The following is a 115,343-nucleotide window of genomic DNA, read 5'->3' as shown; positions in this document are numbered from 1 at the left end:
GACTGATCCTCGCCGTCCATGCGTGGACGGCGCGGCGGCGCGAGAGCGCGCTGCGGCTCGTCGACGCGTCGGCGGTGGCGCGCAGGCCGCGCGGCGCCGGGCAGTGGACGCTGCTCGGCCTCGTCATGGCGACGGTCGCCCTGCTGATACTGCTGCCGCTCGTGGTCCTGGTCCAGCGCTCGTTCGACGGTCCCGACGGCTTCGGGATCACCTATTACAAGGAGCTGACCTCGGCGGACGGTGGCGCCTTCCTCGTGCCGCCGATCGAGGCGGTCTGGAACTCGCTGCGGTACGCGGTCGTGGCCACGGCCATCGCCGTCGTCATCGGCGGGCTGGCCGCCGCGGCGCTCACCCGCCGTGCGGGCCGTCTCGTCCGCGGCTTCGACGCGCTGCTGATGCTGCCGCTCGGGGTGTCGGCGGTGACCGTCGGCTTCGGCTTCCTGATCACCCTCGACGAGCCGCCGCTCGACCTGCGGTCGTCCTGGATCCTGGTGCCGCTCGCCCAGGCGCTGGTCGGCGTGCCCTTCGTCGTACGCACCATGCTGCCCGTCCTGCGGGCGGTGGACGGACGGCTCCGCGAGGCGGCGGCCGTGCTGGGGGCGTCGCCGCTGCGGGCCTGGCGGGAGGTGGACCTGCCGATGGTGCGGCGGGCGCTGCTGATCGCCGCGGGGTTCGCCTTCGCCGTGTCGCTCGGCGAGTTCGGGGCGACGGTCTTCATCGCGCGGCCCGACAACCCGACGCTGCCGGTCGCCGTGGCGCGGCTGCTCGGCCGGGCCGGTGACCTCAACTACGGGCAGGCGATGGCCCTCTCGACGATCCTCATGGTGGTGTGCGCGGTGTCTCTGCTGCTCCTGGAACGCGTCCGGACCGAGCGGATCACGGGGGACTTCTGATGACGAACCCGTTGCTGAGCTTGCGGGGTGCGACGGTCCGTTTCGGGGCGCGGGCGGTGCTCGACGCCGTCGACCTCGACGTCGGCGAGCACGAGATCGTCTGCGTGCTCGGGCCGAGCGGCAGCGGCAAGTCGACGCTGCTGCGGGCGGTGGCCGGGTTGCAGGGGCTCGACGCGGGGCAGGTGCTGCTGGGCGGACGCGACCAGCGCGGGGTGCCCGCGCACAAGCGGGGCGTCGGCCTGATGTTCCAGGACCACCAGCTCTTCCCGCAGCGCGACGTGGCGGGCAACGTGGCCTTCGGGCTGCGGATGCACGGCGCCTCGCGCGGTGAACAGGCCGACCGCGTCGCCGAGTTGCTGGACCTCGTCGGCCTGCCGAAGGCGCAGCGGCGCGCGGTGGCCTCGCTGTCCGGCGGTGAGCAGCAGCGGGTCGCGCTGGCGCGTGCGCTCGCGCCCCGCCCGAGTCTGCTCATGCTCGACGAGCCGCTCGGGCAGCTCGACCGCTCGCTGCGGGAGCGCCTCGTCGTCGAACTGCGGGAGCTCTTCGACGAGTTGGGCACGACCGTGCTCGCCGTCACGCACGACCAGGGCGAGGCCTTCGCGCTCGCGGACCGCGTCGTCGTCATGCGGGACGGGCGGATCGCCCAGTCCGGCACGCCCCTTGAGGTGTGGCGGCACCCGGCGGACGAGTTCGTGGCGCGTTTCCTCGGTTTCGACAACATCGTCCGGGGCGTGGTGGCGGGCGGGGCCGCCGACACGGTGTGGGGCAAGATCCCGGTCCCCGAGGGTGCCCCGGCCGGGCAGCGGAAGGTCCTGGTGCGGCCCGCAGGAGTGCGGCTCGTCCCCGCCGCCGAGGGGCTGCCGTGCGCGGTGACGGCGCGCACCTTCCGCGGCACCCACGTGGCCGTGCATCTCCAGCCGAAGGAAGGGCCACGCCTGGAGGCGGCATGCGCGCTGCGCCGGGCGCCGGAGGTGGGGGAGACCGTGGGAGTCGCGTTCGACGCGGAGGACGTGGTGGTGCTCGGCTGAGAGGCCGGGAGTCAGGAGCGGGGAGCCCGGGGCCCCAGAGGAAATGCAGGTGCCGCCCCTGCGGTGTCGATCTACTGTTCGGCCATGACGACACTCAGCCACGAGCGGTACTGCGACGAAGTCGCCCGGCAGATCGACCTCTTGAGGGCCACGCTGACCGGCGCGGACCTCTCGGTCACCGTGCCGACCTGCCCCGACTGGACACTGGCCCAGCTCGTGCGGCACACGGGCGGCGCGGTGCGCTGGAGCGAGCGCCTGGTCGCGACCCGGGCCGAGAAGGACATTCCGGAGGAGGACATCCCGGAGCTCGGCGGTCCGGAGACCGACGACCCGGGCGCCCTCGACGCCTGGCTGGCCCGTACCGCCGAGCTCGGCGCGAACACCTTCCGCGCCGCGGGCGCCGAGGCCCCCGCGTGGTCGTGGTCCGGCGACCACCGCGCCGGGTTCTGGGCCCGGCGCATGACGCACGAGCTGGTGATCCACCGCGCGGACGCGGCCATCGCCGCCGGTGTCGCGTACGAGGTCGAGCCGGACGTCGCCGCCGACGCGATCGACGAATGGCTGGACCTCGTCGCGCTCGCGCAGCGCACCGACCCGGAGGACGACGCGTCAGAGCTCAAGGGCGCGGGACGCAGCATCCACCTGCACGTGACCGACGCCCCCGACGGTCTCGACGCCGAGTGGCTCATCGAGTTCGGCGACGAGGGCTTCACCTGGCGGCGCGGCCACGCGAAGGCGACGGTCGCGCTGCGCGGCCCGCTCACGGAGGTGCTGCTCGCCTTCTACCGCCGGCGGCCGCTGGACGGCGGACATGTGGAGGTCCTGGGCGAGCGGGGGCTGCTCGACTTCTGGCTGGAGCGGGCGTCGTTCGTGTGACGGCGGTCAGGGCCGGGCGGCAGGCGTGATCGCCGCCCCCAGGCGCCGCAGTGCGGCCGGGGCCTCGTCCACCCGGTCCACCAGGGCGATGCGTGACTCCATCGGCCTGCCCTGCGCAAGCGACTGGAGCAGGGGCCATACCGGCAGGTGGTCCGTCCAGTGGGCGCGGTCGACGAGGACCATGGGGGTGGGTTCGCCGCGCGACTCGTAGTAGTTGGGGGTGGCGTTGTCGAAGACCTCCTGGACCGTGCCGGCGGCGCCCGGGAGGAAGACGACGCCCGCGTTCGAGCGGGCGAGCAGGCCGTCCTCGCGGGTGGCGTTGGCGAAGTACTTGGCCAGGTGGGAGGCGAACGCGTTCGGCGGCTCGTGGCCGTAGAACCAGGTCGGGATGCCCACCGAGGCGCCGCCGTCCGGCCAGCGCTCACGGACCGCGAAGGCCGCCCGCGCCCACTCGGTGACCGACGGCGTGAACGAGGGGGCCTTGGCGAGGAGTTCGAGGGCCTCGTCCAGCGCCGCGTCGTCGAGGGGGGCCGTGTAGGCGCCGAGGTTCGCCGCCTCCATCGCGCCGGGGCCGCCGCCCGTCGCGACCGTGAAGCCCGCACGGGCCAGCGCGCGGCCGAGCCGCGCCGCTCCCGCGTAGGACTCCGTGCCGCGGGCCATCGCGTGGCCGCCCATGACGCCCACCACGCGGGCGCCGGCGAGGAGTTCGTCCAGGGCGTCGGAGATGGAGTCGTCGTGGATCGCGCGCAGCATCGACGAGAGGACGTCGCCGTCGGCCTTGGTCCGCTGGAACCAGTGGTACGCGTGGGCGTCCGGCGTCGCCTCGTACCCGCCGTCGGCGAGGCCCGCGAACAGGTCGTCGGGGGAGTACAGCAGCCCGCGGTACGGATTGAACGGCAGACCGGGGACCGGCGGGAAGACCAGCGCGCCACCGGCCCGCACCTTCGCCGCCGCGTCCTCCCGCATCGGGCAGCCGAGGAAGACGGCGCCCGCCACGTCGGCCGCGAGGAGCGCGGAGGTGCGCTCCGTCAGGTCTATGGCCTGGACGCGGCAGCCCGCGAGGGCCCCGCGGCCGAGGACCTCGTCGAACTCGGCGAGGGTCTCGATCTCGCGGTCGAGCCCTCGGTCGATCTCACGCTCCTCGCCGGGGAGTTGCGGGGCGGACGCGCGTTCGGGAGTCGGCTGCATCCGCCCATGCTAAGCAGGGCACCCACCGGGGGCTCGGTCAGCCCTGGACCTCGGAGGGGTCCATCCACATGATCTCCCAGGTGTGGCCGTCCAGGTCGTCGAAGCCGCGGCCGTACATCGTGCCGTAGTCCTGGACCTTGCCGGGCGTGCCGCCTGCGGCGATCGCCTTGTCGACGAGCTCGTCGACCTTCTCGCGGCTCTCGGCGCTCAGACAGATCAGCGTCTCGCTGGTCTTAGTGGAGTCCGCGATCTCCTTCTGCGTGAAGTTCGCGTAGTGCTCCTTGCTCAGCATCATCGCGACGATGGTGTCGCTGATGACCACGGACGCGCAGTCGTCGGTCGAGAACTGCGGGTTGATCGTGTAGCCGAGCTCGGTGAAGAACTTCTTCGACGCGGCGACATCGGACACGGCCAGGTTCACGAAGATCATCTGCTGGTACATGAGTGTCTCTCCCAGTGAGTGCGTGTGCCTTACGGGGGGTTAGACATCCGTTCGACGCGGAACTCATCGTCCGCCGCGAACTTTTTTCCCACGAGTTTTCGAGTGAGCCTTCGAGCCCCGCGAAAGGGGCCCTCAGCGCGCCAGCGGCAGCGCGGCCAGCTCGGCGATGAGCCAGGTCAGCGGACCGAACACCGCGAACAGCGCGCCCGCGCGGAGCGCCGCCGATCCGCGCAGCACCGTCGCGGGCGCCCCGAGCCGCAGCAGCGCGGCCGTCGTCTCCGAGCGGTCCTGCCTGGCCTCGACGGCGGCCGTGGCCAGCGTCAGGACGGCGCACCCCGCGACGAGCAGCCCGCCGAGCGCGGTGAGCGGGCCCGCCTCGGGGCGCGGTCCCGCGTAGAGCACGATCGAGGCGTACGCGGCCGAGGCCACCGCGCACAGCACACCGAGCGGCCGCCCGATGCGCCGCGCCTCCGCCTGGAGGACGCGCCCGGCGAGCAGGCGCATCGCGCCGGGCCGCACCGCCTGGAGGAGCCGTCCGCAGAGGTGGGTGAGGCCCGGGCCGGCGAGCATGAGGCCGAGCGCGGTCAGCGCCCAGCCCGCGAGGACGCCCACCGGGTTGCCGTCGGCGCCGACGCCCGGCATGGGGACGCCGGAGCCAGGACCGCCGCCGGAGCCGCTCGCGTACGTCTCCACGGCGAGGCCCGCCGCGAGGAGCGCCACACCCCAGGGGAGGCCGCTCGGCGGCGGGGCCGGGGCGTCCGGGTCGGTGTCCCCCACGGGCTCGGAACCGGGCTCCTTGCCGGTGGCCTCCCCCGTGGCCTTCCCGCCGGCCTTCCCCGTGGTCTTCACGGGGCGCGGCCGCAGTGCGAGGGCGCTGGCGGCCGACGCGGTGATCGGGACCACGGCGAGCAGGGTGAGCGTCCCGGCGAGCGGCAGGGGCCGTTCGGCGGCGAGCAGTTCGGCGGCGGCTCCGTCGAAGGGCAGCCCCGAGACGTCGCCGCGCAGGTGCAGGAAGAAGAGCAGCGCCACCATGGAGCCGAGTACGCAGGCCACGGCCGTGGAGATCGTGGCGAGCACCATCAGGCGGATGGGGCCGAGGCCCACCGCGGAGAGTCCGCTGCGCGGCCGGGTGCCGGGGTCGGTACGGGCCACGGCGACGGCGAAGTACGCGGTGGCGGTGATGGGGGCGAGGCACCACGCGAGACGCAGCACGGCTCCGGCGCCGGGGTGCTCCAGCGCGTACGCCAGCGTGCACAGCAGCAGGAAGCCGGTGCCTGCGGACGCGGCGGCGACGAGGAGGCGGCGCAGCTGGACGAGCGGGTGCGCGCCGCGGGCTAGACGGAGAGCGAGCACGCGGCCCGGCCTTCCGCGTTGACGACGGAGGAGGCGCTGACCGCGCCGGTCGCCCCGGGAGCGCTCGTGGTGCGCGCGGTACTGGCGGTGCTCGCGGTACTGGCGGTGCTCGCGGTACTGGCGGTGCTCGCGGTGCTGACGGTAGGGGATGAGCCGACCGGCGCCTCCGTGGTCGGAGCGCTCGGAGTGCTGGGAGTGCTCGGAGCGCTCGGTGTGCTGGGCGCATCCACCGTGTGTGACGTGCTCACCTCGACCGGAGCTTCGGACGAACCCGAACCCGAACCCGATCCGGAACCCGAACCCGATCCGGAACCCGAACCGGGACCCGGCCCCGCCCCCTCGGCCGCCACCCCCTCTGCAGCCGGCAGATGCACCGTGTGCACGCGTCGGCCGTCGAGCAGCGCGACGGTCCGGTCCGCGAGGGCGGCGACCTCCGCGTCGTGCGTGGCGAGGACGACGGTGATGCCGTGCGAGCGGGCCGCCGTCGTCAGGGTGCGCAGCGCGTGCGCGCGGTCGGCGCGGTGCAGGGGAGCGGTCGGCTCGTCGGCGAAGAGCACGGACGGCGTGGTGACCAGGGCGCGGGCGATGGCGACACGCTGCCGCTCGGCCTGCAGCAGGGCGTGCGGGCGCTTACGGGCGCACGCGCCGATGTCGAGGCGGTCCAGCCACTCGTGGGCGGTGGACTTGGCGACCCGCCGGGAGGTGCCGCGCAGCATCATCGGCAGGGCGACGTTCTCCCAGGCGGTGAGTTCGGGGACGAGGCGCGGCGCGGGGTCGATCCAGCCGAAGCGGTCGCGGCGCAGCCGTTCCCGCACGAGGGGGCGCATCGTGTGGACGGGGGTGCTGTTGAACCACACTTCGCCCTGCTGGGGAAGCAGCTGCCCGGACAGACACCGCAGAAGTGTCGTTTTGCCGCAGCCGCGCGGGCCGTTGACGGCGAGGATCTCGCCCTCGCGGACACCGAGCGAGACGCCGGTGAGGGCGGGGGAGCCGTTGTGTGTGACGTGCAGTGCGCGTGCCCACAGCACGTCGTTGTCCGGCGGGGCCACCATGGCGTACACCTCGGTTCAGATCAGTTTGCCTCCCCCGTACGGGGGAACGAAGGCGGGGCCGATCGGTCACTGGGCACGCTAGGGATTCCGGTGGACTTGCCCGGAAAGGACGCGGCCCGGGGGCGCCCGTTCTCACTCGAACGGGTGCCCCCGGGGCCGGTGTTGATCACTCGATCATACGACGGGCCTGATGGCCGGTCAGAGCTTCGTCCACGCCTCCGTGAGGACCTGGCGCAGGATGCCCTCGATCTCGTCGAAGGTCTCCTGCGTGGAGATCAGCGGCGGGGCGAGCTGGACGACCGGGTCGCCGCGGTCGTCGGCACGGCAGTACAGGCCGTTGTCGTACAGCGCCTTGGAGAGGAAGCCGTACAGGACGCGCTCGGTCTCCTCGTCGTTGAACGTCTCCTTGGTGGCCTTGTCCTTCACCAGCTCGATGCCGTAGAAGAAGCCGTTGCCGCGGACGTCGCCGACGATCGGCAGGTCGAGCAGCTTGCTCAGGGTCTGGTGGAACGCGTCCTCGTTGTCGAGGACGTGCTGGTTCAGACCCTCCTTCTCGAAGATGTCGAGGTTGGCGATGCCGACCGCGGCCGACACGGGGTGGCCGCCGAAGGTGTAGCCGTGCAGGAAGGTGTTGTCGCCCTTGTAGAACGGCTCGGCGAGCTTGTCGGAGATGATGCAGGCGCCGATCGGGGAGTAGCCCGAGGTCATGCCCTTGGCGCAGGTGATCATGTCCGGTACGTAACCGAACTTGTCGCAGGCGAACATCGTGCCGAGGCGGCCGAAGGCGCAGATGACCTCGTCGGAGACGAGCAGCACGTCGTACTTGTCGCAGATCTCGCGCACGCGCTGGAAGTAGCCGGGCGGGGGCGGGAAGCAGCCGCCCGCGTTCTGCACCGGCTCCAGGAAGACGGCGGCGACCGTCTCCGGGCCCTCGAAGAGGATCTCCTGCTCGATCTGGTCGGCGGCCCAGCGGCCGAAGGCCTCGGGGTCGTCGCCGTGGATCGGGGCGCGGTAGATGTTGGTGTTCGGCACCTTGTGCGCGCCCGGGACGAGCGGCTCGAAGGGGGCCTTCAGGGCCGGCAGGCCGGTGATGGACAGGGCGCCCTGCGGGGTGCCGTGGTAGGCGACCGCGCGCGAGATGACCTTGTACTTCGTGTGGTTGCCGGTGAGCTTGTGGTACTGCTTCGCCAGCTTCCACGCGGTCTCGACGGCCTCGCCGCCACCGGTGGTGAAGAAGACCTTGTTGAGGTCGCCCGGCGCGTAGTTCGCGAGGCGCTCGGCGAGCTCGACGGCCTTCGGGTGGGCGTAGCTCCACACGGGGAAGAAGGCCAGCTCCTGGGCCTGCTTGTAGGCGGTCTCGGCGAGCTCGTGACGGCCGTGGCCCGCGTTGACGACGAAGAGGCCGGAGAGGCCGTCCAGGTACTTCTTGCCCTTGTCGTCGTAGATGTAGGTGCCCTCGCCACGCACGATGGTGGGAACGGGCGCGTTCTCGTACGACGACATGCGGGTGAAGTGCATCCACAGGTGGTCGTAGGCGGTCTGGCTGAGGTCCTTGCTCACGGCTATCGGGTTCCCCACATATAGGTCTGCTTCTTGAGCTTGAGGTAGACGAAGCTCTCGGTGGAGCGCACGCCGGGGAGGGCGCGGATGCGCTTGTTGATGACTTCGAGCAGGTGGTCGTCGTCTTCGCAGACGATCTCCACGAGGAGGTCGTGCGAGCCCGCGGTCATCACCACGTACTCCGCCTCCGGCATGGCGGCCACGGCGTCCGCGACCGGGTCCACATCGCCCTCGACATTGATGCCGACCATCGCCTGCCTGCGGAATCCCACGGTGAGCGGGTCCGTGACGGCGACGATCTGCATCACGCCCTGGTCGAGCAGCTTCTGGACGCGCTGGCGCACGGCCGCCTCGGAGAGGCCCACGGCCTTGCCGATGGCGGCGTACGGACGGCGTCCGTCCTCCTGGAGCTGTTCGATGATCGCCAGAGAGACGGCGTCCACGGGCGGGGTGCCGTTCCCACTGCCGCTCCCGCCCGGATTCCCGGTGCGTGAGCCGCGAGGGCTGCTGGGGTCTGCGCTGCGACTTGCCACGACCTCACTGTGCACGACGTCTCGTCACTTCCGCAAGGCCAGATCGATGAAATTCGTTGTCTGCGACTCCGATCCTCACGGATTCCGCAGTTCTGGGCCGCTGGGTATGTTGAAAGCGTCGGTACAGCGACTAGGGTGGGTGTCTCATCCACTGGACATCTGACTTGGAGGGCCGCGGAAGTGACCACCGAGCTGCGCCGTCTGCGCAACTACATCAACGGAGAATTCCGGGACGCGGCCGACGGACGGACCACCGAGGTCATCAATCCGGCGACCGGCGAGGCGTACGCCACCGCGCCGCTCTCGGGCCAGGCCGACGTCGACGCCGCCATGAAGGCCGCCGCCGACGCGTTCCCCGCCTGGCGGGACCTGACGCCCGCCGAGCGGCAGAAGGCCCTGCTCAAGATCGCCGACGCGTTCGAGGAGCGGGCCGAGGAACTCATCGCGGCCGAGGTCGAGAACACGGGCAAGCCGATCGGACTCACCCGGTCCGAGGAGATCCCGCCCATGGTCGACCAGATCCGCTTCTTCGCGGGCGCGGCCCGGATGCTGGAGGGGCGCGCCGCGGGCGAGTACATGGAGGGTCTGACCTCCATCATCCGCCGCGAGCCGATCGGTGTCTGCGCGCAGGTCGCGCCGTGGAACTACCCCATGATGATGGGCGTGTGGAAGTTCGCCCCGGCGCTCGCGGCCGGCAACACGGTCGTCCTGAAGCCGTCCGACACCACCCCGGCGTCGACCGTCCTGATGGCCGAGATCATCGGCTCCATCGTGCCGCCCGGCGTCTTCAACGTCGTGACGGGCGACCGCGACACCGGCCGTCTGATGGTCGAGCACAAGACGCCGGCGATGGCCTCCATCACCGGCTCCGTGCGCGCCGGCATGCAGGTCGCCGAGTCCGCGTCCAAGGACCTCAAGCGGGTCCACCTGGAGCTCGGCGGCAAGGCGCCCGTCGTGGTCTTCGAGGACACCGACATCGCCAAGGCCGTCGAGGACATCTCGATGGCGGGCTTCTTCAACGCGGGCCAGGACTGCACGGCAGCCACGCGCGTGCTCGTCCACGAGTCCATCCACGACGAGTTCGTGACGGCGCTCGCCAAGGCCGCCGCCGACACGAAGACCGGCCAGCCGGACGACGAGGACGTGCTCTACGGCCCGCTGAACAACGCCAACCAGCTGAAGCAGGTCTCCGGCTTCATCGAGCGGCTGCCCGCGCACGCGCGCGTGGAGGCCGGTGGCCAGCGGGTCGGCGAGCAGGGCTACTTCTTCGCGCCGACCGTCGTCTCCGGCCTCAAGCAGGACGACGAGATCATCCAGAACGAGGTCTTCGGCCCGGTCATCACCGTCCAGTCCTTCACGGACGAGGCGCAGGCCGTCGAGTACGCGAACGGCGTCGAGTACGCGCTCGCCTCCTCCGTCTGGACGAAGGACCACGCGCGCGCGATGCGCATGTCCAAGGTCCTCGACTTCGGCTGCGTCTGGATCAACACGCACATTCCGCTCGTCGCGGAGATGCCGCACGGCGGCTTCAAGAAGTCGGGCTACGGCAAGGACCTCTCGGCGTACGGTTTCGACGACTACACGCGCATCAAGCACGTGATGACCTCGATCGAGGGCTAGTACCTCTTTGGCCTGGGCTAATTGAGATGCCGGGCCCCACCGCCCCCGCGTACCGTTGTGTACGCGGGGGCGGCTCCGCGGTGTGCTTCCTTCTTTCTTCTTATGCAAAAAGATTCGTAGCGCACCCACTCCCCGCCCCCGCTTTTCTCTGCACCACGGGGGTGGGACCTGATGACGACGACCACGACCGACGACCTCGCCGGGCTGCTGCTGCGCCGCCGGCAGAGCGTGTACGTCCCCGAGGGCGCCGGACGCTCCGCGGTGACCGACGCCGCGGTCGTCGTCCTCGAAGCCGAACTCGCCGACCGCGGGCACCTGCTGACCGCCCCGCTGCGCCGCGCCCTGACCGCGCTCTCCGTGGACGACCTCGCCGCGACCGGGCGCGCGCTGCTCGCCGACGTCGACGCGCTGATGGGCTCCGACCGGCGCCACGCGCCGCTGTTCGCGCGGTTCCCCGCCGAGACCGCCTACCAGCCCGCGTACGACCGCTACACCACCGTCGTCGCCCGGTACCTCGCGGCCCAGCCGCACCAGCCCTGCATGAACTGCGCGGGCACCAAGGCACGCGTGCGCGCGCTCGACCCCTGCGCCCACCTGCTGTGCGACTCCTGCCTCGGCGACAAGAGGGACATCTGGTACTGCTGCGACCAGTGCTGCGAGTGGTACACCTGCCCGATCTGCGAGAAGCGCTACGAGACCGAGGGACCCACCGACCCCTGGCTCGACACCGGCGCCGGTCTCGGCGGTGACGGCGGCCCCGTCCTGCGTGCCCTGCGCCTCGGCGCCCCCGGCGATGCCGCCGCCGAGCTCACCGCGCTGCTCGCCCGCCGCACACCCCTGGACCCGCAGGACCATGACGACCTCGTCCTGCTCCTGGGCCGCCTGGACCCGGCCGCCGCCGCGAACTGGCTCCCGGCCGCCATCCCGCTGCGCGAGAGCAAGGCCCTCGCCCTCGCGCCGCTGCTCGACATCCCCGACGCGCGTCCCCTCGTCGCGCGGTACGCCGACACGGCCACCGACGTGCTGCGCCTGCTCGTCGTACGCTCCGGGGGCGACCCCGACCTGCTCGAACTCCCGCGCCTGCGCGGCCTGCCGCGGCCCGTGCGCCGGGAACTCCTCGCCCTGCTCGACGGGTTCGACTTCCGGCGCCTCGCCGAGGACATGGCCCGCCACCCGCGCGCGTGGCAGCGGGTCGGCGAAATACTGCACCCCTTCGAGCAGGCCCACCGGCACGCGCGCGTGGCGCTCGCCTTCGCCGCCCTGCGCGGGACCCGTGTGCGCGACGGCGCGCTCGGCGAGGTGCTGCTCGCCGAGGCCGCCCGGCACGACGCCGTGCGCCTCACCGGCGACCGGCTGCGCGTCGTCACCTGGCAGGGGCGCGTCGAAGAGGCCCTCGCCCACTGGGACGTCGAAGCGGCGGTGCGTCTCCTGCGCGAGCGCCCCGGTGAGCTCCTGCGCCGGCTCGACCTGCTGCTCGCCCGCTCGGGCTCCACGACCCTCCCCGACACGGTGGGCGACGCGCTCGCCGACGCCCTGCCGCGCTCCGGCCCCGGACCGCTGCTCGGCGCGTACGGCCGCATGAAGATCCGTGCCGTGCCGGGACACCGCCGCGTCTTCTTCCCGCGCGGACGCGTCACCAAGGCGTACGCCGTCGAGGACCACCGGCCGCCGCTGCCCTCGCGCGTCGCGGGCCGCGCCGGCGAGCTCATCGCGGCGGAGGCCGTCCGGCGCCTCGCCGCGCGCGAGGGGGAGCGGTACGACGTGGCCGTCCTGGACGCCGCGCTCGCCGACCTGCCCGTGCCGTTCGCCGAGCGCGCGTCCGCCGCCTCGCTCGTCGCCGTGCCGCGCGGCAGCTCCCTGCCCATGCCCGCGGACAGCGAGACCGTGCGGCTCTTCCTGCACTGGACCCAGCCCAAGGGCACGCGCGTCGACCTCGACCTGTCCGTCGCGCTCTACGACGACCAGTGGCGCTTCGTCGGCCTCTGCGACTACACGCAGCTGGAGCACGCGGGCGGCGCCGCCCGGCACTCCGGCGACCTGACCTCCGCGCCCGCACCGCACGGCGCCACCGAGTACCTGGACCTCGACCTGCCGCGGCTCGCGAGTACCGGGGTGCGGTTCGTCGTGCCCGCGGTCCTCTCGTACAACGACGTGCCCTTCGACGAACTGCCCGACGCCTTCGCGGGGTTCATGGCGGTGGAGGGCGAGGAGCGGGCCGTCTACGACCCGCGGACCGTGCGGCAGCGCTTCGACCTTGGGGGCGACGCGAAGCTGCGCGTGCCGATGATCGTCGATCTGCGGACGCGGCGCGCCTGGTGGGCGGATGTCACCCTCGCCACCACGGGCGCCGGGCACGACGTGTGGCGCTACCGCAAGCAGATCGGCCGCATGGGCAACGACCTGCTCGACACCTTCCAGCCCCGCGGCCGGGCCACCCTGTGGGACCTCGCCTGCTGGACGGCGGCGGCCCGCACCGACGGCGACGTGTACGTGCGGGGCCGCGGCCACGTCCTGTGGGGCTACCGCCGCGCCGCGGACGAGCCGCGCGCCGACTTCGCGCTGCGCGTACGGGACGGCTGGGAGCCGGACTCCCTGTGCGCCGAGCCGGAGTTGACGGGCCGCGCCGCCCTGCTCGCGCTGCTGCACGGCGACCTGCCCGGCGCGGCGGACGCCGCCTCCGGCACCGCGTACCGCCTGTACCCGGGGCCGGTCGACGCCGCGCCCCTGGAGCGGGTCACCGCGGGCGACCTGGCGGCCTGGCTGGACCCCGCGTGACGTGCCCCGGCTGATCGACAAGGTGTCGGCTCCACGCCGCGGGGCTCGACGCTGCGTCCATTGCCGCGCCCGCGCGCGAAGGCGCATGCTGCCGGGGTGCGAGCGAACCCCAGAGCCTCCTCAGCCCGTCCGGCGTCCCGTCCGATGCACCGCCGTTCCCTGTTGCGCGCCCTGGGCGGCGGTGCGGCCGCAGGCGTGCTCGCGGGGTGCGGGGTGCCCGCCGCGTACATCGAGCCGGGGGAGCGGGCCGCGCGCGACCGCTCCCGCCAGGACAAGAAGCTGGCCTTCGCCAACTGGCCGCTTTACATAGACACCGACGACAAGGACAAGACGAAGCGCCCCTCGCTGGACGCCTTCGAGAAGCGGACGGGGATAGACGTCCGCTACACGGAGGAGATCAACGACAACGACGAGTTCTTCGGCAAGATCAGCCCGTCCCTGATGAACCACCAGGAGACCGGCCGCGACCTCATCGTCATCAGCGACTGGATGTGCGCACGCTTCGTACGGCTCGGCTGGGTGCAGGAGATGGACCGGGCCGCGCAGCCCAACGTCACGAAGTACCTGGACCCTCTCCTCCGTTCCCCGCACTTCGACCCGGGCCGGAAGTACACCGTCCCCTGGCAGTCGGGCATCACCGGCATCGCGTACAACAAGCGGAAGGTCGGCCGGGAGATCAAACAGGTCTCCGACCTGTGGGCGGACGACCTCAAGGGCCGGGTCACCCTCCTCTCCGGCCTCGACGAGGCGTTCGCACTGCTGCTCCAGGGCGACGGCGTCGACATCAGGAAGTGGACGGCCGACGACTTCCACCGGATGTGCGACAAGGTCGAGAAGATGGTGGACAGCCACCACATCCGCCGCTTCACCGGCAACGACTACATCAAGGACCTCTCCAGCGGCGACGTCCTGGCCTGCCAGGCCTACAGCGGCGACGTCATCCAGCTCCAGGCGGACGACCCGGACATCGAGTTCGTCGTCCCCGAGGAGGGCGCGGAGCTGTGGGCCGAGTCCCTGATGATCCCCAACCTGGCCCGCCACAAGCGGAACGCCGAGCGGCTCATCGACCACTACTACGAGCCCGAGGTCGCCGCGGAGCTCGCCGCCTGGGTCAACTACGTCTGCCCCGTCCCCGCGGCCCGCGACGTCCTCGCCTCGTCCAAGGACAAGGAACTCGCCGCCCTGGCCGAGGACCCGCTGATCTTCCCGGACGACGCGATGCGAGAGCGGCTCGTCATCGCGCGCGACATCACGTCGAAGGAGCGCACGGAGTTCGCGAAGCGGTGGAACGCGCTGGCGGGGTTGTGAGCGCCGGGACCGGCGAGCGGCGCCTCGTGCTGCACGAGGTCGCTGTACCACCAGGCGCCGTTGGTGGCGCGCACCTGAAGCGCGGGCCGGGGTCCGCCAGCCGCATCGCCTTGATGATGCCCTCCGGCCCCTGTTCGTTCGTCGCCCGGCGCGCGGGCTCAGCGGAGTGCGGCCGCGACGATGCGCTGGGCCACCGGGTGAATGTCCTTGCCCTTCGCGTCGGTGGCGTTGACCGAGTAGACGAGGGTACGTGAGCCGTTCTCCGTGGAGGCGATGATGTTCGTGTAGCCGTAACGAGAGCCGGTCTTGAACCACAGCACCTTGTCGCCGACCTCCGTGCGTTGCAGACCTGCTGCGAAAGTGGGTTCGGGGGCGACAGGCCGTGACGTCAGGGGCGTCGGCCGGGGTTACCCCTAGGGGGATCGGTCGTGGTCACCGTCGGTCCGCTCCTGTGCTGCCATGACCGCGTCCCCGTGCTCGTACGCCCATGCCCCGAAGGCCTCGATGGGTCCGAGCAATGTCCTGCCCAGTGGGGTCAGTTCGTAGTCGACGCGAGGTGGTGATTCGGCGTACGACTCCCGGGTCACGAGGCCGTTGTACTCAAGGCGGCGCAGTGTCTCCGTGAGGATCTTGGGGCTGATGCCGCCGATGCGCTCGCGCAACTCGCGCGGGCGGCGCGGGCCGTGCCGCAGGGACCACAGCACCACGGCGTTCCAGGTGTTGGCGAGCAGGTCGAACGCGAGGCGGGCGCGGCAGTCGGCGAGGAGGTCGTGTTCGGTGGTCACTTACCGAATGGTGCCCGAGCGGCTTCCTACTGTCGTCCTTGATTCCGGCGACCGAGCCGGACGACGAGGGGAAGCGGCATGCGGATCGGCATCATCGGCACGGGTGGCATGGCGGACGCGCTCGGCTCGCGGTGGGTGCGGGCGGGCCACGAGGTCATGGTCGGCGGGCGCGACGAGAGCGCGGCGGCCGCGCTCGCCGCCCGGATCGGTGCCGTGCGGCACGGCGCGATACGGACGGCGGCGGAGTTCGGCGAGGCGGTGCTGCTCGCGCTGCCGTACGCGGCCGGGGTCCCGGTGGCGGCAGGGCTGGCAGCCGCCCTTCGGGGGCGGGTGCTGATCGACTGTTCCAATCCGGTGGGTCCCGGCTTCGGCCTTCTCACGGAGGCGGACGGCGGTCCCTCGGCGGCCCGCCGCCTCGCCGACGCGGCGCCGGGCGCGCACGTGGTCAAGGCGTTCAACCTCTGCCACGTGGACGTGTGGCGGATGGACCCGCCCGTGTTCGACGGGCGCCCGCTGGCGGTTCCGGTCTGCGGTGACGACGAGGGCGCGCAGGCGGTCGTACACGCGTTGGTGCGGGACCTCGGCTGCCGACCGCTCGCCGCCGGCGGCCTCGAGCGGGCGGGGCTGCTGGAGGCGACGGCGGTACTGGTGATCGGCCTCTGGGTGGGGGAGGGGGCGGACGCGCAGGCGATGCTGCCGCCCCTCCGGTCCGTCTGAGCCGAACCGGAGCCGGAGCAGGGCCTGGGCGGTGTGGCTCAGGCGGGGCCGCGCAGGGCGCGCAGGACGTCGATGCGGTTGGTGGTGATCGCGTCGACGCCCGTGTCGAGCAGGCGGCGCATCGAGCGGCGCGTGTCCGGGGTCCAGGCCGAGACGAGCAGGCCCTGGCGGTGCACCTGGAACACCAGGTCGCGGTCGACCAGCGGGAAGCGGTAGTTGAGCCAGCGCGGCTTGACCGCGTCCAGCAGGACCGGGCGGGGCGGGGCCAGGGTCGTCCAGGTCAGGGCGATCTCCGCGGCGGGATCGGCCTCGCGCACGGCCAGCATCGTCTGCCCGCCCGCGCAGTAGTACACGCGCTCGGCCGCCCCGTGGTCCGCGACGACTCCGACGACCGCGCGCACGTCGTCGTACGTCGCACCCGGCAGGTCGATCATGAGCCGGTGCCCCTCCGTCGCCGCGAGGGCGGCTTCGAGCGTCGGCACGCCGCCTTCGGTGAGGCCGTGGACCTCGGCGGCGGAGAGGGCGGCGAGCGGGCGCTCGTACCCCCAGAGCCGCTTGAGCGTGTCGTCGTGCAGCAGCACGGGCACGCCGTCGCGGCTCAGGCGGACGTCGATCTCCACCGCGTCCGCGCCCCGTTCGATCGCGGAGCGCAGGGACGGGATCGTGTTCTCGCGGACGCGGTAGGGATCGCCTCGGTGGGCCACTGCAGTCACGGTGCGCATGGGCCCATTGTGGTCACGGGATCACGGCGCGAGCCACGTCTCCGTGTACGTGTCGATCTCGGCGGCGATCCTCGCCTTGCCCGCCGGGTCCAGGAAGGACGCCTCGACGGCGTTCTTCGCGAGGGCCGCGATGCCGCGCTCGTCGAGGTCGAGGAGGCGCGCGGCGACGGCGTACTCGGCATTCAGGTCGGTGCCGAACATGGGCGGGTCGTCGGAGTTGACCGTGACGATCACGCCGGCGTCCACGAACTGCTTGATCGGGTGCTCGTCGAGGGTGCGGACCGCGCGGGTCGCGATGTTCGAGGTCGGGCAGACCTCCAGCGGGATGCGGTGCTCGGCGAGGTGGGCGAGCAGTTTCGGGTCCTGCGCGGCGGTGGTGCCGTGGCCGATGCGCTCGGCCCGCAGGTGGGTGAGGGCGTCCCAGACGGTCTCGGGGCCCGTGGTCTCCCCGGCGTGCGGCACCGAGTGCAGGCCCGCCTCGATCGCCCGGTCGAAGTACGGCTTGAACTGCGGGCGCGGCACGCCGATCTCGGGCCCGCCGAGCCCGAAGGAGACCAGGCCCTCGGGGCGCAGCTTGTCGGTGACGGCCAGCCGGAGCGTCTCCTCGGCCGAGGCGAGCCCGGCCTCGCCGGGAACGTCGAAGCACCAGCGCAGCACGGTGCCGAACTCTCTCTCGGCGGCCTTGCGGGCGTCCTCGATGGCGTCCATGAAGGCGCGGTCGTCGATGCCGCGGCGGACGGAGGAGTACGGGGTGATGGTCAGCTCGGCGTACCGCACGTTCTGCCGCGCCATGTCGCGGGCCACCTCGTAGGTGAGGAGGCGCACGTCGTCCGCGGTGCGGATCAGGTCCACGACGGACAGATAGACCTGGATGAAGTGCGCGAAGTCCGTGAACGTGAAGTAGTCGGCGAGCGCCTCGGGGTCGGTCGGCACCGCGGAGTCGGGGTGCCGGGCGGCCAGCTCGGAGACGATGCGGGGGGAGGCCGAGCCGACGTGGTGCACGTGCAGTTCCGCCTTGGGCAGTCCGGCGATGAACGCGTGCGGGAACGCCTGCGGGTCGCCGGCTGTCGTTGGGGCTGCGGTCTGCTGCTCGGTCACGGTTTCCTCCCCAGGAACGGGTTTGATCGGCTGATCGGTGGGTCGGGGCTCATCGTAGGCGGCGGTCGGTGGGGGTGGTCGGGGCCGGTGGTCGGCCTGGGCAAAGCGAGGGCCGTAGCATGACGGAACGTACGAAAGAGGTGACCCGTCATGTCCGCGAAGTCCGAGGACGACGCCGTGCCCGGCGCGGGTGGCGCGGAGGCGCCGGGGGAGCGTGATCTGTGGGCGCCGCCTCCGGAGGACGCGGTGCCGCCGGAGCGGCCGGGGCCGCCGTCGCCGGTGCACGGTCAGTGGGCGGACGCCTCGGTGCCGGGAGCGGGTCCGCCGCCGTTTCCGCCTCCGCGGGCCGGAGGCCCTGGTCCCTTCGCGGCGCCCGGGGAGCCGGTGCCGCCGCCTCCGATCTCGCCGGACGGGCCGGGGCAGCAGCAGGGCTATCCGGGGTACGTGGGGCACCCGGGTCAGCCCGGGCACCCTGGCCATCCCGGCTACCCGGGTCAGCCTGGCCATCCCGGCTACCCGGGTTACCCGGGCTATCCCGGCTACCCGGGCCGGCCGGGTGGTCAGGGTGGGCCTGGATACCCCGGATACGGCTGGCCCGCCATGCCGATGGCGCCCGCGAACGGCATGGGTGTGGCGGCGCTCGTCCTCGGGATCACCGCGGCTGCCGGCTTCTGCCTGTGGCCGCTGGCGATCGTCCTCGGCATCCTCGCGGTGATCTTCGGCGCGCTGGGGCGCGGGAAGGCGCGGCGCGGCGAGGCGACGAACGGGGGCCAGGCCCTCGCGGGCATCATCTGCGGGGCGGTGGGCAGCGCCTTGGGTGTGGCGCTGCTGGTGATCCTGCTCGTGGTGTAGGCCGGGTCGCTCGGGCTGGGGCGTGTGGCTCGTGCGGGTCGGTGGGGGTTGTTCGCGCAGTTCCCCGCGCCCCTGGGTAGGACTGCTGTTCCTCACCCGGGTGTGTGACCTCGGCTTGGTGGCCTCTGGGTCGTTCGTATCGTGCGGGTCGGTGGGGGTTGCTCGCGCAGTTCCCCGCGCCCCTGGGGAGCCGTGCATGCCCTCCCCCCCCGTCACTCACCCCCCCACGTCATCCCCCATACGTCGCCTCCGACTCGTCGAGTACGGCGGCGAAGTCTGCGGCGAGGCGGGCCGCGTCCGGTGCCTCCAGTGCTGACGTGGTGATGCGCACGGCGGTGGGCGCGGCGATGCGGAAGCGTGCCCCCGCTGCCACCCACCACCCCCGCGAGCGCAGCCCGTTGACGACCGCGGACTCGTCTCGCACCGGCACCCATACGTTCAGCCCACTTGCGCCCCGCGCCGCGATGCCGTGCCCCGCGAGCTCGCGGATCAGGGCTTCGCGCCGCTCCGTGTAGGCGCGCTCCGCCTGGCCCACCACCTCGCGCGCCGCGGGGTCGGTCATCGTCCGCTCGACCGTCTCCTGGAGTATGTGACTGACCCAGCCCGAGGTGAGCAGCATGCGCCCCTCATGCCTGGCCAGCGTGGTGGCGTCGCACGCGAGGGCCGCCCACCGCAGGTCGACGCTCAGGTGCTTGGAGACGGTGCGCACCTGCGCCCAGCGCGGGAGTCCGCCGGTCGCCAGGGAGTGCGGGGCCGCCCCCGCCACCTCGGCGTTGTGGTCGTCCTCGACGACGAGCACGTCCGGGTAGCCGTCTAGGACGGCGAGCAGCGCCTCGCGCCGCGCCGCCGTGAAGCGGCCGCCCATCGGGTTCTGCCCCCGCGGGCTGCACACCAGGGCCCGGGCGCCCGCCCGCAGTGCTCCGCGCAGCGCTTCCGGCCTGATGCCCTCGTCGTCGACGGCCACGGGCGTCATGCGGAGCCCCAACGCCGGTACGAGGTCGAGGAGATGGTGGAATCCGGGATCCTCCACGGCCACCGTGTCGCCCGGCTTCAGCTCCACCGAGAGGAGCCGGGCCATGCAGTCCAGCGCTCCGTGCGCGAAGGTCACCCGGCCGTCGGGCACCCCGTCCCGCGCGAACCACTCCCGGGCCACTTCCTCCAGGCCCGCGAGGCGCGGCGCCGCGCGGTGCGAACCGCTGACCGGCTCCACCCGCGCAGGTGGCATCAGCACCGGCAGCAGGGACGAATCCGGATGCCCGCCCGCCAGGTCGCGCACCCCTCGCGGCGCCCTGGGCGGCCTGCGGGTCCCGACCGCCGGGGCCTGTGCCACGACGGTGCCGCCCCGGCCGCGTGTCACCACGATGCCGCGCTGCCGCAGTTCCTTGTAGGCCGTCGCCACCGTGCCGGCGCTGACCCCCAGCTCATCCGCGAGCCTGCGCACCGGAGGCAGCGCGGCGCCCGGCGCCAACCCGCCGTCGGCCACGGCCTGTTCGACCGACGCGGTAATGCCCTTGGCGGTCGAGCCACTGATCACATATTGTGCTGCCACATAGAGAATTATGTACCGGTACAAAGTGCCGAGTCAAGCCGCAGTGAGCCAAGCCAAGGTCGAGCCAAGGGGGATGAGTGAGCCTCAGCCGTCGACGGTCCGCGCTGTACGCACGCATACCAGGGGGTGCCGACGGCCGTCGCATGCTCTGGATCGCCCTGATCAACAAGGCGGGCACCGGCCTCTGGATGGGTGCGGCCGCTCTCTACTTCACTCTGGTCACCGGTCTCTCCGTCGCCGAGGTCGGCCTGCTCTTAGGTGTCTCGGGCGCCGTCGGCATCGCGGGCGCGCCGCTCGCGGGCCACCTCGCCGACCGCTTCCCGGTCACCCGCATCATCATCGGTGCCCAACTCCAGCAAGCCGTCGCGCTGTTGGCGCTGCTCACGACGGACAACTTCGCGCTGCTCCTGCTCTATTCGGCCGTCAACAGCCTCGCCGACCGCGGTGCCAACGTGCTCACCAAGCTGTACGCCGCCCGCATCGCGGGCCCGGAGCGCACCACGTACCAAGCCGTGCAGCGCACCGTCTCCAACGCGGGCTGGGCCCTCGGCGGTCTCGCCGGGGCGCTCGCTCTCGCCGTCGGCACCACGCACGCGTATCAGGCGCTCCTCATCGGCAACGTGATCAGCTTTCTCGTCGCCGCCGCCCTCACGCTGCGCTGCGCCGAACCGCCTTCGCCGTCCCGTCTGGTCGCCGACTCCTCGGCGACCGCGCCGGCCGTCCCGCCGTCCAATCCCTGGCGCGACCGCTCCTATCTGCTCTTCACGGTGACCGAGGCGGCCCTCTTCCTCGACGACGCGGTGCTCCAGGTCGGCATCCCCCTGTGGATCGTCCACGCCACCGACGCCCCGCACGGTCTCGCGCCGCTCCTCATGGTGCTCAACTGCGTACTGGTCGTCTGCTGCCAGGTCCCTCTGTCCCGGTTCGGCAGCACCCCGGAGCGGGCCCGCGCGCTGCTCGTCCCGCTGGCGGCCTGCTTCGTCGTCGGGTGTGCCGCCCTGACCGCCTCCACGCTCGGCGGCACGTGGCTCGCCGTCGCCGCCCTCACCCTCGCGGCGGTCGCCCTCACCTTCGCGGAGATCCTGCACGCCATCGCCTCGTGGGAGCTCTCGATCGCGCTCGCCCCCGACGACGCCCAGGGCGCCTACCTCGGGGTGCACGGCCTTTCGTCGTCGGCCCAGCGCAGCGGCGGACCGCTCCTGGTCACCGCCGTGATCGCGGCGGGCCCGCTCGCCTGGCCGGTCCTCGGCGCGGGGGTCATCGTGACGGTGGCGGCGCAGAGCCGTCTCGTACGGAAGCGGCTGATCCGGCAGAGCCCCGCGACGGACCGAGCCGCAACGGATCAAGCCTCGGCGGGCGATCCGGTGGCCGGCGATCCAGTGGCCGGCGATCCCGTGGCGGGCGAAACTCCGGCGCCCCGGACCACCTGAGACGCCCCGCCGCTCAGAGCCGGGACCGCGCCTCCATCAGCGCGAAACCCAGCAGGTTGGGTCCCCGCCACTTCGTGGGGTCCTCCGCGCGCGGGTCGTCGGCCGCCAGGCCGATGCCCCAGACGCGGTCCAGGGGGCTCGCCTCGACCAGGACACGCCGGCCTGTCCCGACGAGGAACTCCCGGAGCGCGGGGTCCGAGGCGAACTTGTGCGTGCTGCCCGCGACCACGATGCCGAACCGCTCGCGCGCCCATATCGCCTCGTCGAAGCCCCGCACGAGCCGCCCCGCCTTCTTCGCCTCGGCGGGTGTGCGGGCCGCGAGGGCCGCCCGCTCCGCCTCCGCGTCGTCGAAGAGGCGGGCCTTGGCCGCCATCATCCAGTGCTCCGCCGTCGCGTACTCCACGCCGTCCACGGTGAAGGGCGAGGGCCACCACTGGCTGAGGCAGCTCGGGCCCAGCGAGCCGTCCCGGCGCGGGGTGTGGCCCCAGAAGTGCAGGTACTTCACCTTCTCGCCGGCGCGCACCGCGTCGGCCAGCGCTTCCGCCGAACGGACCGAGTCGATCTTCGTCATGCACGCGAGTCTGACACGCACCACTGACACTCCGTCCTTGGTTTTCCGGGCCGACTCGACACCTGGTCGACAGATTCCGTCGCGTAACCAAAAGGCAACAACGGAATCACTTGTTGGACTATCACTGCTCTGTCAGGATCGGCACTCAAATCGATCTGGAGCTACGCCGACCCCCGCGGGACGGGGAGGGCGGCGGAGGAGAGCGTCATGCACAACTTCCAGGCGCGGGACCACTTCGCGGACGGTGCGCAGTACATCGCCGGGCGGCTGACCAAGGGCACGTCGGGCCGGACCCACGCGGTCGTGGACCCCGCCACCGCCGACGAGGTCTACACGTACGAGCTCGCCGGAAGTGACGACGTGGACGCCGCCGTCGCCGCCGCCGCCGAGGCGTTCCCCGGCTGGGCGGGTGCCACCCCGGGCGAGCGCTCGGATGCCATGCACCGCTTCGCGGGCGTCCTGGCCGACCGCGCCGAGGAATTCGCGCAGGCCGAGTCGTTGCAGTGCGGCAAGCCGATCAAGCTGAGCCGGGAGTTCGACGTCCCGGGGACCGTCGACAACACCTCCTTCTTCGCGGGCGCGGCCCGGCACCTCCAGGGCCAGTCGGCGGGTGAGTACACCGGCGACCACACCTCGTACGTACGCCGTGAGCCGATCGGCGTCGTCGGGTCCATCGCGCCCTGGAACTACCCGCTCCAGATGGCCGCCTGGAAGGTGCTCCCGGCGATCGCGGCGGGCAACACCATCGTCCTCAAGCCCGCCGAGCTCACCCCCTTCACCTCGCTCCTCTTCGCGCAGGCGGCGACCGAGGCCGGCATCCCCGACGGTGTCGTCAACATCGTCACGGGCGCGGGGAAGGACGCCGGTGAACACCTCGTCGGGCACCCCGACGTCGCCATGACCTCCTTCACCGGGTCCACCGGCGTCGGCAAGCGCGTCGCCGAGATCGCCACCGCCACCGTCAAGCGGCTGCACCTGGAGCTCGGCGGCAAGGCACCCTTCGTGGTCTTCGACGACGCCGATCTCGACGCCGCCGTGCACGGCGCGGTCGCCGGCGCGCTCATCAACTCCGGGCAGGACTGCACGGCCGCCACGCGCGCGTACGTGCAGAGGCCGCTCTACGAAGCCTTCGTGCAGGGCGTCGCCGACCTCATGGAGAGCGTGCGGCTCGGCGATCCGTTCGACCCGAGCACCGACATGGGGCCGCTCATCTCGCACGTGCACCGCGACCGCGTCGCCGGGTTCGTCGACCGTGCCCGGTCCTACGCGCGCGTGGTCACCGGCGGGGAGGCGCTCCAGCACCCCGGAGCGTTCTACAAGCCCACGCTCATCGCCGACGCCGCACAGGACAGCGAGATCGTGCAGTCGGAGATCTTCGGGCCCGTGCTCGTCGTGCTCCCCTTCGACAGCGACGACGAGGGCATCCGGCTCGCCAACGACACCCCGTACGGCCTCGCCGCCTCCGCCTGGAGCCGCGACGTGTACCGCGCGGGCCGCGCGACCCGCGAGATCAAGGCCGGCTGCGTGTGGGTCAACGACCACATCCCGATCCTCAGCGAGATGCCGCACGGCGGATACAAGGCATCCGGCTACGGAAAGGACATGTCCGCGTACTCGTTCGAGGAATACACGCAAATCAAGCACGTCATGTTCGACAACACAGCGGTGGCCCGCAAGGACTGGCACCGCACGATCTTCGGGGACCGGTAGTCACGTAGCCACGTCGTCACAGGCCGCACGACCGGCGGCCGCCTTCCTCCCGAAAGGGCAATCACGCGCATGGAGCAGTACGAGCCAAACCCCTTCACCCCGGCCCAGCTGGCCGCCATGCAGCGCAGCCTCAGGAACGGCAGGGCCTCCCTGACCCGCCGTGGCGTGCTGCGCGCCGCCACGGGCGGCGCGCTCGCCGTCGGCGGACTCGGGGCGCTGAGCGCCTGCGGGATCCCCGCGGCGGGCAAGGGCCAGGGTGACGTCTCGTCCGAGGACCACTCGGCACAGGAGAAGAGGATCGCCTTCTCCAACTGGACCGAGTACATGGACGTCGACGAGAAGGACAAGAACCGGCGGCCCACCCTCAGTGCGTTCACGAAACGCACCGGGATCGAGGTCAAGTACACCGAGGACATCAACGACAACGTCGAGTTCTTCGGGAAGCTCAAACCTCAGCTCGCGGCGGGCCAGGAGACCGGGCGCGACCTCATCTGCGTCACCGACTGGCTGGCCGCCAGGCTCATCCGCTTCGGGTGGGTCCAGAAACTGGACCCGGCCAACCTGCCTCATGCGTACGCCAATCTGTCCGCCCAGTTCCGCAACCCCGACTGGGACCCGGGACGCGCCTACTCGTACCCCTGGACCGGCATCTCCACGGTCATCGCGTACAACAAGAAGGCGACCGGCGGGAAGAAGATCACCTCGGTGTCGCAGCTGCTCGACGACCCCAAGCTGAAGGGGCGCGTCGGATTCCTCTCCGAGATGCGCGACACCGTCGGCATGACACTCCTCGACCTGGGCAAGGACCCCGGGGACTTCACCGACGACGACTTCGACGCGGCCATCGCCCGCCTCCAGAAGGCCGTCGACAAGAAGCAGATCCGCCGCTTCACCGGCAACGACTACACCTCAGACCTCGCCAAGGGCGACATGGCCGCGTGCCTCGGCTGGGCCGGCGACATCGTGCAGCTGCAGGCCGACAACCCGGACGTGGACTTCCACATCCCCGACCAGGGCTACATCACGTCCACGGACAATCTCCTCGTCCCGAACAAGGCACGGCACAAGAAGAACGCCGAGCGGCTCATCGACTACTACTACGAGCCCGAGCCCGCGGCCCGCCTCGCGGCGTACATCAACTACGTCTGTCCGGTCGACGGCGTGCGGGACGCGCTCGCGAAGATCGACAAGGACGCGGCGTCGAATCCGCTGATCATCCCCGACAAGGAGATGAAGGAGAAGTCGCGGGCCTTCCGGTCGCTGACGCCGAAGGAAGAGACCGCGTACGAACAGAAGTTCGCGAAGCTCACGGGGGCGTAGGCGGCTGCGCCGCGGCGTGGATTCGTCCGCGGCTCCGTCGTGGTTGCTCGCGCAGTTCCCCGCGCCCCTTGAAGGGGCGCCCTCCCCTGTTCCCCCCCCTCGACTTCCCCTGGACCCACCATGACAACTGCTAAAGAACACGGCGGCGACGTTCGTCTGACCGGGATCAGCAAGACCTACGGCTCCTTCACCGCCGTGCACCCGCTCGACCTCACCGTCCCGCAGGGCTCCTTCTTCGCCCTGCTAGGCGCGTCCGGCTGCGGCAAGACCACCACGCTCCGCATGATCGCGGGCCTGGAGGAGCCGAGCTCCGGCACGGTCCGCCTCGGCGACCAGGACGTCACGGCCCTGCCGCCGTACAAGCGGCCCGTGAACACCGTCTTCCAGTCGTACGCCCTCTTCCCGCACCTCGACATCTTCGAGAACGTCGCCTTCGGCCTGCGCCGACGCGGCATCAAGTCGGTGAAGAACCAGGTCGGCGAGATGCTCGACCTGGTGCAGCTCGGCGAGCAGGCCCGCAAGAAGCCGCACCAGCTCTCCGGCGGCCAGCAGCAGCGCGTCGCCGTCGCCCGCGCGCTCATCAACCACCCCAAGGTGCTCCTCCTCGACGAGCCCCTCGGCGCCCTCGACCTCAAGCTGCGCCGCCAGATGCAGCTGGAGCTCAAGCGCATCCAGACCGAGGTCGGCATCACCTTCGTGCACGTCACGCACGACCAGGAGGAGGCCATGACCATGGCCGACACCGTCGCCGTGATGAACGGCGGCCGCGTCGAGCAGCTCGGCGCCCCCGCCGACCTCTACGAGAACCCGCGGACCACGTTCGTCGCCAACTTCCTCGGCACCTCGAACTTCATCGTGGCGGACGTCGACGCCAGGAGCGGCGACGACCTCGTCGTCAAGGCGGGCGACTGCAAACTGACGCTGCCCGCCGCCCGATGTACCGGCCCCACCGCCACCGGCGGCAAGATCCTGGTCGGCGTACGGCCCGAGAAGATCTCCCTCACGCACGCCGACGACGCGGGGCAGATCCCGGACGGACGCAACCGCATCACCGGACGCATCGCCGACAGCAGCTTCATCGGCGTATCGACGCAGTACGTCGTCCAGAGCCCGGTCTGCCCGTCCTTCGAGGTGTACGCGCAGAACATCGAGCGCGACAGCCGCCTCACCCCGGGCGCCGAGGTCGTCCTGCACTGGAACCCCGCGCACACCTTCGGCCTCGACGCCGCCCAGGACGCCGAAGCGGGCGTCGAGAAGGTCGAGGAGGACGCCTCCGCATGACGACCGTGACCGACGCACCACCGCCGAAGGCGCCCGCTCCGGAGGAGCCACCCGCACGCGCACCGCGCAAGCGCGGGCGCCTCGTCCCCTACTGGCTGCTGCTCCCCGGCATCCTCTGGCTCGTCGTCTTCTTCGCGCTGCCGCTCGTCTACCAGGCGTCGACCTCCGTGCAGACCGGGTCCCTCGAAGAGGGCTTCAAGGTCACCTGGCACTTCGCCACCTACTGGGACGCGCTCACCGACTACTGGCCGCAGTTCCTGCGCTCGGTGCTCTACGCCGGCGCCGCCACGATCCTGTGCCTGCTGCTCGGCTACCCGCTCGCCTACCTCATCGCGTTCCGCGCGGGCCGCTGGCGCAACATCATCCTCGTCCTGGTCATCGCGCCGTTCTTCACCAGCTTCCTCATCCGTACGCTGGCGTGGAAGACGATCCTCGCGGACGGCGGGCCCGTCGTCGGCGCCCTCAACTCCCTGCACGTCCTCGACGTCACCAGCTGGCTCGGCGTCACCGACGGCGACCGGGTCCTTGCCACGCCGCTCGCCGTGATCTGCGGACTCACGTACAACTTCCTGCCGTTCATGATCCTGCCGCTCTACACCTCGCTGGAGCGCATCGACGGCCGGCTGCACGAGGCCGCGGGCGACCTCTACGCCAAGCCGTCCACCACCTTCCGCAAGGTGACGTTCCCGCTCTCCATGCCGGGCGTCGTCTCCGGGACGCTGCTCACCTTCATCCCTGCGGCGGGCGACTACGTGAACGCGGACCTCCTCGGCTCCACCGACACCCGCATGGTCGGAAACGTCATCCAGACGCAGTTCCTGCGCATTCTGGACTATCCGACGGCCGCTGCTCTCTCCTTCATTCTCATGGCCGCCATCCTGTTCATGGTGACCTTCTACATCCGCAAGTCGGGGACGGAGGATCTCGTCTGATGGCCGCCTTCTTCCGCTGGCTCCGGCGCAATGTCGTCGTCATCGCGGGCCTGCTCACGCTCGCGTACCTGCTCCTTCCGAACATCGTCGTGACGGTGTTCTCCTTCAACAAGCCGAAGGGGCGCTTCAATTACTCCTGGCAGGAATTCTCGCTCGACGCGTGGCGTGACCCTTGCGGTGTCGCCGACATGTGCGGGTCGCTCTCGCTGAGCCTGCAGATCGCCACCTGGGCGACGATCGGCGCGACCGTGCTCGGCACGATGATCGCCTTCGCGCTCGTGCGCTACCGGTTCCGCGCGCGCGGCGCCATCAACTCGCTGATCTTCCTGCCGATGGCGATGCCCGAGGTCGTCATGGCCGCCTCGCTGCTCACGCTCTTCCTCAACATGGGCGCGCAGCTCGGCTTCTGGACCGTCCTCATCGCCCACATCATGTTCTGCCTCAGCTTCGTGGTGACCGCCGTCAAGGCGCGCGTCATGTCGATGGACCCGCGTCTGGAACAGGCCGCGCAGGACCTTTACGCCGGGCCCGTGCAGACGTTCCTGAGGGTCACGCTGCCCATCGCGGCACCGGGCATCGCGGCGGGCGCGCTGCTCGCCTTCGCGCTCTCCTTCGACGACTTCATCATCACGAATTTCAACGCGGGATCGACTGTGACGTTCCCCATGTTCGTCTGGGGATCCGCACAGCGCGGCACGCCCGTTCAGATCAATGTGATCGGTACGGCGATGTTCCTCGTCGCCGTGCTCCTCGTGCTCGCCGGAATGCTGGTCGGCAAGCGCCGCAACAAGCAGTCCCGGTGATCCCCGGGATTTCTGAGCAGTTCCCGCAATTTCTGAAGGAGTGGAAATCATGGCCCCTGGCGCCATGACCCGTTTCACCAAGTCCCTCTCCGACGCCCGGCCGGTGTCCTTCTGGCTGGACGACCCCGGCAGGCCCGCCCCGGAGCCCGCCCTCACCGGCGACGACCGCTGCGACCTCCTCGTCGTCGGCGGCGGCTACAGCGGCCTGTGGACCGCGCTCATCGCCAAGGAGCGCGACCCGCGCCGCGACGTCGTCCTCGTAGAGGGCCGCGAGGCGGGCTGGGCCGCCTCCGGCCGCAACGGCGGCTTCTGCGCCGCCTCCCTCACGCACGGCATCGGCAACGGCCTGTCCCGCTGGCCCGGCGAGATCGCGAAGCTGGAGGAGCTCGGCGCCCGCAACCTCGACGAGATCGAGGCGGCCGTCAAGCGCTACTCCATCGACTGCGACTTCGAGCGCACCGGCGAGATCGACGTCGCCACGGAGCCGCACCAGCTGGCCGAACTCCGCGAGATGTACGACGAGATGGCCGAGCACGGCCTCGCCGGCGGCGCCGAACTGCTCGACGCGGACGCGCTGCGCGAACAGGTCGACTCGCCCACGTTCCTCGGCGGCCTCTGGGACCGCGACGGGGTCGCCATGCTGCACCCGGCGAAGCTGGCGTGGGGCCTCAAGCGGGTCTGCCTGGAGAAGGGCGTCCGGATCTACGAGCACACGCCCGCCCTCGACCTGGCCTCCGCCGGCGCCGGCATGGCGATCCGCACGCCGTACGGCAGGGTCTTCGCCCGCCAGGTCGTGCTCGCCACGAACATCTTCCCCTCCCTGGTCAAGCGCCTGCGCCCGTACACCGTCCCGGTCTACGACTACGCGCTGATGACCGAGCCGCTGACCGACGACCAGCTGGCGTCGATCGGCTGGCGCAACCGCCAGGGCCTCGGCGACAGCGCCAACCAGTTCCACTACTTCCGGCTCTCCGCCGACAACCGCATCCTGTGGGGCGGCTACGACGCGATCTACCCGTTCGGCGGGAAGGTGCGGGCCGAGTACGACGACCGCCCCGCGACGTACGCGAAGCTCGCCGGCCACTTCTTCACCTGCTTCCCGCAGCTGGAGGGGGTGCGGTTCACGCACGCGTGGGGCGGCGCGATCGACACGTGCTCGCGCTTCTCGGCGTTCTTCGGCACGGCCCACAAGGGCCGCGTCGCGTACGCGGCGGGCTACACGGGTCTGGGTGTCGGGGCCACCCGGTTCGGCGCCGACGTCATGCTGGACCTGCTCGCCGGAGAGCGGACGGAGCGTACGGAACTGGAGATGGTCCGCACGAAGCCGCTGCCGTTCCCGCCAGAGCCGTTCGCGTGGACCGGTGTCGCGCTGACCAAGTGGTCGCTCGCCAGGTCCGACGCCAACGGCGGCAAGCGGAACCTCTGGCTCAAGACGATGGACAAACTGGGCCTGGGCTTCGACAGCTGAGCCTTCGCCGACCGGCTGAGCCTTCGCCGACTGGCTGAGCCTCCGCCGACCGGCTGAGCGGGGCGTGATCAACCGGCGCACGCCCCGCTGTCCACTTGTGCCCCCTTCACCACCGACCGGTCCCGGGAACCCGCGTAATGCCCGGCCCCCGGACCCCTCTCACCTGTGACGCACACCGTTGTCCGCACAGGAGAGGAAGGTCCGGTATGACTGGCTCGGGTGGTTCAGGAGCGAAGTCGGCGGTCGAGTGGCTGGTGTCGGTGGCACCGAACCCGGAGGCCTGCCGCTTCGACTGGGAGCGCAACCCTCTCGGCGTCACGCTCCTGCCCGCCGGGCGGCGCTGGGACGTGCTGATCCTGCCCGGCGGCCTCGGCCACCCCACACTCGACGTGCTGGCCCGCTGCGTCGACCGCCCCGGCCCCGTCCTCGCCGACTTCGGCGACGAACGCATGGGGTTCTTCGTGCCCGCGGGCACGGCCACCCGCTGGCTCGGCACGGGGGTGCGCGGCGCGGGCCGCGGCACCTGGATCGTCGTGCCCTACCCGGGGCGGGCCGCGGGCGGCGTCCGCTGGCTGGTCGCGCCGGACGGCTCCGGCACGCTGAACGACCCGGCGGTGCTCGAACTCGCGATGCACGAGGCGGCGGCGCGGCTGGCGCGGGGGGACGCGCAGGACGAGGACGCGTGACCGCGCGAACGCGTGTTCAGGAGCTGGGGGCTCTCACAGGACTTCGCCGCGTACTCCGGCTGATCACCAGCACCATGACCTGCAGCAGCAGCGCGGACAGGCACCAGCTCGCCACCACGTCCAGCGGCCAGTGATAGCCCCGCCGCACCAGCCCGAACCCGACCCCCACGTTCAGCAGCACGCACCCGATGACCAGCTCGCGACGGCCGTACGCGCCCCGCAGCAGCGGCAGCAGAAGCAGGACCGCCGCCCCATAGGCCACCGCGGCCGTCGCCGTGTGCCCCGAGGGGAAGTAGCCGCCGTGGCCGTCCGTGCCCGGCGGCCCCGGGCGGTCGATCACCGCCTTGAGCGGGGCGACGAGCGCGGGCACCGCGGCCATGGTGACGGCGGCGGCCGCGGCGGGCAGCCACCAGCGGAACGTACCGGCACGCCGGTCGCACCAGGCGGTGTACGCGAGGACGGCGACGAGGACCGGCACGGCGACCGTGACGTTGCCGAGGTCGGCGAGGAACTCCGCCGCCCGGCCGGGGAAGTAGCTGTCGGCGAGCGCGCGTCCGGCCCGCTCGTCGGCGCGGCGCAGCGGCCCCCCGGCGGCCACCGGCCAGGTGAGGAGCGCGAAGAGCAGAGCGCACAGGCAGAGCGAGAGGGCCGGCCGCCGCGGGACCGGTGATGCAGACATGGGGCACAGCCTTGCAGGAAGCGCCTCAGCGCGTCACAGGCACAGGCCCAGGCAGAGTCACAGGCATGGGCACGGGCACAGGCCCAGGTAGACACGGGCACAGGCTCAGGCACGGGCTCACTGCCCGTGATCGCAGCACTTGTTCCGCAGCCGCTCGCCCGTCCGGGCCCAGCGCGCCCGGTCCTTCGCCACCCCCGGCACCGCAGGGACGGCCGAGACGAGGTCGCTCACCTCGTACGGCACGCCGCCCCGCATGACCGACACCGTCCGCACCAGCGAGTCGAAGTCGCTGAAGGGATCGCCGTCGATCACGGCCAGGTCGGCGAGCTTGCCGACCTCCAGCGTGCCGAGGTCACGGTCGAGGCCGAAGATCCGGGCGGGCGCGGAGGTCGCCGTGCGCAGCGTCTCGGAGACCGAGAGGCCGCCGCGCCGCAGGGCGCGCAGGGCGATGTGGACGCCCAGACCGGTCGGGATGCCCGGGGAGTCCGTGCCGACGGCGAGCAGTCCGCCGGCAGCGGTGATCCTGCGGTAGATGTCGGTCTCCCGCATCAGCGTGGCCAGTTCGGCCTCGGTGGGCGGCCGCTCGGCCAGGCCGCGCACCTGGGCGGTCTCCCACGGCGGCATCAGCCGGGTCACCCGCCGGTCGTCGGCGAGGCCCGGTGCCGCGCCGATCAGCACCGACGCGGAGAACGGGGTGGCGATGAGGTGGAAGTCGCCGGTGGCGGTGTAGATCTCCGTCACGTCCTGGTACGCGCGCTCGCCCGCGGTGGTCGCGTGGCCGAACTCGGCGCGCTGGGGTGGCCTGGAGGTGCGTCGTCAGGTCCTGGCCGAGCTGGATGCCGGGGGAGAGGTTGTGGCTGCCGCAGCGCACTCCCAGCTCCTCGTGCGCGTAACGGGCGGCCTCTGCCATGATCCAGCCCGGCGCCCGGACGTAGGTCTTGACGAAGTCCCAGTCCAGGGCCTTGCCCCGGGACAGGGTCCGGCGCAGGCCCTCGCGGGTGGCGTGGACGCGGTTGTCCCACGCGACGCGGGTGCCGTCGAGGACTTCGCTGGAGGTCACGAGCCGGGGCCCCGCCAGCTCTCCGGAGGCGGTGGCCTCGCGCAGCCTGACCGCTTCGTAGGCGGTGCCGCCCATGGAGACGGCGCTGGTGACGCCGTAGGAGAGGAACAGGGAGGCCTGTCGGCCGCCGTAGACGCCCGGCTGCGGGTGGATGTGCGCGTCCCACAGGCCGGGGATCACGGTCTGCTGGGAGGCGTCCACGCGGCGGGCCGCCGCACGGCTGGACCGGTGCGGGCCGACGGCGGTGACGCGGCCCCCGCGGATGGTGATGTCGACGTTCTCGCGGACGGTGTCGTCGCCCCCGGAGCCGTCCCAGAAGCGGCCGGCGTGGATGACGGTGTCCTCGGTGGCGGGGCGCCGGTGGTCGAGCGGAATCCTGACCGTACGGACGCTGCCGTCGGCGACGTCGAGGAGCCTGAGCCGTCCCGCGGAGAGGTAGAGGACCCGGCTGCCGTCACCGGACCAGGTGGGGTGGTCGGCGGCCTCGGCGGGGAAGGTGCGGGGCTTGCCGTCCGGGGTGCCGTCGGGGCTCACCGGCAGCAGCCAGAGCGCCGACTCGACGACGACGGCCATGTGCCGTCCGTCGGGCGACCAGACCGGGCCGTTGCTGCTGCGGTCGGATATGGAGACGTGCGGCGCCACCGCGTGGGTTCTCGCGGAGCCGTCGGCCGTGTCGATCACGCGGATGAGGTTGTAGCCCTCGCGGAAGCGCTGGTTGACGCGGTTGCGGAAGCTGACGGCGACGTACCGTCCGTCGGGGGACCAGCTGGGCCGGCCGGACACCTCGCCGCCCGGCGGACTGGCGGCGAGGACCTTCTCCTTGCCCGTCCGCAGGTCCCGCAGCATCAGGTTCGTCGCGAGGTCGAAGCAGGCGAGGCGGTGGCCGTCGGGGGAGAGGGCGGGCTGGATCCGCCCGCCGGACGCGAGGACCGTCTCCTCACCGGTGTCGAGATCGCGTCTGCGGATGCCGGGCAGCCCGTCGCGGTCGTCGGAGTAGAGCAGCGCCTTGCCGTCGGGCGTCCACGCGGCCGCGTACACGTATCCGGTGGTCTCGGCCCGCGTCACCCGGCGCGGCGCCCGGCCGCCCGAGACCTCGCCGACCCAGAGGGAGTTGAGCGCGGTGAAGGCGACCCGCTTGCCGTCGGGGGAGAGCACCGGCAGGTCGAAGGCCCGCACGGGGCGGCTCGCGGTGCCGTCCAGGTCGAACGCCTTGACGCGGTACTCCGGCCGGTCGACGGGGAGCGGCGCGGTGAAGGGAATGTCCTCGCGGGTGCCCGGCGCGTCGGGACGTACGACGGTGAAGCGGCCGTCGACCGTCAGGAGCAGCTCCTTCGCCGAGATCCAGCGCGGCGGCACGGGCGCGATGTCGCCGCCGACCGCGACCGGCTCGCCCGCCACGACGAGGGCGCAGGAGGCGTTCGGCGCGGGGGTCGTCCGCAGGTACGCCAGCGTGCCGTTGGGGGAGACGGCGGGCACGAGGAGCTGCGCGGTGCCGGGGTCGGTGTGCTCCACGGTCACCGCCCCGCTGCCGTCGGCGGCCACGGAGGCGATCGTGCGGGCGTCGAGCGCGCCGCCCTTGACCGCGGCGCGGACGAACAGCACCCGCTTGCCGTCCGGCGACCAGACGGGGTCGAAGTCCTCCCACGCGCCGTCCTGGACGGGCCCTGACTGGTCCGGCCTCCCGGTGAGGCGGGTCAGCTCACCGGTGGCCAGCTCCAGTACCCAGATGCGGAACGGGGCGCCCGTCACCGGGTCGCCGCCGCGCTCGGATGCGAAGGCGATCCGCTTGCCGTCGGGCGACCAGGCCGGACCGCGGTCGTCCCACGGGCCTTCGGTGCGCTGCGTCAGCTCGGAGCCGTCCGGCTTCAGCGTCCAGATGTGGAAGCAGCCCGAACGGTAGGCGCAGACCGCGATCAGGCGCCCGTCGGGGGAGTGCACCGGACGCGTCGGCTCCAGCTCCGCGGGGGTGAGCGGCACGGCTTCGCCGCCCGTGCGCGGCAGGGACCACAGCACGCCCTGCACCTCGGCGATCAGCCGGTCGCCCGCGAGGGACGCGGCGCCGTTGGTGGCGGCGGTGAAGCGCAGCGCGGCCTCGGCAGCCGCCGTCCCGGTGGCCGGAGCGGCGTGGGCGGTGCCGGTGCCGATGCCCGTGAACGCGCCTGCCGTCGCCGCGGCACCGACGGCCGTCGTCGTCTGCAGGAAGCGGCGGCGCGATATGGAGGGGGTGCTCAACTGTTCTCCCACGAAGGCCGGTTGGTGTGTGGTGCGACTGACTGGGGACAGGGGCTACGCTTCGCGATCTTCATGGAGACGCCGGGGCGCGAGGAGTGCCTTGCAGGATCGCGGCGAAAAGGACCTGCCTCGCGCAGGAAGGCGCGTTATACAGGGGTGGTGAGAACCGATGCGCCGACCGGCGGCACAGCCGAGCCGCTCGTCGCGGATCAGAGCCCGCACAGCCCGCACAGCCCGGACAGCCCCCACAGCCCGGACCCCGCGGACCGCCCGGACCGTTTGGACCGCCCGGATCGTTTGGACTTACAGATCGTCAACGCCCTCCAGATCGAGCCGCGGGCCTCGTGGGCGAAGGTCGGCGCGGTGCTCGGCGTGGACGCCGTCACCGTCTCCCGCCGGTGGAACCGGCTGCGGGCCGCGGGCCTGGCCTGGGTCACGGCGTACGAACCCGGCCCCGGTTCCGGCCGGATGGCGATCGTCGAGGTGGAGTGCGCGGGCAACCCCCTGGAGGTCGCCGAAGCGCTCGTCCACGACCCGGAGTGCCGCACGCTCGACATCGCGTCGGGCGGCCGCGACCTGCTGATCGGTGTGGGCGCGGCCGACGAGGTGGCGCTGGCCGACTACCTCCTGACCCGGCTCGGCGGCAGACCGCAGATCGGGGCCGTGCGGACCCAGCTCATCACCTCGTTCGTCAGGGAGTCCGGCGATTGGCGGCTCGGGGAGCTCTCGCCGGACCGGAGCGAACGGTTCACCGGTCACGTCTCCCGTGAACCGGCCGTCCCCGCGGCCCTCTCCGAGCCGGAGCGCGCGGTGCTCGCGGCCCTGCACGAGGACGGGCGCATGCCCGCCACCGAGATCGCGGCGCGCACGGGCCTCGCCGTGCGCCGGGCGCGGGAGACGGTGCAGCGCCTGCTGTTCGAGCAGCGGGTGGTGCTGTGGACCGATGTGGCCCGCGGGCGGTCGGGGCGCTCCGTGCAGGCCTGGTTCTTCCTGCGGGTGCCGGCCCGGCGGCTCGCGGGCGTCGCCGCGCGGCTGGCCCGCCTGGAGGAGGCACGCCTGGTGGTCTCCGTCGTCGGCACGTACAACCTGGCGGTGTGCGTCTGGACGCGGGAGCTGGCCGACGTCACGCGGCTGGAGGCGCGGATCGAGGACGGCCTGGAGGGCGTGCGGATCGCGGACCGCTGCGTCACGCTGCGGACGGTGAAGCGTGCGGGGGTCCTGCTCGACGCGCAGGGACGCAGAACCGGCCGCGGTCCCGGCTGACGAAGCGAGGACATGCCGAAGGGCCGGCGCAAGGGGGGGAGTGCGCCGGCCCTTCGGTCGGTCGGCCGGCCCGGACGGTCCGAGGGGGCCTGCTCACGCGGGCCCGTCGGGGGGAGTCTCCGAGACGGCCACCGGATCGGTGGTCCGCGCGCCCCGGGGGGTGTGGGGCGAGCGGCCGTCCGATCGGTGAGGAGTTCCGGAGCCGACGGCTCCGGGGTGTGCGCTGGGCACGACCAGGGCGGGGCTGGGGAGGCTCCGCCGTGGTGTCGCCCACAGTCCCCTGTGGGCGGGTGTCTCTCTCAACTGCAGAAACCGTACGGCAGGCGGTTGCGGGCCGACAGGAGGTTCGGCAACCCGTCATGGGGCCCGCACACCTTCTTCACACGCCCCGACGGTCGGGGCCCGAAGGTCACGCCGCGTACCGGGACGCTCAGACGCGGGCGAACGCGCCCTCGATGATGTCCAGACCCTCGTTCAGCAGGTCGTCGCCGATGACCAGCGGCGGCAGGAAGCGCAGGACGTTGCCGTACGTGCCGCAGGTCAGCACGAGGAGGCCCTCCGCGTGGCAGGCCTTGGCCAGGGCGGCGGTCGCCTCGGGGTTCGGCTCCTTGGTCGTACGGTCCTTGACCAGCTCGATGGCGATCATGGCGCCGCGGCCGCGGATGTCGCCGATGATGTCGAACTTCTCGGCCATGGCGGAGAGCCGGCCCTTCATGACCGACTCGATGTTCTTCGCCTTGGCGTTGAGGTCGAGCTCCTTCATCGTCTCGATGGCGCCGAGCGCACCGGCGCAGGCCACCGGGTTGCCGCCGTAGGTGCCGCCGAGGCCGCCCGCGTGCGCGGCGTCCATGATCTCGGCGCGGCCCGTGACGGCGGCGAGCGGCAGACCGCCCGCGATGCCCTTGGCGGTGGTGATCAGGTCGGGGACGATGCCCTCGTCCTCGCAGGCGAACCACTGGCCGGTGCGGCAGAAGCCGGACTGGATCTCGTCCGCGACGAAGACGATGCCGTTGTCGTTGGCGAACTTCACGATCTCCGGCAGGAAGCCCTTCGCGGGCTCGATGAAGCCGCCCTCGCCGAGCACCGGCTCGATGATGATCGCGGCGACGTTGTCGGCGCCGACCTGCTTGTTGATCATGTCGATGGCCTGCTTGGCGGCCTCGGGGCCGGCGTTCTCGGCGCCGGTCGGCCAGCGGTAGCCGTAGGCGACAGGGACGCGGTAGACCTCGGGGGCGAACGGACCGAAGCCGTGCTTGTACGGCATGTTCTTGGCGGTCAGCGCCATCGTGAGGTTGGTGCGGCCGTGGTAACCGTGGTCGAAGACGACGACGGCCTGGCGCTTGGTGTGCGCGCGGGCGATCTTGACGGCGTTCTCGACGGCCTCGGCGCCGGAGTTGAACAGTGCCGACTTCTTCTCGTGGTCACCCGGCGTGAGCTCCGCGAGCGCCTCGGCGACGGCGACGTAGCCCTCGTACGGCGTGACCATGAAACAGGTGTGGGTGAAGTCCGCAAGCTGCGCGGACGCCCGGCGCACGACGGCCTCGGCGGAGGCGCCCACGGACGTCACGGCGATGCCGGAACCGAAGTCGATCAGACGGTTGCCGTCGACGTCCTCGATGATGCCGCCGCCCGCGCGCGCGGCGAAGACGGGCAGCACGGAGCCCACGCCACCGGCGACCACGGCGGTACGGCGGGCCTGCAGCTCCTGCGACTTCGGACCGGGGATGGCGGTGACGACGCGGCGCTCCTGCGGAAGGGCGGTCATGAGGGGCTCCTGTTGCTGACGGGGGTGGGGCGACGATACGGACGCTCTACTGCTTTCTTCGCAGGTTAGGGGCGGCGCAAGGGAGCGGGCATGCTCCACACGGGAGTCGTTCGGCGCGGCGGTTGTCCGCGGTGGACATAGGCGGCCGACCGCGACGGACATAGCGGCGGGCCGTGGTGGACATAGCGGGCGGTTCCGGCCCGCGCCGCCCGCGGGCCGCCCTGAGCTGCCGCGTTCCCGGCGATCCCGGGCGCGTATCCGATGAACTCCCCTTGTACGGGCACTAGATTGGCCCGCGAACCAGGAGAGCGGCAGGCCAGGGGGCAAGAATCATGGATTCCGACGGCACGCAGGACGCGCGGGGCACGCATGCCACTCCCGTGCCGCGCCCGGCGGAGAGCTCGCCGCGCCTGCCCGCGGGGCCGCCTGCCGCGCCGCCGACACCGCCGCCACCCACTCCGGTCCAGCCACCCGCTCCGGTCCAGGCGCCGGCCCAGGGCCGCCCACCGGCCCCCGCCCAGCCCCCGGTGCCGCGCCGCCCGCCTTCGCACCTCTCCGACATCGGTGACTGGCTGAGCGCGCCGCGCCCGAAGGCCGACCTCGGCATCTGGCGGTTCCGGCACGTTCCGCCGCCGCCGGAAGGCCAGGACGGCCGGCGGATGGACCGGGCCCTGGTGGCCGGTCTGATGATCTCGCTCGTGCTCGGCCTGTTCGTCTGGTCCGTGTGGCGGCGGGGAGCCCTCCCCTACCAGGCGACGATCATCAAGCTGTTCATCCCGGACGAGTGGTTCTACGCGGGGACCCTCCACCCCAAGGAGCAGCACTGGCAGGGCGACGAATACCTGACCGTCGTCGACGGGGTGTTCTTCGGCCTCGTCGTGTACGGCATCGGCCGCCTCGGCAACTGGACCGAGGCGTTCAGACATCTCATCGCCCGCAGGGAACAGCCCGTCCGGCTGATCCGCTCGGTGCTCGGCGCCCTGATCGCGCTGATGTTCGTCTGGCCCGACGCCTTCCCCGGCGTCTCCTGGGACGCGCTGCCGGTCGCCACTCCCGTGATGTCCCTGACCGCGCTCTGCACGGGCGGTTACGAGATCTTCGAGGCCGAGATCGTCACCTACGGGCTGTACGCGGTGATCACCGCGGCGGTCCTCTGGCCCTTCGCGCGGCTCGGCGACTGGTGGGGCTTCGTGCGCGACTGGTCGGCCCGGCCGAAGCGGAACCCGCAGCTGCCGCCACGCCCGGCGGGGCCCGCCCCGGTGGCGCCCCGCTCCCAGTGGCCCGAGCTGCGCGGGGCCGGGCAGGACCAGGCGGCCGACGTGCTCTCCGCCGAGGTCCTTGCCGGGCGGATGAACGACGTCGACTGCGTCCGGGTGCGCCGGGCCTGGCGCGAGGCGCAGCGGAATCCCGCGCTGCTCGCCTCGTTCACCGAGACCGTGCTGCGGCGGGGCGCGGCCGCCTGGACGCACCCTTCGGGGGCCCGTGACCTCCCGTCCCGCACCGCACCGCACGACCTGCTCGTCGGGCAGGTGCGCATCGGCCGGTGCGTGCCCGAGGACCGCAACCCGTGGGCGGCCCGCGGCGCGGGCATCGCCCTGGAGACAGCGGTGCTCGGCACCTCGCTCCTGGCGGTCGGCCCGTCCGGGGCGGGCAAGACCGAACGGCTGGTCCGCCCCGTGGTGGAGTCCCTGGCCCTCCAGGCGCTCACCGGCCGCTGCGCGGTCGTCGCGGTGTGCCCCGCGGGCGCGCCGCTCGGCGCCGACGACGGGTACGACGTCGTCGTCAAGCTCGGCGACCCCTCCTCGACGCACGACTTCGACCTCTACGCGGGCGCCACGGACCCCGACGAGGCCGCGTCCTTCCTGGCCGAAGGGCTCGTCGGCGACCTCGAAACGGTGGACAGCCGGCGCGCCGCGACGACGCTGGCCCAGGTGCTCGGCCCCTACTGGACCGCGTACGGCCGCTTCCCCGCCGTGCCCGTCCTGCGCGAGCTGCTCGAAGGCGTGCCCTCGGCGGTGTCGGAGCTGCGCACCGCCCTCGCCGCGGACGAGCACGCCGTGATGCGGCGCGAACTCGACGCGCGCGTCCGCCAGCAGGGCAGCCCCGCCGACCCCGGCCCGGCCCTCGCCGACCGGCTCGCCCTCCTGGACCGGCCCGCGTTCGCCGGATTCTTCGGCGCGGGCACCGAAAGCCCCTTCTCGCTGCGCGCCGTCGTGCACCACCCCATGCGGGTCCGCGTCGACCTGCCCGAGCGGGGCCACGCGGAGGCGTCCCGGCTGATCGCACGCCTCGTCCTCGCCCAGTTCAACGCCGTGGCGCACACCCGCGACGACCGCGAGCACTTCATCTGCCTGGTCCTCGACGACGCCACGCGCACCGTGACCAACGAGACGATCCGCGGCGTCCAGCGCCTGCGGTCGGCGAACGCGGGGGTGGTGCTCGCGCTGCGCACCGTCAGTGACGTACCGGAGGCGCTGCAGGGGCCGCTGTACGCGACCGTCGGTTGCCGTATGGCGTTCTCGGGCGTGTCGACCTGGGACGGCAGACGTTTTGCGGAGGCCTGGGGCAAGCAGTGGGTCGAGACGCGCGAGGTCGCCGAGCACGCGGTCTTCGCGGACCAGCCGATGACCCGCGCGCTGCACGCCCTGCGCAAACTCGTGACCGGCAAGGCGGTGACGAGGGACGCCGTCACCGTCCGCCGGGTCGAGCGCGAGCGCTGGTCGGCGTCCGAGCTGGCGCACGGGGTGCCACCGGGACACGCGGTGCTCTCCCTGACCGACGTACGCGGTGAGTACGCGCCGCCGCTCCTGGTGGACCTGCGGTCCTGAGGCGGCGGGGACGGGGCGCGGAGCCCGTGCGGGGCGGGCCTGAAAGGGCCTGGACGGGGCACCCGGAGAGCCCGGCCCCGGCGACCCCAGGCGGACCCGCGCGTACGGAGTGTTCGGTCTCGACCGCACCGTACAGTGAGGCAGAATCGACACAGGTCGTTCATACGGACCGGCCAAAAGATCCACATCCCTGCCGCAGACCTGAAGGTCCCATGCCGCCCACGCTCGCCTCGCTCGTCCACCACTCCGCGCTCAAGCTGACCGTGCGCGCGGGCGAGGAACGCCTGGACGCCCCGGTGCGCTGGGCGCACGCCAGCGAACTCGCCGACCCCGTGCCCTACATGGAGGGCGGCGAGCTCCTCCTGATCACCGCGCTGAAACTGGACGCCGAGGACCCGGAGGCCATGCGCCGCTACGTGAAGCGGCTCGCGGGCGCGGGCGTCGTCGGCCTCGGCTTCGCCGTCGGCGTGCACTACCCCGACATCCCCAAGGCGCTCGTCGACGCCGCGACCGACGCCGGGCTCCCGCTCATCGAGGTGCCGCGGCGCACCCCCTTCATCGCCATCAGCAAGGCCGTCTCCGCGGCCATCGCCGCCGAGCAGTACCGCGCCGTGACGGCGGGCTTCGCCGCCCAGCGCGAGCTGACCAGGCAGGCGCTGAGCGACGGCCCCGAAGGGCTGCTCCTCTCGCTCGCCGGGCAGGTCGACGGCTGGGCCGCGCTGTACGACGCGTCCGGCGCCGTCGTCGCCGCCGCACCCGAGTGGGCCGCGCGCCGGGCCGCCCGGCTCACCGCCGACGTCGAACGCCTCCGGGAGCGCCCGGCGCCCGCCAGCTCCGTCGTCGCGGGCGCCGATGACCGCATCGAGCTGCACTCGCTCGGCACGGGGCGCAGGCCGCGCGCCGCGCTCGCCGTCGGCACGGCGTCGACCCTCGGCACCGCCGAGCGGTACGCGGTGCACTCCGCCATCGCGCTGCTCACCCTCACCACGGAGCGGTCCCGCTCCCTGCACGCCGCCGAGCAGCGGATCGGCGCGGCCGTGCTGCGCATGCTGCTGGCCGGGGAGCCCGACCACGCGCGGACCGTCGCGGGCGACCTGTACGGCGGGCTCCTGGACGCGCCGTTCCGCCTCGTCGTCGCGGAGGTGGCGTCCGCGTCGGCGGCCCGGGTGCGGGCGGGCGCCGCGGAGGCCGCCGACGGCGGCGGCACGGAGGTCTCGCCGGGCACCGCCTCCGCCGCCGTCCTCGCGGCGGTGGCCGACGCCTCGGGCGGTGGTGACCCGCTCGCCGGACTCGTCGACGTCGTCGAGGCCGCGGCCGCGCGCTCCGGTGAGGCGCTGCTCGTCGTCCCGTACGGGGAACGGCTCGTGCTGCTCGTGCGGGACGGCGGCGCGGGAGCGCGGGCCTGCGCGGAGTACGCGGCCGCGCTGGAGGCGGGCCGGGGCGCCGCGGGACGCGAGGCCGCCGCTTCCGGCGCCTCCGGCGAGGAGGCCGAGCTGGTGATGGGCCTGTCCGCACCGGCAGGCCCGATCGCCGCGGCCACTGCCTACAAACAGTCCGAGCAGGCACTCTCCGTCGCGCGGCGCCGCGGTCGCGCACTCGTCGAGCACGAGGAACTGGCCGCCGGATCCGTCCTCCCCCTCCTCGCGGACGACGCGGTGCGGGCCTTCGCGGACGGCCTGCTCCGGGCGCTGCACGAACACGACGCGACCGGCCGCGGCGACCTCGTCGCCTCGCTCCGGGCGTGGCTCTCCCGGCACGGCCAGTGGGACGCGGCGGCCGCCGACCTCGGCGTCCACCGCCACACCCTCCGCTACCGCATGCGCAGAGTCGAGGAGATCCTCGGCCGCTCCCTCGACGACCCGGACGTCCGCATGGAGCTGTGGCTCTCCCTCAAGGCAACATCAATGGGCTCGGACTGACCGGGTTACGTGAACGTCGCCGAGCCCGCCGGCTGGGCTCAGGGGCGCGGGGAACTGCGCGACCAGCCACAACGCACCCGCACGTAACAGCCGAGACTCCGAGCGGGGCACGAGAACGTCGCCGGGCCCGCCGGATGGCCCAGGGGCGCGGGGAACTGCGCGCCCAGCCACAACACACCCGCACGTAACAGCCGACACTCCGAGCGGGGCACGTGAACGTCGCCGGGTCCGCCGGGTGGCCCAGGGGCGCGGGGAACTGCGCGACCAGCCACAACGCACCCGCACGTAACGGCCGAGACTCCGAGCGGGGCACGTGAACGTCGCCGGGCCCGCCGGGTGGGCTCAGGGGCGCGGGGAACTGCGCGCCCAGCCACAACGCACCCGCACGGGAGAACGGACGGCCGAAGACCCCGCCCCGTACAAACCGGTGCAGGCCCCCCGGCCAGTACTCCGCGCCGGACAAACGTCAGCACGTTCCCCTGCCCCTACGGTGAGGGACGTACCCCCAGACACACCACCGCGGAAGGGCCGGGAATCGACATGACTTCCATCCACGCCTTCTGGCTCGCCGGTCGCCAGACCACCGGCGAGACCACCCTCGACGTCACCTCGCCCTGGGACGGACGGCTCGTCGGCAAGGCCGCCGTCCCGACCGACGCCCAGGTCGAGGAGGCCGTCGCCGCCGCGTACGCCGTGCGCGACGAGTTCGCCGCGACCCCGGCCCACGTCCGCGCCGCCGCCCTCGACCACGTGAGCCGCAGGCTCGTCGAGCGCACCGAGGAGATCGCCCAGCTGATCTCCGGCGAGAACGGCAAGCCCATCAAGTGGGCCCGCGGCGAGGTCGGCCGCGCGGTCTCGGTCTTCCGGTTCGCCGCGGAGGAGGCCCGCCGCTTCAACGGCGGCGAGGCCCAGCGCCTGGACACCGACGCCGGCGGCCAGGGCCGCCTCGCGCTCACCCGCCGCTTCCCCAAGGGCGTCGTCCTCGGCATCGCGCCGTTCAACTTCCCGCTGAACCTCTGCGCGCACAAGATCGCCCCGGCCATCGCCGTCGGCGCGCCGATCATCCTGAAGCCGGCCCCCGCGACGCCGCTCTCCGGCCTGATCCTCGGCGAGCTGCTCGCCGAGACCGAGCTGCCCGCCGGCTCCTGGTCGGTCCTGCCGGTCGCCAACGACAAGATGCCCGCCCTCGTCCAGGACGAGCGGATGCCGGTGATCTCCTTCACCGGCTCCGACAAGGTCGGTTACGCGATCATGGACTCGGTGCCGCGCAAGCACTGCACCCTGGAGCTCGGCGGCAACGGCGCGGCCGTCGTCCTCGCCGACTACTCCTCCGACGAGGACCTCGACTGGGCCGCCTCGCGCATCGCGACGTTCTCCAACTACCAGGGCGGCCAGTCCTGCATCTCGGTGCAGCGGGTCATCGCGGACGCGTCCGTGTACGACCGCCTGGTGCAGCGCGTGGTCAAGGCCGTCGAGGCCCAGGTCACCGGCGACCCGTCCGACCCGGCCACCGAGGTCGGCCCGCTGGTCAACGAGGACGCCGCCAAGCGCGTGGAGTCCTGGGTCGACGAGGCGGCCAAGGCGGGCGCCAAGGTGCTCACCGGCGGCAAGCGCGACGGCGCCACCTACGCCCCGACCGTGCTCGCCGACGTACCGGCCGACGTCACGATCGCCTGCGAGGAGGTCTTCGGACCGGTCCTCACGCTCCGCAAGGTGAACGGCGAGGAGGAGGCGTTCGCCGCCGTGAACGACTCCAAGTACGGCCTCCAGGCGGGTGTCTTCACGCACGACCTGCAGACCGCCTTCCGCGCCCACCGCGCCCTCGAGGTCGGCGGCGTCGTCATCGGCGACGCCCCGTCCTACCGCGCCGACCAGATGCCGTACGGCGGCGTCAAGCAGTCCGGCGTGGGCCGCGAGGGCGTCCGCTTCGCGATGGACGACTACACCTACGAGCGCGTCATGGTCCTGACGGGCCTCGCCCTGTAGGACCACGTCCCGCAAAGGACAACGGCCGGAGCCCACTGTGCGGGGGCTCCGGCCGTTCTCGTACGCGACGGTATGCGCCGAACGACGCGCGAGGACTGGTGGGGTCGGGATGAATCGGGTACCAACGATGGGTACCGACGATCCAGTAGCACCAGTCAGTAACCGACCGGGCAGGTCCGGGCCGAGCGGCCCGGCGGCCCCGCTTCGCGGCGAGGTGAGCTCCTCATGTCCGCACCAACCCCCAAACCGTCAGTGAGTGAACGCGAGGCCCGGCAGGTCGCCGAGGCCGCCCGTGAGCAGGACTGGCGCAAGCCCAGTTTCGCCAAGGAACTCTTCCTCGGCCGCTTCCGGCTCGACCTGATCCACCCGCACCCCATGCCGCCCGACGAGGACGCGCAGCGCGGCGAGGAGTTCCTGGCCAAACTGCGCGACTTCTGCGAGACGAAGATCGACTCGGCCCGCATCGAGCGCGAGGCGAAGATCCCCGACGAGGTCCTCAACGGCCTCAAGGAGCTCGGCGCGCTCGGCATGAAGATCGACACGAAGTACGGCGGGCTCGGCCTCACGCAGGTCTACTACAACAAGGCCCTGGCCCTGGCCGGCTCCGCCAACCCCGCGATCGGCGCGCTGCTCTCCGCCCACCAGTCGATCGGCGTGCCGCAGCCCCTGAAGATCTTCGGCACGCAGGAGCAGAAGGACGCCTTCCTGCCGCGGTGCGCCCGCACCGACATCACCGCGTTCCTGCTCACCGAGCCGGACGTCGGCTCCGACCCGGCGCGGCTCGCCACCCTGGCGGTGCCCGACGGCGACGACTACATCCTCGACGGCGTGAAGCTGTGGACGACCAACGGCGTCGTCGCCGACCTGCTCGTCGTCATGGCGCGGGTGCCGAAGTCGGAGGGGCACAAGGGCGGCATCACGGCGTTCGTCGTCGAGGCCGCGTCCGAGGGCGTCACCGTCGAGAACCGCAACGCGTTCATGGGCCTGCGCGGCCTGGAGAACGGCGTGACCCGCTTCCACCAGGTCCGCGTCCCGGCCGCCAACCGCATCGGCCAGGAGGGCGCGGGCCTGAAGATCGCCCTCACCACCCTCAACACCGGCCGGCTGTCGCTGCCCGCGATGTGCGTCGGCGCGGGGAAGTGGTGCCTGAAGATCGCCCGCGAGTGGTCGGCCGCGCGGGAGCAGTGGGGCAAGCCCGTGGCGTTCCACGAGGCCGTCGGCTCGAAGGTCTCCTTCATCGCGGCGACGACCTTCGCGCTGGAAGCCGTCCTCGACCTCTCCTCGCAGATGGCCGACGAGGACCGCAACGACATCCGCATCGAGGCGGCCCTCGCCAAGCTGTACGGCTCCGAGATGGCCTGGCTGATGGCCGACGAGCTCGTCCAGATCCGCGGCGGCCGCGGCTTCGAGACGGCCGAGTCCCTCGCGGCCCGCGGCGAGCGCGCCGTCCCCGCCGAGCAGGTCCTGCGGGACCTGCGCATCAACCGCATCTTCGAGGGCTCCACCGAGATCATGCACCTGCTGATCGCGCGCGAGGCCGTCGACGCCCACCTGAAGGTCGCGGGCGACCTCATCGACCCCGACAAGACCCTGTCGGACAAGGCGAAGGCGGGCGCGCGGGCGGGCGGCTTCTACGCCCGCTGGCTGCCGAAGCTGGTCGCCGGGCCCGGGCAACTCCCGCGCTCGTACGCGGAGTTCCACCCGGCGGGCCACGCCGACCTCTCCGGCCACCTGCGCTATGTGGAGCGCGGCGCCCGCAAGCTGGCCCGCTCCACCTTCTACGCCATGTCCCGCTGGCAGGGGAAGATGGAGACCAAGCAGGGCTTCCTCGGCCGCGTCGTCGACATCGGGGCCGAGCTCTTCGCGATGAGCGCGGCCTGTGTCCGCGCCGAGCTCCTGCGCACCACCGAGGACCACGGCCGCGAGGCGTACCAACTGGCCGACGTCTTCTGCCGCCAGGCCCGCATCCGGGCCGACGAACTCTTCGACCGGCTGTGGACCAACACCGACGAGCTGGACCGCAAGGTGGTCAAGGGCGTCCTCTCGGGGACGTACACCTGGCTCGAATCCGGCGTGGTCGACCCGTCCGGCGACGGGCCGTGGATCGCGGACACGAAGCTCCCCGAGACGCCACGCCCGGACGTACGGCGGGTGATCAAGGAGGGCTGACCGCGGCGGGGCTCACCCGGACAGGGCGCGGCGCAGGACTGCGCCCAGTTCGGCGACCTGCCGCTGCGACACGTCGGCGGAGAGGATCGCCTGCGAGCCGTGGAACGTGCCGGGCCACTGGTGCAGTTCCACGGAGACGCCCGCCTGCAGCAGGCGCAGCGCGTAGGCGATGTCCTCGTCGCGGTTCGGGTCGAACTCGGCGGTGGCGATGTGGGCGGGCGGCAGGCCGGACAGATCGGTGGCCCGTGCCGGGGCGGCGTACGGCGTGGCGGCCTGGCCGCCCAGGTAGTGCCGCCACGAGGCGGCGAGCCTGCCGCGGTCCATCCACGGCGTGTCGGTGAAGTTCCGCGCCGACCACGTCTCCTGCCGGTCGTCGAGCCCGGCCTGGTTGAGCAGCTGGAAGCGGATCGCGGGGCCCTGCTCGTCGCGGGCCCGCAGCGTCAGGGCCGCGGCGAGGTTCCCGCCGGCGCTGTGACCGCCGACCGCGATCCGCACCGGGTCGACGCCGAGCTCCGCCACGTGCGCGGCGGTCCACTCCAGTACGGCGTACGCGTCGTCGAGGGCGGCAGGGAAGCGGTGCTCGGGGGAGAGCCGGTAGCCCACCGAGACCACCACGGCCCCCGACCCGGCGGCGAGCAGCCCGGCCATCATGTGCTCGCTGTCGAGGCCGCCGAAGACGAACCCGCCGCCGTGCAGCCACACGACGGCGCCCTGCGCCCGGTGCGGGCGGTAGAGCCGCACCGGCACGTCGGGCTCCGCGGGCACCGTGCGGTCCTCGACCACCATGCCCGAGGTGTCGGGCACAGGCCGCGCGGCGGCGTACCCGGCGATGCTCGCGCGCGCGGCCACCGGGTCGTTCAGGTCCGCTTCCGGGAGCAGCGGCAGAAATGCTTCGAGTTCGGGATCCATGCCGGTCATCCTCATCGGCACGGCGCACCCGGTCACCCGCCATCCGTCGCACATCCCACCCCGAACGCGCACCGATCGGCGCCCACCGAGCGGCGACCGGCCGCGCCACATCCGCGCCGACCGGGCACGCCCTGTCGGGCGGGGAGCAGGTTGCGGACACAATAGGGGGATGAGCGACAGCCCATCCCCCCTCGCCGACCCGCATCTCGTCTTCGACCCCGTCTCCAGCGCGGACGGGGCCGGACCGCGGGACATCGTGATCCTCGGCTCCACGGGCTCGATCGGCACCCAGGCCATCGACCTCGTCCTGCGCAACCCCGACCGCTTCCGCGTCACGGCGCTCTCCGCCGCGGGCGGCCGTGTCGGCCTCCTCGCCGAGCAGGCCCGGCAGCTGCGGGTGCGGACCGTCGCGGTCGCCCGCGAGGACGCCGTACCGGCGCTGCGCGAAGCCCTCCGGGGGCAGTACGCAGGGGGGGAGCCGCTCCCCGAGATCCTGGCCGGACCCGACGCGGCCACCCAGCTCGCCGCCTCCGACTGCCACACGGTCCTCAACGGCATCACCGGCTCCATCGGCCTCGCCCCGACGCTCGCCGCCCTCGAAGCGGGCCGCACCCTGGCGCTCGCCAACAAGGAATCCCTCATCGTCGGCGGCCCCCTGGTGAAGGCGATCGCCAAGCCCGGCCAGATCATTCCGGTCGACTCCGAGCACGCGGCCCTCTTCCAGGCGCTGGCCGCGGGCACGCGCGCGGACGTACGCAAACTCGTCGTCACCGCCTCCGGAGGCCCCTTCCGGGGGCGTACGAAGGCCGACCTCGCGCACGTCACCCCCGAGGACGCGCTGGCGCACCCCACCTGGGCCATGGGCCCGGTCATCACGGTGAACTCCGCGACGCTGGTCAACAAGGGCCTGGAGGTCATCGAGGCGCACCTCCTCTACGACATCCCCTTCGACCGCATCGAGGTCGTGGTCCACCCGCAGTCGTACGTGCACTCCATGGTGGAGTTCACCGACGGCTCGACCCTCGCCCAGGCCACCCCGCCCGACATGCGGGGCCCGATCGCCATCGGCATCGGCTGGCCCGAACGCGTGCCGGACGCGGCGCCCGCCTTCGACTGGACCAAGGCGTCGAGCTGGGAGTTCTTCCCCCTCGACAACGACGCTTTCCCGTCGGTCGGCCTCGCCCGGCACGTCGGGGAGCTCGCGGGCACGGCCCCGGCGGTGTTCAATGCCGCCAACGAGGAGTGCGTGGACGCGTTCCTGAAGGGCGCGCTGCCCTTCAACGGCATCATGGAGACGGTGACCCGGACCGTGGAGGAACACGGCGTCCCCGTCACCGGTGCGTCGGGAACCTCCCTGACCGTCTCCGACGTCCTCGAGGCGGAGACCTGGGCGCGTGCTCGGGCACGCGAACTGGCAGCAAAGACGACCGCGGAGGCCCGTGCATGACGACCTTGATGATGATCCTCGGGATAGTCGTCTTCGTGATCGGGCTGCTCTTCTCGATCGCCTGGCACGAGCTGGGGCACCTGTCGACCGCCAAGATGTTCGGCATCCGCGTGCCGCAGTACATGGTCGGCTTCGGCCCGACCCTCTTCTCGCGCAAGAAGGGCGACACCGAGTACGGCATCAAGGCCATCCCCCTCGGCGGCTACATCCGCATGATCGGCATGTTCCCGCCGGGCGCCGACGGCCGCATAGAGGCACGGTCGACGTCCCCCTGGCGCGGCATGATCGAGGACGCCCGCTCGGCGGCCTTCGAGGAGCTCAAGCCCGGCGACGAGACCCGTCTCTTCTACACGCGCAAGCCGTGGAAGCGCGTGATCGTGATGTTCGCCGGTCCCTTCATGAACCTGATCCTCGCCGTGGCGATCTTCCTCGGCGTGATGATGACGTTCGGCATCAGCAGCCAGACGACCCAGGTCGGCAAGGTCTCCGACTGCGTCATCCAGCAGAGCGAGAACCGCGCCAAGTGCGAGAAGGGCGACAAGGCCGCGCCCGCCAAGGCGGCGGGCCTGAAGCCGGGCGACAAGATCGTCGCGTTCCAGGGCCAGCCCGTCGACGAGTGGTCCGCGCTCCAGTCGAAGATCCGCGAGACCATCGGCCCGGCCACCATCACGGTCGAGCGCGACGGCAAGCGGATCGACCTGCACGCGAACCTCATCAAGAACCAGGTCACCAAGACCGACGGCGACGGCGCCTATGTGGAGGGCAAGTACGTCTACGCGGGCTTCCTCGGCTTCACGCCCGCCAGCGGCATCGTGCAGCAGTCCTTCGGCGACTCCGTCGACCGCATGGGCGACATGATGGAGAACGGCGTCGAGTCGATCATCGCCCTGCCCTCCAAGGTCCCCGACCTGTGGAACGCGGCGTTCAGCGACGGCGAGCGCAAGCAGGACTCCCCGATGGGCGTGGTCGGCGCGGCCCGGGTGGGCGGCGACGTGTTCACCCTGGACATCCCGCCGGAGAACCAGATCGCGATGATGCTGTTCCTCATCGCGGGCTTCAACCTCTCCCTGTTCCTGTTCAACATGCTGCCGCTGCTCCCGCTCGACGGCGGGCACATCGCGGGCGCCCTGTGGGAGTCCCTGCGCCGCAACGCGGCGAAGGTCCTGCGCCGCCCCGACCCGGGCCCGTTCGACGTGGCGAAGCTGATGCCGGTCGCCTACGTGGTGGCGGGGATCTTCATCTGCTTCACGATCCTGGTCCTCATCGCGGACGTGGTGAATCCGGTGAGAATCTCCTGATTACGAGAAGTTTGCGGCGGCCCGGCACCTTATGTGACGGGCCGCCCACCATTGAGTGGACTTCCGGACGGGATGTGCCCGGGCCCGGCAGGGTGCCGTAATCTCGAAGCCCGGAGCCCGTCGATGCCGGGACCCGGTCACACCTTGTGATCCACACCTTGTGACCCACGCCTTGTGATCCACACTCTTGGGGATGCTCGCCAGATGACTGCCGTATCGCTCGGAATCCCGTCCGTTCCGACCAAGCTCGCCGACCGAAGGGTCAGCCGGAAGATCCAGGTCGGCACGGTGGCCGTGGGCGGCGACGCCCCGGTCTCGGTGCAGTCCATGACGACGACGCGTACCTCGGACATCGGTGCCACGCTGCAGCAGATCGCGGAGCTGACCGCCTCGGGCTGCCAGATCGTGCGCGTCGCCTGCCCCACGCAGGACGACGCGGACGCGCTCGCCACGATCGCGCGCAAGTCGCAGATCCCGGTGATCGCCGACATCCACTTCCAGCCGAAGTACGTCTTCGCGGCGATCGACGCCGGCTGCGCGGCGGTCCGCGTCAACCCGGGCAACATCAAGCAGTTCGACGACAAGGTCAAGGAGATCGCGCGGGCCGCCAAGGACGCGGGCACGCCGATCCGCATCGGCGTCAACGCGGGCTCGCTGGATGCCCGGCTGCTGAAGAAGTACGGCAAGGCGACCCCCGAGGCCCTCGTCGAGTCGGCGCTGTGGGAGGCGTCCCTCTTCGAGGAGCACGACTTCCGTGACATCAAGATCTCGGTCAAGCACAACGACCCGGTGGTCATGGTCAACGCCTACCGCCAGCTCGCCGCCCAGTGCGACTACCCCCTCCACCTCGGTGTGACCGAGGCGGGCCCCGCCTTCCAGGGCACCATCAAGTCGGCGGTCGCCTTCGGCGCGCTGCTCTCCGAGGGCATCGGCGACACGATCCGCGTCTCGCTGTCCGCGCCCCCCGCGGAGGAGATCAAGGTCGGCATCCAGATCCTGGAGTCCCTCAACCTCCGCCAGCGCCGCCTGGAGATCGTGTCCTGCCCGTCCTGCGGGCGTGCCCAGGTCGACGTCTACAAGCTCGCCGAAGAGGTCACCGCGGGCCTGGAGGGCATGGAGGTGCCGCTGCGCGTCGCGGTCATGGGCTGCGTCGTGAACGGGCCGGGCGAGGCCCGCGAGGCCGACCTCGGCGTCGCCTCCGGCAACGGCAAGGGCCAGATCTTCGTCAAGGGCGAGGTCATCAAGACCGTCCCCGAGTCGAAGATCGTGGAGACCCTCATCGACGAGGCGATGAAGATCGCGGAGCAGATGGAGAAGGACGGGGTGGCCTCCGGCGAGCCGACAGTGGCCGTCGCAGGCTGACGCCCGCACCTCTCTCCCTTACCCGGCGCCCCACTACTCCCCGGCGCCGGGGCCCCAGGTTCGCCCCCGCACACCCCGCCCCCGCCGGGCCCCGGCACCACCGGCCTCCGCCCTGCACGGATACGCGGGGCCTGGCCCCGCCCGCCTCGGGCCCACCGGCATGCGCGGCGCCCGGCCCCGCCGCTGCACGCCGGTATGCGGGGGCGTCCGGCCCCACCGGCCTCGGGCCCGCCGCTGTGCGCCGGTATGCGGGGCGTCCGGCGCCGCCTGCCTCGGGCCCGCTGCTGCGCGTCGGTTTGCGGGGCGTCCGGCCCCACTCGCCTCGGGCCCGCCGCTGCGCGCCGGTATGCCCAGTCCCCGGCATCGCCCAGCCCTGGCCCGCCGCTGCGCGGCGGTTTCCCCACCCACCCGCCCTGTCAGCCATGCGTGCCGGTTTGCGGGGTGCTCGGCGCCGCCGACCTCGGGCCCGCCGCTGCGCGCCGGTATGCGGCATACCCGGCCCCGCCCAGCCTCGGGCCCGCCGCTTCGCGGCGGTATGCCCAGTCCCCGGCATCGCCCAGCCCCGGCCCGCCGCTGCGCGACGGTTTCCCCACCCACCCGCCCTCTTCCCCAGCCCCTAGAGCAACGGAACGGCGCGGGGCAAACGGGTGGGCGGGTGGGCAGACCCCGCCGCGAAGCGGCGGGAAGGCGCTCGCCCCACCAGGGTGAAGCCGAAGGACGACCCCGGCCACGGAGCGGCGGGAAGGCGCTCGCCCCACCGGGGGGAAGCCGAGGGACGACCCGGGCCACGGAGCGGCGGGAAGGCTCCCACCACTTGGGGACAGCCATAGGCCGAACCGTGTCGTGAAGCGGCGGCAAGGCGTCCTGCTCCCTCCGGGGGTAGCCAAGGTGCGCCTCCCGCCGCGAAGCGGCGAGCAAGCACCCGCCCCCACCCGGGGATACCCAAGAGCCGCCGCCCTCCCAGCGCAGCGGCGAAAGCGCCCCCCCCGCCCCGCCCAGGGGCAGTCGCCCGGTGGGCAGGAAGTCGTGGGGGACAAAAGGCACCCCCCGCACAAGGCGCCCCCGCCAGGTACAGTGCGGAGATCAGCAGACCGTATGGTGAGGCCCCCGCACGTGTTGACTCAGACCACTACCCGGGTCCTCGAACCGAGTGACCTCGACGCCGCGCTCGCCGTGCTCGACCGCGAGCCGGTCGCGAACGCCTTCGTGACCGCTCGCGTCCAGGTGGCCGGCCTCGACCCCTGGCGTCTCGGCGGCGAGATGTGGGGCTGGTACGAGCACGGCATGCTGGAGTCCCTCTGCTACGCGGGCGCCAACCTCGTCCCCATCTGCGCGACCCCCCGAGCCGTACGAGGCTTCGCCGACCGGGCCCGCAGGGCGGGCCGCCGCTGCTCGTCCATCGTCGGCCCCGCCGCCTCCACGGCCCAGCTGTGGCGGCTCCTGGAACCGTCCTGGGGCCCCGCCCGCGAGGTCCGCGCCCAGCAGCCCCTGATGGTCACCGACCGGCTCCCGGACGACGTCGTCCCCGATCCGTACGTCCGTCGCGTCCGAAAGGACGAGATGGACACGATCATGCCGGCGTGCATCGCCATGTTCACCGAGGAGGTCGGGGTCTCGCCGATGGCGGGCGACGGCGGGCTCCTCTACCAGGCCCGGGTCGCCGAACTGGTCGGCTCGGGCCGATCGTTCGCCCGCCTCGACCGGGACGGCAAGGTCGTCTTCAAGGCGGAGATCGGCGCCGCCACGGCGAAGGCCTGCCAGATCCAGGGCGTGTGGGTGGCCCCCGAGTACCGCGGCCGCGGCCTCGCCGCCCCCGGCATGGCGGCCGTCCTGCGCTACGCCCTCGCGGACGTCGCCCCCGTCGCCAGCCTCTACGTGAACGACTTCAACACCGCCGCCAGGTCGGCGTACCGGAGGGTCGGTTTCCGGGAGGTCGGGGCGTTCATGAGTGTCCTGTTCTGACATCAGTGTCCGCGCGACCCGGCACGAGCGTCCTGTTCTGAACGCGACCCTCGCAAAGTAGGGTCGGCCCCATGACAGACGATGTCGTGATCGCTCCGATCGACCTCGCCGCGCGCGTGGACGACGCCCTGCGCGTCCAGGCCGACGCCTTCGGACTGAGCGAGGACGAGGTGGCCGTGCGGCGCCAGATCGTCCTGCGGCACCTCACGTATCCGCGCGCCCGCGCGTTCGGCGCGACGACCCCCGACGACCGGCTCGTCGGCTTCGTCTACGGCATGCCCAACAGCCGGGGCCACTGGTGGTCGACGGTCGTCGAGCCGTACCTGCGCAGCCAGAACCTGGACGGCTGGCTGGACGACTCCTTCGTCATCACCGAGCTGCACGTGCACCCCGGCCACCAGAACCGCGGCATCGGGCGCGCGCTCATCACCACCATCACCGAAGGCGTCCCCGAGCCCCGCTCGATCCTCTCCGCGATCGACGTGGAGAGCCCCGCCCGGGGCCTGTACCGCTCCCTCGGGTACACCGATCTGGCGCGCCGCGTCCTGTTCCCCAGCGCCCCCAAGCCGTACGCCGTGATGGGCGCCCCGCTGCCCCTGCCGAAACGGGTCTGAGCCGTAACCGATTTCCGCCCGCACCCGGCCCCCGGCTAACCTCCTGAGACCACCCTTACGCAGCAGGTACGCAGCAGGAGTTCTCCATGGCCCAGGTCCAGCGCATGTCCCGTTTGATGGCGAAGACCCTGCGCGACGACCCCGCGGACGCCGAGGTGCTGAGCCACAAACTCCTCGTCCGCGCCGGTTACGTGCGCCGCACCGCCGCCGGCGTCTGGTCCTGGCTGCCGCTCGGCAAGAAGGTCCTCGCCAACGTCGAGCGCGTCGTCCGCGAGGAGATGGACGCCATGGGCGGCCAGGAGGTCTCGCTGCCCGCCCTGCTGCCCAAGGAGCCGTACGAGGCGACGGGCCGCTGGACCGAGTACGGCGCGGAGCTGTTCCGGCTCAACGACCGCAAGGGCGGCGACTACCTCCTCGGCCCCACCCACGAGGAGATCTTCACCCTCCTGGTCAAGGACCAGTGCACGTCCTACAAGGACCTGCCCGTGATCCTCTACCAGATCCAGACCAAGTACCGCGACGAGGCCCGCCCCCGCGCCGGCATCCTCCGCGGCCGTGAGTTCCTCATGAAGGACTCCTACTCCTTCGACCTGGAGGACGAGGGCCTCGCCCAGTCGTACGCGCTGCACCGCGCCGCGTACCAGAAGATCTTCCAGCGCCTCGGCCTCGACTACCGCATCTGCGCCGCCACCGCCGGCGCCATGGGCGGCTCGAAGTCCGAGGAGTTCCTCGCCCCGGCAGCGGCCGGCGAGGACACCTTCGCCGACTGCCCGAACTGCGACTACGCGGCCAACACGGAGGCCGTCTCCTTCGCCCTGAAGCCGGTCGACGCGGCCGGCGTGCCCGCCGCCGAGGACATCCCCACCCCCGACACCCCGACCATCGAGACGCTCGCCGCGCACCTCGGCGTCCCGGCGTCGGCCACCCTCAAGAACCTCCTCGTGAAGGTCGACGGCGAGATCGTCGCCGTCGGTGTCCCCGGCGACCGCGAGGTCGACATGGACAAGGTCGAGGCGCACTTCGCGCCCGCCGCGGTGGAGCTGGTGACGGCCGAGGACTTCGCGGACCGCGACGATCTCGTACGCGGTTACGTCGGCCCGCAGGGCCTGGAGAAGGTCCAGTACGTCGCCGACCCGCGCGTGGCCCCCGGCACCGCCTGGATCACCGGCGCCAACAAGGACGGCGTGCACGCCAAGAACGTCGTCGCCGGCCGCGACTTCGAGGTCGACGCGTACGTCGACGTCGTGGTCGTCCAGGAGGGCGACCCGTGCCCGAACTGCGGCACCGGCCTCAAGCTGGACCGCGCCATCGAGATCGGCCACATCTTCCAGCTCGGCCGCAAGTACGCCGACGCCTTCCAGCTCGACGTCCTCGGCCAGAACGGCAAGCCGGTCCGCGTGACCATGGGCTCGTACGGCATCGGCGTCTCGCGCGCCGTCGCCGCCCTCGCCGAGCAGCACGCCGACGACAAGGGCCTGATCTGGCCGGAGGAGATCGCCCCGGCCGACGTCCACGTCGTCGCCGCGGGCAAGGCGCTCCAGACCGAGCTGGCCCTGGAGGTCTCCGACAAGCTGGCCGCGGCCGGTGTCCGGGTCCTCGTCGACGACCGGCCCGGCGTCTCGCCGGGCGTGAAGTTCACCGACTCCGAGCTGATGGGTGTGCCGAAGATCCTGGTCGCGGGCCGCCGCTCCGCCGACGGCGTCCTCGAGCTCAAGGACCGCCGCACCGGCGAGCGCGAGGAGCTCACGGTCGACGAGGCGATCGCCCGCCTGACGGCCTGACGGGACACGGAGAGGGCGCACCCCGGCCGGGGTGCGCCCTCTCGCGTACCGCTACCGCTACCGCTACAGCCAGCCCGCGAACTCCAGCAACAGCTCCGCGTCCTGCGGCCGCCCCACCCGCAGCGCCCGCACCCCCGACTCCACGGCCCGGAACAGCGTCCAGCCCCGCAGCCGCTCCTGGTCGACCTCCAGAGACTCGGCGAGCTTCTTCACGCGACGCCGCGTGATCGAGGCGCCCGACGGCGACGCGATCAGGTCCTCCACGCGGTCACGGACGAGCCGTGCCAGATCGAAGGCCGGATCCCCGACCACCGGGTCGGGGCCCACCGCCAGCCACGGCAGCCGGTCCCCGGCGAGCACCTTGCTCTGCCGGAAGGTGCCGTGCAGCAGCCGCGGCGCCACGCCCCCGGACTCCCCGGCCAGCAGCTCGTCGCGGGCCGCGAGCGCCGCGTCGACCAGCGGCGCCACGTCCGCGTCGGCGGCCGCCGAGGCGCGCATCGCGTCGGCCTGCCGCCCCGTCCGCTCGGCGACCGTCTCGAAGCGGTGCCCGGCGGGCGGTTCCACCCACAGCCGCCGCAGCGTCCCCGCGGCCTCCAGGAGCGCCTTCGCCTCGGGCAGCGACCGCACGGACACGTCACGGTGCAGCCGCTCCAGGAGCAGCGCCCCGTCCGAGAACTCCGGGTCGAGCAGCCGCGCGGCGCCGAGTCCGCCCCAGTGGGCGAGCGCGGCCCGCTCGCTCTCCGGCCGCGACCGCGGCGGCACGAGCTTCAGCACGGCGGGCGTGCCGTCGGCCCGCCGCACCAGCAGTACGAGGCTGCTGCGGCCACCGGGAAGGTGGGTCCGCTCGACGGTCAACTCGCGTAGAGCGACGGACTGTTCGACTGCCTCGGGCAGCTTCTCCAGCCAGTCGTCGCCGTCCTGCGCCGTCTCGCCGAGAGCTGTGACGAGGCGCTGCGGCGGTTCGAGAGCCATGCGCGAGTTGTTCCCTTCCTGAACGCGTTACGCCTTGGGAGTCGCCGGTGCGGACGACGGTGTCGACCGCTCGGCGAGCCCAGGGAAGGCTACGCTCCCGGCCCGCCACCGTGCCGCACGGACCGCCGCCTCCCGCAGCGCACGGGCCGCGGTGCCGCGCCGGGTGCCCGTCGACGCGCGTACGAGATCGGAGTAGACGCCCGCGACCCGGTCCTCAAGCTCCGTGGCGAGCCGGGCGGCCGCCGCGGCGTCCGGCACCGGGAACGGCAGCGAGTACGCCGCGTCCGCGGACTGCGGCTCGCCGCCCAGGTCGCGCACGGCGCGCTGCAGCTCGTCGCGCCGGGCGCGGTGCGCGTCGTACGCCGTGCGCGCCTCGGGCCTGCGCTTGTCGCCGATCCGGCCGCCGACGACCCCGTAGCCGTACACCGCCGCGTGCTCGGCGCCGAGAGCGGCCTGCAGGGCCTTCAGCTCCTCGTCCTTCGACCCCTTGGGGTCCTTCGCGTCGCTCACTTGTCGCCCTCCCGCTCGGTCAGCAGATACGCGTGGGCCGCGCCGGCGGCCGCCACCGAGGCGAGCAGCCTGCCCTCCTCGGCCGGGGCGTCCAGCAGGGCCTGGCCCCGGCGGTCGGCCAGCTCGCGCTCGGCCTTGGCGAGAGCGCGTACGGCGTCCCCGGGGTCGGCGGGCACGGACGGCGAAGGACCGGCGGGGGCGGACGGCGACGGGGCGGCGGACCCGGAGGCCGTGGCGGCCGGGGCGGACGGGGCGCGGCCGGCCGCGAAGGCGTCGGCGTGCTGCTTCACCTCGGACCGCAGCGGCGCGAGCCGTCCGGCGAGCGAGGGATGCGCCGCGAGCACGGCGTCGTACCGCCCGAGGAGCTCCCTGCTGTCCTTCGCGGCCGCGGCGCGCAGCCGCCGGGCGGCGGACGACTCCTTGGTGTCGGAGCCTGCGGAGTCCGTGCAGCCCGCGAGCAGCGCCGCGGAAGCGACGCCGGCGGCCCCGGTGAGCAGACTCCTTCGGCGCGGGCCCGGGCGGGACCGCGGGGCGGTGAGATACGACGGCACGGCAGACGTCCTCGGAAGGAAGGCCAAAAGGCGCGAGCGAGAGGGGGAGAGAAGGGAACAGGAAGGGAACAGAGGGCAGAGCGACGGGCACGGACTTTGTGATCACCGTACCTTCGGACCGGCCCCGCGCCCGCGAGCGGCTCGGGACGGAGCGGCGCATCGTCCGCTCCGTGGGCCGCAACACCCCTCGGGACCGGATACCCTTTGACCTGACACGCAGACTTGCAACGCACCCACAACAGCACACGCGGCCGAGGAGTCACCCGGATGAGCACCACCCAGAGCGAGAGGCTGCGGCAACTACTGGAACCGCTCGTCACCTCGCAGGACCTGGATCTCGAAGAGATCGAAGTGGCCTCCGTCGGACGCAAGCGGGTGCTGAGAGTCGTCATCGACTCCGAGAGCGGCGTGGACCTGGACCAGATCGCGGAAGTGAGCCGCCTGCTCTCCGCGAAGCTCGACGAGAGCGACGCCATGGGCGAGGGGGAGTACGACCTGGAGGTCGGTTCCCCCGGCGCCGAGCGGGCCCTGACCGAGCACCGTCACTATGTGCGCGCCGTGGACCGCCTGGTGAAGTTCCAGCTGACCGAGGGCGGCGAGCTGACCGCCCGCATCCTCACCGTGGACGACGAGGGCCTCGACCTCGAAGTGCCCGGCGTGAAGGGCCGCAAGCCCACGTCGCGCCGGATCGCCTTCGACGAGATCGACAAGGCGCGTGTGCAGGTCGAGTTCAACCGCAAGGACAAGAAGGAAGAGGAGGCGTAGCCGTGGACATCGACATGAGTGCCCTGCGGGGTCTGGTCCGGGAGAAGGAGATCTCCTTCGACCTCCTCGTCGAGGCGATCGAGTCGGCCCTCCTCATCGCCTACCACCGCACCGAAGGCAGTTTCCGCCGCGCACGGGTGAAGCTGGACCGCGAGACCGGCCACGTGACGGTGTGGGCGACGGAGGACCCGGCGGACCTCGAAGAGGGCCAGGAGCCCAAGGAGTTCGACGACACCCCGTCCGACTTCGGCCGCATCGCCGCGACCACGGCGAAGCAGGTCATCCTGCAGCGCCTGCGCGACGCCCAGGACGACGTGACCCTCGGTGAGTACGCGGGCCGTGAGGGCGACATCGTCACCGGTGTCGTCCAGCAGGGCCGCGACCCGAAGAACGTCCTTGTGGACATCGGCAAGCTGGAGGCCATCCTGCCGGTGCAGGAGCAGGTGCCCGGCGAGGAGTACCCGCACGGGATGCGCCTGCGGAGCTACGTCGTCCGGGTGGCGAAGGGCGTCCGCGGCCCGTCCGTGACGCTGTCGCGCACCCACCCGAACCTGGTGAAGAAGCTCTTCGCGCTGGAGGTCCCGGAGATCGCCGACGGTTCCGTCGAGATCACCGCCATCGCCCGCGAGGCCGGTCACCGCACCAAGATCGCGGTCCGCTCGACGCGCTCGGGGCTCAACGCCAAGGGTGCCTGCATCGGCCCCATGGGCAGCCGCGTGCGCAACGTGATGGGCGAGCTCAACGGCGAGAAGATCGACATCGTCGACTGGTCCGACGACCCGGCGGAGATGGTCGCCCACGCGCTCTCCCCGGCCCGCGTCAGCAAGGTCGAGGTCGTCGACCTCGGCGCCCGCTCGGCCCGGGTGACCGTGCCGGACTACCAGCTGTCGCTCGCGATCGGCAAGGAGGGGCAGAACGCCCGCCTGGCCGCCCGCCTCACGGGCTGGCGCATCGACATCAGGCCGGACACGGAGCAGCCCGACGACCGGGACGACCGGTAGCGGACCAGCGGCGGAAGCCGTCGCGGGAATAAATTCCGGGCGGCCATCGCTTCGATCACGACAGTATGTGGCGAGTAGCCGTTCGATTCTTGCCCCGAAGGGGTGAGGTCGGTGCGGGGAGGTAGACTTAAGCGTGTCTGGCCGGACGCATGCCCGCGCACGCCCTGAGCGCACCTGTGTGGGGTGCCGGGAGCGAGCGGCCAAGAGCGATCTGCTGCGCATCGTGGCGAAAGAGGGCGTCTGCGCCCCCGATCCTCGCGGTACGCTGCCCGGCCGGGGTGCGTATGTACACCCCGCCCTGGTCTGTCTGGACCTGGCGGTCCGCCGCCGGGCGCTTCCGAGGGCCTTTCGCGCCCAGGGACCGCTCGACACGGAGGCCTTGCGCCGGGCTGTCGAGGCAGTTGCCGAGCAGGCAACACCGTAAGACGTGGTCGCACGGAACCCCGTGCGGCCTTGGTATTCCGCGAGTTGGAAGTAGGTCGAGATTGCGATGAGCACTCGATGAGCACGCGATGAGTACGCCCATGAAGTAGCGACGGTCCGGCGTAACCCGGACCTAAAAGGAGCGAAGTGGCTAAGGTCCGGGTATACGAACTCGCCAAGGAGTTCGGGGTAGAGAGCAAGGTCGTCATGGCCAAGCTCACAGAACTCGGTGAATTCGTACGTTCGGCGTCCTCGACGATCGAGGCGCCCGTAGTACGCAAACTGACTGACGCATTCCAGCAGGGCGGCGGCAACGGCAAGTCCGCCGCCAAGCCCGGCGCGCCGCGCAAGCAGGCCGCCCCCAAGCCGCCGGCCCCCTCGGGCCCGGCGACCCCCTCTCCCGCGCAGGCCGCCCGTCCGGGTCCGGCCGCGCCCAAGCCGCCGGCGCCCAAGCCCGCCGCGGCCGAGAAGCCCGCGGCTTCGCCGGCGACCCCGGGCCCGCGCCCGACGCCGGGACCGAAGCCGCCGGCCCCCAAGCCCGCGCCGGCCTCGCCGGCTCCGGCCGCCCCGGAGTTCACCGCTCCGCCGGCCGCCCCGGCTGCTCCGGCCGCCCCTGCGGCCCCGCAGAGCCCCCGTCCGGCCGCCCGCCCGGGTGCCCCGAAGCCCGGTGGCCGTCCGGCCCCCGGTCAGGGCCAGGGTCAGGGTCAGGGCCGTGGCGACCGCAGTGAGCGTGGCGACCGCGGTGACCGTCAGGGCGCCCCGCGTCCCGGCGGCCAGGGCGGTGCCCCGCGTCCCGGTGGTGCCCGTCCCGCGGGTCCGCGTCCGGGCAACAACCCCTTCACCTCCGGCGGCTCCACCGGCATGGCGCGCCCGCAGGCGCCCCGTCCCGGCGGCGCCCCGCGTCCCGGCGGCCAGGGCGGCCCCGGCGGCGCCCCGCGCCCGCAGGGCCAGGGCGGCCCCGGTGGCGCTCCCCGTCCGCAGGGTCAGGGCGGTGCCCGTCCGACTCCGGGCGGCATGCCCCGTCCGCAGGCTCCGCGTCCCGGCGGCGCCCCCGGCGGCGGTCCCGCAGGTAACCGTCCGAACCCGGGCATGATGCCGCAGCGTCCCGCTGCCGGCCCGCGTCCCGGTGGTGGCCCCGGCGGCGGTCGTGGTCCCGGCGGCGGCGGTCGTCCGGGCGGCGGCGGTCGTCCCGGTGGCGGCGGCTTCGCGGGCCGTCCGGCCGGTCCCGGTGGTGGCGGCGGCGGTTTCGCCGGTCGTCCCGGCGGTCCCGGTGGCGGCGGTGCCGGTCGTCCCGGTGGCGGCGGCGGCTTCGGCGGCCGTCCCGGCTTCGGTGGCCGTCCCGGTGGTCCGGGTGGCCGCGGTGGCACGCAGGGCGCCTTCGGCCGTCCCGGCGGTCCCGCGCGTCGCGGTCGCAAGTCGAAGCGGCAGAGGCGCCAGGAGTACGAGGCCATGCAGGCCCCGTCGGTCGGCGGCGTGATGCTGCCTCGCGGCAACGGCGAGACCGTTCGCCTGTCGCGCGGTGCCTCCCTCACCGACTTCGCCGAGAAGATCAACGCCAACCCGGCGTCGCTCGTCGCGGTGATGATGAACCTCGGCGAGATGGTCACGGCCACGCAGTCCGTCTCCGACGAGACGCTGCAGCTCCTCGGCGACGAGATGAACTACACGGTTCAGATCGTCAGCCCCGAGGAGGAGGACCGCGAGCTGCTCGAGTCGTTCGACATCGAGTTCGGCGAGGACGAGGGCGGCGAAGAGGCCCTCATCGCCCGTCCGCCGGTAGTGACCGTCATGGGTCACGTCGACCACGGTAAGACCCGCCTCCTCGACGCCATCCGCAAGACGAACGTCGTCGCGGGCGAGGCCGGTGGCATCACCCAGCACATCGGTGCCTACCAGGTCGCGACCGAGGTCAACGGCGAAGAGCGCGCCATCACCTTCATCGACACCCCCGGTCACGAGGCGTTCACCGCCATGCGTGCCCGTGGTGCGAAGTCCACCGACATCGCGATCCTCGTGGTCGCGGCGAACGACGGTGTGATGCCGCAGACGATCGAGGCGCTGAACCACGCCAAGGCGGCCGACGTGCCGATCGTGGTCGCGGTCAACAAGATCGACGTCGAGGGTGCCGACCCGACCAAGGTGCGCGGTCAGCTCACCGAGTTCGGTCTGGTGGCCGAGGAGTACGGCGGCGACACGATGTTCGTCGACATCTCCGCGCGCCAGGGCCTCAACATCGAACAGCTGCTCGAGGCCGTGGTCCTGACCGCGGACGCCTCGCTCGACCTGCGGGCCAACCCGGAGCAGGACGCGCAGGGTATTGCCATCGAGGCCCACCTGGACAAGGGTCGCGGCGCCGTCGCGACCGTCCTCGTCCAGCGCGGTACCCTCCGCGTCGGCGACACGATGGTCGCCGGTGACGCGTACGGCCGAGTCCGCGCGATGCTCGACGACAAGGGCGAGAACGTGGAAGAGGCGGGTCCGTCGACCCCGGTCCTCGTCCTCGGTCTCACCAACGTCCCGGGCGCCGGCGACAACTTCCTGGTCGTCGACGAGGACCGTACGGCCCGTCAGATCGCCGAGAAGCGTGCCGCCCGTGAGCGCAACGCCGCGTTCGCCAAGCGCGTGCGCCGTGTCTCGCTCGAGGACCTGGACAAGGTGCTCAAGGCCGGCGAGATCCAGCAGCTCAACCTCATCATCAAGGGTGACGCTTCCGGTTCCGTCGAGGCTCTCGAGTCCTCCCTGCTCCAGCTGGACGTCGGCGAAGAGGTCGACATCCGGGTCCTGCACCGCGGTGTGGGTGCGGTCACCGAGTCGGACATCGACCTGGCGATGGGCTCCGACGCCATCGTCATCGGCTTCAACGTCCGTGCGGCAGGCCGTGCCGCGCAGATGGCGGAGCGCGAGGGCGTCGACGTCCGCTACTACTCGGTGATCTACCAGGCCATCGAGGAGATCGAGGCGGCCCTCAAGGGCATGCTCAAGCCGGAGTACGAGGAGGTCGAGCTCGGCACCGCGGAGATCCGCGAGGTCTTCCGCTCGTCCAAGCTCGGCAACATCGCGGGTGTTCTCATCCGCTCCGGCGAGGTCAAGCGCAACACCAAGGCCCGCCTGCTGCGCGATGGCAAGGTCATCGCGGAGAACCTCAACATCGAGGGCCTGCGCCGCTTCAAGGACGACGTCACCGAGATCCGCGAAGGCTTCGAGGGCGGTATCAACCTCGGAAACTTCAACGACATCAAGATCGACGACGTCATCGCGACGTACGAGATGCGCGAGAAGCCGCGCGGCTGATCACGACAGCTCGAACCGGGGCCGGTCGAGGGGAGGTAAATCCCGTCGATCGGCCCCGGCCGTTCCGTGTACGGTTCTTGTGTCCCTGCCAAGCGGTTGGCGGGGCGCCGAACCCGTACCGGCGGGACATCCGGACACACATGTATGTGGGGACTCTGTCCTTCGACCTGCTCCTCGGCGACGTACATTCGCTGAAGGAGAAACGCTCCGTCGTCCGTCCGATCGTCGCCGAACTCCAGCGCAAGTACGCGGTGAGCGCGGCGGAGGTCGGCGGTCAGAATCTGCACCGGCGGGCCGAGATCGGCCTCGCCGTGGTGTCGGGCGACTGGGCTCATCTCACCGACGTACTGGACCGGTGCGAACGCCTCGTCGCCGCCCGGCCCGAAGTGGAGCTGCTGTCGGTCCGGCGGCGGCTGCACGGCGACGACGATTGAACACAGCAAGACAAGCCCAGGGAATGCCCGGGGATAAGGGAGACGGAGCAGTGGCCGACAACGCGCGGGCGAAAAGGCTGGCGGACCTCATTCGAGAGGTGGTTGCTCAGAAGCTGCAGCGCGGGATCAAGGACCCGCGGCTCGGAACGCACGTGACGATCACGGACACCCGGGTGACCGGTGACCTGCGGGAGGCCACGGTCTTCTACACGGTCTACGGGGACGACGAGGACCGTGCGGCGGCCGCCGCGGGCCTGGAGAGCGCCAAGGGCGTGCTCCGGTCGGCGGTCGGACAGGCCGCCGGCGTGAAGTTCACGCCGACCCTGTCCTTCGTCGCCGACGCCCTGCCGGACAACGCGCGAGCCATCGAGGACCTCCTCGACAAGGCGCGCATGTCGGACGAGAAGGTGCGGGAGGTCTCCGCGGGCGCCGAGTTCGCGGGCGACGCCGACCCGTACAAGAAGCCCGAGTCCGACGAGGACACGGACGGCACCGCAGACGAGACGGACGGCGACGCCCGCGCATGAGCAAGAGCAGCACCACAACGCCGGACGGCCTTGTCATCGTCGACAAGCCGTCCGGCTTCACTTCGCACGACGTGGTGGCCAAGATGCGCGGGATCGCCAAGACCCGCCGCGTCGGACACGCGGGCACCCTCGACCCGATGGCGACGGGTGTGCTCGTGCTCGGCGTGGAGCGCGCCACCAAGCTCCTCGGCCACCTGGCGCTGACCGAGAAGGAGTACCTGGGCACCATCCGCCTCGGGCAGAACACGATCACCGACGACGCCGAGGGCGAGATCACCTCGTCCGCCGACGCCTCGAAGGTCACCCGTGCGGCCATCGACGAGGGCGTCGCCAAGCTGTCCGGCGACATCATGCAGGTGCCGTCGAAGGTCAGCGCCATCAAGATCGACGGCAAGCGGTCGTACGCCCGTGCCCGCAAGGGCGAGGACTTCGAGATCCCGGCCAGGCCCGTGACGATCTCCGCCTTCACGGTCTACGACATCCGTGACGCCGTCGCCGAGGACGGCACGCCCGTCCTCGACCTGGTCGTCTCGGTCGTCTGCTCCTCGGGGACGTACATCAGGGCGATCGCCCGCGACCTCGGCGCGGACCTCGGCGTCGGCGGCCACCTGACCGCGCTGCGCCGCACCCGCGTCGGCCCCTACAAGCTGGACGCGGCCAAGACCCTCGACCAGCTCCAGGAGGAGCTGACCGTGATGCCCGTGGCGGAGGCCGCGGGGCGGGCCTTCCCGCGCTGGGACGTGGACGAGAAGCGCGGCCGGCTGCTGCTCAACGGCGTCCGCATCGACATGCCCGAGGAGTACGCGGGTGTGGGCGCCGTCGCCGTCTTCGACCCGGAGGGCCGCTTCCTGGTCCTTGCGGAGGAGTCGCGGGGCAAGGCCAAGAGCCTGGCCGTCTTCGCCTGACGGCCTTCTCGTCCGGTGGGGGTGCGACCCTGACGGCCTCCTCGTCCGGTGGCCTGCCCGCCCGACGGCATTGTGGAGCGGCGGACCCTGGTCCGCCGCTCCACCATTCCCCCCACTAGTGGTGTTTCCATCGCCACCCGCCGATTCACCCCTTCGGGCAGGCGCTCGGAGTGAACCGGGGGGTCGGAAGGGGGCGCGTTCGCGCGGCCTTCTGTCCCGCTGATCACTCCCGACCTACGGTCGGGAGAACGGGGCACGGTGGGGAGGTTGGAGCATGGCGGGACGCGGCGGAGGAGGGCTCTCGGCTCCGGCGCCGGACCGGTCCGTGGTGCGGGTGTGCGATCTCGCCGGGCGCCCGCGCGGCATGGGCTTCGCGGCCGACGAGCACGGCACGGTCGTCACCAGCCACGAGGCGGTCGACGGACTCGCCCGGATCGTCCTGCACGGGCCGGACGAGCGGACCTGCGTGGTCCCCGCCGACGCCGTGGTGGCCCTGCCCGAAGCCGACCTCGCACTCATCCGCACGGAAGGGCTCGGGCTGCGGCCCCTCCCGGTCACCACGCGGAACCGCGTGCCGAGCGGAACATACGTGCGGATCACCGCGCGCGGCTGGCGCGAGGCACGCGTCCTCGGCACCTCGGCCGTCACCTACACGGCGACGGACCGCTTCCACCTGGTCGGCGCCGCCCTGGAGCTCGCGATCGGCACGGACGGCGCCGACGCGCTGCGGCTCGGCGGCGGGGCCGCGGGCGGACCCGTCGTGGACGCCTCGTCCGGCGCCGTGCTCGCCGTCCTCGGGACCGCCCTGCTGCCCCAGGCCGCAGGCCCCGCCGCGCCGCCCGGCCAGGACATCTGGACGCCCCGCCCGGCGGGCTTCGCGGTGGCGCTGCGGGACGCCGCGGCCGCCGACCCGGGCGGACCGCTCGCCGAGCTCCTCGCGCGCAACGCCGCGACCGTGCCCGCGTACGGCGAAGACCTCAACCTCGCGGGCGCGCTGCACCTGACCGCCACATCGGCGGGCTCCGACGGCCCGCACGCCGCCCTTCCGCACACCGCCCCCCTCGAACCGGTCGAACGGCCCGACACCGCACGGGAGTTCACCGCCTTCACCGCGGGCCCCGCGCGGGTGCTCGGCCTCGTCGGCGACCCCGGCACGGGACGCACCACGGAGCTGGCCGCGCTCGCCGCACGCCGGGCCAGGGGCGCCGAGCCCGCCCCCACGCTGTGGCTGCGCGGCGCCGACCTGCTCGGCATGGACGCCTCCGTGGGCGACGCGGTGGAGCGGGCACTGGACCGCGCGGGGCGGATCCTGGCGGCTGCGGAGGAGGAGTCCGCGGACCGGGACCTCGGAGACATCTCGGCCCACCGCGTGGCCCGGCTGGTGCAAGACGCGGGACGGCCGCTGCTCCTGCTGCTCGACGGCCCCGAGGAGATGCCGCCCGTGCTCGCCCACCGCCTCGCGGAGTGGAGCGACGGCACGGCCCGGTGGCTGCGGGACACCGGCGCCCGCCTCGTCATCGCCTGCCGTGCGGAGTACTGGGAGCAGGCCGGCGCGCACTTCGGCGCGGTGTCGCACGCGCCGGCGGACGGCGGGAGGCTCCCCGGCTGCGTACACCTCGGCGATCTGCCGGAACCGCAGGCCCGCCGGGCCCGCGCGCGGTACGGCATCCCTGACGGCGCGATGGCCGACGCCGACGCGCGGCACCCGCTGGCCCTGCGGCTGCTCGCCGAGGTGCGGGCCGCCCGGCCGGACGCGCCGCCGCCGGGCACTCCGGACCGGGAAGACATCTTCGGCGCCTATCTCGATCTGGTGTGCCTGCGGATCGCGGTGCGGCTCGCGGCGCCGAAAGGGCTGCGCGGGACCGCCGTGCGGCGCCTCGCGGCGACGGTGTCCGGCCAGGTCCACGAGGCGGCACGGCGCTGTCTCGGACCCGGCCAGGGACAGCTGGACAGGGCCTCCTTCGAAGCGGTGTTCCCGTGGGGAGCGCTGCCGGGCCGGGGGAGCGGGGCCTGCACGGGGTGGGCGTCGGCGGTGCTCACCGAGGGACTGCTCGTGCCGGCCGGGCCGGGCTACCGCTTCGCGCACGAGGAGGTGGCCGACTGGCTCCAGGGAATGCACCTGGACGTCGACGGGGCGCTGGCCTCACTGGTCCACCGGCACCGGGACGCGGCACGGAACCCGTCCGTTCCCGAACAGCGACGGCGCGACCCGTCCCGCCCGGCGCCCGTGCCGGTGCCACGGCACCGCATCGGCCCGGTGATCCAGTCGCTGCTGTCGCTGGGCCGGCAGCGGGGCGCCGCCGAACTGGCCTCACGGCTCGTCGAGTTGGCGGACGCGCTGGCGGACTTCGACGCCTCGGGCGCGGCCGGGTCCGAGGACGCCGCGTGGTGGGCCCGCCGACTGCTCGCGGAGGTGCTGCTGCGGGTCCGCGACGCGTCCCCGTACCTTGCAGTGCTCGAACCCCTCGCCGACCGGGGGGAGTTCGGGACCGCCTTCTGGCTGCGGCTGCCGCTGGGCCGGGCCGACCGGTTCGCACTGCTGCGGCGGCTCGTCGTGCACGACGGACCGCCGGGGGCCCCGGACCGCTGCCTCGACGCCGTCGCCGAACTGCTCACCGCCGACCCCGTGGGCGTACAGCCGCAGCTCGCCCAGTGGTTCGCCGACGAGCGGCCGCTGGCCGCCGCGCCCGACGCCACCGTCGCCTCCGCCGCACAGGCGCTGCTCCACACCCACCGGCACCGCGCCATCGACGACCTCACGGAGACCCTGGTCGACCGCGCCCACGCCCGCGCCGACGAGCTCCTCGCCGCGCTCGCCGAGGAGGAGCCCTCGGCGGTCTGCCGCGCGGTCGGCCGCTGGGCCCACGACGAGCGCCCCGCCCGGCGCGTCGCCGCCGCCACCTACGGCCTGCGCGCCGCCCCGCACACCACCACCGACACGGACCGCGCGCTCCTGCGGCACGCCGCCGCCGCGCTGTTGGCACGCCCCGCCGACGACACCCTGCACGGCCCGGCGCTCGCCCTCCTCGTCCGCGACCCGCAGACCCGCTCCCAGCACCTGCACCAGGCCCTGCGACGCTTCGCCGCCGCGGACCCGCAGCTGCCCGCGAGCGCCCTCGCCACCGCCCTGCCCACCCACCCCGACCCCGTCCTCGACGCCTTCCGTGCCCGCCTGCACGCGCAGGGCCCGGCCGCCGACGACGTCCTGTGCGCCCTCGCCGACGTGACCACGCCCGCCCTCGCGCGCCGCGTCGCCACCCTCGTCCACGACCTCCTGGAGGCCCGCCCCGAGGCGGCCGGGCTCGCCGCCGCGTACATCGACCGGCGCCTCGAACACGGCCCGGCCGTGCGCGGCGTCCTCTTCCCGCTGGTCGCCGGGCTGCTGCACAGCAAGCCCGTGCAGGTGCGGGCCGCCCTCGCGCCCGTCCTCGCCGCCCCGGGCACCGCCGCGTCGCGCGGACTGCGCGGCGAGCTGCTCGACGTACTGCTCAGCCAGGAGCGGGACGCCGCGGTCCTGGAGAGCGTCCTGCGGTCGGTGGCGCGCGGTGCAGGCCGGCGCGGCGAGGACCGCACCCGCGCGCTCGTGCGGCGCGTCGGACTGCTGCTCGTCCGCACCCCGGAGGGCGCGGCCCGCTTCGACCGGCGCCTGGTCGAACTGGCTCGCGGGTGCCCCGGTTTCGCCGCGCTGGTCGCCGGCTGGATCGAGGCCGCCCCGCAGGAGTGGGCCGCACTGGTCGGCCCGAGCGCCCACCGCATGATCGAGAACCTCACGGGCGGCATCCGCGTCCTCGCCTAGAGGGTGCCCGGACAGAGTGACCCCCGCCACTCCCTCCGGTGCGAGCCGGGACCCGTCGGCATGGCAGTCTTAGACCTGCGCAATCGGCAATGGGAACGTACAGATGTACGTGACGTATACGGGTTCGGCGAGGAGCAAAGAAGTGCAGCGCTGGCGTGGCTTGGAGGACATCCCCCAGGACTGGGGGCGCAGCGTCGTCACCATCGGTTCCTACGACGGCGTGCACCGCGGTCACCAGCTGATCATCGGGCGCGCCGTGGAGCACGCGCGTGAGCTCGGCGTGCCCGCCGTGGTCGTCACCTTCGACCCGCACCCCAGCGAGGTCGTGCGCCCCGGCAGCCACCCGCCGCTGCTCGCCCCGCACCACCGGCGCGCCGAGCTGATGGCCGAGCTGGGCGTGGACGCGCTGCTGATCCTCCCCTTCACCACCGAGTTCTCGAAGCTGTCGCCCGCCGACTTCGTGGTCAAGGTCCTCGTCGACAAGCTGCACGCGCGCGTGGTCGTCGAGGGCCCCAACTTCCGCTTCGGCCACAAGGCCGCGGGCAATGTCGACTTCCTGGCCGAGCTCGGCCGGACGTACGACTACGAAGTCGATGTCATCGACCTGTACGTGAGCGGCGAGGCGGGTGGCGGCGAGCCGTTCTCCTCGACGCTGACCCGGCGCCTGATCGCCGAGGGGGACGTGACGGGGGCCGCGGAGATCCTCGGCCGCCCGCACCGCGTCGAGGGCGTCGTCGTGCGCGGCGCCCAGCGCGGCCGCGAGCTGGGCTTCCCCACCGCCAACGTGGAGACGCTGCCCCACACCGCCATCCCCGCCGACGGCGTCTACGCCGGATGGCTGCACGTCGAGGGCGAGGCCATGCCCGCGGCGATCTCCGTGGGCACGAATCCGCAGTTCGACGGCACGGAGCGGACCGTCGAGGCGTACGCGATCGACCGCGTCGGCCTCGACCTGTACGGGTTGCACGTGGCCGTGGAGTTCCTGGCCTTCGTGCGCGGGCAGGCCAAGTTCGACTCGGTCGACTCGCTGCTCGTCGCCATCGCGGATGACGTGAAGCGGTGCCGCGAACTGGTCGAGGCGGCACGGAACGCCTAGCCGCGAGGGCCCGGTGTTCCGGGCCCCGGTTTCTCCTGTCGGCCCGCCGACTGCCGGAGTGCCTCCGCCTCCCTGATGCGTTCCGTGCAGGAGCCCGGGTCCTCGCGGTCCAGCTCGCGGTACAGGGCCAGCGCGGCGCCGCACGCCTCTCGGGCCGCTGCCGGACGGCTCAGGGCGATGAGGGTTTTGGCGTGGTACTCGAGCGCCGCGGCGCGCTCGGCCCTCAGTTCGTCCCTCAGCTCCTCGGGCAGCCCGGTCAGGACGGCGACTGATTCGGCGGCCGCCTGTTCCTCGTCCTTCGGCCGCTCGGCCAGTGACATGAAATGGGCCTGATTGGCCAGGGCGGCCAGCAGGCCCACGCAGTCCGCGCGGTTCTCGCGGTGGACGGTGCGGAACACCCGCGCTGCCTTGATGTTCACCCGGTAGGCGACCGATGCGCACGACGCGTGGACCAAGGCCCGGGTCTGTACGAGGAAGGACTCCCCGAGCAGCGACAGATACCGCCGCCCGTCCTCGGCCACGAGCCTGCGCGCCAGTCCGGTGGCCTCGTCCGCCGCCTCGACGGCCTCCGACGGCGAACCGGCCTCGAGACGGAGGTCGGCAAGTGTGTGCAGTGCGTGCACGAGGTGCACCCTCGACCGCGGCGGCCCCGAGCGGGCGAGCCGCCGTCTGATCGACACGTCTTCCCGTGCGTCCTCCAGCGCGCCGACGAGATCGCCCAGGTCGACAAGGACCCGCGCCCTGTTGCGCAACGTCGAGGAAAGTTCCTCCAGGTACGCGTCCGGATGGTCCTGCGCGGCCGTCCGGCGGACGCGCAGGGATTCGTCGGCGGTCTCCATCGCCGCTGCGAGGTCACCGGCTTCCTGGAGGCGCAGCGTGAGCGTATTGAGCGACCTGGCCAGATCGGGCAGCGAAGTGGCGTCGTCGGCGGCGAGTTCGCGTCGTATGTCGACCGACCTGTGGGCGGCCGCGAGCGCCGCCTCGTCGTCGCCCGTTTCGGCGAGGTGCTGGGAGAGGTTGTTCAGCACCGCCCCCAGCGCGGGCCGCACGGCCCACTGGTCCTTGCCTCCTGCCACCTGAAACGTCACGAGCCGGGCGACGCTCTGCCGTCCGTCGCGCACGGCTTCTTCCACCCGCCCGAGCCTGCCCAGTGCTGCCGCCCGGTCGTACAGCAGCAGTCCCCGGAGCAGAGCTTCGTCGACGCCTCCCAGGCCTCCGGCGTCTTCGGTGTCGAGCAGCCGCAGCCCGGACGTCGCGGCCTCCAGTGCCTCCTCGTAGCGGTGCGCCGCGAGTTGCCGCCCGGCCAGGTTGTGCAGGGCGCCCGCCCGTTCCCGGTGCGGGTGGGGGGCCGTCGGCTCGGGCTCGACCTGCAGGAGCTTCTCGTGCAGGCGGACGCTCCATGACGACAGCGCCCGTGTGAGGGGCGGGATCCTCGCCGCCAGGTCGAGCAGCCGGTCCGGGGGCAGCAGTTCCTCGACGAGGATCTGGTCGAGCGCCGCGATCAGGATCCCTGGTTCCGCGCTGCGCGTCCCCGCCGCCACCAGCAGGGGCGCCAAGCGTGCCGGGTCGGAGCGGACGGCGGTGCGCAGGACGTCCGCCAGGGGCTCGGACTCGGTCTGCGCCGCGGCCCGGCTCATGACGAGGAGTGCGTTCACCGTCTCCCAGGCGTCGAGCACCGGCAGCAGGCGCAGCAGGATCTCCGGCTCGGCGGCCACCCGCCTGCCCACGAGGAACTCGCCCAGGGGGTCGGGTTGGAGGGGGCCCCACTGCCACGACGTGCCGCCGTCGGCGGAGTCGGGGCGGGGGTAGAGCTCGTGGAGCCAGTCCGCCACCGCCCGTCGCACCGACTCCGGCTGGTCGCCGACGCGCGGTACCCGGGCGAGCATCGCGTGGGCGCGCGGACCCGGCACCGGGCCCACGAGCGTGGCCGTGACCACCGCGTTGCGCAGCGCGGCGTCGCCGAGGGCGGCGAGGGGGGCGCGCCGCGAGGTCTCCCGCCAGTACGCCGACTCGTGGCCGAGGAGTGCCTCCTGGGCGCTCCGCACCGGGACCCGGGCGCTCGGCGCCAGCACGCTCGCGAGCGCCGCCATGTGGATGTCGAGGACGGTCCGGTGCGGGCGTGGGGGCATGCCGGGCTGTTCTGGGGACGCGTCGCCCGGCGCCTCCGCCGACACGGCGAGGCCCAGCGCCGCCGCTCCCCTGGTCAGGTCCTCCACCGCCGTACGGAAGATCTCGTCCTCCGCCACGCCCAGCGACACCGTGTCCAGGATCGACCAGCGCCGGATCTGTGCCGTCGTGTCGGCCGCTTCCGCCCCGCCGAGAGAGCGCAGTTCTTCCCACCACTGGCCGACGGCTCGTGCGACGAGCAGGACCCTGAACGGAACCCCGCTCATGCGTCGGCCGAGGTGGTGGAGGAGCTTTCCCACCTCCTCCGCCCGGCTCTCGGCGTAGTCGATCACGAGCAGCACGGGGGCCGTCGTCGCGGCGAGCAGGCGGTGCTGGTCGGTTCCGCTGCCCCGCCTCAGGTGCACCACCGCGTACCGGGACGCGGCGAGCCGGTGGCCGAGCTCGCGGGCGAGGCGTGTCTTTCCGGCGCCGCCGGCCCCGGTGAGCAGCGCCATCGACAGGTCGTCGGGTGCGGTGCTCCACGCCACCATCTCGTCGAGGAGTTCACGGCGTCCGGCGAACCGAACGGTCTCCGCCCTGGGGTGGAGCAGTGTGGCGACGGACCGCGGCACGAGCGGTTCGACGGATTCGGCGTGGTCGGCGAACTCGGCGGGTTCGAGGTGGACGGTCGCGCCCGTGTGCCGGCGCACCAGTTCGCGGAACGCCTCGTCCGCGAAGAGCACGTAACTGGGGACTGCCTCGATCCTGCTGTGCGGCCAGCCCGGCAGGTCGGCGACGGCGACGCCCACCAGCGTGCCCGCACACCACACGGCGCCGCCCGACAGGCCGGCCCAGGGGGAGGCCTGCGCGGACCCCAGCGGGGGAGTGCCGGTCAGGTTCAGTACGTAGCGGTCGGACTCGACGGCCTCCATGGGGTCGAGCACGCCGACGAACGACGTGGACCCCACGTTCCCCGCACGCCCCGAATGACCCGTGTACCCCCGGACCGACGTGTCCGTCGGGTCCCGCGTCACCAACCGGCCCCAGCGCACGGGTGCGAGGCCGTGCGCCAGATCCTGACCGGCCAGCAACAGGGCCGTGTCGTAAGGCCCGTCGGAGCGCGACCAGACCACGCGGCAGGGGACGGGTCCGCTGCCGGGCACCTGCACCGTCGCCTCCGTGCGGTCCCCCAGGACGTGCTGCGCGGTGAGGACGAGGCGTGGCGCGAGCAGGTGGCCCGACCCCTGCCCCGTCGCCCGCACCACAGCGGTCCGGTGTGTCTCCCGCACGTCGGGCGGCCGCTTCTCAGCGCCCGAAGGAGGGTTCCAGGGAGCCGGTCTCCGGCGGATCCTCGTTGCTGATCAGGAGCGGGTTTCCGGTACGGTCCCTCGGCGTGAGGACGAGCTTCACGTGGTGCACGTCCTCCTTCGCGAGCCTCCCGGAGGCGCCCGCCGACACCACCGTGCTCAGCACCCGCCCGAGGCCCGCCTTGGCGGTGGCCTCCCTGGTGAGGGTGACCGCGAACTCCAGCTCGATGGGGCCGACCTCGAACTGCACATTGCTGCCGACGCCCGCGACAGCCGCTTCCAGCAGCTCATCCCGGAGCGCCTGGACGGCCTCGCCGACCCCGATGGGCTCACTCATCCGACCCTCAACTCCTCGCCGTACATGCGCAGTCGGCACACTTTACGGCGTGGGAGGCGCTCGTGCGTGGGCGGCGAGGAGGTCTGTACCGCTGCTTCGCCGGCTGGGGCGAGCGGTGGACCGGTCTGCCGCCCGAAGAACTCCCCTGTCCTGGCGACCGGTCCCGTGGACCCCGGGGGCGTGGCGCGCTAGCGTGCCCGCGCCCAGTGGCAGGCGACCTGTGTCTCGCCGCCGCCGGACAGGACCGTCAGGTCCTCACCGCGGCAGCGGTCCGCGACTCCGGCCCGCTCCGCCTCGCCCGAGGCCAGCACCTGGCACCGCGCATGGAACCGGCACCCCCCGGGAATCCGCGACGGATCCGGCGGCTCACCCGTGAGGACCACCGGTTCGCCGGGTGCCTCGGGGAGCACGGACAACAGCGCCTGCGTGTAGGGGTGTTGAGGTGCCGTCAGCACCTCCTCCACTGTCCCCGTCTCGACGATCCGGCCCAGATACATCACCGCGACCCGGTCCGCGATGTTCCACGCGAGGCCGAGGTCGTGCGTCACCACCAGTGCGGACAGGCCGAGTTCGTCCCGCAGCCGGAGCAGCAACGCCAGGATCTCGCCGCGCACGGACGCGTCGAGGGATGCCACCGGCTCGTCGGCGACGATCAGTTCGGGTTCGAGGACCAGCGCGCCCGCGATGACGACGCGCTGGCGCTGGCCGCCGGAGAGCTCGTGCGGATAGCGCAGGAAGAAGCGGTCCGGCGGACGCAGCCCGGCCCGGGACAGCGCCTCGGCGACCGCCGCCCGCTCGTCGCCCCCGTACCTGTGGATGCGCAGCCCCTCCACCACGGCGTCGTACACCGTGTGCCGGGGGTTGAGCGAGCCGCTGGGGTCCTGGAGGACCAGCTGGACCCGCTTGCGGTACGCCTTGAGGGCGCGGCCCGAGTAGTCCAGCGGCTTGCCGCCGAACGTCACCCTGCCGGAGGTCGGCGGCACCAGGCCGAGCAGTGAGCGGGCCAGTGTCGTCTTGCCGCACCCCGACTCGCCGACCAGCGCGACGATCTCGCCGCCCTTGATGTCGAGGTCGACGCCGTCCACGGCACGGGCGGTCGGCGCGCCGCGGCGGCCGGGGAAGGCGATGTGCAGGTCGGCGGCCGACAGCAGCGGTCCTGCGGCTTCGGTGGTCATGTGCGGCTCCTGGTCGCGAGGGCGGTCGGTCCCGAGGGCCGATGGTCACGAGGGCGGGCGGTCACGATGTGCGCTCCGCCGTCGCCGGCGCCGACGTGGGCTGGGCCGGGAGCGGCGCGCCCGCGTGGACGCAGGCCGCGCGGTGGTGCGGGCCCGCGTCCCGCAGGGCCTGGTCCTCCGTGGCGCAGGATTCGAGCGCGACCGCGCACCGCGGGTGGAACGTACAGCCCGTGGGCAGCGCCGACGGGTCGGGCGGGTCGCCCGGCAGGCCGCGCGGGGCGAACCGCGACGCCGTGTCGCCGATGCGCGGGAAGGCGGCCGACAGGGCCTTGCCGTAGGGGTGCCGCGCGTTCTCGTACACCTGTGTCGCGGGGCCCTCCTCGACGACGCGGCCCGCGTACATCACGGCGAGCCGGTCGCAGGTGTCGGAGAGCACCGCCAGGTCATGGCTGATCATCATCAGGCCGAGGTCCTGCTCGGTCACCAACTGCTCGATCAGGCGCAGGATCTGAGCCTGGATCATCACGTCCAGCGCGGTGGTCGGCTCGTCGGCGATGATCAGCCGGGGGTCGCAGGCGAGCGCCATCGCGATCATCACGCGCTGACGCTGGCCGCCGGACAGCTCGTGCGGGTACGCGTCCGCGCGCGCGGCGGGCAGCCCCACGTGTTCGAGGAGCTCGCCCGCCTTCTTCTTCGCGCCCGCCTGTGTCGCCTTCCTGTGCAGCAGGATCGGCTCGGCGATCTGGTCGCCGATGCGGTGCACGGCGTTCAGCGAGTGCATCGCGCCTTGGAAGACGATCGAGGCACCGGCCCAGCGCACCGCGCGGACCCGCCCCCACTTCATGGTGAGGACGTCCTCGCCGTCGAGCAGGATCTCGCCGGACACCTTCGTGCCGGCGGGCAGCAGCCGCAGCAGGGCGAGCGCGAGCGTGGACTTGCCGCAGCCCGACTCGCCGGCCACGCCGAGCTTCTGGCCCGCGTCGACGTGGAGGTTGACGCCGCGGACGGCGGCGGCGCCGTTCGCGTACGTCACTTCGAGGTCGCGCACGTCGAGGAGCCGGTGCCCATCGGTTTTCTGTACGTCGTTCAACGGGTGGCCCCCAGCCTGGGGTTGAGCACGGATTCCACGGTGCGGCCGCACAGGGTGAACGCCAGCGCGACGACGGCGATGGCGAGGCCGGGCGGCGCGAGGTACCACCAGTGGCCGGCGCTGACCGCGCCCGCCTCGCGCGCGTCCTGGAGCAGCCCGCCCCACGACACGCTCGTCGGGTCGCCGAGGCCGAGGAACGCGAGCGTCGCCTCGGTGAGGATGGCGCCGGAGATGACGAGGGTGGTCTGCGCGAGGACGAGCGGCATCACGTTGGGCAGCACGTGCCGGGCCATGATGTGGCCGTGGCCGCCGCCGAGCGCCTGGGCGCGTTCGATGTACGGGCGCGACTCGACCGCCAGCGTCTGCGCGCGGACCAGGCGTGCCGTGGTCGGCCAGGTCGTCACGCCGATCGCCAGGATGATCGTCCAGATGGAGCGGGACATCACGGAGGCGAGGGCGATCGCGAGCACCAGCGTCGGCATCACCAGGAACCAGTCGGTGACGCGCATGATGACGGTGGCGTACCAGCCCTTGAAGTGCCCGGCGGTGATCCCGACGAGCGTGCCGATGGCCACCGAGAGCACGGCGGCGAGCAGCCCCACGGACAGCGAGATGCGCGCGCCCCACACCAGCAGGCCCAGCAGATCGCGCCCGAACTGGTCGGTGCCCAGCGGGTACGAGCCGCTCGGCGACTCCATCGGCGCGCCCGGCGCGTCGGTCACGCTCTGCGCGTCGGAGCCGACGAGCAGCGGTGCGAAGACCGCGGCGAGGGCGATCAGGACGAGCGCGGCGAGGCCGAAGAGCCCGGCCTTGTGCGTGCGGTACTCCCGCCAGAAGCGGGCCGCGGAGTGCCTGCGCCGGGTCCGGGCGAGCGACCGCGCGCTCTTGACCGGCGCGGCGGGTGTGGTCGGTGCGGATTCGGTCGTCATCGGCCCACCCGGGGATCGAGCAGTGGATAGATCACGTCGGCCAGGGTGTTCATCAGGATCACCGCGGCCGAGAAGACGAAGAACAGTCCCTGCACCAGCGGCAGGTCGGGCACGCTCAGCGCCGCGTAGAAGAGCCCGCCGAGCCCCGGCCAGGAGAAGACGGTCTCGACGAGGATCGCGCCCGCGACCACCGTGCCGAGGTTGACGAACATCAGCGTGACGGTCGGCAGCATCGCGTTCGGGACGGCGTGCCGGCGCCGCACGAGGTCGTCGCGGAGCCCCTTGGCGCGGGCGGTCGTCAGATAGTCGCTGCCCATCTCGTCGAGGAGCGAGGACCGCATGACGAGCAGCGTCTGCGCGTACCCGACGGCGACCAGCGTGATCACGGGGAGCACCATGTGGTGCGCGACATCGATGACGTACGCGAAGCCGGTCTCGCCCCCCGACTCCAGACCGCCGGTCGGAAACATCCCGGGAATCGGCCCGATCCCCACCGCGAAGGTGATGATCAGCAGCAGGCCGAGCCAGAACGACGGCACGGAGTACAGCGTCAGCGCGAGCCCGGTGTTGAAGCGGTCGCCGAGCCTGCCGTTGCGCCAGGCGGTGCGCGTGCCCAGCCAGATGCCGATGAGGGTGTAGAGGACGTACGCCGTTCCGGTGAGGAGCAGCGTCGCGGGCAGCGCCTCCGTGATCTTCTCCATCACGGGGGCGTGGAACTGGTACGACGTGCCGAAGTCGCCGCTCAGGACATTGCCGGTGTAGTCCCAGAACTGGGCCATGACCGGCTTGTCGAGGCCGAACTCCTTGCGCATCGCGGCGAGTTGCTCGGCGGAGACGCGCTTGCCGCCCGTCATCTGCTTGACGGGGTCGCCGGGGATGAGCCGGAAGAGGAAGAAGCTGGTGACGAGCACGGCGAACAGCGACACGACCGCGCCGCCGAGCTTGCCCGCCACATAGAGGAGGTAGGCGCGGGTGTTGCGGGCGCGCGGCCCGCGGGCCGACGCCGGCCCGGCCGATGCCGGGTCGCCGTCGGCCCCTGGGCCCAGCGGGCCCTCGGTGTCGAGCAGGGCGGGGTTGCTGTCAGCGGTCATGCGTTACTCGCGGTCCTCTGCGGTAGAACGGCGGCGCAGGGCGAACAGGACTCCGCCGCCCACGAGCACCACCGCGGCAGCGGCGATACCGATGATGACACCGGTCGAGCTGCCGTCCTTGGAGGAACTCTTCCCATCCGCGGGGACGGCCGACCACCAGCTCCAATATCCATCCTGGCCGTAGATGTTGCCCGCGGCCTTCGGCATAGTGGTGATGGACTTGATCTGGTCGGTGCGGTAGGCCTCGACGGCGTTCGGGTACGCGAGGACGTTCATGTACCCGGAGTCGTAGAGCCACGACTGCATCTGCTTGACGATCTCGGCGCGCTTGGCGGGGTCGTACTCGGCGAGCTGCTTGGCGTACAGCTCGTCGTACTTCTTGTCGCAGATGAAGTTGTCGGTGGCGGCGCTCTCCTTCGCCTTCTCCGGCAGCGCGGCGCAGGTGTGGATGCCGAGCACGAAGTCCGGGTCGGGGTTGACGGACCAGCCGTCGAAGGCCAGGTCGTACTCACCGGCGTACCAGGGCACGGACACGTCGTCGAGACAGTTGACCTTCAGCCCGATGCCGAGGTCCCCCCACCACTCCTTCAGGTACTTGCCGACGGCCTTGTCATTGGGGTCCGTGGCATGGCACAGGATGCGGAAGTCGAGGGGCTTGCCGTCCTTGCCGACGCGCTTGCCGTCGCTGTTCTTCTTGTACCCCGCCTCGTCGAGGAGCCGGGCGGCCCGCTTCGGGTCGTACGTCAGCTCCTGGTCGGCGGACGGCTTCCAGGCGTACTCGGAGAAGCGGGGCGGGATGTACCCCGCGCCCGCGACGGCGTTGCCCTGGAAGACCTTGTCGACGAGGGCATCGCGGTCGACGGAGAGGAACAGCGCCTGCCGGACCTTCTTGTCCAGCAGCGCCGGATGCCCGTCACCGAACTTCTCGCCGTCCTTCGTCTTCGCGCCGGGGTTGGTGGCGATGGCGAAGAAGCGCCGCCCGGGCCCTTCGTTGACCTTGATGTTCTCGACGTTCTCCAGCGACTTCGCCTGCGCCGGGGTGAGCGCGGGCTGCCCGGCGACGAAGGACACCTCGCCCTTCCTGAGGGCGGAGACGGCGGCGTCCTGGTCCTTGTACGTCTTGAAGACCAGCTCGTCGAACTTGGCGGGCCCGCGCCAGAAGTCCTTGTTGGCCTTCAGCTTCACGTACTGGTCGACCTTGTAGTCCGTCAGGATGAACGGGCCGTTCCCGACGACGGGGAAGTCCTTGTCGTTGTTGAACTTCGAGATGTCGTCGACCTTCTCCCAGACGTGCTTAGGGACGATCGGCACGTCGAGCGCGGCCATCGTGGCCTGCGGTTTCTTCAGCTCGATGACCAGCTTGGTCGGGCTGGGCGCGGTCACCTTCTTGAAGTTGGTGACGAAGTTGGAGTTCGCGGTGGCGGTGCCCTCCTTGGACATCACCTTGTTGAACGTCCAGGCCGCGTCCTCGGCGGTCGCCGGTTTCCCGTCCGACCACTTGGAGTCGTCTCGGATGGTGTATGTCCAGGTCAGCTTGTCCGCGGACGGCTTCCAGTCGGTGGCGAACCCGGCGATCGCCTTGTTGTTCTCGGCGTCGTAGTTCGTCAGGTATTCGTACGTCAGCCGGTGCAGGCTGGTGCTGAGCAGCCGCTGGGCGAGGAACGGACTGAGCGAGTCGACGCTCTGCGCCACGGCGACGGTGAGCACCTTCTTGCCGCCGTCCTCGGCGTGCGCCTGCTGCGGGCCCGGATTGAGCGGCGTGGCGAGACCGGCCGTCAGGGTGAACGCGGCGGCTCCACCGGCGAGCAGGAGGGTGAGGCGGCGGTGACGGTGGTGGTCGCGGTCGCGGCCGCGATCGCTGGGACGGTGCGGTGCTGCTGCCTTCGGAACTGCTGGTCTGCCGTGCTGATCTTGTGTGTCCATGGGTCGGTGACCTCGCGTCATCGCTCGCGCAGGGATGGCTGGTTACACGCTGGTGGATCAAGAAGGGTCAGCTGGTTGCTGTGTGTTTACCAGCGCCAGTCTGCACGCGTCAACGGCGGGTGAACCCCATGTGGCCTGCGGAAATAACGAGTTGACCGGGATTTCATCCGCATTGGTCAAGACCACTGACGCATGGCTGGTGAGGGGGTGGCGACGGAGGGAGGGGGGGCTTGACCTGGTGGTCCGTTCGGGCGGGGGTGCGGGGTGTGGGGTGGGGTGGGGCTGGGCCGGCTGTTTCCGCTGTGGGCAGGTGCTGGTGGTTTGTTCGGGGTGGGGCTGGCTGTTCCTGCCGCTGTTGCTGCTGCTGGCAGGGGTGACTTGCCTGGCGGTGCGTTCGGGGCTGGGCCGCTGTTCCCGCTGTGGGCAGGCGTTCCGCACGGCGGAACGGGTGGGCACAGCCCCCGGTGCCGGTGCGGGGAAGGGAGGCGGGAACGCCGGTGGGCCCGCACCGAGGGAACGGTACGGGCCCACTGAGGAACTGACGGCGGCTCTGCTACTGCTACTGCTGCGGAGGCGGCGCCTGCTGGAACGGCGCCCCCGGCTGGAACGGCGCACCGGGCTGCACGGGTGGCGGCGCCTGCCCGTCCAGGGGCTGGGCCTGCGGCTGGGGCGGCTGCCCCTGCTGCTGCGGCGGGTAGGGCTGCGGCTGCTGAGGTGCGTACGGCTGCTGGTGCTGCTGCGGCTGCTGAGGCGCGTACGGCTGCCCCTGCGGCTGAGCCACCTGCTGCCCCGGCATCGGCGGAGCCATGTGCGGCGGCGGATTCCCGTCCGACGTCCACAACCCCTGCTGCTGCTGAGCCCGCACGAAGTCCTCGGCCACCATCGCCGAGAGATTGAAGTACGCCTCCCGCACCTTCGGCCGCATCATGTCGAGGTCGACCTCGGCGCCGGCGGCGAGGTGCTCGTCGAAGGGGATGACGACAACGCCCCGGCACCGCGTCTCGAAGTGCGACACGATGTCGTCGACCTTGATCATCTTGCCGGTCTCGCGCACACCGGAGATGACGGTGAGAGACCGCGAGACGAGGTCGGCGTACCCGTGCGCGGACAGCCAGTCGAGCGTCGTAGAGGCACTGCTCGCACCGTCCACGGACGGCGTCGAGATGATGATCAGCTGATCGGCGAGGTCGAGGACCCCGCGCATGGCGCTGTAGAGCAGGCCCGTACCGGAGTCGGTCAGGATGATCGGGTACTGCTTCCCCAGTACGTCGATCGCGCGCCGGTAGTCCTCGTCGTTGAACGTGGTCGACACGGCCGGGTCGACGTCGTTGGCGATGATCTCGAGCCCGGACGGCGCCTGCGAGGTGAAGCGCCGGATGTCCATGTACGAGTTGATGTACGGGATCGCCTGGACGAGGTCGCGGATCGTGGCCCCGGTCTCGCGCCGCACGCGCCGGCCGAGCGTACCGGCGTCGGGGTTGGCGTCGATCGCGAGGATCTTGTCCTGCCGCTCGGTGGCGAGCGTGGACCCCAGGGCGGTGGTCGTGGTCGTCTTGCCGACACCACCCTTGAGGCTGATGACGGCGATCCGGTAGCAGGACAGCACGGGCGTCCGGATCAGCTCCAGCTTGCGCTGCCGCTCGGCCTCTTCCTTCTTGCCGCCCAGCTTGAACCGCGAACCGCCGCCCGTGGGCCGGCTGCTCTTGGCCTTGGTCTTGGTGTTGCGCAGCAGCCGGTCGGAGGACAGCTCGACGGCGGCGGTGTAACCGAGCGGGGCACCCGGGTTGGTCCGCTCCCGCTGATCGTGCCGCACGGCCTGCGGCCAGGCGGCACCGGTACGGGGGTCGACGGGCGGCTGCCCGGGCTGTGCCGGCTGTTCCTGGTGTGGGGCCTGAGGCTGCTGAGCCTGCGGCGGCTGAGGAGCCTGCGGCTGGGGCTGAACCGGAGGCTGAGGCTGGGTCTGGGCCGGAAATGCCTGCGGCTGCTGCGGCTGCTGCGGGGGAAGGTGCTGCTGCCCCGGCGCCTGCGGCTGGGCGGGGAACGGCTGCCCCGGGAAGGGCTGCCCCGGCTGAACGGGCTGCTGCCCGTGCGGCGCGGGCGGCTGCGGGAAGCCGTAACCGGGACCGGCCTGGGGCGCCGGGGGAGCCTGCGGCTCAGGAGCGGGAGCGGGGGCCGGTGCGGGAGCGGGGGCGGGCGCGGCCTGCGGGAAGCCGTAACCCGTCGGAGGCGCCGGGGGCGCCTGAGCCTCGGGGGCGGCCGGGGCAACCGGAGCTGCCTGCGGGAACCCGTACCCGGCCTGCGGAGCGTCGGGCGCGGGCGCAGGTGCCGGTGTGGGCGCGGGCGCAGGGGCGGGCGTGGACGTGGGCCAGGCCCCCGGCGCGGGCTGCGGAGCCTGCGGCTGAGCCGGCGCGGGGGAGGGAGCGGCCTGCGGGGCCGGCGGAGTCGTCGTGGGCGCGGGCCACTGCGGCGCGGACGTCGGAGCCGCGGGCTGGAAGGCGGGCGGCAACGGCGGAAGCATGTCCTGCGGCGAGGGCGGCGGAGGCCAAGCGGAAGGCACGGCGTCCTGGACGGCCTCGTCGGCAGAGCCAGGCACGGCGTCCTGCGGAACGACATCCTCCGTTACGGGACCGGAGTCACCGTCAGCACCCGCATCGGGGCGAGAATCCGACCCCTCATCCTGCACATCGGACTCATCACCATCGGAGCCCCCCGCACCCACGTGAGCTTCGGCCTGCGGGCCCTGCGGGCCCTGCGGGCCCTGCGGGCCCTGCGGAGCCTCTGCGGCCTCGGCCGCGACCTCAGCAGCGGCAGCCCGCTCCTCGATCTCCTGCTTGAGGGCGCGAGCGGAGAACCGCATGGTGGCGCCACTCTCGAGGTCACCACTGCCAAGGCTCTCCGCGACAGGCTCAACGGCGGCACGCTCAGAGACAGCAGCACCCTCAGACGCCCCGGCACCGTCACCGGCACTGCCACCAGCACCCTCGTCCGAACCCACGGCCTCAACGTCGTCGACCTCATCGTCGTCGACACCATCGGCACCCTTGGCCTCGGCCAGGGCATCGACCTCACTCTTCGGGACGACACCGGTCACATGGACCGAGGCAGCAGGCCCGGCAACGGCCCCGCTCCAGTCGGCGGCACCGCCACCGGAAGCCACGGGCGGCACGACGGACGGCTTCACACCCTTGTCATCCGGCTCCTCGACACCCGCCACCTCCTCGACCGGATCCGGTTCCGGGGCCGGGTCCGGATCGGCAGGCTGGAACCCACTACCGAGGGGCAACTTGGGCACGACACTGGGCACGCTCCCCGAGGGCGGACCCACAGGGGCCGGCGGAGGCGGGGGAGCGGAGAAGGACGGCATGGCGGGCGGCGGCGTGGAGCCACCCGAAGCCCCACCATCCGCACCAGCCGAAGCCTCCGCACCAGCCGGAGCACCCGACTCATCCAAACCAGCCGAAGCATCCGAAGCATCCGAAGCCCCAGCACCCGAACCAGAAGACGCGGATTCAGCCGGAGCCGACACAGGCGGAACAGGGGCGGACACGGGCGGAGCAGGCGCGGCCGGAACGGAGGCGGACGGCGTGGAAACAGGCGGCGCCGAAGGCGTCTCCCCCGCACTGCCCGAAGCGTTCTGCGTGTACCAGGCGGGCGGCGCGTAGTCGATGGTGAACTCGCCCGTCGTCTCGGCAGCGGACTCCGCGTCGGACTGATCATCGACGGGTGAGTCCCAGCCCCCGCGGATCTCGTCCCGATCGCTGTTCACAATGCCTCCTGGTGTGGTCGAGCACCCTCGTGCCGTGGTGGGGGGCGACCGTTCCTGTCGTCCGATCCGCCTGGCTCTCCCCGTTGCCGGACGCGCACCACCCGTTCGAGGGTTCCGGCGATGCGCCCTGTCCCAGCCTAATCATCAAAACCACCAGTACGGCAGGGCAGTCCGCCCCACCCATGCTGTCCATTGCGTCACGCCCCACCCAGGAGCGATCCACGTACATCAAACCGTGACGGACAAATCCCTCAACGGCCGACACCTCACCCCGAATTACCAGAGGCAGGGCCGACTCAGTCCATCCGTCGAGCGGTACCCAACAATCCGGTCTCGGCATCGGTGGCCTGCGTCATCACGTACTGCCGGTCACGGTCGGCACACCACAACGTCACCCCGTCGGCCAACGTCGGCAGCGACTCGACGTCCCCACCCGGCAGCCCCAGCAACCGCCCGATCTGCACCGCTTCATCCGGCGACACCCGCTGCACCCCCACCAGCCGCGCCTGCCGCACCAGCCGAGGCGCGACGGGACTCAGATAGGGCAGCACCGTCAGCACGGACTGCCAGGGCGCGGACACGACCCGCCCCCGAGGCGGCCGCATCCCGCAGTCCCGCACAACAAGCACGGGACTCCCCGCGGAAGCCCCCTGAGGCGGCACCCGCCCCACGTCAAACACACCCATCCCACTAGGCCCCACCCCAAGCGCCCGCACCAACGGCTCCCAGGCCCCGCCCCGCCCGGTCTCCACAGCCACCCGCGCCCCGGTCGCGGCGGTTCGCAAGGCAATGACCTGGGCTGTCCACAGCCCGCCGATGAAGACCATGTCGTACCGGGTGGGCCGGTTCACGCCGAGCACGGCCGGGCTGCCGTCGGCGTCGACACCTATGACCACGCCGTCGTCCCCGATGGGGAGGCTGAGTTCGGGCAGCGACTCAAGGGGCAGCGCATGCCGCGGGTGTCGCGGCCCGACCAGACCGAACCCCGAACGAATCCGCTGCCGGGCGCGAGCCGACATCGAGACCTCCGGCCTCACGGAGCGCGCGGACGGTGAGCCAGGAGCAGGCACGGGTGCGGGTGCAGGTGCGGTCATCAGCGAGTGCCCCCGAGCGGCAGAGTGGCAAGGGTTCCGGGAAGCTGTTCACGGTCGAGCCGCGTGAGGCCGACCCTCGCGTGTCGCGCGACGTCCTCCAACGCACGTCGAGCGGCGACGAGTTCGGCGTCACCGCGTCCCGTCACGCGCATGTGCCCGCACAGCGAGATCTCCCTGCGGTCATCGCGCCGCAGCGTCAGGCTGAACGTGGTCGCCAGTGCCGGAATCGCGGTGAGCGATGCCACGAGTCGCGGGAGGGACTGGCCCGCGGAACCACCGAAGTGTGGCCAGCGCCGCACCCAGTACGTCGTGTGCCTGCGATTGTCGCAGCGCCACGAGCGTGCCGTCTCCTCGGTTCGGCGCTCCGGTGCCTCGGCGCGCCCGGCCTGGGCCGTGACCAGAGGATTCGCGCCCGCGGATGTGGCGATGGCGGACGTCAGCTCGTCCTCGTCGAGCACCGTGACCCGGAAGCCCGCCCCGGTCAGCCGGCTGGCCAGCTGATCGGCGGCTCGCACCACACACTTCTGAGCACCGAGCAGCCCTCCTCCGCGTGCCGTCACAGCCTCGGGGCACAGCTCCGGGTCGAGCTTGAGAGCGATCCAGGTGATTCGTACCGCGGGCGTCCCCGTCTGCGCCTGCAGAGGCGCGTAGTTGCCCACGGCGACCGATTCCTGCGGCAGATGCAGCGCGGGTGCCGGCTGGGTGTGCAAGACGACTTGCGCGGACTCCAGCTGGATACCGTCGACTTGGAGCGCGTCCGCCACAAGCCGCAAAGGAAGGGGACGTTGAAGCCTGTCGGCACGCAACGAGGTGGCCTCGGACTCCACTTGGAGTACGACGGTCACGAAGGTGCCGTCCCCGACGATGCCCACGGAGCGGCGATCCCTGTCGCCGTGGGCGTAGGTCCGCAGCGCCGGATCACATTCGACGGCCGGTGCGAGGCCCGGCTCGGTGCCGGGACGCACCGGGGTGGCGGCGGCCCGTCCCTGCCGTCGGCGCAACGCCCGCGCTGTGCCCAGCCAGTCGGGCAGGGAGCGCCCCCGTCGGCGTACGACCGCGAGAAGCAGCAGTGCCGCGGCCGCCAGGAGGGCCGGGAACACGAGAAGGTGGTCGACGGCCCAGGCGGAGAGGAGCAGAGCGATGGCGACCTCGACGAGGACGAGCTGTTGCAGCCGGAACGAACCGTACTGTCGCGCGTGCAACCGCAGTTGAACCGTGGCCGGTCCGCGACCGGCGGTCGTCGCCCTCGGCTCGTCCTGGCCGGTCCGTGAACCACCGGTCCCCGCGGCCGGGGTGCGCACACGCGCTCGTGAACTGCTCCGTGCGGCCGCAGCCATCACTCCGTACCCCCCCGAATCCCCTTGGCAAGCAGGGTGCTTGCGCGCCCTGGGGCCCTACCCCCTGCACACGCTCGACTACTCACCCTGCATAGTAGGGGCCGGGTCTTGCAATGACGGAATGGGGTTCGCGCCCCGACGTGCGGTGGGGGAGAAGCAGGCGCTCATGGCATCACGGCGGGACGAGCTCAACGCGTACACCTTCGCGAAGAAGCGGACGTTGGCGGCATTTCTCCAGCCCTCGCCGACGGGGTCCGAAGAGGGTGCGCCGCGTCCCCTGCGGGCTTTTCTGCCGAGTGTGATCACGGGTGTCCTCATCCTGGCGGTGTTCGGGGCCTGGGGCATGTTCCAGCCCAAGGCGCCCCCCGGGTGGGATGTGCCGGGCACTCGCGTCATCGTGGGGAAGGACTCGACGACGCGGTACGTCGTCCTCAGGACCGGCAAGAAGTCGCGCCTGCACCCCGTCCTCAACCTGGCGTCCGCGCGCCTGCTGATGAACGGCGCCGACTACAAAGTCATCCAGGTCAGCGACGGCATCCTCGACGCGGGCAAGCCGCCGCGTGGCCCCATCATCGGCATTCCCTACGCTCCCGACCGGCTCCCGTCGTCCGACGAGGCGGGCAGGTTCAAACGCTGGGCGGTCTGCGAGCAGCCCGGCTCCGGAGGCCGTACGACACAGGAGGCGACGTTCGTCCTCGCCGACCGGGAAGCGGACAGGATGGACGGCTCCCGGCGACTCGGCGAGGGCGAGGTGCTCTACGTGAAAACACGCGCGGGGACACGCCATCTGGTGGACGCGGCAGGGGTGTCGTACGAAGTCAAGGGCGTAGAGGGTGACTTCTTGTCGGACGCGCTGGTGGGGCCGACCAGGAAGCCGCAACTGGTCACCAAGGAGTGGCTGGCCACCCTTCACCGTGGCAGTCCGATCCGGTTTCCGCGACTGCCCGCGAACGTGGGTGCTCCGGCCGAGGCCTCCGACCAGCTGTCACCGACGGAGAACCGGGTCGGAATGGTCCTGAAGGCGGAGACCGGCGAGGGCACCAAGCATTTCGTGGTGCTTCCGGGAAAGGTCCAGCCCGTCAGCGAGTTCACCGCCTGGCTCCTGATCAACTCCCCCCAGACAGCGCGACTCAACATGAACGGCGAGGCGCGCACCGTCGGCCTCCAGGACTTTGCTTCCGCCGACGGCACCTTCGAGGGGGAGGCCGCGAAGTGGCCCCGCCACCGCACCGTTCAGGTCAACAGCGGCGCGGGCGGCGCGGGTCGGGACACGGTGTGCAACGTTCTGCGCAACGTGGATGACAAGGGCGGCACGGCGCTGAGCACGTGGGCAGGCACGAAGTACCCGGCCGACATCGGCGCCGGCGGCACGAGTACGTACGTGACGCCCGGAACGGGCCTGCTCTACACACAGATTCGTGGCACGCAGACGAAGGCGGGATCACTCTTCCTGGTGACGGACACCGGACTGCGCTATGCCGTTCAGGCCAACGGTGACAGCGACAGCGAGAAGTCCGACATCGGAGCGGGTGACAAGGAGAGGCCGGTCGACGGCAGCCCTGAATCCAGCGAGGCTCAGGTCAAGCTCGGCTACAAGAACGTCCGGCCCGCCAAGGTTCCCCTGCCCTGGTCCGACTTCCTTGCCAAGGGACCCCGCCTCGACACCAACAGCGCGCGACAGCCTCAGGGCTCCTGACCCTTCCCACCCCCCTGATGCCACCGACGGAAAGGACAGAGGTAGCGGTGCCGCCGAGGAAGAGAGCCCTGCTGGTCGGGGCCGCCATGGCCACAGTCATGAGCACAGCCGCACCCACGAGCACAGCCGCACCCACGAGCACAACCACCCCCGTCGCACAGATGCGGCTCGCCGGAAACGGCGCGTGCCAGACCCCCGCCGAGCAGATCAAGGGCCGCCCCTGGCCGCTCCAGCGTGTGCTGCTCGACGAGCTGTGGCAGGACGGGAAGAAGGGCAAGGGCATTCGCGTAGCGGTGATCGACACGGGGGTGGACGACAAGAACCCCCAGCTCGCGGACGCGGTGGAGGCCCGCGCGGGGCGCGACTACCTGGCGAAGGGCAAGGGCGCGGACCCCACCAAGGACGAGGTCGGGCACGGCACGAAGGTCGCCGGCATCATCGCGGCCCGACCGCACAAGGGAACGGGCTTCGTAGGCATCGCACCGGCCTCGACCATCATCCCGATCCGGCAGAACGACGCCGAGAACAGCGGCGACTCCGACACGATGGCGAAGGCCATCGACCACGCGGTCGCCGAGGGCGCGGACGTCATCAACATCTCCCAGGACACGACGAAGCCCCTCTCCCGCACGTCGACACTGGCCAACGCCGTGCGAGACGCCCTCGCCGCCGACGTGGTGGTGGTCGCTTCCGCCGGCAACGACGGGCTGGACGGAAAGGTGAAGAACACCTATCCCGCGGCCTTCGAAGGCGTGCTGGGGGTCGCGTCCTCCGACCGGAACAACGAACGTGCGGCCTTCTCCCAGCCCGGCGACTTCGTCGACGTCGCGGCCCCCGGCGTGGACATCGTCTCCACCGTGCCCGGCGGAGGCCAATGCACGGACAACGGCACGAGCTTCTCGGCGCCCTTCGTCGCAGGCGTGGCCGCCCTCCTCAAGTCCCGGCACCCGGATTGGAGCCCGGCCCAGATCGCCACCCGGATCGAGCAGACAGCGGAGCGTTCCATCAATGGCCATGACAACTACGTGGGATGGGGTGTGATCGATCCCGTGCGAGCCGTCACCGGTTCCGACATCGCCCACCCCGCGAGTTCACCGACGCCGGACCCCGGTGTGTCGAAGGCCCCACCGCCGGATACGGCCGCCTTCTCGCTCGCCGAGACTCCCCAGGAGCGGGACGAGCGGTACGCGACGTACGCGGTCGGCCTCACCGTGGTCGTCGTGGCAGTGATCGCCGGAGCAGCGGCGGCCATGCGCGAGGCCCGCAGAAGAAGGGACCTCAGGGCGTGAGCTTCGGACCTCCTCCCTCCCCGTTCACTCAGTCGACGTTGGCCGCGGACAACGTACGAAGAAGCCGTCGCAGAAGGGCACTCGGAACCGGCGTCGTGGTGCTGGTTCTCGCGCTGTGCGCGGGCAGTTGGGTCCTCTGGTTCGGCCCGGACGACCCGTCCCGGGAAAGCCGCAAGCCACCCGCCGCCCCTGCTTCCCAAGGGCGACTCGACATCAGAGAGACGGTCGAGAAGCGTCCTGAGAGCGCCACGGGGCAGATGGCGTTCCGGTTCTCCGTCGACGACATGAGCCCGGGGGAGGAGTACGAGATGCCGGGCACCTGGGCGACGGACAAGGTGCTCGCCAAGGGGATCGACAGAACGCTGGTGGGGTTCCAGGTCGGCAAAGACGTCACCACGGACGACGAGATCTGGCGGCTGCCACTCTCCGGCCCCATCTGCGGTGTGACGCGGCACGTGACCGCGGAAGGCCGCACCGCCGTGCTCCACAGATCCCAGAAAAACGAGGACTCCCTCTGCAACCAGGTGGCGTTCGTCGACATCGACTCCGGCAAGAAGATCTGGGACCGAGAATTCCCCACTTCGGAATCCATCTTCGGACAGGACCCGACGAGCGTGACGATGACGCGAGCGACGGTCGCCGTCTCCTGGGGCGACGGTTCGACGGCGTACGACATGGACCGAGGAACTCGGCTCTGGACGGACAAGAAGAGCGACGGATGCGCGTACCGGGGCGTGGCGGGCGGACGAGCTCTGCTCACGCTGATGGCCTGCTCGCGGGGGAAGGAAGACGTCACGTACCGAGTCCGGAAACTCGCTCCTCGGACCGGCGCCACCCGGTGGACGCATCGGGTCGCGGGCGGGGTCAAGGACGTCAAGGTACTGTCCGCCGAGCCTCCGGTCATCGCTGTGGGCACCGGTGGCATCGAGGCCACGCACCTGTTCTCCCTCGACGGCCGAGGGAAACGGCGGGCCACCATCGGGCTGGACGGCGGCCGCTACGAGGTCCGGTGCCGAGCACGTGATGGCTACATCACGATCGATGACTGCCCCTCGGCGGTGGTCAGCGACGACCAGGTGTTTCTCACGAGCCACCAGGCCGACGAAGCGAACTGGATCACGTCGTTCGACCTGGCGACGGGAAAGGCCGTCAGGAGGTTCGACTCGGGCCCCAACCAGTTGTTCTATCCCCTGCGGATGAGCGGCGGCCAGGTTCTCGCATTCCGGGAGAGCAGCGACCACATCACCCCCTTGGGAGTGGTGAGTCTGAATCCGCGAACAGGAAAGGAGACCCCCTACTTCTCCTTCGGTCTCCCACCCGAGGCCTGGACGCTCACCTCTCTGGAATTGTCGGACGTGGTCGTCCAGAACGGGCGAATCTTCTTCAGCAGCGTCCGGGCCGAAGGACCGAGCGACAGCGACAAGGACACTCCACAGGTGTCATGGCTGGTTCTCGGCGTCGGGAGCGCGGCGGCGGCCCACAACTGACGCCCAATACACGGCAGTTGCGGGGCCGGAATGACTAGAGTGGCGTGTGACATCACGCGTTGATGCCACACGGGGGCGGCGCGGCGTCGCGGATCGTGTGTGTCGGCACACGCAAGACCTGACGCGACCCTTGCCCGCCAGAGCCGGGGGAGCCCTGGCACGGAGTCGAGACGAACAGCGGGGACCGCCGCTGTCCGCACATGGAGGGCAAGAGCGATGAGCGTTGATTACAGCAATGAAGATCTGACCAAACTGGCGGACAGGATCCGCAACTTCCACACGGACGTGAGCAAGCGCGTCACGTCCCTGAACACCGTTGTGGACATGATCCAGGCCGGCTGGAAAGGCGCGGCGGGCAAGGAGTTCGACACCCTGCAGCGAGGTGTGAACCTGCACCTGAAGAAGCTCCAGGACAACCTCGTCGACCTGGAAGACGTCATGCGGATGAGCGTCAAGGGCTTCGACGGCCACGAGCAGGAGCGGATCGCTCAGATCCGCAAGGTGGACAACTCGTACGAGGTGCCCAGCAAGATCATCGACCACGCCTGAGCAGCTGCGGCCGCAAGCCAAGGAGTACCCACATGTCAGTCAACTTCGACCGGACCGCGGTCAACTACGACACCGTCACGATGGCGGCCACCGACGTGCGCAACAACGCCAGGAGCATGGACGAAGGGCTCGAGACCCTCATGCGCGAGGTCGCCCGGGTGGCGGAGTCCTGGGAGGGCGAGGCCAAGACGGCGTACCGCGACATCCAGGGGCAGAGCGAAGCCGAGATGAACGCCATGGTGCAGAAGCTGCAGCGCATCGCACAGCTCTTGACCGAGTCGGTCGCCGGCTACCAGGACACGGACAAGAGCAACGCCTGGCGTTTCCGCATGCTGAGCTGAGACCTGCTCGAACGCCGCGAGGCGCACGGCGGACGTGAGAGGGGGAGGGGAGTACGGGGACAGGCACACACCCGGACTCCCCTCCCCTCTGCGCTCACGATCTACGAAAAGCACACGAACTCATCGCCCGTCGCCCATCGCTCACCGATCACCCGGCAGGGCTGGCCTCGCCGGCCGGCAGTCCACCGTTTCGTGTGGTCGGCTCCAGGTCGAACTCCCCGTCGCGCGCCCCAAGCACGAAGGCCTGCCACTCGGCCTCGGTGTAGCGCAGCACGGTCTCCGGGTCCAACGAAGACCGCATCGCGACGGCGCCCTCGGGCAGGTACGCGATCTCGACCCGCTCCTCGGCCTCTTCCGTACCGGGCGCGCTGTGCCACTCGACCCCCGAGATATCAAGGGCGTAGAGCTCGTTCTTCTCCCGCTCCTTACGCGCCTTGACGTCCTCGTCCTGTCCCTCGCCCATGACGAACCGGCCCCTTCCCGACGTACGAACCAACTTGTGGGTCAGCCTACTTGGCGGGCGTCACGCGGGGAGCGGACTGCAAAAGCCGGTCACGGCTCGACGGGTGCTGACGCCACGGCCTGGGGGTCGGGGTAAGTAGCAGTGTTGGTGCAGCCCAGGCGTGGGGTGAGCTTTTTCGCCGACGAGATCAGCATCTCGGCATGGGAATGCTCACTCACCTTGAGTGCGTCCCAAGCCGTGAAGCGCAGCAGTGCCTCCCCGGTTGCCGCTTTGGCGCTCTTCGGCTGGCATGCGACCCACAGGGTCCCAGCGTTGGAAGGTGTCCTTCCAGGCACATATCGGGCGGTTTCGTTACGGCTGAGAGGCTCGCCCGGCACGGTGCCTGATTCCGCCCAAGTGACGGCTACGCCGAGACGCAGGAGGTCATTCTTCTTGTCGGTGAGCGCACACAGGCGGTGTGGCGAAGGCGTTGATTCGGGGTATGCCTTCCGAAGCGCACGCGCCGCTTGGCTGATACTGAGGGACGGACCGATCTGGGTTTGCGGCCAGAGTTGCGAGTCACGAGCCTCGGCGATTATCTGCGCGTCGATGATGCCGCCGCACGCCTGGCTGATTCCGTTAGTGGCAGACGGTGCAGGTGCCTTCTTTTCACCATCCCCTCCGTCGGCCGAGCAGGCTGTCGTTAGCGCCAGAGCGAGACAGGTGAGCGTTACGACAGGGACGGAGGAGATTGAGCTTCTGCGACGCATCGGGACCCTCTGGTTCGTACTTAATAGACAGTTCGTGGACATATCAGTCTTCGAGATGATGTGATATGCGCCGTCCAGCTCCCCACCCTCCTCGTCATTGCGGGTTGGAGCTGGCTACCATATCTCGTCCGATGGAATGGGCCGTCGCAGACTGAGTTGAGGCGGACCCTTTATAAGCGGTGACCAAGTCGGGGTCCACATCAGTCCCCCTCGCAGCTGCGTCCACAGCTCTGGCGGCGGAGAGCTTGGTCGCCTTCTCTGCCTCAGAGTATCCGGCGATTGATTCTCTGCGGCTTTCATCCGCTTTGTCGATCTTCGCCCCCTCGACTACTGATGCCGAGACATCCTCCTGAATCCACCCCACTACGTCTCCGCCCACGGGCAGCATTTGGACGTACTTGGCTCCAGCGGCAGTGATGATCCTGTTGGTCCACTTGGCCTTGTCGTCCACCCCGGCATTGTATTCATTGGCTTCATGGGCGAGACGGCCGTGGGTACCCTGCGCTCGTGCTTCCGTCATCATGCCGGCGATTTCACCCCCAGGATGCACTGCATTACGCACGGACTCTCCCATGTCCGGGTGGGACTCAGGGTGAGTGAAAACATCATGAACCAGCGCAGTCGTGTATGCCTGCTGAGCGTTGCTGATGGCGCCATAAGCCTGAGGGTCCTGTCCTACAGCACCCAGGAAACCAGCCATCTGGTCCTTCTTGAATTCTGCTGCGTGGCCGAACGGCTTAATCAATTCTGCCCCGTTCTCGGCTGTCGCTTGCAGATCGGGCATATACTCGGAGGACATGTCCCCGAAGTGCTGAGCCAGTCCGTGCAGACTTCCTGGTTCATCCTCTGACTTGCCAGTGACCAGGGTTGGATCGTCGCCGACCTTCTCGACCACACGTTCCATGATGTTGGCCATGTCCTCCGTGTGCTTGACCGGAGGCGCATCAAGATCACCGGGTGGGCGATGGGTCACAGATACTTCGAGGGCATTGCCGAAGGAATTCTGGAAGTGATTGGTGCCGTAGCTCTCGCTGCTGCGTGTGTCGAACCAGTCGTCCGTAGGCTTCTTGTCCAGAAAATAGTCGACCATGCCGAGCGGTTTGCCGTGATCTCCGTCCACGCCCTTGTCTTTCAGCGTTACGGCGCCATCATGGTTGCTGTCCTCGCGTACCGGTTCGTTGAAGAATTTGGTGGCCGCCTCCGGGTTGTTGCTCATCGCCTCCATCATCCCCGTCAGGGGATTGAATCCTCTACCGCCAGTCTTGTCCTGATTCAGGGCCATGTCTGGGTTGGTTGGGATATCTCTGCCCCAGATCCCGGGATCCTTTTTGTCCATGGCGGCCATGTCGCGGGACACGGAGGTGAGGAAGGTGGTGTCGTACTTGCCGTCTCGCAACAGTGAGCCCAGGGCCTGGTATCCGTAGATCTTCCCTGCGGCGCCCGCTCCGGGGACATCGATCTGCTGCCGCCCGGCCTTCATGAGCTGCATCGTCCAGGCGGCGTCCAATTGCCCGGCGCCATGCGCGCGTGAGGCCAGGCCGAGCATGCCGCCCATGTCGTTCTGGATTCCGTGCACCAGGGCGGCTCGGTCCTGGCCGGCCGGGCCCAGGCTGGTGGCATCCAGCGACATCTTGGCGTAGAACTCGAGCGAGCCCTCCGGGCCCAGTGTCCTGTAGAAGGAAGTCGAGAACTCGGGATCCTCTCTGTTGGCGTGCGTCAGACTCTCGAACTCTTTGAGTTCCTTCAGATGGCGTGCAGTTCCGCCTTCGCCGGAGAGAATCTTTGCCAGTTCAGCGGCGCGCGCCACTTCTGCCGCATCAATGGTCGCGTGCTTTGGCTTGCTGAAGTCGTGCTTGGCGCGGGTGGCATTGGACTTGAGAACACGAGCTGTCCATTCATCCGCGTGACGGCACTCCTCAACAATTTCGTTGATGCGCTTCTGCAGGTCGGCGATATCGGAATTCTGTTTGCTCAGCGCTTCCGTATACGCCTTCTGGTCCGTGTCTCGGCGCGCTGCTGTGTTCTCCTCGATCGGGTTCTTTGCCGTCACCCTGCCTGCTGTATCCACGGTGAGGCGCTTCTGCGGAGCTTCTGTCTCGACGATTTCACGGAGGGCCTCCTTGGCTGTTTTGAACGCCATGTAGCCCTCATTGAGAATGTCGGCGATCCCCTTGGCCTGCAAAGCCGCGTCGTTGAATTCGCTGGCCGTCTTCTTGATGAACGCCTGGGTGACGTCCGAGTTGTTGCCCGTCCAGTCGGCGTTCACCGCCTTGGCTTGCATGCCCTTGGTGGCGCTCGTGTGCAGCTCGACCAAATCACCGGTCATCTTGCGCCAGTCGTCGATCGCACTCTTCATTTTCGTGAGTGGAGCGTCGTAGATGTCTTGGAAATCAGGCATTCTTTGGCGCCGCCCCTCACTTGAGGTATTCGTTGATCTTGGACGCCCTCATCGCGGTGATGATTTCGTCCTCATCCTTGTCGTGCGCAGCCGTGGAGAAGTCCAGATGATTTGAGATGTTGGCGCACGCGGCCAGGAGGGTTCGCAGCTGAGAGTTCCACGTGTCATGCACTTTGAGCAGTGCAGAGCCCGTGAGGAAACCCTTGTTGGTCAGAGCGATGGAAGCATCGAACGTGTTGGCCCGGGCTTGGTCACCCTTTTTCTGCAGGTCGCCGTGGAGTGTGTAGGCGTCATTTCCGATCTTCCCTATCTCGTCACGACGAAAGGAAAGGTCATGGCTCGTGCCGCCGCGGCCGCCGCCTTCGGCGGACACCTGGTTCAACTGCAACTGCGATGCCTGCTGCTCGGCCGCGGAGCCCCTGGCCTGACCCCACTCCTCTTCAAATGTCATGATCCCCCGCTGTGGTTCGACTTCGGGCCTGATCCGGGTGAGTCACTGTGCGGTGGCGCAACCGGGTCAAGGGCCATGAGTTGGATCGAATGGTTGGTACGTGGGCGGCTGAGGCCGCTGACGCAAGGTCGGAGGAGCGTCGAGAGATGACGGCGCAACACGATGACGACGCCTGCGGATGGCCGAGAAGGTCACCGCAGCACCGAGAAGTACTGCCGCTCCGAGTCCCGATGCGAGCCACAGCGCAGTTTTGTCGTCATCCTTGTCGGTTGTGATTGCAGCGGCCGGCTCCTCATCCGTCTCCGAGCTCTTGGTGGGGCCGCTGGAGCCGGATGCCTTGGGCGACGGAGACTTGGCCGCCGCCGCGAGGTCTGGCAGCGGGTACTCGTCGGCAGGACCGGGGTCACCCGGGTTCTTGAGTGCGATACGAGGGCGTACCGCGCCGTAGCCGACCGAGTCGTCACGGGTCCAGCTGTCGTCGTTGCCCTGCATCGTGTTGATCATGACCCGCAGGACCTGGTTGTTCGTCCAGTCGGGGTGCTTGGACCAGATGAGGGCGGCGGAGGCGGAGGCGATGGCTGTGCTGTTACTCGTGCCGTGGGTCTTGCAGAGCTGGGTCCCACCCGCGCAGGCGTGCCACATGCTGTCTCCCGGGGCGACCATGTCGACCTGGGGGCCCCACTGCGACTCTTTGGTCCGCTCAACCTGACGATTGATGGCCCCGACTCCCACGACGCCTGGAGTCGCTGCCGGGTACTCCGGCTCATTGCCCTTTGCTGCACTGTTCCCCACGGCGGCAAAGATGAGCTTCCCCCTGCCGATCGCGTACTTGACCGCGGCGGTGAGCTCGGGAGTGTTCACGTTCTCCATGCCGCGATGGTTGGAGCCACCCATGGAGATGTTGAGAATCTGAGCCTTTGAATCTGCGGCGTAGCGGATGGCGGTCGCCATCTCCCGCGAGTAGCCGGACAGTTGATCCGCCTGCCCGGACCTCTCGATGCCGTAGGTCATCCTGATGGGAAGAATCCTGGCGCCCGGAGCGAGGCCGTACGAACCTGCTGTCTCTCCTCGGGCGCCGGTTCCCGCGATGAGCGCCGCGGTTCCCGTGCCGTGGTTCGCCCGGTCATCGTTCTCGTCACCCGATAGGCCCGAGTAGTCCTTCCCCTCAATCACCTGGCCGCGTAGATCAGCGACCGTGTCATCGACTCCGGAGTCGATGACTGCAACCGTCACGCCGCGGCCGGTGCTGGTCTTCCACATCTCTTCGGCTTGCATGGCGTCGAGGTGCCACTGTCTGGAGCGGACGGTATCGGCATGAGCCGGCGTCGCCGCGATGCTCGCCATGAGAAATCCCAGGGCCGCCGACAGCGCGACCCTGGAGCGGAGGAGGCACTTCCTGGGGGTGGGCATCTGCGTTCCTTGTCAGGTCAGTCGACGACTGGCGGGACGATACGGCGAAGGTCGGGCTGCCACGTCTCTTCTTCCTCAGAGAGGTGGTTCGACCGGTCGGGCCGGCTCTCATCGCGGCGCGACGTCTTGCCCTGGCCGCCTTGCGCGGCGGTAGCGGGGCGTCCCATCGGTGCTGAGCGTGTCGAGTCGCCTGCGGCGGAACCACGCACGAGCCCCGTGCCGCCCGGGGTGAAGGGGCGTCCGTCCACGCGTCCGGGTTGGTGGGGCGGCCGACCGAGCGTGCCACCGGGCTCCCCGGTGAGACGACGACCGCCGACGATGCCTGAGCGCCCGGCCCCGGGCCCACCGGCCCCGGGGCCGACCCCCGGAGCCATGGGCGGACGGCCCTGCATGTGGTCTCCGCCGAAGACATTGCTCCGAGGGATGCCGGTCGTGGGACGTCCTGAGTTCGGCGGTACGGGGCGACCGCCGATGATGCCCGTCTCTTTCGGTGGTCGACTGCTGGGCCCGTAGCCGGTGCCCCCACTGGAGGGTGGGAGATGCGGCTGGCGTGCCACTGGAGAAGGCCGGCCCGGCGGTGGAGTGGCGGGGCCCGGTTGGCCAGGGTTTGGACCGAACGGGGGAGGCGCGGTGCCGATGGTTGGGGGAGTCGAGGCTTCCCGGCCCGGAGGCACGAGGCCAGGAGGGCCATCTGTGGCCGTCGGTGACGGGGGAAGCGTCGTGACACGGTCGATCCCCATGGACACCGGCTCAGGGCGGTGCGGCTGGAAAGCGTCAGGGGATGTCGACACCGGCGCATTCCCGGGCGATGTGCCCGGGCCCGGGATGTCATACCCGGCAGGGGGAGCCGCTGCGGATGCAACCGGCGCAGTGGGGGAAGAAGTGGCGGAGGTTGTCGGACCGCCACCCGCCGAGCCGCCGGTCTGACCGGGCACTGCCTGGTAGTCGCCGCCATCACGCCACCTATCAGGGTCTTCCACATGGCTCGCCGGCGGCGCAAACGTAGGCGGCGTCACCCCGTTCACCTGCTGCGCGGACTGCTGATACGTCTGCGCCAGCTTCCGCATCCGCTGCACCGCCTCCGCATGTGCAGCCTCGATCCGCGCCTGCGCCGCCGTCGCGTCCGCCTTGGAGTCGCGGGCGACCTTGCGGGCGTCGGGATCGTTGTGGGCCTTCTGTGCGGCGTCCATGTTCTTGTTGGCGCTCCGCAGATCAGCCTTGGCCTGGGCCGTGTCCGAAGCGGGCGGCATCGACGCCTTGGCCTCGGCGATCGCCTGGGCGACCACGCCCATCCAGCGCGACGCGACCTCGCTGTACTCCCCGAGGTACAGCGTCGCGCTCGCCGACTGGGTCCCCCACATGCGGAAGGCGTCGCCGCCCTCTCCCTGCCAGTGCAGGCCCTTCGTGTACGTCATGAGGTCATCGCCGATCTTGGTGATCGTCGACGCGGCCTTGGACAACTTACCGGCGAGTCGGGAGGCGCTCTCCGAACTCGCGGACTCGAGCAGCGCGATCAGTTGCTCATGCGTCATGGACTCGAAGTCCGTGTGAGCGAGCTTCGGCGTGCCGCCTTTGGGCCCCTCAGCCATGCCTTTGTGCCCCCGTTCCCCGTCCCCGTTCGTGTCCCCGTCTGGTCATCAGAGAGACGTGTCCTTGTCCGTTGCCTTCGGTCCGGAACCGTCGCCCCTGCCGGCGCCGGACCCGCTGGAGCCATGGCCCTGCGCGTACGGATCCCGATCCGGGTCGTAGTACTTCTCGGCCTCCGCGTTGATCGCCTTCATACGCGCGCGGATGTCGTCCTCGAGGTTGTCGTAGCCCACACGTGACGCATGGACGGCAAGCCCCAGCCCCTCGATCTGGGCGCCCAAAGCCTTCGAGAGCTTTTCCAGCTCGTCGTGCACGGTCGAGTACGAGTCGTACAGGTACTGGGCCTCTTTGAAGTCTGCCGAACCCAGCTGCTCTCGCGACAGTCGGTCCGCGCCGACCCTGCCCGGTGCCGCCTCCGAACCCTCGAGCTCGATGAGCAAGTCGTCGACGCGCTTCTTGAAGCCCTTCATCGCACTCGCCTGGACGTCCAGTGCCATTTGCGGGTTTACGCCGTAAAGGTTGTCGAACGACTTGTCCGTGTCCGGAGTCCCGCCGCTGCCCCCTCCCGAACTCGCCACGCCTGCCTCCCCGTTCAGTCATGTATCCAGCACGCACTCTAGTAGTGGTCCGGGAGCCGCCCCACTTGAATCAGGGCAGTCCCACGCTTTCGCGACACGAAGGTTCCGCGCCCCGGCGGCATGGGGCGTGCGCGGACATTTCCAAGAATGTCCCCTTCGCTCGGATCGCCCGACAACAGCACACCCTGCGCGCCCAGTTCCTTCACGCGCTGCATGAAGGACTCGTACATCGAGCGTGAGGCGCCGGCGGAGTTTCGCGCGATGATGAACTTGACGCCGACGTCACGGGCGAAGGGCAGATGCTCGACCAGCACACTCAGCGGATTCACCGAGTTGGTGGCCACGAGCTCGTAGTCGTCGATGATGACGAACAGCTCAGGGCCGTTCCACCAGCTCCGGTCACGCAGCTGCTGTGGAGTGATGTCGGGCTTGGGCGCTCGCTTCTCCATGAACGTGGCAATGGCGTTCATGTGGACGTCCATCGCCGACGCCATCGGGGCGTACTCCAGCAGATGCTCCGGCGACACCGCCTCCAGCATCGTGCGCCTGTAGTCACCGACGACGATGCGCGCCTGGGCGGGCGTGTACCTCTCCGCGATCTGCTTCGCGATGAGGCGAAGCAGATTCGTCTTGCCCGATTCGCTTTCACCGAAGACCAGGAAGAATGGATCTGTCTCGAAATCGACGAAAACCGGTTCCAGGTTCGTCTCGTCGATACCGATCGCCACGCCGTGCTGGGGGAACTCAAAGCCCTTCGGGAGCTGGTCGGCCGGGAGTTTGCGCGGCAGCAGCCGCACCGTCGGCGCTGCGGGCCCGTGCCAGTTGCTCTTTACTGCTTCAACCAACTGGGCCGTCCCGTCGGAGAGATTCGCCGGATCGGGTGACGAGTCGACGCGCGGCAGCGCCGTCATGAAGTGCAGCCTCTCCGGGACCTGACCGCGGCCCGGTACTCCGGCGGGCACGTTCATGGCGACCTTGCGGTCGAATTCCGAATCCATGACGTCACCGAGACGCAGCTCCAGTCGACCGAGCATCTGGTCCTTGAGCGCCGCCCGTACCTCCATGTAGCGCGAAGCGGACACGACGACATGGACGCCGTATCCGAGACCGCGGCCGGCGATGTCGTTGACGACGCCTTCGAGCATCTCGTAGTCGTTCTTGAAACTTCCCCACCCGTCGATGACGAGGAAGACGTCACCCCAGGCCTCGCCGGGGAGCTGCCCCGCGGCGCGCTGTCGCCGGTAGGTGGTGATGGAGTCGATGCCGTTTGCGCGGAAGAAGGCCTCACGTCGGTTCAGGACACCGGCGACTTCTGCCACCGCTCGTCGCACCCGCTCCGGATCGAGTCGGGAAGCCACCCCTCCTACGTGAGGCAGGTCGGCCACCGAGGCCAGGCCCCCGCCGCCGAAGTCCAGGCAGTAGAACTGCACTTCGTGAGCGGTGTGGGTCAACGCGAACGACGCGATCAACGTGCGCAGCAGTGTCGACTTTCCCGATTGGGGCCCGCCGACCACCACCATGTTCCCCGCTGCGCCCGAGAAGTCGCTGTACAGCACCTCACGCTTCTGCTCGAAGGGCTTGTCGACCAGGCCCAAGGGGACGACCAGGCCCCCGGGACGCGTGTAGTCGCCGGCGTGCAGGCCCCGCTCTGCCGAGACCACGAGCCGAGGCAGGAGCTGGTCCAGAGTGGGGGCCTCGTCCAGCGGCGGCAGCCACACCTGGTGCGCCGGTACGCCCTGCCCTTCCAGGCGGCGCACCACGACATCGAGCACGGTGTCGGCCAGCGCGTCGTCTTGCCGGCGGGAGGACGCCAGGAGCTGACCGGTGTCCGGGGCCGTGTACGTCGCATCGACCGGAGCCGCGGTGAAGAGCGCGGGCCTGCGCTCGATGGGCAGTTGACTCGATGCCGGGTCGGCACCACCCGAGCGGTACACCCCGGAGACGTACGCCGCTTTGAAGCGGGTCATTTCATCCGTACCGCACTTCAGGTACCCGGAGCCCGGTACGGACGGCAGGTGGTACGCGTCCGGCACGCCCAGCGCCGTCCGGGACTCCGAAGCCGAGAACGTGCGCAGCCCGATGCGATACGACAGGTACGTGTCGAGTCCGCGCAGCCTGCCTTCCTCCAGGCGCTGCGAAGCGAGCAGCAGGTGCACGCCGAGTGACCGGCCGATGCGGCCGATCTGGATGAACATGTCGATGAAATCGGGCTTGGCGGTGAGGAGTTCACTGAACTCGTCGATCACCAGGACGAGTGATGCCAAAGGGGCCAGCGGCGCCCCCGCCGCCCGCGCTTTCTCGTAGTCGTGCATGTTGGCGTAGTTGCCCGCCGACCGCAGCAGTTCCTGACGGCGTTGCAGTTCACCACGGATCGCATCGCCCATGCGGTCCACGAGTGTGAGGTCGTCGGAGAGGTTCGTGATCACCGCCGCGACGTGCGGCATGTCCGACATGCCGGCGAACGTCGCGCCGCCCTTGAAGTCGGCGAGGACGAAGTTCAGGGTCTCGGAGGAGTGGGTCACGGCCAGCCCGAGGACCAGCGTGCGCAGCAGCTCGGACTTGCCCGAACCCGTGGCGCCCACACACAGGCCGTGCGGCCCCATGCCCTCCTGAGCCGCTTCCTTGAGGTCCAGCATGACCGGCTGGCCGTCCTCACCCACCCCGATGGGGACACGGAGGCGCTCCGCCGTCGAACGGGGTCGCCACGTGCGTGTGACATCCACGGACCCCGCATCGCCCAGATTCAGCAGATCGGTGAAGTCAAGGTTGGCGAGCAGGGGCTCGTCGTCGTCGCCCCCGCCCATGCGCAGCGGCGCGAGCTGGCGGGCGAGCGCCTCCGCGGCAGGCAGCGACAGCGCGTCCGGTACGCCTTCGTAGGCGACGCCACCGGTCGACTCCAGGAGCAGTTTGCCGGGCCGCGCCACCAGGGAGAGGCCTCCGCGAGGCTCATCCAGTTCCCCGGTGACCACCTCGATGATCGTCACGCCCTGCAGACCTTCCGGCGCGGCGAAGGCGGATGTCGGCGGCACCATGCCGCCGTCGAGTACCACCACGAGGTGGGGCTGGTCGAGCACGGGCTGCCCGTCACGGCTGAACCGCGGCCGTCCGTCGAGACGGTCGGCGAGGAGCTGCTCCAGCTCGCCGAGGTCATCGCCGAAGAGCCGCCTCGCGCCGGCGCCGTCGAGCTGCCCCGGCACCTGGCAGTGGGGCAACCACTTCGTCCAGTCCCATCGCCCGACGGCGCCGGGGGCCGCGACCACCGCGATCACCAGATCCTCGGGCCCATGCAGTGTGGCCAGTTGGGCGGCCAGTGCGCGTGCCGTGCCCTGTGCGGACTCCGGCTCCCCGGAGACCGTCAAGTGGTAGAACGCCCGCATCGAAACCGCGACCGGCAGCCCCTCCAGCGAACTGTGCACGGCCAAGAACTGCTGCATGGCTCCCGCGGCCAACGGCTCCAACTCGTCGACCGGCGCGGTCTCGGGCGCGACCAGGGGAGTGGACAGTTGCTGCGGGCCCAGACCCACCCGCGCCTGACCGAAGTCCGGGTCCCCGATGCGGCGTTCCCATACGCGGCTCCCCTCGGCGACCACCGACCACAGCTGCTCCGGAGCAGGGTGCAGGTAGAACTGCGCGTCGCGCTGCTTCAGGGCGGTCCGGCGCACCGCACGACGCGTCTGTGCCAGGTACTTGAGGTAATCACGGCGTACGTCCGCCATTTGCCCCTGCGTACCGCGCCGGTACCTGACGACCTGGGCGACGACCATCGCGACCGTCGACACCAGCATCACCACGCCCATGATCCGCATGAAGGGATGGGCATTGGGCGACGCGAAGAAGAAGACCACCGACGAGCCCATGCCGAGCGTCGGCAGCACCTGCATGAGGACGCCCTCCTGCTGCCCGCGCGGCAGCTCTGGGGGAGCCGCCAATTGCAGCTCCTCCGTGGGTACTTCGGGCGGCAGCGCGCGCGGCGGGCGCTTGATGACGATCTGGCTCACCGGAACCTCAATCCCCCTGTATGGGCGGGCAGTTCCGCATATCTGCCCTGCTCGTGGCGGTCTCCCTCCGCACGGAGGTGATCCTACGTGCAGGTGCTGACAGGGCGTAGCGGTAGGGTGACACACGCATCGTGCGCAACCGCGAATCAGGGGGTCATTCAAGGTGAGTTCGCCCGCAGCGACCGGATTCTGCCGGGTCACTGTCGTCGCGCCCGACAGCCGTATCGATGTCGCTCTGCCGGAGGACATCGCCGTGGCGGACATCTATCCCGAGGTCCTCCGGCTGACTCGCCAGACGCAGCCGGTCGGCACGCCGACCGGCTACAACCTCGTACGCCAGAACGGCACCGTCCTGGACGGCGCCCGGACCCTCGCCGCCCAGCGGGTCCTCGACGGCGAGGTGCTCAGCCTGCGGCCCTTCGCCATGTCGCTCCCGCCCGCCGTGTACGACGATGTCGCGGACGCGGTCGCCTCCGCCGTGGTTCAGGACCGCAGGCTGTGGCGGGACGCACTGCTGCGCGGTGCCGGCCTCACCGGAAGCTTCCTGGTCCTCCTCCTGATGGCCTTCGTGCTCTGGTTCGCCGATCCCGTGCGCCACGACATGCACGGCCTGCCGGGCATCCTCGCGGGTGGTGTGGGGCTGCTCCTGATCGCCTTCGCCGGCGTACGCGTGCGTGTCTACGAGGACCGTGCCGTCGGCGCGGTCCTCGGGCTCGCGGCCCTCCCTCTCCTGCTCGTCGCGGGATCGGGGCTCATCGGCCCGGACGCGGGGCAGGGGCCGGGCCGACTGCAGTTCCTGCTCGGCTGCGCCACCGTCCTCGTGGCGTCGGTCCTGCTCGTCGCGGTGTCTCCCGGCAGCGACGCCCCCTTCGTGGCCGCCACCTTCCTCGCGGCGGCGGGCACCCTCGCCGCCTTCGCCGCGATCATCACCGAAGCCGCGGCGACGGAGGCCGCCGCGGTCACCGCCCCGGTGACCATCGCCCTCGTCGCGTTCCTCCCGGGCCTGTCCTCCCGGTTCGCCCGGCTGCCCATCGGCTATGCCGCGCCGCGCAGCTCCGTGCAGGACGACTTCGACGCCGACCCGAACGCGACCGCCGACCCCGGGCCGCTCGACGCCGCCCGGATCGCGGCCCAGGCCCGGCGCGGCCACGAACTGCTCCTCGGCCTGGTCGCCGGCTCGGCCTCCGTCGTCGTGGGGTCGGCCGCCGTCCTCGGCTTCTCCGAGAACGTCTGGGGGCAGCTCCTGGCGCTCGCCGCGGGCCTTGCGACCCTGCTCCGGGCGCGTCTCTTCCGCTACACCGCGCAGGTCGTGTGCGCGCTCGGGGCGGGCATCGCCGCCATCGCGCTGCTGCTCATCGGCCTGGCCCTGAACCCGCCGGGCGACGCCATGCAAGAACTGCTCCTCCACGGCGACCCTGGCCCCCTGGAACTGCGCGCGGTCTGGCTCACCGCCGCCATCGCCTTGGGATGCGCCCTGCTGACGGCCGTCGCGTTGATCATCCCGACGAAGGGGCTCTCCCCCTTCTGGGGCCGCCTCCTCGACCTCACGGAATCGGCGATACTGCTCTCTCTGGTCCCGCTGTGCCTCGCTGTCCTGGACGTTTACGACGCGGCCCGCTCGCTGACCAGCTGAACAGGACGGCGATCAGCCGAGCAGGGCGGCGGCGCCCCCGTCCAAACCCCCCACAAGCCGACTGGTACCCTGTGAAACAACCGCCTGTCTGCGCACCCGCGAATCCCCAGGGATCCGAACCCGGCCCGCACAGACCCGGCCCGGCCCCGGACCCGTCAAGGACCTGGACCCGGACCCGCGCCCGGCGGCCCATTCCGGCCTCCCGAGTCACGGAAGCTCCCCTGAGATGTAGACCAGGGGCACTCGGAGGCACTCGAAGACATCACGAGGAGTACGCGTGTCGCTCGACGCCGCTACGAAGAAGCAGATCATGACCGAGTTCGCCCAGAAGGAGGGCGACACCGGCTCCCCCGAGGTTCAGGTGGCGCTGCTCTCCCGCCGCATCTCGGACCTGACCGAGCACCTCAAGACCCACAAGCACGACCACCACTCGCGTCGTGGTCTGCTGATCCTGGTCGGCCAGCGTCGCCGCCTGCTGCAGTACCTGGCCAAGAAGGACATCCAGCGCTTCCGCGCCCTGGTCGAGCGCCTCGGCATCCGCCGCGGTGCGGCGGGCGCCAAGTAAGACGCCGTGGAGGGAGCGGTTCCCACTCGAAGCACTCGAAGGGGGCCGCTCCCTTTGCTGTACGTGCGCGGTGTCACCGACGCTTTGTAGTCTGGTGACACAGGCACGAAGACAAGCACCACGAAGACAAGCACGAAGACAAGCACGTCCCCGCGGGCAGGAAAGCCCCGGGGCGCAAGAACGAAAACCCCCCACGAGGGAGAGGCGCACGCAGCCGCCGCCGGTCCTCGGTAGTGGCCCCCGGGAGCATCCCGGGTGCTTCGATCGAAGACCGGCCCGCATCCACGGCGCGCTTCTCCACACAGTCCCCGTCCGCGAGAGGACGCATGGGACGCCGCCCCCGGGTCACACGGATTCAGGGGCGAGAAGACGAAACGTAGACACGTAGGAGAACAGTGGAGAACGAGACCCACTACGCCGAGGCCGTCATCGACAACGGCACGTTCGGCACCCGCACCATCCGCTTCGAGACGGGGCGCCTGGCCAAGCAGGCCGCAGGCTCCGCCGTGGCGTACCTGGACGACGACACCATGGTGCTGTCGGCCACCTCCGCTTCCAAGCGGCCCAAGGACCAGCTCGACTTCTTCCCCCTGACGGTGGACGTCGAGGAGCGGCAGTACGCCGCCGGCAAGATCCCCGGTTCGTTCTTCCGTCGTGAGGGTCGCCCCTCCGAGGACGCGGTCCTGACCTGCCGCCTGATCGACCGCCCGCTGCGTCCTTCCTTCAAGAAGGGCCTGCGCAACGAGATCCAGATCGTCGAGACGATCATGGCGCTCAACCCCGACCACCTGTACGACGTCGTCGCGATCAACGCCGCCTCCTGCTCCACGCAGCTGGCCGGCCTGCCCTTCTCGGGCCCGATCGGCGGCACGCGCGTGGCGCTCATCAAGGGCCAGTGGGTCGCCTTCCCGACGCACACCGAGCTCGAGGACGCCGTCTTCGACATGGTCGTCGCCGGTCGCGTCCTCGAGGACGGCGACGTCGCGATCATGATGGTCGAGGCCGAGGCCACCGAGAAGACCATCCAGCTCGTCAAGGACGGCGCGGAGGCCCCCACGGAGGAGGTCGTCGCCGCCGGTCTCGAGGCCGCGAAGCCCTTCATCAAGGCGCTCTGCAAGGCCCAGTCGGACCTCGCCGCGAAGGCCGCCAAGCCGACCGGCGAGTTCCCGGTCTTCCTGGACTACGAGGACGACGTCCTCGAGGCCCTCACCGCCGCGGTCAAGACCGAGCTCGCCCAGGCGCTGACCATCGCCGGCAAGCAGGAGCGCGAGGCCGAGCTGGACCGCGTCAAGGAGCTCGCCGGCGAGAAGCTGCTCCCGCAGTTCGAGGGCCGCGAGAAGGAGATCTCCGGTGCGTACCGCGCGCTGACCAAGAAGCTGGTCCGCGAGCGCATCATCAAGGACAAGGTCCGCATCGACGGCCGCGGCCTCACGGACATCCGTACGCTCGCCGCCGAGGTCGAGGCCATCCCGCGCGTGCACGGCTCGGCGCTGTTCGAGCGTGGCGAGACCCAGATCCTGGGCGTCACCACCCTCAACATGCTCCGCATGGAGCAGCAGCTCGACACCCTCTCCCCGGTGACGCGCAAGCGCTACATGCACAACTACAACTTCCCGCCGTACTCGGTCGGCGAGACCGGCCGCGTCGGTTCGCCGAAGCGCCGCGAGATCGGCCACGGCGCGCTCGCCGAGCGCGCCATCGTGCCGGTGCTCCCGTCCCGCGAGGACTTCCCGTACGCGATCCGTCAGGTCTCCGAGGCCCTCGGTTCGAACGGCTCGACCTCCATGGGCTCGGTCTGCGCCTCCACGATGTCGCTGCTGAACGCCGGTGTGCCGCTGAAGGCCGCCGTCGCCGGCATCGCCATGGGTCTGATCTCCGAGGAGATCGACGGCCAGACGCACTACGTCGCCCTCACCGACATCCTCGGTGCGGAGGACGCCTTCGGCGACATGGACTTCAAGGTCGCCGGCACGAAGCAGTTCGTGACCGCGCTGCAGCTCGACACCAAGCTCGACGGCATCCCCGCCTCGGTCCTGGCCGCCGCGCTGAAGCAGGCCCGTGACGCGCGTCTGCACATCCTCGACGTGATGAACGAGGCGATCGACGTTCCGGACGAGATGTCCCCGAACGCGCCGCGCATCATCACCGTCAAGATCCCGGTGGACAAGATCGGTGAGGTCATCGGCCCCAAGGGCAAGATGATCAACCAGATCCAGGAGGACACCGGCGCCGACATCACGATCGAGGACGACGGCACCATCTACATCGGTGCCGCCGACGGCCCGGCCGCCGAGGCCGCCCGCGCCACGATCAACGGCATCGCCAACCCGACCATGCCGGAGGTCGGCGAGCGCTACCTGGGCACCGTCGTGAAGACGACGACCTTCGGCGCGTTCGTCTCGCTCATGCCGGGCAAGGACGGTCTGCTGCACATCTCGCAGATCCGCAAGCTCGCCGGCGGCAAGCGCGTGGAGAACGTCGAGGACGTCGTCGGCGTGGGTCAGAAGGTCCAGGTCGAGATCGCCGAGATCGACTCCCGCGGCAAGCTCTCCCTCATCCCCGTCATCGACGGCGAAGAGGGCGAAGACCAGAAGGACGACACCGACAAGTGACGTCGCGTAGCACCACGACGACGGCCCGCCCCTCTTCGGAGGGGCGGGCCGTCGCCCGTACCCAAACCCTCATCAAGGGCGAGCACGGCATCGGCACCGTCCGCAGGACGACCCTCCCCGGCGGCCTGCGCGTCGTCACGGAGACCCTGCCCTCCGTGCGCTCGGCCACCTTCGGAATCTGGGCCAACGTCGGATCACGCGACGAGACCCCTTCGCTGAACGGCGCCACGCACTACCTCGAGCACCTCCTCTTCAAGGGCACCAAGAAGCGCAGCGCCCTGGACATCTCGGCCGCGCTCGACGCGGTCGGCGGCGAGATGAACGCCTTCACGGCGAAGGAGTACACGTGCTACTACGCACGCGTGCTCGACACCGACCTGCCGCTCGCCATCGACGTCGTCTGCGACATGCTGACCGGCTCCCTCATCCGCCAGGAGGACGTCGACGCCGAGCGCGGCGTCATCCTCGAAGAGATCGCGATGACCGAGGACGACCCGGGCGACTGCGTGCACGACCTGTTCGCGCACACGATGCTCGGCGACACCCCCCTCGGCCGCCCGGTCCTCGGCACCGAGGACACGATCAACGCCCTCACCGCGGACCGCATCCGCCGCTTCTACAAGAAGCACTACGACCCGACCCACCTCGTGGTCGCCGCCGCGGGCAACGTGGATCACAACAAGGTCGTACGCCAGGTCCGTGCCGCCTTCGAGAAGGCCGGCGCGCTCCAGCGCACCGACGCGGTCCCGATGGGCCCCCGCCAGGGCTCCCGTGCCCTGCGCACCGCGGGCCGCGTCGAGGTCATCAACCGCAAGACCGAGCAGGCCCACGTCATCCTCGGCATGCCGGGCCTCGCCCGCACCGACGAGCGCCGCTGGGCCCTCGGCGTCCTGAACACCGCCCTGGGCGGCGGCATGTCCTCGCGCCTCTTCCAGGAGGTCCGGGAGAAGCGCGGCCTGGCCTACAGCGTGTACTCGTACACGTCGGGCTTCGCCGACACCGGTCTCTTCGGTGTCTACGCGGGCTGCCGCCCCAGCCAGGTCCACGACGTCCTGAAGATCTGCCGCGACGAGCTCGACCAGGTCGCGGAGCACGGACTGACGGACGACGAGATCACCCGCGCGATCGGCCAGCTCGCGGGCTCCACCGTCCTCGGCCTCGAGGACACCGGCGCCCTGATGAACCGTATCGGCAAGAGCGAGCTCTGCTGGGGCGAGCACATGTCGGTCGACGACATGCTGGCCAAGATCTCCGCGGTCACCCCCGACGAGGTGCGCGAAGTGGCCCGCGACGTGCTCGGCCACCGCCCGTCCCTGTCGGCCATCGGCCCGCTCAAGGACAAGCAGGCGGCCCGCCTCCACGAAGCGGTCGCGTAGGTAGCGCAGTCCCCGCAAGGGATCGACGTAAGGAATGAAGGACATGAGCAAGCTGCGCGTGGCGGTCATCGGCGCGAAGGGCCGCATCGGCTCCGAGGCCGTCAAGGCCGTCGAGGCCGCCGACGACATGGAACTGGTCGCCGCCCTCGGCCGGGGCGACGAACTGGCCTCGCTGACGGAGGCCGGCGCCCAGGTCGCGGTCGAGCTGACCCACCCCGACTCGGTGATGGAGAACCTCGACTTCTGCGTACGACACGGCATCCACGCCGTCGTCGGTACGACGGGCTGGACCGACGAGCGCCTCGCGCAGCTGCGGACGTGGCTGGCCGCGTCCCCGGAGACAGGCGTGCTCATCGCCCCGAACTTCTCCATCGGCGCGGTCCTCACGATGAAGTTCGCGCAGCTCGCGGCGCCGTACTTCGAATCCGTCGAGGTCGTCGAGCTGCACCACCCGAACAAGGCCGACGCCCCCAGCGGCACCGCCACGCGCACCGCCCAGCTCATCGCCGAGGCGCGCAGGGCGGCGGGCAGCGCCCCGCAGCCCGACGCCACGACGACGGCCCTGGACGGCGCCCGCGGCGCGGACGTGGACGGCGTGCCGGTGCACTCCGTGCGCCTGCGCGGCCTCCTCGCCCACCAGGAGGTCCTGCTCGGCGGTGAGGGCGAGACCCTGACCGTGCGCCACGACTCGCTGCACCACAGCAGCTTCATGCCGGGCATCCTGCTCGGCGCGCGCCGCGTGGTCGGCACCCCGGGGCTCACGTTCGGCCTGGAACACTTCCTGGACCTCGGCTGATCCGGGGAGCGGACCTCATGCGCGCGAAGATCACCTACGCCGTCACGGCCGCCGTCTTGGTCGTCTACTTCGTCCTGGTCGGCAGCCGCGGCGTGCTCCTGATACAGCACGGCACCGCGCTCACCGTCACCTTCGGTGTCGCGGTGCTGATCCTGCCGGTCATCGGCGTCTGGTTCCTCTGGAAGAACACCCAGTTCGTCCAGCGCGCCAACCGTCTCGCCGCCGAGCTCGAGGCCGAAGGCGGCCTGCCCGTCGACGAGTTGAAGCGCACGCCGGGCGGCCGCATCGACCGTGACTCGGCCGACGAGGTCTTCGCCCGCCGCAAGGCGGAGACCGAGGACTCGCCGGACGACTGGCGCTGCTGGTTCCGCTTGGCCGTCGCCTACCACGACGCCAGGGACACCCCCCGCGCGCGGAAGGCCATGCAGCGCGCCATCGCCCTGCACGCGGGCAGGCCGGTGAACGTCTGAGCCGGGCGGTGGCTAGGCGGTGGGGCTGTACTCCGTGGCGGGCCGGTACTCGTCGGCCCACACCTCGATGGAGTCGGCCGCGCGGTTGAACGCCTCGTGCCGCGCCAGGAAGTCGGCGTTCCGGTCGGTGAGCAGCAGCTGCCGCGCCTCGGCAGTCTGCTGATCACGCCGTACGAGGACGAGGGCCTGCCCCTGCACCGTGCGGGGCAGACCCAGCCAGCGCACCGGCTGCTGGGCGGTCCGCACCGCGGAGATCCGGCCCCAGGGGAGCGTCTGCGTCGTCAGGAAGCGGACCTTGCGCAGTCCGTGGGCGCTCACCCAGATGCCCATGCGCAGCAGCCGCAGGGCACTCACGATGACGAGGGCGGCGAGCCCGGCGCAGATCGCGGCGCCCGCGAGGGAGTCCGCGAACGCGATGACCACGGCGGCGAAGAGAACGAACGAGGCGAGCAGCAGCAGAAGTGCCGCGGTGCCCACGCGCCAGGGACCGGGCCGGTAGGGCCGGCGCCAGTGATCGCGGTTCTCGAAGGGCAGTGCGGCGTCGCCCGCCGCGTCGTCGAAAGTGCGGTCCGCGGTCAGGAAGGGCAGGGGCACGGGCTGATCCTCACTCGATCCACACATGGGCTGTGCCCGGTGAGGCTATCGAGCCGTGCCCCCTGCTACCACCCTTGGGGGTCCGGACGAGTACGAGTCGGTCCGGACGGCAGTCGGCGCCGGTCAGCGACCGTCGGCAGCTTCGGACTGCTGCGTCTGCGCCGGTGACTGGTCGGGCGACATGGCGGGCATCCCGAAGAGCAGGGATCCCACAAGACCGGCCACCACGGTCAGGCCGATGAGCGTGCGGCCCACGATCTGGCTGGCCGACGCGCGCTCACGGGGTGGGGGAGTGACGTTACTGCGGAACTTGTCGGCTTCGGCGATGAAGGCGAACGGAACGGGCTCTCGCCGACGGAACATGGGGCGCGCTTCTCCTCACGGGTCTCGAACGGAGCTCTGTGGACTCTGTTGTATAGACAGACGCGTGAAACGCCCAAAAGGTGCCCTGTTTCAGCAAATTAGTCGAAGAATGTGCTGGCGATTCACCGAACGGCCGATTGTCGGGGCCGACCCGCGAGCGGGCGAGGCACTGATGTGCGGATGGACCGAGCGAAGTGTCCGGATTGCGGCACTTCGTGAAGTTCATCTAGCCTGATCAAACGGACCCGGCACTGCTTGAACCCCCGAGCAGGCAGTGCCGGGCTCCACACTTGTCAGGTCCGCACACATCCCCCGAGGGGCGACCCCGCGCTGAGCAGCGAGTAGCGTGTTACCCATGGCTCCGACCTCCACTCCGCAGACCCCCTTCGGGAGGGTCCTCACCGCCATGGTCACGCCGTTCACGGCGGATGGCGCACTTGACCTCGACGGCGCGCAGCAGCTCGCCACTCATCTGGTGGACGCAGGCAATGACGGCCTCGTTATCAACGGCACCACCGGTGAGTCCCCGACCGTCAGTGACGCGGAGAAAAACGATCTCGTACGAGCCGTCCTGGACGCCGTCGGAGACCGCGCCCACATCGTCGCCGGCGTCGGCACGAACGACACCCGCCACAGCATCGAGCTGGCCCGCGCCGCCGAGCAGGCGGGCGCCCACGGCCTCCTGACCGTGACGCCGTACTACAACAAGCCCCCTCAGGAGGGCCTGTTCCGGCACTTCACGGCCATCGCCGACAGCACCGAGCTGCCGGTCATGCTCTACGACATCCCCGGTCGCAGCGGTGTACCGATCAACACCGAGACGATGGTCCGCCTCGCCGAGCACCCCCGCATCGTCGCCAACAAGGACGCCAAGGGCGACCTCGGCCGCGCCAGCTGGGCCATCGCCCGCTCGGACCTCGCCTGGTACTCCGGCGACGACATGCTGAACCTGCCGCTGCTGTCCGTCGGCGCGTGCGGCTTCGTCTCGGTCGTCGGCCACGTCGTCACCCCGGAGCTGCGCGCCATGCTGGAGGCGCACCTCACGGGTGACGTACAGAAGGCCACGGAGATCCACCAGAAGCTGCTCCCGGTCTTCACCGGCATGTTCCGCACGCAGGGCGTGATCACCACCAAGGCGGCGCTGGCCCTCCAGGGCCGTCCCTCGGGGCCGCTCCGCCTCCCCCTGGTGGAGTTGTCACCCGACGAGACGGCCCAGCTCAAGATCGATCTCGCCGCCGGCGGGGTACAGCTGTAACCACAGACTTCACAACTGAATACGCGGAACACGCGGGCGCGCGGCAGCAGCCGACGGCCGCCCGCACCCCACACAACAACTGCTAATGCACGAACGTCATACGCGCCACGTGCCTCGGAGGTACGTGGCGCGCGTGGTGAGGAGAGTCTTTTGAGTCATCCGCATCCTGAACTCGGCGCCCCGCCGAAGCTCCCGAAGGGCGGCCTGCGGGTCACCCCGCTCGGCGGCCTCGGTGAGATCGGCCGCAACATGACCGTCTTCGAGTACAACGGTCGTCTGCTGATCGTCGACTGCGGAGTGCTCTTCCCCGAGGAGGAGCAGCCCGGAATCGACCTGATCCTGCCGGACTTCACGTCCATCAGGGACCGCCTCGACGACATCGAGGGCATCGTGCTCACGCACGGCCACGAGGACCACATCGGCGGTGTCCCCTACCTCCTGCGCGAGAAGCCGGACATCCCGCTGATCGGCTCCAAGCTGACGCTGGCGCTGATCGAGGCGAAGCTCCAGGAGCACCGCATCCGGCCGTACACGCTGGAGGTCGTCGAGGGCGACCGCGAGCACCTCGGCCCGTTCGACTGCGAGTTCATCGCGGTCAACCACTCCATCCCGGACGCCCTGGCCGTCGCCATCCGCACCCCCGCGGGCATGGTCGTCGCCACCGGTGACTTCAAGATGGACCAGCTGCCGATGGACGGCCGCCTGACCGACCTGCACGCGTTCGCGCGGCTGAGCGAGGAAGGCATCGACCTCCTCCTCTCCGACTCGACGAACGCCGAGGTCCCGGGCTTCGTCCCGCCCGAGCGCGACATCTCGAACGTGATCCGCGGTGTCTTCGCCGGCGCCCAGAAGCGCATCATCGTCGCGAGCTTCGCCAGCCACGTGCACCGCATCCAGCAGATCCTGGACGCCGCGCACGAGTACGGCCGCAGGGTCGCCTTCGTCGGCCGCTCGATGGTCCGCAACATGGGCATCGCCCGCGACCTCGGCTATCTCCGGGTGCCGCCGGGCCTCGTCGTCGACGTCAAGACCCTCGACGACCTGCCGGACAGCGAGGTCGTCCTGGTCTGCACGGGTTCGCAGGGCGAGCCCATGGCCGCGCTCTCCCGCATGGCCAACCGCGACCACCAGATCCGCATCGTCCAGGGCGACACGGTGATCCTGGCGTCGTCGCTGATCCCCGGCAACGAGAACGCGGTCTACCGCGTGATCAACGGCCTGACCCGCTGGGGCGCGAACGTCGTCCACAAGGGCAACGCCAAGGTGCACGTCTCCGGCCACGCCTCGGCCGGCGAGCTCCTGTACTTCTACAACATCTGCAAGCCCAAGAACCTGATGCCGGTCCACGGCGAATGGCGCCACCTGCGCGCCAACGCCGAGCTCGGCGCCCTCACCGGCGTCCCGCACGACCGCATCGTGATCGCCGAGGACGGCGTCGTCGTCGACCTCGTCGAGGGCAAGGCGAAGATCGTCGGCAAGGTCCAGGCGGGATACGTCTACGTGGACGGCCTCTCCGTGGGCGATGTCGGCGAGCCCGCCCTCAAGGACCGCAAGATCCTGGGCGACGAGGGCATCATCTCGGTCTTCGTGGTGGTGGACTCCAGCACCGGGAAGATCACCGGTGGCCCGCACATCCAGGCGCGCGGCTCCGGCATCGACGACTCGGTGTTCACCAGCGTCGTCCCGAAGGTCCAGGAAGTCCTGGAGAAGTCGGCCCAGGACGGCGTCGTCGAGCCCCACCAGCTGCAGCAGCTCATCCGCCGCACGCTGGGCAAGTGGGTCTCGGACAACTACCGCCGGCGCCCGATGATCCTGCCGGTGGTCGTGGAGGTCTGACCCTCCTGACCGCGCCTTCTCCGGAGCGGGGCACCTCGATTTGCATCGGGGCGCCCCGCTCCGTTAGGTTTACGGCTCCGCCAGCGAGGGAACCCGGAGCACTCAGGTGCCTTGGGACCACCCGAGCGGGGCGGGGAATCCGACTCAGAATCTCTGATAAAGTCGGAACCGCCGGAAAGGGAAACGCGAAAGCCGAAAGGCCGGAGCGGGAACCGGAAAGGCACCGAGGAAATCGGACACGAAAGAGTCTGATAGAGTCGGAAACGCAAGAACGAAGAACAAAAAGAAACACCGAAGGGAAGCGCCCGGAGGAAAGCCCGCGAGGGTGAGTACAAAGGAAGCGTCCGTTCCTTGAGAACTCAACAGCGTGCCAAAAGTCAACGCCAGATATGTTGATAACCCCGTCTCCAGCATCAGCTGGGACGCGGTTCCTTTGAAAAAACACAGCGAGGACGCTGTGAACGGACGGGATTATTCCTCCCGACCGTTCCGCTCTCGTGGTGAGCACCGGATTACCGGTACACATTCACGGAGAGTTTGATCCTGGCTCAGGACGAACGCTGGCGGCGTGCTTAACACATGCAAGTCGAACGAT

Annotated in this window: 86 protein-coding genes, 1 rRNA gene and 2 pseudogenes (1 of these 89 running past the window's edge); 50 read left to right on the top strand and 39 right to left on the bottom strand. The window is 71.0% G+C overall.

The genetic code is table 11. The annotated features are described in order from the left end of the window. From ACZ7LU_RS11255 to ACZ7LU_RS11245, 3 genes are all read left to right on the top strand, one after another. Positions 1-893, top strand: partial view of an ABC transporter permease gene (locus ACZ7LU_RS11255; RefSeq protein ID WP_471917057.1) — the 3' portion only. It extends 781 nt beyond the left edge of the window; the window shows 893 of its 1,674 coding nt (coding positions 782-1,674); its start codon lies off the left edge, out of view; its stop codon occupies positions 891-893. Continuing rightward, positions 893-1,921 (top strand): ABC transporter ATP-binding protein, encoded by a 1,029-nt coding sequence (locus tag ACZ7LU_RS11250; protein WP_471916586.1) that lies wholly within the window; start codon positions 893-895, stop codon positions 1,919-1,921. Before ACZ7LU_RS11255 ends, ACZ7LU_RS11250 begins: the two co-directional genes overlap by 1 nt. Positions 1,922-2,005: 84 nt before the next feature. Then, positions 2,006-2,797 carry a maleylpyruvate isomerase family mycothiol-dependent enzyme gene (locus ACZ7LU_RS11245; RefSeq protein WP_471916585.1) on the top strand — a complete coding sequence of 264 codons (792 nt, stop codon included), beginning with the start codon at positions 2,006-2,008 and terminating at the stop codon, positions 2,795-2,797. 6 nt (positions 2,798-2,803) lie between these two features. Here ACZ7LU_RS11245 and ACZ7LU_RS11240 read toward each other — a convergent pair whose 3' ends face one another. From ACZ7LU_RS11240 to ACZ7LU_RS11215, 6 genes and pseudogenes are all read right to left on the bottom strand, one after another. Continuing rightward, positions 2,804-3,985: an LOG family protein gene (locus ACZ7LU_RS11240; protein WP_471916584.1), complete on the bottom strand. Its 1,182-nt coding sequence runs from the start codon at positions 3,983-3,985 to the stop codon at positions 2,804-2,806. Between the two features lie 37 nt (positions 3,986-4,022). After that, positions 4,023-4,427, bottom strand: a complete 405-nt coding sequence (locus ACZ7LU_RS11235) for a VOC family protein (RefSeq protein WP_398308639.1) — start codon at positions 4,425-4,427, stop codon at positions 4,023-4,025. Positions 4,428-4,559: 132 nt separating this feature from the next. Beyond that, on the bottom strand, positions 4,560-5,780 hold the full coding sequence (locus tag ACZ7LU_RS11230; protein ID WP_471916583.1) for a hypothetical protein: 1,221 nt from the start codon (positions 5,778-5,780) through the stop codon (positions 4,560-4,562). A 314-nt stretch (positions 5,781-6,094) separates the two neighbouring features. Continuing rightward, a pseudogene (locus ACZ7LU_RS11225) lies at positions 6,095-6,832 on the bottom strand (ABC transporter ATP-binding protein); the annotation flags it as partial. A 198-nt stretch (positions 6,833-7,030) separates the two neighbouring features. Further along, a complete protein-coding gene (locus ACZ7LU_RS11220; RefSeq protein ID WP_398308635.1) occupies positions 7,031-8,410 on the bottom strand; it encodes an aspartate aminotransferase family protein in 1,380 nt (459 codons plus the stop codon). Next, entirely contained in the window at positions 8,395-8,940 is a 546-nt protein-coding gene (locus ACZ7LU_RS11215; RefSeq protein ID WP_468089325.1) for an Lrp/AsnC family transcriptional regulator, read from the bottom strand. The genes ACZ7LU_RS11220 and ACZ7LU_RS11215 overlap by 16 nt, the downstream gene beginning before the upstream one ends. A 165-nt stretch (positions 8,941-9,105) precedes the next feature. On the opposite strand from ACZ7LU_RS11215, the gene ACZ7LU_RS11210 reads away from it, so the two are divergent. The 3 genes from ACZ7LU_RS11210 to ACZ7LU_RS11200 all read left to right on the top strand — a co-directional run bounded on the left by ACZ7LU_RS11210 (position 9,106) and on the right by ACZ7LU_RS11200 (position 14,628). Beyond that, the gene (locus ACZ7LU_RS11210; RefSeq protein WP_471916582.1) at positions 9,106-10,545 is read left to right on the top strand and encodes a gamma-aminobutyraldehyde dehydrogenase; all 1,440 of its coding nucleotides are present in this window, start codon (positions 9,106-9,108) and stop codon (positions 10,543-10,545) included. 171 nt (positions 10,546-10,716) lie between these two features. Next, positions 10,717-13,320 carry an MXAN_6230/SCO0854 family RING domain-containing protein gene (locus ACZ7LU_RS11205; protein ID WP_471916581.1) on the top strand — a complete coding sequence of 868 codons (2,604 nt, stop codon included), beginning with the start codon at positions 10,717-10,719 and terminating at the stop codon, positions 13,318-13,320. Positions 13,321-13,464: 144 nt separating this feature from the next. Then, the gene (locus ACZ7LU_RS11200; protein WP_471916580.1) at positions 13,465-14,628 is read left to right on the top strand and encodes a polyamine ABC transporter substrate-binding protein; all 1,164 of its coding nucleotides are present in this window, start codon (positions 13,465-13,467) and stop codon (positions 14,626-14,628) included. A 158-nt stretch (positions 14,629-14,786) separates the two neighbouring features. Here ACZ7LU_RS11200 and ACZ7LU_RS11195 read toward each other — a convergent pair whose 3' ends face one another. Next, the gene (locus tag ACZ7LU_RS11195) at positions 14,787-14,948 is read right to left on the bottom strand and encodes a hypothetical protein (protein WP_468718077.1); all 162 of its coding nucleotides are present in this window, start codon (positions 14,946-14,948) and stop codon (positions 14,787-14,789) included. Between the two features lie 93 nt (positions 14,949-15,041). Continuing rightward, positions 15,042-15,413, bottom strand: coding sequence for a winged helix-turn-helix transcriptional regulator (locus ACZ7LU_RS11190; RefSeq protein ID WP_471916579.1), 372 nt, complete (start codon positions 15,411-15,413; stop codon positions 15,042-15,044). Between the two features lie 78 nt (positions 15,414-15,491). On the opposite strand from ACZ7LU_RS11190, the gene ACZ7LU_RS11185 reads away from it, so the two are divergent. Beyond that, a complete protein-coding gene (locus ACZ7LU_RS11185) occupies positions 15,492-16,130 on the top strand; it encodes an NADPH-dependent F420 reductase (RefSeq protein WP_471916578.1) in 639 nt (212 codons plus the stop codon). 38 nt (positions 16,131-16,168) lie between these two features. Here the strand turns inward: ACZ7LU_RS11185 and ACZ7LU_RS11180 are convergent, their stop codons facing one another. After that, entirely contained in the window at positions 16,169-16,852 is a 684-nt protein-coding gene (locus ACZ7LU_RS11180) for a glycerophosphodiester phosphodiesterase (RefSeq protein ID WP_471916577.1), read from the bottom strand. A 21-nt stretch (positions 16,853-16,873) separates the two neighbouring features. Beyond that, a complete protein-coding gene (locus tag ACZ7LU_RS11175; RefSeq protein WP_471916576.1) occupies positions 16,874-17,950 on the bottom strand; it encodes an adenosine deaminase in 1,077 nt (358 codons plus the stop codon). 150 nt (positions 17,951-18,100) lie between these two features. On the opposite strand from ACZ7LU_RS11175, the gene ACZ7LU_RS11170 reads away from it, so the two are divergent. Then, entirely contained in the window at positions 18,101-18,802 is a 702-nt protein-coding gene (locus ACZ7LU_RS11170) for a DUF4190 domain-containing protein (RefSeq protein ID WP_471916575.1), read from the top strand. Between the two features lie 229 nt (positions 18,803-19,031). On the opposite strand, the gene ACZ7LU_RS11165 is transcribed toward ACZ7LU_RS11170, so the two are convergent. Then, entirely contained in the window at positions 19,032-20,351 is a 1,320-nt protein-coding gene (locus ACZ7LU_RS11165; RefSeq protein ID WP_471916574.1) for an aminotransferase class I/II-fold pyridoxal phosphate-dependent enzyme, read from the bottom strand. Between the two features lie 143 nt (positions 20,352-20,494). Here ACZ7LU_RS11165 and ACZ7LU_RS11160 point away from each other — a divergent pair, with 143 nt between their 5' ends. Beyond that, the gene (locus ACZ7LU_RS11160; protein WP_471916573.1) at positions 20,495-21,781 is read left to right on the top strand and encodes an MFS transporter; all 1,287 of its coding nucleotides are present in this window, start codon (positions 20,495-20,497) and stop codon (positions 21,779-21,781) included. Positions 21,782-21,794: 13 nt separating this feature from the next. Here the strand turns inward: ACZ7LU_RS11160 and ACZ7LU_RS11155 are convergent, their stop codons facing one another. Next, entirely contained in the window at positions 21,795-22,352 is a 558-nt protein-coding gene (locus ACZ7LU_RS11155) for an NADAR family protein (RefSeq protein ID WP_471916572.1), read from the bottom strand. 207 nt (positions 22,353-22,559) lie between these two features. Between ACZ7LU_RS11155 and ACZ7LU_RS11150 the strand changes: the two genes are divergently transcribed. From ACZ7LU_RS11150 to ACZ7LU_RS11120, 7 genes are all read left to right on the top strand, one after another. Further along, the gene (locus ACZ7LU_RS11150) at positions 22,560-24,062 is read left to right on the top strand and encodes a gamma-aminobutyraldehyde dehydrogenase (protein ID WP_471916571.1); all 1,503 of its coding nucleotides are present in this window, start codon (positions 22,560-22,562) and stop codon (positions 24,060-24,062) included. A gap of 69 nt (positions 24,063-24,131) precedes the next feature. Beyond that, a complete protein-coding gene (locus ACZ7LU_RS11145) occupies positions 24,132-25,382 on the top strand; it encodes a polyamine ABC transporter substrate-binding protein (RefSeq protein ID WP_471916570.1) in 1,251 nt (416 codons plus the stop codon). Between the two features lie 120 nt (positions 25,383-25,502). After that, positions 25,503-26,663, top strand: a complete 1,161-nt coding sequence (locus ACZ7LU_RS11140; RefSeq protein ID WP_471916569.1) for an ABC transporter ATP-binding protein — start codon at positions 25,503-25,505, stop codon at positions 26,661-26,663. Beyond that, positions 26,660-27,595, top strand: coding sequence for an ABC transporter permease (locus ACZ7LU_RS11135; RefSeq protein WP_468562236.1), 936 nt, complete (start codon positions 26,660-26,662; stop codon positions 27,593-27,595). Before ACZ7LU_RS11140 ends, ACZ7LU_RS11135 begins: the two co-directional genes overlap by 4 nt. Beyond that, the gene (locus ACZ7LU_RS11130) at positions 27,595-28,398 is read left to right on the top strand and encodes an ABC transporter permease (RefSeq protein ID WP_468089295.1); all 804 of its coding nucleotides are present in this window, start codon (positions 27,595-27,597) and stop codon (positions 28,396-28,398) included. The genes ACZ7LU_RS11135 and ACZ7LU_RS11130 overlap by 1 nt, the downstream gene beginning before the upstream one ends. 49 nt (positions 28,399-28,447) lie before the next feature. Beyond that, entirely contained in the window at positions 28,448-29,866 is a 1,419-nt protein-coding gene (locus tag ACZ7LU_RS11125; protein WP_471916568.1) for an NAD(P)/FAD-dependent oxidoreductase, read from the top strand. A gap of 206 nt (positions 29,867-30,072) precedes the next feature. Next, positions 30,073-30,552 (top strand): hypothetical protein, encoded by a 480-nt coding sequence (locus ACZ7LU_RS11120; protein ID WP_468562234.1) that lies wholly within the window; start codon positions 30,073-30,075, stop codon positions 30,550-30,552. Between the two features lie 16 nt (positions 30,553-30,568). On the opposite strand, the gene ACZ7LU_RS11115 is transcribed toward ACZ7LU_RS11120, so the two are convergent. Both ACZ7LU_RS11115 and ACZ7LU_RS11110 read right to left on the bottom strand, forming a co-directional pair. Further along, positions 30,569-31,231, bottom strand: coding sequence for a phosphatase PAP2 family protein (locus ACZ7LU_RS11115; RefSeq protein WP_471916567.1), 663 nt, complete (start codon positions 31,229-31,231; stop codon positions 30,569-30,571). Between the two features lie 117 nt (positions 31,232-31,348). Continuing rightward, a pseudogene (locus ACZ7LU_RS11110) lies at positions 31,349-34,535 on the bottom strand (amidohydrolase family protein). A 147-nt stretch (positions 34,536-34,682) separates the two neighbouring features. Here ACZ7LU_RS11110 and ACZ7LU_RS11105 point away from each other — a divergent pair. Further along, complete coding sequence (locus tag ACZ7LU_RS11105; RefSeq protein ID WP_471916566.1) at positions 34,683-35,786, top strand: Lrp/AsnC family transcriptional regulator; 1,104 nt, start codon at positions 34,683-34,685, stop codon at positions 35,784-35,786. A 430-nt stretch (positions 35,787-36,216) separates the two neighbouring features. Here the strand turns inward: ACZ7LU_RS11105 and gabT are convergent, their stop codons facing one another. After that, positions 36,217-37,551 (bottom strand): 4-aminobutyrate--2-oxoglutarate transaminase, encoded by a 1,335-nt coding sequence (gene gabT / locus ACZ7LU_RS11100; protein ID WP_398308589.1) that lies wholly within the window; start codon positions 37,549-37,551, stop codon positions 36,217-36,219. A gap of 332 nt (positions 37,552-37,883) precedes the next feature. Here gabT and ACZ7LU_RS11095 point away from each other — a divergent pair, with 332 nt between their 5' ends. The 4 genes from ACZ7LU_RS11095 (at position 37,884) to ACZ7LU_RS11080 (ending at position 46,453) form a co-directional block, all read left to right on the top strand. Next, positions 37,884-40,379, top strand: coding sequence for an ATP/GTP-binding protein (locus tag ACZ7LU_RS11095; RefSeq protein ID WP_471916565.1), 2,496 nt, complete (start codon positions 37,884-37,886; stop codon positions 40,377-40,379). A 212-nt stretch (positions 40,380-40,591) separates the two neighbouring features. Continuing rightward, positions 40,592-42,298: a PucR family transcriptional regulator gene (locus ACZ7LU_RS11090; RefSeq protein ID WP_470984238.1), complete on the top strand. Its 1,707-nt coding sequence runs from the start codon at positions 40,592-40,594 to the stop codon at positions 42,296-42,298. 540 nt (positions 42,299-42,838) lie between these two features. Further along, entirely contained in the window at positions 42,839-44,284 is a 1,446-nt protein-coding gene (locus ACZ7LU_RS11085; protein WP_398308583.1) for an aldehyde dehydrogenase family protein, read from the top strand. A gap of 225 nt (positions 44,285-44,509) precedes the next feature. Further along, the gene (locus ACZ7LU_RS11080) at positions 44,510-46,453 is read left to right on the top strand and encodes an acyl-CoA dehydrogenase family protein (protein ID WP_471916564.1); all 1,944 of its coding nucleotides are present in this window, start codon (positions 44,510-44,512) and stop codon (positions 46,451-46,453) included. Between the two features lie 12 nt (positions 46,454-46,465). Here the strand turns inward: ACZ7LU_RS11080 and ACZ7LU_RS11075 are convergent, their stop codons facing one another. Next, positions 46,466-47,362 carry an alpha/beta hydrolase gene (locus ACZ7LU_RS11075; protein ID WP_471916563.1) on the bottom strand — a complete coding sequence of 299 codons (897 nt, stop codon included), beginning with the start codon at positions 47,360-47,362 and terminating at the stop codon, positions 46,466-46,468. Between the two features lie 169 nt (positions 47,363-47,531). On the opposite strand from ACZ7LU_RS11075, the gene dxr reads away from it, so the two are divergent. From dxr to ACZ7LU_RS11045, 6 genes are all read left to right on the top strand, one after another. Continuing rightward, entirely contained in the window at positions 47,532-48,809 is a 1,278-nt protein-coding gene (dxr, locus tag ACZ7LU_RS11070; protein WP_398308577.1) for a 1-deoxy-D-xylulose-5-phosphate reductoisomerase, read from the top strand. Then, positions 48,806-50,107: a M50 family metallopeptidase gene (locus tag ACZ7LU_RS11065; RefSeq protein WP_398308575.1), complete on the top strand. Its 1,302-nt coding sequence runs from the start codon at positions 48,806-48,808 to the stop codon at positions 50,105-50,107. Before dxr ends, ACZ7LU_RS11065 begins: the two co-directional genes overlap by 4 nt. 204 nt (positions 50,108-50,311) lie before the next feature. After that, complete coding sequence (gene ispG / locus ACZ7LU_RS11060) at positions 50,312-51,469, top strand: flavodoxin-dependent (E)-4-hydroxy-3-methylbut-2-enyl-diphosphate synthase (protein WP_362994111.1); 1,158 nt, start codon at positions 50,312-50,314, stop codon at positions 51,467-51,469. 1,113 nt (positions 51,470-52,582) lie between these two features. Then, on the top strand, positions 52,583-53,431 hold the full coding sequence (locus ACZ7LU_RS11055) for a GNAT family N-acetyltransferase (protein WP_362994109.1): 849 nt from the start codon (positions 52,583-52,585) through the stop codon (positions 53,429-53,431). 71 nt (positions 53,432-53,502) lie between these two features. Further along, a complete protein-coding gene (locus tag ACZ7LU_RS11050; RefSeq protein ID WP_468089267.1) occupies positions 53,503-54,045 on the top strand; it encodes a GNAT family N-acetyltransferase in 543 nt (180 codons plus the stop codon). Between the two features lie 86 nt (positions 54,046-54,131). Then, positions 54,132-55,826 carry a proline--tRNA ligase gene (locus ACZ7LU_RS11045; protein WP_398308571.1) on the top strand — a complete coding sequence of 565 codons (1,695 nt, stop codon included), beginning with the start codon at positions 54,132-54,134 and terminating at the stop codon, positions 55,824-55,826. Positions 55,827-55,889: 63 nt separating this feature from the next. On the opposite strand, the gene ACZ7LU_RS11040 is transcribed toward ACZ7LU_RS11045, so the two are convergent. From ACZ7LU_RS11040 to ACZ7LU_RS11030, 3 genes are read right to left on the bottom strand one after another with little or no spacing between them, the layout of a single operon-like run. After that, positions 55,890-56,798, bottom strand: coding sequence for an aminoglycoside phosphotransferase family protein (locus ACZ7LU_RS11040; protein WP_398308569.1), 909 nt, complete (start codon positions 56,796-56,798; stop codon positions 55,890-55,892). Between the two features lie 27 nt (positions 56,799-56,825). After that, positions 56,826-57,308: a ferritin-like domain-containing protein gene (locus ACZ7LU_RS11035; protein WP_398308567.1), complete on the bottom strand. Its 483-nt coding sequence runs from the start codon at positions 57,306-57,308 to the stop codon at positions 56,826-56,828. After that, the gene (locus tag ACZ7LU_RS11030; RefSeq protein ID WP_471916562.1) at positions 57,305-57,859 is read right to left on the bottom strand and encodes a hypothetical protein; all 555 of its coding nucleotides are present in this window, start codon (positions 57,857-57,859) and stop codon (positions 57,305-57,307) included. Before ACZ7LU_RS11030 ends, ACZ7LU_RS11035 begins: the two co-directional genes overlap by 4 nt. A 267-nt stretch (positions 57,860-58,126) precedes the next feature. Between ACZ7LU_RS11030 and rimP the strand changes: the two genes are divergently transcribed. From rimP to ACZ7LU_RS10985, 9 genes are all read left to right on the top strand, one after another. Then, positions 58,127-58,624, top strand: coding sequence for a ribosome maturation factor RimP (rimP, locus tag ACZ7LU_RS11025; RefSeq protein ID WP_398308563.1), 498 nt, complete (start codon positions 58,127-58,129; stop codon positions 58,622-58,624). A gap of 2 nt (positions 58,625-58,626) precedes the next feature. Further along, a complete protein-coding gene (nusA, locus tag ACZ7LU_RS11020) occupies positions 58,627-59,625 on the top strand; it encodes a transcription termination factor NusA (protein WP_398308561.1) in 999 nt (332 codons plus the stop codon). Between the two features lie 133 nt (positions 59,626-59,758). Continuing rightward, positions 59,759-60,049 carry a YlxR family protein gene (locus ACZ7LU_RS11015; RefSeq protein ID WP_398308559.1) on the top strand — a complete coding sequence of 97 codons (291 nt, stop codon included), beginning with the start codon at positions 59,759-59,761 and terminating at the stop codon, positions 60,047-60,049. Positions 60,050-60,195: 146 nt separating this feature from the next. Continuing rightward, positions 60,196-63,339 carry a translation initiation factor IF-2 gene (gene infB, locus ACZ7LU_RS11010; RefSeq protein ID WP_468089258.1) on the top strand — a complete coding sequence of 1,048 codons (3,144 nt, stop codon included), beginning with the start codon at positions 60,196-60,198 and terminating at the stop codon, positions 63,337-63,339. 140 nt (positions 63,340-63,479) lie between these two features. Then, positions 63,480-63,773 carry a DUF503 domain-containing protein gene (locus ACZ7LU_RS11005; RefSeq protein WP_398308555.1) on the top strand — a complete coding sequence of 98 codons (294 nt, stop codon included), beginning with the start codon at positions 63,480-63,482 and terminating at the stop codon, positions 63,771-63,773. A 50-nt stretch (positions 63,774-63,823) separates the two neighbouring features. After that, entirely contained in the window at positions 63,824-64,300 is a 477-nt protein-coding gene (rbfA, locus tag ACZ7LU_RS11000; RefSeq protein WP_398308553.1) for a 30S ribosome-binding factor RbfA, read from the top strand. Beyond that, a complete protein-coding gene (gene truB, locus ACZ7LU_RS10995; RefSeq protein ID WP_398308551.1) occupies positions 64,297-65,205 on the top strand; it encodes a tRNA pseudouridine(55) synthase TruB in 909 nt (302 codons plus the stop codon). Before rbfA ends, truB begins: the two co-directional genes overlap by 4 nt. Before the next feature lie 274 nt (positions 65,206-65,479). Then, a complete protein-coding gene (locus tag ACZ7LU_RS10990) occupies positions 65,480-69,001 on the top strand; it encodes a trypsin-like peptidase domain-containing protein (protein WP_471916561.1) in 3,522 nt (1,173 codons plus the stop codon). Positions 69,002-69,143: 142 nt separating this feature from the next. Continuing rightward, entirely contained in the window at positions 69,144-70,097 is a 954-nt protein-coding gene (locus tag ACZ7LU_RS10985) for a bifunctional riboflavin kinase/FAD synthetase (protein ID WP_398308547.1), read from the top strand. Here ACZ7LU_RS10985 and ACZ7LU_RS10980 read toward each other — a convergent pair. The 10 genes from ACZ7LU_RS10980 to eccE all read right to left on the bottom strand — a co-directional run bounded on the left by ACZ7LU_RS10980 (position 70,094) and on the right by eccE (position 86,252). Continuing rightward, a complete protein-coding gene (locus tag ACZ7LU_RS10980; RefSeq protein WP_471916560.1) occupies positions 70,094-73,492 on the bottom strand; it encodes a P-loop NTPase in 3,399 nt (1,132 codons plus the stop codon). The genes ACZ7LU_RS10985 and ACZ7LU_RS10980 overlap by 4 nt on opposite strands. A 16-nt stretch (positions 73,493-73,508) precedes the next feature. Then, on the bottom strand, positions 73,509-73,847 hold the full coding sequence (locus tag ACZ7LU_RS10975) for a trypco2 family protein (RefSeq protein ID WP_468093080.1): 339 nt from the start codon (positions 73,845-73,847) through the stop codon (positions 73,509-73,511). A gap of 188 nt (positions 73,848-74,035) precedes the next feature. Beyond that, positions 74,036-75,022: an ABC transporter ATP-binding protein gene (locus tag ACZ7LU_RS10970; protein ID WP_471916559.1), complete on the bottom strand. Its 987-nt coding sequence runs from the start codon at positions 75,020-75,022 to the stop codon at positions 74,036-74,038. 61 nt (positions 75,023-75,083) lie between these two features. Beyond that, positions 75,084-76,112, bottom strand: coding sequence for an ABC transporter ATP-binding protein (locus ACZ7LU_RS10965; protein ID WP_471916558.1), 1,029 nt, complete (start codon positions 76,110-76,112; stop codon positions 75,084-75,086). Then, positions 76,109-77,041 carry an ABC transporter permease gene (locus ACZ7LU_RS10960; RefSeq protein ID WP_471916557.1) on the bottom strand — a complete coding sequence of 311 codons (933 nt, stop codon included), beginning with the start codon at positions 77,039-77,041 and terminating at the stop codon, positions 76,109-76,111. Before ACZ7LU_RS10960 ends, ACZ7LU_RS10965 begins: the two co-directional genes overlap by 4 nt. After that, positions 77,038-78,132, bottom strand: a complete 1,095-nt coding sequence (locus ACZ7LU_RS10955; RefSeq protein WP_470984210.1) for an ABC transporter permease — start codon at positions 78,130-78,132, stop codon at positions 77,038-77,040. Before ACZ7LU_RS10955 ends, ACZ7LU_RS10960 begins: the two co-directional genes overlap by 4 nt. A 3-nt stretch (positions 78,133-78,135) precedes the next feature. Then, positions 78,136-80,055 carry an ABC transporter substrate-binding protein gene (locus ACZ7LU_RS10950; RefSeq protein WP_471916556.1) on the bottom strand — a complete coding sequence of 640 codons (1,920 nt, stop codon included), beginning with the start codon at positions 80,053-80,055 and terminating at the stop codon, positions 78,136-78,138. 559 nt (positions 80,056-80,614) lie between these two features. Further along, positions 80,615-83,821: an SCO5717 family growth-regulating ATPase gene (locus ACZ7LU_RS10945; RefSeq protein ID WP_471916555.1), complete on the bottom strand. Its 3,207-nt coding sequence runs from the start codon at positions 83,819-83,821 to the stop codon at positions 80,615-80,617. A gap of 296 nt (positions 83,822-84,117) precedes the next feature. Next, complete coding sequence (locus ACZ7LU_RS10940) at positions 84,118-84,840, bottom strand: hypothetical protein (RefSeq protein ID WP_468318012.1); 723 nt, start codon at positions 84,838-84,840, stop codon at positions 84,118-84,120. Positions 84,841-84,914: 74 nt separating this feature from the next. Next, positions 84,915-86,252 (bottom strand): type VII secretion protein EccE, encoded by a 1,338-nt coding sequence (gene eccE, locus ACZ7LU_RS10935; protein ID WP_471916554.1) that lies wholly within the window; start codon positions 86,250-86,252, stop codon positions 84,915-84,917. Positions 86,253-86,418: 166 nt separating this feature from the next. On the opposite strand from eccE, the gene eccB reads away from it, so the two are divergent. The 5 genes from eccB (at position 86,419) to ACZ7LU_RS10910 (ending at position 91,614) form a co-directional block, all read left to right on the top strand. Then, the gene (gene eccB / locus ACZ7LU_RS10930; protein WP_471916553.1) at positions 86,419-87,948 is read left to right on the top strand and encodes a type VII secretion protein EccB; all 1,530 of its coding nucleotides are present in this window, start codon (positions 86,419-86,421) and stop codon (positions 87,946-87,948) included. Positions 87,949-88,046: 98 nt separating this feature from the next. Beyond that, a complete protein-coding gene (gene mycP / locus ACZ7LU_RS10925) occupies positions 88,047-89,237 on the top strand; it encodes a type VII secretion-associated serine protease mycosin (RefSeq protein WP_471916552.1) in 1,191 nt (396 codons plus the stop codon). Positions 89,238-89,332: 95 nt separating this feature from the next. Next, positions 89,333-90,724, top strand: coding sequence for an outer membrane protein assembly factor BamB family protein (locus ACZ7LU_RS10920; protein ID WP_471916551.1), 1,392 nt, complete (start codon positions 89,333-89,335; stop codon positions 90,722-90,724). 216 nt (positions 90,725-90,940) lie between these two features. Next, positions 90,941-91,273 (top strand): WXG100 family type VII secretion target, encoded by a 333-nt coding sequence (locus ACZ7LU_RS10915; protein ID WP_468317997.1) that lies wholly within the window; start codon positions 90,941-90,943, stop codon positions 91,271-91,273. A gap of 32 nt (positions 91,274-91,305) precedes the next feature. Then, positions 91,306-91,614 (top strand): WXG100 family type VII secretion target, encoded by a 309-nt coding sequence (locus tag ACZ7LU_RS10910; protein ID WP_468317995.1) that lies wholly within the window; start codon positions 91,306-91,308, stop codon positions 91,612-91,614. 148 nt (positions 91,615-91,762) lie between these two features. On the opposite strand, the gene ACZ7LU_RS10905 is transcribed toward ACZ7LU_RS10910, so the two are convergent. From ACZ7LU_RS10905 to eccCa, 8 genes are all read right to left on the bottom strand, one after another. Beyond that, complete coding sequence (locus tag ACZ7LU_RS10905; protein ID WP_471916550.1) at positions 91,763-92,077, bottom strand: DUF397 domain-containing protein; 315 nt, start codon at positions 92,075-92,077, stop codon at positions 91,763-91,765. Positions 92,078-92,166: 89 nt separating this feature from the next. Further along, entirely contained in the window at positions 92,167-92,826 is a 660-nt protein-coding gene (locus ACZ7LU_RS10900) for a hypothetical protein (RefSeq protein ID WP_471916549.1), read from the bottom strand. 94 nt (positions 92,827-92,920) lie between these two features. After that, positions 92,921-95,224 (bottom strand): DUF6571 family protein, encoded by a 2,304-nt coding sequence (locus tag ACZ7LU_RS10895; protein ID WP_471916548.1) that lies wholly within the window; start codon positions 95,222-95,224, stop codon positions 92,921-92,923. A gap of 16 nt (positions 95,225-95,240) precedes the next feature. After that, positions 95,241-95,675: a hypothetical protein gene (locus ACZ7LU_RS10890; protein ID WP_468317985.1), complete on the bottom strand. Its 435-nt coding sequence runs from the start codon at positions 95,673-95,675 to the stop codon at positions 95,241-95,243. Positions 95,676-95,741: 66 nt separating this feature from the next. Then, positions 95,742-97,019 carry a type VII secretion-associated serine protease mycosin gene (mycP, locus tag ACZ7LU_RS10885; RefSeq protein WP_471916547.1) on the bottom strand — a complete coding sequence of 426 codons (1,278 nt, stop codon included), beginning with the start codon at positions 97,017-97,019 and terminating at the stop codon, positions 95,742-95,744. A gap of 83 nt (positions 97,020-97,102) precedes the next feature. Next, positions 97,103-98,617, bottom strand: a complete 1,515-nt coding sequence (locus ACZ7LU_RS10880; protein WP_471916546.1) for a DUF4398 domain-containing protein — start codon at positions 98,615-98,617, stop codon at positions 97,103-97,105. A 105-nt stretch (positions 98,618-98,722) separates the two neighbouring features. Next, complete coding sequence (locus ACZ7LU_RS10875) at positions 98,723-99,250, bottom strand: hypothetical protein (protein WP_471916545.1); 528 nt, start codon at positions 99,248-99,250, stop codon at positions 98,723-98,725. Between the two features lie 38 nt (positions 99,251-99,288). Continuing rightward, positions 99,289-103,248 carry a type VII secretion protein EccCa gene (gene eccCa / locus ACZ7LU_RS10870; protein ID WP_471916544.1) on the bottom strand — a complete coding sequence of 1,320 codons (3,960 nt, stop codon included), beginning with the start codon at positions 103,246-103,248 and terminating at the stop codon, positions 99,289-99,291. A 163-nt stretch (positions 103,249-103,411) separates the two neighbouring features. Here eccCa and eccD point away from each other — a divergent pair, with 163 nt between their 5' ends. The 6 genes from eccD to ACZ7LU_RS10840 all read left to right on the top strand — a co-directional run bounded on the left by eccD (position 103,412) and on the right by ACZ7LU_RS10840 (position 110,700). Next, a complete protein-coding gene (gene eccD, locus ACZ7LU_RS10865; RefSeq protein ID WP_471916543.1) occupies positions 103,412-104,881 on the top strand; it encodes a type VII secretion integral membrane protein EccD in 1,470 nt (489 codons plus the stop codon). Between the two features lie 277 nt (positions 104,882-105,158). Next, on the top strand, positions 105,159-105,446 hold the full coding sequence (rpsO, locus tag ACZ7LU_RS10860; protein WP_362994044.1) for a 30S ribosomal protein S15: 288 nt from the start codon (positions 105,159-105,161) through the stop codon (positions 105,444-105,446). A gap of 395 nt (positions 105,447-105,841) precedes the next feature. Further along, a complete protein-coding gene (locus tag ACZ7LU_RS10855) occupies positions 105,842-108,058 on the top strand; it encodes a polyribonucleotide nucleotidyltransferase (RefSeq protein WP_398308503.1) in 2,217 nt (738 codons plus the stop codon). Beyond that, the gene (locus ACZ7LU_RS10850) at positions 108,055-109,434 is read left to right on the top strand and encodes a M16 family metallopeptidase (protein WP_398308501.1); all 1,380 of its coding nucleotides are present in this window, start codon (positions 108,055-108,057) and stop codon (positions 109,432-109,434) included. Before ACZ7LU_RS10855 ends, ACZ7LU_RS10850 begins: the two co-directional genes overlap by 4 nt. A gap of 43 nt (positions 109,435-109,477) precedes the next feature. Next, positions 109,478-110,230 carry a 4-hydroxy-tetrahydrodipicolinate reductase gene (gene dapB, locus ACZ7LU_RS10845; protein WP_468317969.1) on the top strand — a complete coding sequence of 251 codons (753 nt, stop codon included), beginning with the start codon at positions 109,478-109,480 and terminating at the stop codon, positions 110,228-110,230. 17 nt (positions 110,231-110,247) lie between these two features. Next, a complete protein-coding gene (locus ACZ7LU_RS10840; RefSeq protein WP_470984172.1) occupies positions 110,248-110,700 on the top strand; it encodes a hypothetical protein in 453 nt (150 codons plus the stop codon). Positions 110,701-110,712: 12 nt separating this feature from the next. On the opposite strand, the gene ACZ7LU_RS10835 is transcribed toward ACZ7LU_RS10840, so the two are convergent. Continuing rightward, complete coding sequence (locus tag ACZ7LU_RS10835; protein WP_471916542.1) at positions 110,713-111,294, bottom strand: hypothetical protein; 582 nt, start codon at positions 111,292-111,294, stop codon at positions 110,713-110,715. A 123-nt stretch (positions 111,295-111,417) separates the two neighbouring features. Continuing rightward, positions 111,418-111,657 (bottom strand): hypothetical protein, encoded by a 240-nt coding sequence (locus ACZ7LU_RS10830; protein WP_398308493.1) that lies wholly within the window; start codon positions 111,655-111,657, stop codon positions 111,418-111,420. Between the two features lie 355 nt (positions 111,658-112,012). Here ACZ7LU_RS10830 and dapA point away from each other — a divergent pair, with 355 nt between their 5' ends. The 3 genes from dapA to ACZ7LU_RS10815 form a co-directional block, all read left to right on the top strand. After that, positions 112,013-112,912 carry a 4-hydroxy-tetrahydrodipicolinate synthase gene (gene dapA / locus ACZ7LU_RS10825; RefSeq protein WP_471916541.1) on the top strand — a complete coding sequence of 300 codons (900 nt, stop codon included), beginning with the start codon at positions 112,013-112,015 and terminating at the stop codon, positions 112,910-112,912. Positions 112,913-113,062: 150 nt separating this feature from the next. Further along, positions 113,063-114,748, top strand: coding sequence for a ribonuclease J (locus tag ACZ7LU_RS10820; protein WP_398308491.1), 1,686 nt, complete (start codon positions 113,063-113,065; stop codon positions 114,746-114,748). A 525-nt stretch (positions 114,749-115,273) separates the two neighbouring features. Continuing rightward, a 16S ribosomal RNA gene (locus ACZ7LU_RS10815) occupies positions 115,274-115,343 on the top strand; the annotation flags it as partial.

Source organism: Streptomyces sp. NPDC039462 (genome assembly GCF_055639375.1).
The sequence above is the reverse complement of the archived record's forward strand: the minus strand, read 5'-3'. Positions and strand labels throughout refer to the sequence as shown.

What these genes read in the sequence shown, in the direction of transcription:
- ACZ7LU_RS11250 (WP_471916586.1), top strand. Translation starts at nt 893, where the DNA reads ATGACGAACCCGTTGCTGAGCTTGCGGGGTGCGACGGTCCGTTTCGGG.
- ACZ7LU_RS11245 (WP_471916585.1), top strand. Translation starts at nt 2,006, where the DNA reads ATGACGACACTCAGCCACGAGCGGTACTGCGACGAAGTCGCCCGGCAG.
- ACZ7LU_RS11240 (WP_471916584.1), bottom strand. Translation starts at nt 3,985, where the DNA reads ATGCAGCCGACTCCCGAACGCGCGTCCGCCCCGCAACTCCCCGGCGAG.
- ACZ7LU_RS11235 (WP_398308639.1), bottom strand. Translation starts at nt 4,427, where the DNA reads ATGTACCAGCAGATGATCTTCGTGAACCTGGCCGTGTCCGATGTCGCC.
- ACZ7LU_RS11205 (WP_471916581.1), top strand. Translation starts at nt 10,717, where the DNA reads ATGACGACGACCACGACCGACGACCTCGCCGGGCTGCTGCTGCGCCGC.
- ACZ7LU_RS11200 (WP_471916580.1), top strand. Translation starts at nt 13,465, where the DNA reads ATGCACCGCCGTTCCCTGTTGCGCGCCCTGGGCGGCGGTGCGGCCGCA.
- ACZ7LU_RS11185 (WP_471916578.1), top strand. Translation starts at nt 15,492, where the DNA reads ATGCGGATCGGCATCATCGGCACGGGTGGCATGGCGGACGCGCTCGGC.
- ACZ7LU_RS11180 (WP_471916577.1), bottom strand. Translation starts at nt 16,852, where the DNA reads ATGCGCACCGTGACTGCAGTGGCCCACCGAGGCGATCCCTACCGCGTC.
- ACZ7LU_RS11170 (WP_471916575.1), top strand. Translation starts at nt 18,101, where the DNA reads ATGTCCGCGAAGTCCGAGGACGACGCCGTGCCCGGCGCGGGTGGCGCG.
- ACZ7LU_RS11160 (WP_471916573.1), top strand. Translation starts at nt 20,495, where the DNA reads ATGCTCTGGATCGCCCTGATCAACAAGGCGGGCACCGGCCTCTGGATG.
- ACZ7LU_RS11155 (WP_471916572.1), bottom strand. Translation starts at nt 22,352, where the DNA reads ATGACGAAGATCGACTCGGTCCGTTCGGCGGAAGCGCTGGCCGACGCG.
- ACZ7LU_RS11150 (WP_471916571.1), top strand. Translation starts at nt 22,560, where the DNA reads ATGCACAACTTCCAGGCGCGGGACCACTTCGCGGACGGTGCGCAGTAC.
- ACZ7LU_RS11145 (WP_471916570.1), top strand. Translation starts at nt 24,132, where the DNA reads ATGGAGCAGTACGAGCCAAACCCCTTCACCCCGGCCCAGCTGGCCGCC.
- ACZ7LU_RS11140 (WP_471916569.1), top strand. Translation starts at nt 25,503, where the DNA reads ATGACAACTGCTAAAGAACACGGCGGCGACGTTCGTCTGACCGGGATC.
- ACZ7LU_RS11135 (WP_468562236.1), top strand. Translation starts at nt 26,660, where the DNA reads ATGACGACCGTGACCGACGCACCACCGCCGAAGGCGCCCGCTCCGGAG.
- ACZ7LU_RS11130 (WP_468089295.1), top strand. Translation starts at nt 27,595, where the DNA reads ATGGCCGCCTTCTTCCGCTGGCTCCGGCGCAATGTCGTCGTCATCGCG.
- ACZ7LU_RS11125 (WP_471916568.1), top strand. Translation starts at nt 28,448, where the DNA reads ATGGCCCCTGGCGCCATGACCCGTTTCACCAAGTCCCTCTCCGACGCC.
- ACZ7LU_RS11120 (WP_468562234.1), top strand. Translation starts at nt 30,073, where the DNA reads ATGACTGGCTCGGGTGGTTCAGGAGCGAAGTCGGCGGTCGAGTGGCTG.
- ACZ7LU_RS11115 (WP_471916567.1), bottom strand. Translation starts at nt 31,231, where the DNA reads ATGTCTGCATCACCGGTCCCGCGGCGGCCGGCCCTCTCGCTCTGCCTG.
- gabT (WP_398308589.1), bottom strand. Translation starts at nt 37,551, where the DNA reads ATGACCGCCCTTCCGCAGGAGCGCCGCGTCGTCACCGCCATCCCCGGT.
- ACZ7LU_RS11095 (WP_471916565.1), top strand. Translation starts at nt 37,884, where the DNA reads ATGGATTCCGACGGCACGCAGGACGCGCGGGGCACGCATGCCACTCCC.
- ACZ7LU_RS11090 (WP_470984238.1), top strand. Translation starts at nt 40,592, where the DNA reads ATGCCGCCCACGCTCGCCTCGCTCGTCCACCACTCCGCGCTCAAGCTG.
- ACZ7LU_RS11085 (WP_398308583.1), top strand. Translation starts at nt 42,839, where the DNA reads ATGACTTCCATCCACGCCTTCTGGCTCGCCGGTCGCCAGACCACCGGC.
- ACZ7LU_RS11080 (WP_471916564.1), top strand. Translation starts at nt 44,510, where the DNA reads ATGTCCGCACCAACCCCCAAACCGTCAGTGAGTGAACGCGAGGCCCGG.
- ACZ7LU_RS11075 (WP_471916563.1), bottom strand. Translation starts at nt 47,362, where the DNA reads ATGGATCCCGAACTCGAAGCATTTCTGCCGCTGCTCCCGGAAGCGGAC.
- dxr (WP_398308577.1), top strand. Translation starts at nt 47,532, where the DNA reads ATGAGCGACAGCCCATCCCCCCTCGCCGACCCGCATCTCGTCTTCGAC.
- ACZ7LU_RS11065 (WP_398308575.1), top strand. Translation starts at nt 48,806, where the DNA reads ATGACGACCTTGATGATGATCCTCGGGATAGTCGTCTTCGTGATCGGG.
- ispG (WP_362994111.1), top strand. Translation starts at nt 50,312, where the DNA reads ATGACTGCCGTATCGCTCGGAATCCCGTCCGTTCCGACCAAGCTCGCC.
- ACZ7LU_RS11050 (WP_468089267.1), top strand. Translation starts at nt 53,503, where the DNA reads ATGACAGACGATGTCGTGATCGCTCCGATCGACCTCGCCGCGCGCGTG.
- ACZ7LU_RS11045 (WP_398308571.1), top strand. Translation starts at nt 54,132, where the DNA reads ATGGCCCAGGTCCAGCGCATGTCCCGTTTGATGGCGAAGACCCTGCGC.
- ACZ7LU_RS11040 (WP_398308569.1), bottom strand. Translation starts at nt 56,798, where the DNA reads ATGGCTCTCGAACCGCCGCAGCGCCTCGTCACAGCTCTCGGCGAGACG.
- rimP (WP_398308563.1), top strand. Translation starts at nt 58,127, where the DNA reads ATGAGCACCACCCAGAGCGAGAGGCTGCGGCAACTACTGGAACCGCTC.
- ACZ7LU_RS11005 (WP_398308555.1), top strand. Translation starts at nt 63,480, where the DNA reads ATGTATGTGGGGACTCTGTCCTTCGACCTGCTCCTCGGCGACGTACAT.
- truB (WP_398308551.1), top strand. Translation starts at nt 64,297, where the DNA reads ATGAGCAAGAGCAGCACCACAACGCCGGACGGCCTTGTCATCGTCGAC.
- ACZ7LU_RS10990 (WP_471916561.1), top strand. Translation starts at nt 65,480, where the DNA reads ATGGCGGGACGCGGCGGAGGAGGGCTCTCGGCTCCGGCGCCGGACCGG.
- ACZ7LU_RS10975 (WP_468093080.1), bottom strand. Translation starts at nt 73,847, where the DNA reads ATGAGTGAGCCCATCGGGGTCGGCGAGGCCGTCCAGGCGCTCCGGGAT.
- ACZ7LU_RS10970 (WP_471916559.1), bottom strand. Translation starts at nt 75,022, where the DNA reads ATGACCACCGAAGCCGCAGGACCGCTGCTGTCGGCCGCCGACCTGCAC.
- ACZ7LU_RS10960 (WP_471916557.1), bottom strand. Translation starts at nt 77,041, where the DNA reads ATGACGACCGAATCCGCACCGACCACACCCGCCGCGCCGGTCAAGAGC.
- ACZ7LU_RS10955 (WP_470984210.1), bottom strand. Translation starts at nt 78,132, where the DNA reads ATGACCGCTGACAGCAACCCCGCCCTGCTCGACACCGAGGGCCCGCTG.
- ACZ7LU_RS10950 (WP_471916556.1), bottom strand. Translation starts at nt 80,055, where the DNA reads ATGGACACACAAGATCAGCACGGCAGACCAGCAGTTCCGAAGGCAGCA.
- ACZ7LU_RS10940 (WP_468318012.1), bottom strand. Translation starts at nt 84,840, where the DNA reads ATGTCGGCTCGCGCCCGGCAGCGGATTCGTTCGGGGTTCGGTCTGGTC.
- eccE (WP_471916554.1), bottom strand. Translation starts at nt 86,252, where the DNA reads ATGGCTGCGGCCGCACGGAGCAGTTCACGAGCGCGTGTGCGCACCCCG.
- eccB (WP_471916553.1), top strand. Translation starts at nt 86,419, where the DNA reads ATGGCATCACGGCGGGACGAGCTCAACGCGTACACCTTCGCGAAGAAG.
- mycP (WP_471916552.1), top strand. Translation starts at nt 88,047, where the DNA reads ATGAGCACAGCCGCACCCACGAGCACAGCCGCACCCACGAGCACAACC.
- ACZ7LU_RS10915 (WP_468317997.1), top strand. Translation starts at nt 90,941, where the DNA reads ATGAGCGTTGATTACAGCAATGAAGATCTGACCAAACTGGCGGACAGG.
- ACZ7LU_RS10910 (WP_468317995.1), top strand. Translation starts at nt 91,306, where the DNA reads ATGTCAGTCAACTTCGACCGGACCGCGGTCAACTACGACACCGTCACG.
- ACZ7LU_RS10905 (WP_471916550.1), bottom strand. Translation starts at nt 92,077, where the DNA reads ATGGGCGAGGGACAGGACGAGGACGTCAAGGCGCGTAAGGAGCGGGAG.
- ACZ7LU_RS10900 (WP_471916549.1), bottom strand. Translation starts at nt 92,826, where the DNA reads ATGCGTCGCAGAAGCTCAATCTCCTCCGTCCCTGTCGTAACGCTCACC.
- ACZ7LU_RS10895 (WP_471916548.1), bottom strand. Translation starts at nt 95,224, where the DNA reads ATGCCTGATTTCCAAGACATCTACGACGCTCCACTCACGAAAATGAAG.
- ACZ7LU_RS10890 (WP_468317985.1), bottom strand. Translation starts at nt 95,675, where the DNA reads ATGACATTTGAAGAGGAGTGGGGTCAGGCCAGGGGCTCCGCGGCCGAG.
- mycP (WP_471916547.1), bottom strand. Translation starts at nt 97,019, where the DNA reads ATGGCGAGCATCGCGGCGACGCCGGCTCATGCCGATACCGTCCGCTCC.
- ACZ7LU_RS10880 (WP_471916546.1), bottom strand. Translation starts at nt 98,617, where the DNA reads ATGACGCATGAGCAACTGATCGCGCTGCTCGAGTCCGCGAGTTCGGAG.
- dapB (WP_468317969.1), top strand. Translation starts at nt 109,478, where the DNA reads ATGAGCAAGCTGCGCGTGGCGGTCATCGGCGCGAAGGGCCGCATCGGC.
- ACZ7LU_RS10840 (WP_470984172.1), top strand. Translation starts at nt 110,248, where the DNA reads ATGCGCGCGAAGATCACCTACGCCGTCACGGCCGCCGTCTTGGTCGTC.
- ACZ7LU_RS10830 (WP_398308493.1), bottom strand. Translation starts at nt 111,657, where the DNA reads ATGTTCCGTCGGCGAGAGCCCGTTCCGTTCGCCTTCATCGCCGAAGCC.
- dapA (WP_471916541.1), top strand. Translation starts at nt 112,013, where the DNA reads ATGGCTCCGACCTCCACTCCGCAGACCCCCTTCGGGAGGGTCCTCACC.